This is a genomic window from Pantoea sp. XAF26B01_ASV70 (genome assembly GCF_054512635.1).
The window spans coordinates 4,065,560-4,147,381 of record NZ_CM137251.1 but is presented as its reverse complement, the minus strand read 5'-3'; the positions used below and the strand labels follow the sequence as shown (position 1 = coordinate 4,147,381).

At 56.6% G+C, this 81,822-nt stretch carries 62 protein-coding genes, 1 tRNA gene and 1 other RNA gene (1 of these 64 running past the window's edge); 43 read left to right on the top strand and 21 right to left on the bottom strand.

The features are described from left to right. The first annotated feature begins 597 nt into the window (after nucleotides 1-597). The 6 genes from rpmH to ACX8ZY_RS19455 all read left to right on the top strand — a co-directional run bounded on the left by rpmH (nucleotide 598) and on the right by ACX8ZY_RS19455 (nucleotide 5,294). Nucleotides 598-738 carry a 50S ribosomal protein L34 gene (gene rpmH, locus ACX8ZY_RS19480; protein ID WP_003849659.1) on the top strand — a complete coding sequence of 47 codons (141 nt, stop codon included), beginning with the start codon at nucleotides 598-600 and terminating at the stop codon, nucleotides 736-738. Nucleotides 739-752: 14 nt separating this feature from the next. Continuing rightward, nucleotides 753-1,112 carry a ribonuclease P protein component gene (gene rnpA, locus ACX8ZY_RS19475; RefSeq protein WP_008926396.1) on the top strand — a complete coding sequence of 120 codons (360 nt, stop codon included), beginning with the start codon at nucleotides 753-755 and terminating at the stop codon, nucleotides 1,110-1,112. After that, nucleotides 1,076-1,333 carry a membrane protein insertion efficiency factor YidD gene (gene yidD / locus ACX8ZY_RS19470; protein WP_008926397.1) on the top strand — a complete coding sequence of 86 codons (258 nt, stop codon included), beginning with the start codon at nucleotides 1,076-1,078 and terminating at the stop codon, nucleotides 1,331-1,333. Before rnpA ends, yidD begins: the two co-directional genes overlap by 37 nt. A 2-nt stretch (nucleotides 1,334-1,335) precedes the next feature. Further along, nucleotides 1,336-2,982: a membrane protein insertase YidC gene (gene yidC / locus ACX8ZY_RS19465; protein ID WP_010258933.1), complete on the top strand. Its 1,647-nt coding sequence runs from the start codon at nucleotides 1,336-1,338 to the stop codon at nucleotides 2,980-2,982. 92 nt (nucleotides 2,983-3,074) lie between these two features. Next, nucleotides 3,075-4,439, top strand: coding sequence for a tRNA uridine-5-carboxymethylaminomethyl(34) synthesis GTPase MnmE (mnmE, locus tag ACX8ZY_RS19460; protein WP_010258935.1), 1,365 nt, complete (start codon nucleotides 3,075-3,077; stop codon nucleotides 4,437-4,439). 264 nt (nucleotides 4,440-4,703) lie between these two features. Next, a complete protein-coding gene (locus ACX8ZY_RS19455; protein WP_010258936.1) occupies nucleotides 4,704-5,294 on the top strand; it encodes a malonic semialdehyde reductase in 591 nt (196 codons plus the stop codon). Between the two features lie 71 nt (nucleotides 5,295-5,365). Here the strand turns inward: ACX8ZY_RS19455 and ACX8ZY_RS19450 are convergent, their stop codons facing one another. Further along, nucleotides 5,366-5,833 carry a helix-turn-helix domain-containing protein gene (locus ACX8ZY_RS19450; RefSeq protein ID WP_192033993.1) on the bottom strand — a complete coding sequence of 156 codons (468 nt, stop codon included), beginning with the start codon at nucleotides 5,831-5,833 and terminating at the stop codon, nucleotides 5,366-5,368. A 312-nt stretch (nucleotides 5,834-6,145) separates the two neighbouring features. Between ACX8ZY_RS19450 and ACX8ZY_RS19445 the strand changes: the two genes are divergently transcribed. Next, nucleotides 6,146-6,895, top strand: coding sequence for a 4'-phosphopantetheinyl transferase family protein (locus ACX8ZY_RS19445; protein WP_010671616.1), 750 nt, complete (start codon nucleotides 6,146-6,148; stop codon nucleotides 6,893-6,895). Nucleotides 6,896-6,931: 36 nt separating this feature from the next. Here the strand turns inward: ACX8ZY_RS19445 and ACX8ZY_RS19440 are convergent, their stop codons facing one another. After that, nucleotides 6,932-8,245 carry an NCS2 family permease gene (locus ACX8ZY_RS19440; RefSeq protein ID WP_010258938.1) on the bottom strand — a complete coding sequence of 438 codons (1,314 nt, stop codon included), beginning with the start codon at nucleotides 8,243-8,245 and terminating at the stop codon, nucleotides 6,932-6,934. A 152-nt stretch (nucleotides 8,246-8,397) separates the two neighbouring features. Here ACX8ZY_RS19440 and yieH point away from each other — a divergent pair, with 152 nt between their 5' ends. Beyond that, the gene (gene yieH / locus ACX8ZY_RS19435) at nucleotides 8,398-9,057 is read left to right on the top strand and encodes a 6-phosphogluconate phosphatase (RefSeq protein WP_083070441.1); all 660 of its coding nucleotides are present in this window, start codon (nucleotides 8,398-8,400) and stop codon (nucleotides 9,055-9,057) included. An 11-nt stretch (nucleotides 9,058-9,068) separates the two neighbouring features. Then, on the top strand, nucleotides 9,069-10,001 hold the full coding sequence (locus tag ACX8ZY_RS19430) for a GlxA family transcriptional regulator (protein WP_158149697.1): 933 nt from the start codon (nucleotides 9,069-9,071) through the stop codon (nucleotides 9,999-10,001). Here ACX8ZY_RS19430 and ACX8ZY_RS19425 read toward each other — a convergent pair. Next, nucleotides 9,986-10,981, bottom strand: coding sequence for an acyltransferase (locus ACX8ZY_RS19425; protein WP_064690440.1), 996 nt, complete (start codon nucleotides 10,979-10,981; stop codon nucleotides 9,986-9,988). The genes ACX8ZY_RS19430 and ACX8ZY_RS19425 overlap by 16 nt on opposite strands. A gap of 221 nt (nucleotides 10,982-11,202) precedes the next feature. Between ACX8ZY_RS19425 and glyQ the strand changes: the two genes are divergently transcribed. From glyQ to ACX8ZY_RS19400, 5 genes are all read left to right on the top strand, one after another. After that, entirely contained in the window at nucleotides 11,203-12,114 is a 912-nt protein-coding gene (gene glyQ, locus ACX8ZY_RS19420; protein ID WP_010258942.1) for a glycine--tRNA ligase subunit alpha, read from the top strand. A gap of 9 nt (nucleotides 12,115-12,123) precedes the next feature. After that, nucleotides 12,124-14,193, top strand: a complete 2,070-nt coding sequence (gene glyS, locus ACX8ZY_RS19415; protein WP_158132128.1) for a glycine--tRNA ligase subunit beta — start codon at nucleotides 12,124-12,126, stop codon at nucleotides 14,191-14,193. Nucleotides 14,194-14,568: 375 nt separating this feature from the next. Continuing rightward, nucleotides 14,569-16,299, top strand: a complete 1,731-nt coding sequence (locus ACX8ZY_RS19410) for a ShlB/FhaC/HecB family hemolysin secretion/activation protein (RefSeq protein WP_421665160.1) — start codon at nucleotides 14,569-14,571, stop codon at nucleotides 16,297-16,299. A gap of 58 nt (nucleotides 16,300-16,357) precedes the next feature. Further along, nucleotides 16,358-26,773 (top strand): hemagglutinin repeat-containing protein, encoded by a 10,416-nt coding sequence (locus tag ACX8ZY_RS19405; protein ID WP_158149694.1) that lies wholly within the window; start codon nucleotides 16,358-16,360, stop codon nucleotides 26,771-26,773. After that, on the top strand, nucleotides 26,773-26,997 hold the full coding sequence (locus tag ACX8ZY_RS19400) for a hypothetical protein (RefSeq protein ID WP_133248907.1): 225 nt from the start codon (nucleotides 26,773-26,775) through the stop codon (nucleotides 26,995-26,997). Before ACX8ZY_RS19405 ends, ACX8ZY_RS19400 begins: the two co-directional genes overlap by 1 nt. 135 nt (nucleotides 26,998-27,132) lie before the next feature. On the opposite strand, the gene ACX8ZY_RS19395 is transcribed toward ACX8ZY_RS19400, so the two are convergent. Together ACX8ZY_RS19395 and ACX8ZY_RS19390 are read right to left on the bottom strand one after the other, a co-directional pair. Further along, a complete protein-coding gene (locus ACX8ZY_RS19395; protein WP_158132122.1) occupies nucleotides 27,133-27,321 on the bottom strand; it encodes a hypothetical protein in 189 nt (62 codons plus the stop codon). Next, the gene (locus ACX8ZY_RS19390; protein WP_158132120.1) at nucleotides 27,318-27,542 is read right to left on the bottom strand and encodes a SymE family type I addiction module toxin; all 225 of its coding nucleotides are present in this window, start codon (nucleotides 27,540-27,542) and stop codon (nucleotides 27,318-27,320) included. The genes ACX8ZY_RS19395 and ACX8ZY_RS19390 overlap by 4 nt, the downstream gene beginning before the upstream one ends. 624 nt (nucleotides 27,543-28,166) lie before the next feature. Between ACX8ZY_RS19390 and ACX8ZY_RS19385 the strand changes: the two genes are divergently transcribed. From ACX8ZY_RS19385 to ACX8ZY_RS19375, 3 genes are all read left to right on the top strand, one after another. Further along, entirely contained in the window at nucleotides 28,167-29,429 is a 1,263-nt protein-coding gene (locus ACX8ZY_RS19385; RefSeq protein ID WP_158132118.1) for a glycosyltransferase family 9 protein, read from the top strand. A 592-nt stretch (nucleotides 29,430-30,021) separates the two neighbouring features. Further along, nucleotides 30,022-30,300, top strand: coding sequence for a type II toxin-antitoxin system ParD family antitoxin (locus tag ACX8ZY_RS19380; protein ID WP_033773230.1), 279 nt, complete (start codon nucleotides 30,022-30,024; stop codon nucleotides 30,298-30,300). Further along, entirely contained in the window at nucleotides 30,300-30,614 is a 315-nt protein-coding gene (locus tag ACX8ZY_RS19375; protein WP_033773231.1) for a type II toxin-antitoxin system RelE/ParE family toxin, read from the top strand. Before ACX8ZY_RS19380 ends, ACX8ZY_RS19375 begins: the two co-directional genes overlap by 1 nt. A gap of 102 nt (nucleotides 30,615-30,716) precedes the next feature. On the opposite strand, the gene ACX8ZY_RS19370 is transcribed toward ACX8ZY_RS19375, so the two are convergent. Genes ACX8ZY_RS19370 through fdnG form a run of 5 tightly spaced genes read right to left on the bottom strand, consistent with a single transcriptional unit; the run spans nucleotide 30,717 to nucleotide 36,876 of the window. Further along, nucleotides 30,717-31,328 carry a glutathione S-transferase gene (locus tag ACX8ZY_RS19370; protein ID WP_010257484.1) on the bottom strand — a complete coding sequence of 204 codons (612 nt, stop codon included), beginning with the start codon at nucleotides 31,326-31,328 and terminating at the stop codon, nucleotides 30,717-30,719. 21 nt (nucleotides 31,329-31,349) lie between these two features. After that, a complete protein-coding gene (gene fdhE, locus ACX8ZY_RS19365) occupies nucleotides 31,350-32,273 on the bottom strand; it encodes a formate dehydrogenase accessory protein FdhE (protein WP_010257482.1) in 924 nt (307 codons plus the stop codon). Next, complete coding sequence (gene fdoI, locus ACX8ZY_RS19360; protein WP_010257478.1) at nucleotides 32,273-32,914, bottom strand: formate dehydrogenase cytochrome b556 subunit; 642 nt, start codon at nucleotides 32,912-32,914, stop codon at nucleotides 32,273-32,275. The genes fdhE and fdoI overlap by 1 nt, the downstream gene beginning before the upstream one ends. Continuing rightward, nucleotides 32,914-33,813: a formate dehydrogenase subunit beta gene (gene fdxH, locus ACX8ZY_RS19355; protein ID WP_010257476.1), complete on the bottom strand. Its 900-nt coding sequence runs from the start codon at nucleotides 33,811-33,813 to the stop codon at nucleotides 32,914-32,916. Before fdxH ends, fdoI begins: the two co-directional genes overlap by 1 nt. A 12-nt stretch (nucleotides 33,814-33,825) precedes the next feature. Continuing rightward, on the bottom strand, nucleotides 33,826-36,876 hold the full coding sequence (gene fdnG / locus ACX8ZY_RS19350) for a formate dehydrogenase-N subunit alpha (RefSeq protein WP_421665158.1): 3,051 nt from the start codon (nucleotides 36,874-36,876) through the stop codon (nucleotides 33,826-33,828). Between the two features lie 404 nt (nucleotides 36,877-37,280). On the opposite strand from fdnG, the gene fdhD reads away from it, so the two are divergent. Further along, nucleotides 37,281-38,105 carry a formate dehydrogenase accessory sulfurtransferase FdhD gene (gene fdhD, locus ACX8ZY_RS19345; protein ID WP_182687583.1) on the top strand — a complete coding sequence of 275 codons (825 nt, stop codon included), beginning with the start codon at nucleotides 37,281-37,283 and terminating at the stop codon, nucleotides 38,103-38,105. Here fdhD and ACX8ZY_RS19340 read toward each other — a convergent pair. After that, complete coding sequence (locus tag ACX8ZY_RS19340) at nucleotides 38,102-38,878, bottom strand: DeoR/GlpR family DNA-binding transcription regulator (protein WP_137229742.1); 777 nt, start codon at nucleotides 38,876-38,878, stop codon at nucleotides 38,102-38,104. The genes fdhD and ACX8ZY_RS19340 overlap by 4 nt on opposite strands. Nucleotides 38,879-39,085: 207 nt before the next feature. Between ACX8ZY_RS19340 and ACX8ZY_RS19335 the strand changes: the two genes are divergently transcribed. From ACX8ZY_RS19335 to ACX8ZY_RS19325, 3 genes are all read left to right on the top strand, one after another. Next, nucleotides 39,086-40,426: an aspartate aminotransferase family protein gene (locus ACX8ZY_RS19335; protein WP_061901889.1), complete on the top strand. Its 1,341-nt coding sequence runs from the start codon at nucleotides 39,086-39,088 to the stop codon at nucleotides 40,424-40,426. Between the two features lie 282 nt (nucleotides 40,427-40,708). Next, complete coding sequence (sodA, locus tag ACX8ZY_RS19330; protein ID WP_008926407.1) at nucleotides 40,709-41,326, top strand: superoxide dismutase [Mn]; 618 nt, start codon at nucleotides 40,709-40,711, stop codon at nucleotides 41,324-41,326. Between the two features lie 212 nt (nucleotides 41,327-41,538). Then, entirely contained in the window at nucleotides 41,539-42,507 is a 969-nt protein-coding gene (locus ACX8ZY_RS19325; RefSeq protein WP_033780832.1) for a VirK/YbjX family protein, read from the top strand. Between the two features lie 8 nt (nucleotides 42,508-42,515). Here ACX8ZY_RS19325 and ACX8ZY_RS19320 read toward each other — a convergent pair whose 3' ends face one another. From ACX8ZY_RS19320 to ACX8ZY_RS19295, 6 genes are all read right to left on the bottom strand, one after another. Beyond that, nucleotides 42,516-42,878: a YibL family ribosome-associated protein gene (locus ACX8ZY_RS19320; RefSeq protein ID WP_003848030.1), complete on the bottom strand. Its 363-nt coding sequence runs from the start codon at nucleotides 42,876-42,878 to the stop codon at nucleotides 42,516-42,518. A gap of 103 nt (nucleotides 42,879-42,981) precedes the next feature. Further along, complete coding sequence (gene mtlR / locus ACX8ZY_RS19315) at nucleotides 42,982-43,527, bottom strand: mannitol operon repressor MtlR (RefSeq protein ID WP_171820345.1); 546 nt, start codon at nucleotides 43,525-43,527, stop codon at nucleotides 42,982-42,984. A 64-nt stretch (nucleotides 43,528-43,591) separates the two neighbouring features. After that, complete coding sequence (mtlD, locus tag ACX8ZY_RS19310) at nucleotides 43,592-44,740, bottom strand: mannitol-1-phosphate 5-dehydrogenase (RefSeq protein WP_010257450.1); 1,149 nt, start codon at nucleotides 44,738-44,740, stop codon at nucleotides 43,592-43,594. 96 nt (nucleotides 44,741-44,836) lie between these two features. Further along, the gene (locus ACX8ZY_RS19305; protein ID WP_010257448.1) at nucleotides 44,837-46,771 is read right to left on the bottom strand and encodes a PTS mannitol transporter subunit IICBA; all 1,935 of its coding nucleotides are present in this window, start codon (nucleotides 46,769-46,771) and stop codon (nucleotides 44,837-44,839) included. 432 nt (nucleotides 46,772-47,203) lie between these two features. Further along, nucleotides 47,204-47,920 (bottom strand): DUF3053 domain-containing protein, encoded by a 717-nt coding sequence (locus ACX8ZY_RS19300; RefSeq protein WP_010671639.1) that lies wholly within the window; start codon nucleotides 47,918-47,920, stop codon nucleotides 47,204-47,206. 237 nt (nucleotides 47,921-48,157) lie between these two features. Further along, nucleotides 48,158-49,756: a gamma-glutamyltransferase family protein gene (locus ACX8ZY_RS19295; protein ID WP_223564571.1), complete on the bottom strand. Its 1,599-nt coding sequence runs from the start codon at nucleotides 49,754-49,756 to the stop codon at nucleotides 48,158-48,160. Nucleotides 49,757-50,490: 734 nt separating this feature from the next. On the opposite strand from ACX8ZY_RS19295, the gene ACX8ZY_RS19290 reads away from it, so the two are divergent. After that, complete coding sequence (locus tag ACX8ZY_RS19290; RefSeq protein ID WP_010257438.1) at nucleotides 50,491-50,787, top strand: HTH-type transcriptional regulator; 297 nt, start codon at nucleotides 50,491-50,493, stop codon at nucleotides 50,785-50,787. 41 nt (nucleotides 50,788-50,828) lie between these two features. Here ACX8ZY_RS19290 and ACX8ZY_RS19285 read toward each other — a convergent pair whose 3' ends face one another. After that, nucleotides 50,829-51,422 carry an HD domain-containing protein gene (locus tag ACX8ZY_RS19285; protein ID WP_010257434.1) on the bottom strand — a complete coding sequence of 198 codons (594 nt, stop codon included), beginning with the start codon at nucleotides 51,420-51,422 and terminating at the stop codon, nucleotides 50,829-50,831. Nucleotides 51,423-51,484: 62 nt separating this feature from the next. Between ACX8ZY_RS19285 and ACX8ZY_RS19280 the strand changes: the two genes are divergently transcribed. The 17 genes from ACX8ZY_RS19280 (at nucleotide 51,485) to ACX8ZY_RS19200 (ending at nucleotide 73,929) form a co-directional block, all read left to right on the top strand. Next, nucleotides 51,485-51,949: a MarR family winged helix-turn-helix transcriptional regulator gene (locus ACX8ZY_RS19280; protein ID WP_010671641.1), complete on the top strand. Its 465-nt coding sequence runs from the start codon at nucleotides 51,485-51,487 to the stop codon at nucleotides 51,947-51,949. 95 nt (nucleotides 51,950-52,044) lie between these two features. Beyond that, on the top strand, nucleotides 52,045-52,473 hold the full coding sequence (locus tag ACX8ZY_RS19275) for an organic hydroperoxide resistance protein (RefSeq protein WP_010257431.1): 429 nt from the start codon (nucleotides 52,045-52,047) through the stop codon (nucleotides 52,471-52,473). 322 nt (nucleotides 52,474-52,795) lie between these two features. Then, nucleotides 52,796-54,487: a kdo(2)-lipid A phosphoethanolamine 7''-transferase gene (gene eptB / locus ACX8ZY_RS19270; protein ID WP_052270946.1), complete on the top strand. Its 1,692-nt coding sequence runs from the start codon at nucleotides 52,796-52,798 to the stop codon at nucleotides 54,485-54,487. Nucleotides 54,488-54,612: 125 nt separating this feature from the next. After that, a tRNA-Pro gene (locus ACX8ZY_RS19265) sits at nucleotides 54,613-54,689 on the top strand. A 33-nt stretch (nucleotides 54,690-54,722) separates the two neighbouring features. Next, nucleotides 54,723-54,852, top strand: a non-coding RNA gene (locus tag ACX8ZY_RS19260) — RtT sRNA. Nucleotides 54,853-55,899: 1,047 nt separating this feature from the next. After that, on the top strand, nucleotides 55,900-57,510 hold the full coding sequence (dppA, locus tag ACX8ZY_RS19255) for a dipeptide ABC transporter periplasmic-binding protein DppA (protein WP_421665157.1): 1,611 nt from the start codon (nucleotides 55,900-55,902) through the stop codon (nucleotides 57,508-57,510). Nucleotides 57,511-57,681: 171 nt separating this feature from the next. After that, nucleotides 57,682-58,701: a dipeptide ABC transporter permease DppB gene (gene dppB / locus ACX8ZY_RS19250; RefSeq protein ID WP_010257427.1), complete on the top strand. Its 1,020-nt coding sequence runs from the start codon at nucleotides 57,682-57,684 to the stop codon at nucleotides 58,699-58,701. Between the two features lie 9 nt (nucleotides 58,702-58,710). Then, nucleotides 58,711-59,613: a dipeptide ABC transporter permease DppC gene (gene dppC / locus ACX8ZY_RS19245; RefSeq protein WP_010671643.1), complete on the top strand. Its 903-nt coding sequence runs from the start codon at nucleotides 58,711-58,713 to the stop codon at nucleotides 59,611-59,613. Nucleotides 59,614-59,625: 12 nt separating this feature from the next. Then, on the top strand, nucleotides 59,626-60,612 hold the full coding sequence (gene dppD / locus ACX8ZY_RS19240) for a dipeptide ABC transporter ATP-binding protein (RefSeq protein WP_010257423.1): 987 nt from the start codon (nucleotides 59,626-59,628) through the stop codon (nucleotides 60,610-60,612). Further along, on the top strand, nucleotides 60,602-61,624 hold the full coding sequence (gene dppF / locus ACX8ZY_RS19235; RefSeq protein ID WP_158149689.1) for a dipeptide ABC transporter ATP-binding subunit DppF: 1,023 nt from the start codon (nucleotides 60,602-60,604) through the stop codon (nucleotides 61,622-61,624). Before dppD ends, dppF begins: the two co-directional genes overlap by 11 nt. A gap of 519 nt (nucleotides 61,625-62,143) precedes the next feature. Beyond that, entirely contained in the window at nucleotides 62,144-62,740 is a 597-nt protein-coding gene (bcsO, locus tag ACX8ZY_RS19230; protein ID WP_425021216.1) for a cellulose biosynthesis protein BcsO, read from the top strand. Next, nucleotides 62,731-63,534 carry a cellulose biosynthesis protein BcsQ gene (bcsQ, locus tag ACX8ZY_RS19225; protein WP_022624838.1) on the top strand — a complete coding sequence of 268 codons (804 nt, stop codon included), beginning with the start codon at nucleotides 62,731-62,733 and terminating at the stop codon, nucleotides 63,532-63,534. The genes bcsO and bcsQ (ACX8ZY_RS19225) overlap by 10 nt, the downstream gene beginning before the upstream one ends. 49 nt (nucleotides 63,535-63,583) lie before the next feature. Next, nucleotides 63,584-65,695 carry a UDP-forming cellulose synthase catalytic subunit gene (gene bcsA, locus ACX8ZY_RS19220; protein ID WP_010671648.1) on the top strand — a complete coding sequence of 704 codons (2,112 nt, stop codon included), beginning with the start codon at nucleotides 63,584-63,586 and terminating at the stop codon, nucleotides 65,693-65,695. Further along, complete coding sequence (gene bcsB / locus ACX8ZY_RS19215; RefSeq protein ID WP_158149687.1) at nucleotides 65,692-68,643, top strand: cellulose biosynthesis cyclic di-GMP-binding regulatory protein BcsB; 2,952 nt, start codon at nucleotides 65,692-65,694, stop codon at nucleotides 68,641-68,643. The genes bcsA (ACX8ZY_RS19220) and bcsB (ACX8ZY_RS19215) overlap by 4 nt, the downstream gene beginning before the upstream one ends. 11 nt (nucleotides 68,644-68,654) lie before the next feature. Next, nucleotides 68,655-72,470, top strand: a complete 3,816-nt coding sequence (locus ACX8ZY_RS19210) for a cellulose biosynthesis protein BcsC (protein WP_320504224.1) — start codon at nucleotides 68,655-68,657, stop codon at nucleotides 72,468-72,470. Next, nucleotides 72,470-72,913 carry a cellulose biosynthesis protein BcsD gene (bcsD, locus tag ACX8ZY_RS19205; RefSeq protein WP_010671651.1) on the top strand — a complete coding sequence of 148 codons (444 nt, stop codon included), beginning with the start codon at nucleotides 72,470-72,472 and terminating at the stop codon, nucleotides 72,911-72,913. The genes ACX8ZY_RS19210 and bcsD overlap by 1 nt, the downstream gene beginning before the upstream one ends. Before the next feature lie 8 nt (nucleotides 72,914-72,921). Continuing rightward, entirely contained in the window at nucleotides 72,922-73,929 is a 1,008-nt protein-coding gene (locus ACX8ZY_RS19200; protein ID WP_031590334.1) for a glycosyl hydrolase family 8, read from the top strand. Nucleotides 73,930-74,057: 128 nt separating this feature from the next. Here ACX8ZY_RS19200 and bcsG read toward each other — a convergent pair whose 3' ends face one another. The 3 genes from bcsG to bcsE are packed head-to-tail and all read right to left on the bottom strand — an operon-like array spanning nucleotide 74,058 to nucleotide 77,442. Next, nucleotides 74,058-75,719, bottom strand: coding sequence for a cellulose biosynthesis protein BcsG (bcsG, locus tag ACX8ZY_RS19195; RefSeq protein WP_320504223.1), 1,662 nt, complete (start codon nucleotides 75,717-75,719; stop codon nucleotides 74,058-74,060). Further along, a complete protein-coding gene (gene bcsF, locus ACX8ZY_RS19190) occupies nucleotides 75,719-75,907 on the bottom strand; it encodes a cellulose biosynthesis protein BcsF (RefSeq protein ID WP_010257418.1) in 189 nt (62 codons plus the stop codon). The genes bcsG and bcsF overlap by 1 nt, the downstream gene beginning before the upstream one ends. Next, nucleotides 75,907-77,442: a cellulose biosynthesis protein BcsE gene (gene bcsE / locus ACX8ZY_RS19185; RefSeq protein ID WP_320504222.1), complete on the bottom strand. Its 1,536-nt coding sequence runs from the start codon at nucleotides 77,440-77,442 to the stop codon at nucleotides 75,907-75,909. Before bcsE ends, bcsF begins: the two co-directional genes overlap by 1 nt. Before the next feature lie 200 nt (nucleotides 77,443-77,642). Between bcsE and bcsR the strand changes: the two genes are divergently transcribed. The 4 genes in view from bcsR to bcsB (ACX8ZY_RS19165) are tightly spaced (at most 4 nt apart) and all read left to right on the top strand, a layout consistent with a single transcriptional unit that may run on beyond the window. After that, entirely contained in the window at nucleotides 77,643-77,840 is a 198-nt protein-coding gene (gene bcsR, locus ACX8ZY_RS19180) for a cellulose biosynthesis protein BcsR (RefSeq protein ID WP_010257416.1), read from the top strand. Next, complete coding sequence (gene bcsQ / locus ACX8ZY_RS19175) at nucleotides 77,840-78,571, top strand: cellulose biosynthesis protein BcsQ (protein ID WP_010257415.1); 732 nt, start codon at nucleotides 77,840-77,842, stop codon at nucleotides 78,569-78,571. The genes bcsR and bcsQ (ACX8ZY_RS19175) overlap by 1 nt, the downstream gene beginning before the upstream one ends. Continuing rightward, nucleotides 78,568-81,171, top strand: a complete 2,604-nt coding sequence (gene bcsA / locus ACX8ZY_RS19170) for a UDP-forming cellulose synthase catalytic subunit (RefSeq protein WP_320504221.1) — start codon at nucleotides 78,568-78,570, stop codon at nucleotides 81,169-81,171. Before bcsQ (ACX8ZY_RS19175) ends, bcsA (ACX8ZY_RS19170) begins: the two co-directional genes overlap by 4 nt. Nucleotides 81,172-81,175: 4 nt before the next feature. Beyond that, nucleotides 81,176-81,822: the start of a cellulose biosynthesis cyclic di-GMP-binding regulatory protein BcsB gene (bcsB, locus tag ACX8ZY_RS19165; RefSeq protein ID WP_250497563.1), read on the top strand. 1,642 nt of this gene lie beyond the right edge of the window; 647 of the gene's 2,289 nt are visible here — the first part of the coding sequence; it begins with the start codon at nucleotides 81,176-81,178; its stop codon lies beyond the right edge, outside the window.

Sequence of the window (81,822 nt, the reverse complement as noted above, 5' to 3'; positions counted from 1 at the left end):
GGCGGACTCCACTCGTACAAATTCGAAAAGAATAGTAGGCGTTACTCTAAGAAACGTTCATTTTTGACACAGACGCTAAGAAAGCGCCTGCGACCGCTATCAGCGGTTTTCCGTCCTGCAATCACCGGAGGATCGTCAGCGGAAGGGCGGATCATAGCGCAAAGCGAGGCAGAGATCTTCCCTTTCTACACAGTTTTGATCCTTTTTATCCACAGGCCAGAGGCGCGCAAAGAAGTTTACGCCAGTTGCGGGAAAAACCAGCAGGGATCTGGCGCAATCCATTAAAATTTCGGGCGACATCTCATTTTATCCCCAGGATCCGGCAAGCCGATCGCAATAAGATCCCGTGCGATCCTTGCGCTTTAGTGCGGAGCCCGTATAATTCTCCACCCGACATTGAGCCATCAGGCGCAAAGTCGGGACTCTGCGGGCTGTATGCGGGTTTTCAGGCACTATGACACGCGAAGTAAATTGACTCGGGACTGTACAATTATTACAATCCCGCCTCTTTATTAAAGACACATTGAGGCGTAGGTCGATTTTCTGGCCCGAAACGCGTCACCCAGTGAAAATTTTCAAGTTTAGGTAGAAACCGCCATGAAACGCACTTTTCAACCGTCCGTACTGAAGCGCAACCGTTCACACGGTTTCCGTGCTCGTATGGCAACAAAAAATGGTCGTCAGGTTCTGGCACGTCGTCGTGCTAAAGGCCGTTCTCGTCTGACCGTTTCTAAGTAATAAAGCAAGCCCTGATGGGTAAGCTCGCATTTCCCAGGGAGTTACGTTTGTTAACTCCCACTCATTTCACTTTCGTCTTCCAGCAGCCACAACGGGCTGGCACGCCGCAAATTACTATTCTCGGCCGCCTTAACGCGCTGGGGCATCCCCGCATCGGTCTCACCGTCGCTAAAAAACATGTGAAACGCGCTCATGAACGCAACCGGATCAAGCGATTGACCCGCGAAAGCTTTCGTCTGCGTCAACATGAACTGCCGTCGATGGACTTCGTGGTGGTCGCGAAGAAGGGGGTTGCCGATCTGGATAACCGTATGCTGGCGGAAGCGTTGGAGAAATTATGGCGTCGTCACTGTCGCCTGGCGCGCGGCTCCTGATCGTCCTGATACGCGTCTATCAACGCGGCATCAGTCCATTACTGGGACCACACTGTCGGTTTCACCCGACCTGCTCTCATTACGGAATTGAGGCATTACGCAGGTTCGGCCTGATAAAAGGCAGTTGGTTGACATTAAAACGCGTATTAAAATGCCACCCCTTGAACCCGGGTGGTGACGATCCTGTGCCGCCAAAAACCTTTGATACCAGAGAACATTAACGATGGATTCGCAACGCAATCTCTTTCTCATCGCTTTTCTGTTCGTGACCTTTATGATCTGGCAAGCCTGGCAGACGGACCACGCTCCGCAGCCACAGCAGACGCAGACCACACAAGGCACAAACAGCGTAGCGGGTGATACCGCCAGTCAGGGTGTACCGGCCAGCGGTCAGGGCCAGACGATCACCGTTAAGACTGATGTCCTGTCATTGAATATCAACACCCGAGGCGGTGATGTTGAACAAGCACAGCTGCTGACTTTCCCGGACAAACTGGGTTCTAACCAGCCGTTCCAGCTGCTTGAAACAACGCCAGCGTTCCTTTATCAGGCACAGAGTGGTTTGACCGGTCGTAATGGCCCGGATAACCCGAACAACGGCGCGCGTCCGCTGTTCAACGCTGCGCAGGATCACTTCGAGATGGCTGATGGCCAGTCCGAACTGCGTGTGCCGATGACCTACACCGCTGAAAATGGCGTGGTTTACACCAAAACCTTCATCTTCAAGCGTGGCGAATATGCCGTTAATGTCGATTATCATGTCAACAACACCACCCAGCAGCCGCTGGAAGTGTCGCTGTTTGGCCAGCTGAAGCAGACCATCGATCTGCCTAAGCATCGTGATACCGGCAGCAACAACTTTGCTCTGCACACCTTCCGTGGCGCGGCCTACTCCACCAGCGAGTCGAAATATGAGAAGTATAAATTCGACACCATCGCGGATAACGAGAACCTGAACGCCACCACCAGCAATGGCTGGGTTGCGATGCTGCAGCAGTACTTTGCAACAGCCTGGGTTCCGCGTACTGAAGGCACCAACACCCTTTACACCAGCAACCTGGGTAATGGCGTGGCGGCGATTGGCTATAAATCTGCACCGGTCACCATTGCCGCGGGCGCACAGCAGAATCTGGGTGCAACGCTGTGGGTCGGCCCGGAAATTCAGGACAAGATGGCAGCGATTGCGCCGCACCTTGATCTGACCGTGGATTACGGCTGGTTGTGGTTTATCTCTCAGCCGCTGTTCAAACTGCTGAAATTTATCCACAGCTTCATCGGTAACTGGGGCTTCTCCATTATCGTGATCACCTTCATCGTGCGCGGCATCATGTACCCGCTGACCAAAGCGCAGTACACCTCGATGGCGAAGATGCGCATGCTGCAGCCGAAAATTCAGGCGATGCGTGAGCGTCTGGGTGATGACAAGCAGAAGCAGAGCCAGGAAATGATGGCGCTGTATAAAGCAGAGAAAGTGAATCCGCTGGGTGGCTGTCTGCCGCTGGTGATTCAGATGCCAATCTTCCTGGCGCTCTACTACATGCTGTCAGGCTCGGTTGAACTGCGTCATGCGCCATTTATTCTGTGGATCCATGACCTGTCAGCGCAGGACCCGTACTACATCCTGCCGATTCTGATGGGCATCACCATGTTCTTCATTCAGAAGATGTCACCGACCACCGTGACCGATCCGATGCAGCAGAAGATCATGACGTACATGCCGGTGATTTTCACCGTGTTCTTCCTGTGGTTCCCGTCAGGTCTGGTGCTGTACTACATCGTCAGCAACCTGGTCACCATTCTCCAGCAGCAGCTGATTTATCGCGGCCTGGAAAAACGTGGTCTGCATAGCCGCGACAAGAAGAAAGCGTAAGCGATCCAGAGCGGGAGCAATCCCGCCCTAAAATAGTCTATTCTCAGGCGGTCAAAGCGACCGCCTGTGTTTTTTGTAGCGAGAGAAAATTTATGAGCCACAGCGATACCATTGTTGCCCAGGCGACGCCGCCCGGACGCGGCGGCGTAGGCATTCTGCGCGTCTCTGGCGCCCAAGCGGCAGAGGTCGCCCGCCAGCTGCTGGGCAAACTGCCTAAGCCGCGTTACGCCGATTATCTGCCGTTCACCGATAGCGATGGCCGCGTGCTGGATCAGGGCATTGCGCTGTGGTTTCCTGGTCCTAACTCCTTTACCGGTGAAGATGTGCTGGAGCTGCAGGGCCACGGCGGCCCGGTGATCCTGGACCTGCTGCTGAAGCGCATCGTGGCGCTGCCTGGCGTGCGTATCGCTCAGCCGGGTGAGTTTTCAGAGCGTGCGTTTCTGAATGACAAGCTCGATCTGGCGCAGGCCGAAGCGATTGCTGACCTGATTGATGCCAGCTCTGAGCAGGCGGCGCGTTCGGCCGTGAACTCCCTGCAGGGCGTCTTCTCCACCCGTATCAATCATCTTGTGGAAGCACTCACTCACCTGCGGATCTATGTCGAAGCCGCTATCGACTTCCCGGATGAGGAGATCGATTTCCTCTCTGACGGCAGAATCGAAGCGCAGCTGAATACGGTGATCGGCGACCTGGATGCCGTCCGTGCCGAAGCACGTCAGGGCAGCCTGCTGCGTGAAGGGATGAAAGTGGTGATTGCGGGCCGGCCTAATGCGGGCAAATCGAGCCTGCTGAATGCGCTGGCGGGCCGTGACGCCGCCATCGTCACGGATATCGCAGGCACCACCCGTGACGTACTGCGTGAGCATATTCATATTGATGGCATGCCGCTGCATATCATCGACACCGCCGGTCTGCGTGAAGCCAGCGACGAAGTGGAGCGCATCGGGATTGAGCGCGCCTGGCAGGAGATCGAACAGGCTGACCGCGTGCTGTTTATGGTGGACGGCACGACGACCGATGCCACCGAAGCGGCGGCGATCTGGCCCGATTTCGTCTCTCGTCTGCCGCCCGAACTGCCGATTACCGTGGTCCGCAACAAGGCGGATGTCACCGGGGAGTCTCTCGGTCTGACAGAAGTAAATGGTCACTCACTGATTCGCCTGTCGGCACGCACCAGCGCGGGCGTGGACGAGCTGCGCGATCACCTGAAGCAGAGCATGGGCTTCGCCGGCAATATGGAAGGTGGCTTCCTGGCGCGTCGCCGTCATCTGCAGGCGCTGGAGCTGGCGGCAACGCACTTACAGCAGGGTAAAGCGCAGCTGCTCGGTGCCTGGGCCGGTGAGTTACTGGCGGAAGAGTTGCGTCTTGCCCAGCAGGCGTTAAGCGAGATCACCGGCGAGTTCACTTCTGACGATTTGTTGGGTCGCATCTTCTCCAGCTTCTGTATCGGTAAATAACCTTGCTGGCCTGATAGCGTCTTGCTGTCAGGCCAGATTTCCTGCCACGCTGCTCCCTGTTATTCCCGCCTCTGCGTTGATTCTTGCTGATATGTTATTTTGCGGCGGCACGGCATTGCCGTATAACGGTTGAAGCGCCGATCTGACGTGCGGCGACGGATTGCGGTGAGTGATCCCCGCAATCCGTCGCCGCGCCGGACCGGACGCAAACCCACTACGTGAACACCGTTGGGCGAACTTTTTCGCCTGAAACAGGAGAGTTGCATGAGTACACCGCTCGACACTGCCGCACTGGACACGCTGTTTAATGACGCCCGCACCCACAGTTACTGGCAGGCTAAGCCCGTTGATAACGCCCTGCTGGAGCAGCTCTATGCTTTAACGGCACTGGGCCCGACCTCGGCGAACTGCTCGCCTGCGCGATTTGTTTTCGTGACCTCGGCGGAAGGCAAAGAGAAGCTGAAACCGGCACTCTCTTCCGGCAATCTGGAAAAAACCATGAGCGCGCCGGTCACGGTGATTGTGGCCTGGGACCGCGAGTTCTATGAGCAGCTGCCCGCCCTGTTCCCCCATGCTGATGCGCGCAGCTGGTTTACCGGCAGCCCGGAAGCGGCAAAAGAGACCGCTTTCCGTAACAGCAGCCTGCAGGCGGGCTACCTGATTCTGGCGGCGCGTTCGCTGGGTCTGGATGCCGGTCCGATGTCCGGGTTTGATCCGGCCAAAGTCAATGACGCCTTTTTCCCCGACGGTCAGTATCAGGTTAACCTGCTGATTAACCTCGGCTATGGTGACGCGTCAAAACTGCATCCGCGCCTGCCGCGACTGAGCTTTGAGCAGGCGAGCCGTTTCGCCTGATGCTGCCCGCGTCGCGATTCGAATCGCGACGCGGATGACCTTATAAACAGCGTGTCACCCCCCCGAACCGTTCAGCGGTGCAGCATTTTTTGCAGGCGCTTTTGCTGCCAGCGCTGCGTCAGGCCATGAAAAACAAAGGTCCTCAATGCCCGGACAAACAGCACCGCTCCCCAGATCGCTGCGACCCAGAGCGACCAGTGATCATCCGGTGCCGTCACATGATTAAGCACAAACAGCAGTCCGCAAACCACTACTGCGGTAATCAGTGAACGGTAAAAGCGCGCCTCACCGAGGAGCCTGCTGCGCGCATCAACAATCCGCTGATCCAGCGCCTGATCCTCTCCGTTCTGTGGACCGGTCAGATCAGCAACGTTCACTTCAAAGACGGCAGCCAGCGCACTCAGTGTTTCCAGCCCCGGTCGCTCGCCATTTTCAATCCGCTGCACGGTGCGGGTGCTCAGTCCCGCCATTTCTGCCAGTTGTTCCTGTGACCACGCACGGGCCAGTCGATGTTCTTTGAATCTGTTGATACTGCTCATTCGCATTCTCCGTAGTAACAGACAGGAAGGAAAAGTGTGCGGCGAAACGTCCGGCAGTAACACGATCCTGACCCGACAGCAGCCTGACATCCGCATGACAACGCTGTCACAGCAACTCCGGCTGCCAGCAGGATGGCTAATCAGGCACGCACATCAAACCCGGTTCTGCTGAGGGTGTCCCCTGATGAAACACCATTCGCCTGCTCATCCAATTCCGAATTTACCCCAATCTGTGCGTTGTCAGGTGCATTAAGGTAAGAAAATTCCTACAATGCTTCTGATGATTATCTGACCATTTTCACGGAGCGACAGATGGCTGGTCATTTTGTACGCTGGACGGGCGATCCCGGCTTCCCGGCTAATGATTTATGCATTCCCCAGGCTATCACCGACACGGCACAGCAGTTTGCTGACAAACGCCGTGGGCGATTTCTTGCCGCCCGTACCCTGCTGGCACAACTGATGCTACGGGTTTATGGCATTGGTGAGCTGCCGCGCCTGCTTATCCAGAGCAACGGACGCCCCGTTTTTGCTGACAGCGATCTGCCCGATTTCAGCATCGCCTATGCGGGCAATACGGTGGGTGTGCTGCTGGCCGAAGAGGGCGGACGTGCCGGTCTGGATATGGAGATTGTGCATGCCAGAAGCCGTCAGACTCAGGAGCAGCTGATTCAGGGATTAACCTCGGGCGAGATCGCCTGGATCAATGCCCAGCAGGATGCCATGGAGGCGGTGACGCAGATCTGGACATTACGCCAGAGCATTCTCAAGCTGACGGGAGAGGGCGATCGGGGACTGGATTCGCTGCGCCTTTTGCCCGGTGCGGGTCGGCTGCGATCTTCACTCTATCCCGATATTCAGGTGGTGTGTGATGCGGAGCCTATGCTGGTCTGGTCGTGTGCGCTGTCGTCTGCGACTCAGCGTCTGCATCTGTGGGAGATGGATAACGCCTTTCAGTGGCACGCATTACGCGAAATAGAGATGGGTAAGCCCAACATCGGGCCTCATGCTCTGCGGCTGACCAGCCTGCCCAGCGAGCGCAGCCTGCATCCTGAAATGTAAAAAGCCGCAACCCGGCGGTTGCGGCCCTGAATGCGCTTAGTGCGCGTCTACAAAGACAATCTTCAGCACAAACAGCAGAGCAACAATCACTACGCAGGGGCTGATTTCACGCCAGCGGCCAGTACCCAGCTTCATGACGCAGTAAGCGATGAATCCCAGCGCAATGCCTTCGGTGATGGAAAAGCTGAAGGGCATCATGGCGGCGGTCACAAACGCCGGAACGGCTTCGGTCAGATCATCCCAGCGTACGCGCGACAGGCTGGCGGTCATTAACACCCCAACGTAAATCAGCGCGCCCGCAGCGGCGTAGGATGGCACCATCGCGGCCAGCGGTGACAGGAAGGTCACCAGCAGGAACAGCAGGCCGGTGACCACGGCCATCAGGCCGGTACGGCCACCAATCGCCACGCCCGAGGTGCTTTCGATATAGGCGGTCACGGATGAGGTGCCTGCCAGCGCGCCACTCACTGAACTGATGCTGTCGACATACAGCGCCTGCTGCATGCGCGGGAAAGTGCCGGTTTCATCGGTCAGTCCCGCTTTGTCGGTGACGCCGATCAGCGTGCCGGAGGAGTCGAACAGATTGACCAGCATAAAGGAGAAGATCACGCCCGCCATGCCGATGTTGAAGGCGCCTTTGATATCCACCTGGCCGACCACAGAAGTAATGGAAGGCGGCGCAGAGAACAGGCCGACAAACTTCACGTCACCCAGCATCCAGCCGATAGCGGTAGTAACCACCATCGAGATCAGCACTGCCGCGTGGATATTGCGTGATGCCAGAATAGCGATGATAAAGAAGCCCAGCGCGCCCAGCAGTACGCTGTGCGAGGTCAGGTTCCCCACGGCCACCAGGGTATCGGGATTCGGCACGATAATACCGGCATTCTTCAGCCCCATCATGGCGATAAACAGGCCGATACCGGCGGTAATGCCGACGCGCAGGCTCAGCGGGATATTGGCAATCATCCAGTAGCGAACCCGCAGTAGCGTCAGGATCAGCAGGCCGACCGCACCCCAGAAGATCGCGCCCATACCCACCTGCCACGAATAGCCCATCGCGCCAACCACCACAAAGGCGAAAAAGGCGTTCAGCCCCATTGCGGGCGCCAGCGCCACCGGCAGATTGGCAAACAGTCCCATCAGAATGCTGCCAAAGGCGGCAATCAGACAGGTGGTCACAAACACCGCCTGGGTATCCATGCCGGCGACGCCGAGGATCTGCGGATTGACGAAGACGATGTAGACCATCGTCAGAAAGGTGGTGATACCCGCGATCACTTCGGTGCGCACCGTGGTGCCATGTTCCTGCAGCCTGAAGATGCGCTGCAAAACGCCTTGCTTGCTCATGCCATCCATCCAGAAGAAAAAATCATCGGCGCGTATCCTGGCGATTTTACCGGGGCAATACAATGATTTTTCGCAACCGATTGCCAGTCTCGCAATCTGCGCTGAGTGCGGTAGAGTGTGGAGCACACCCCTGAATCGAAGGATAGAGTCTGATGTCAGTAGAATGCGTCTTTTTTGATTGCGATGGCACGCTGGTGGACAGTGAGTTGCTCTGTACCCAGGCCTACGTCAATACCTTTGCCCGTTACGGCCTGGAACTGTCGCTGCAGCAGATGTTTGAGAAGTATAAGGGCGTCAAACTCTACGACATTATTCGTGACGTCGGCGACGCGCATCAGGTGACGCTACCGATGGAAGAGGTGGAGACCGCCTATCGCGCAGAGGTCGCGCGGCTGTTTGATCAGCAACTGCAGCCTATCCCGGGCGCGAAAGCGCTGGTTGAGCAGATAAAGGTGCCGATGTGCGTGGTTTCAAACGGGACGGTAAAAAAGATGCAGCACTCGCTGGGCTTAACCGGCATGCTGCCGCTGTTTGCGGAGCACCTCTACAGCGGCTATGACATTCTGCACTGGAAGCCCGATCCGGAACTGATGTACCACGCGGCGGAACAGATGCAGGTGCCGATTGAGCGCTGCATTCTGGTGGATGACTCCGAAGCGGGCGCCCGCGCCGGTATCGCCGCCGGCATTCCGGTCTATTACTACTGCGCCGACCCGCACAACCCTGAACTGGATCACCCCCTGGTGACGCGCTTCGATGATATGACGCAACTGCCTGCGCTGTGGCGCGCCCGTGGCTGGGATCTGGTGTAGCGCGGGTTAGCATGACACACACCGTCTGGTTTTTAACCCTGCCCGGCGTGATGGCGCTGGATCTCACCGGCCCGGCCGAGACGCTGAAGCTGGCGGGCGAACACTTTACGCTGCGCTACATCGGCCCGCAGCCGGAGGTGGTCTGCTCCACCGGCATGACCATTGGCGGTATCGAACCGTTACCTGAACAGTTGCCCGCCGGGAGTCTGCTGGTGGTGCCTGGCGTCTATGATTCGCAGGTCGGTTACGCCACGCCGCAGGCCGGAGAGGCTCGCGACTGGCTGATGCGCCAGCACGCCGCGCTGCGCGCGCAGACCTTTATGCTGGTCTGCGTCTGCTCGGGAGCGCTGCTGGCGGCGCAGGCAGGCATGCTGGATGACGTGCTCTGCACCACCCATCATGATGTGATTGCCCGCCTGAAAGCCGCGGCCCCGCGCGCACGGGTGCAGGAGAACCGGGTATTTGTCGGGCATGAGAATATCTGGACCAGTGCAGGCATCACGGCGGGAATCGATCTGGCGCTGCATCTGATTAATCAGCTCTGTGATACGCAAACCGCGCTGGCGGTAGCGCGGGAGATGGTAGTCTGGTTCCGCCGTGCCGGTGACGATCCGCAACTTTCGCCGTGGCTGCGTTACCGCAACCACATGCATCCGGCCATTCATCGGGCGCAGGATCTGATGATTGCCCATCCTGAGCACGGCTGGACCCTGACCGAGCTGGCTGGACGCACGCATGTCAGCAGCCGCCATCTGGCGCGGCTGTTTCGCCAGCATCTGGGGATTAGCGTGCGTGAATACCATGAGCAGCTGCGGGTTGGCGTGGCACGCCAGCGTCAGCAGCAGGGTGAATCTGCCGAAAAAGCGGCGCTGGCGGCGGGGTTTTCATCGGCGCGTCAGCTACGGCGCGCCCGCCAGCGTGAAGCCGATCAGCTGACAAAGTGACGGGTATCGACGCGTTTCAGCGCCATCCCCAGCAACAGGCTGCCGCCCAGTGTCAGCCCGAACACCCAGGGCAGGTCGAGCCACGGACGCGACATATCATCGTAATGATGCGTTCGCAGGTAGTGAATGAACAGCGCATGAAAGCCGTAGATCGGCAGTGAATAGCGCGCAATCACCGTTAAACCGGGCAGCGTGCGCTGGTTCAGGCTGTTTTTAAACACGATGAGCAGGCTGATCGCGGCGATAAATACCAGCGGTCCGCAGTAGAGATACCAGGTGTCATTAAACGCCCCGTTGACGATCAGCGCCTGTTTCGTCCCCAATGTAATGCCAATCACACAGGTGATAAACAGCCCGGCAGCCAGCGGCGTCAGGCCGCGCCGGGTCGTCTCCATCGTGCCGATAGCCCGTCCCAGCAGCGCATAGAGCAGGTAGTAGATACTGTCACCGCTGACATAGAGATTAACCGGCAGAAAGTGAAACGGCCCCAGCGACTGGCTGACCGTATTGGGATTGGCGAGCACCGCCAGCACCAGCACCAGCAGCGCCACGTAGCGCGCCTGCACGGTTTTTACCTGGATCAGGGGCGACAGCAGATAGATGCCGATCAGCGCAAAGAAGAACCACAGGTGATAAAACACCGGCTTCTGCAGCATCTTCAGGATTGATCGCCCTTCGCTGATGGGGGTCAGCCAGGTGATATAGGCCAGCGATACCGCGCTGTAGAACAACAGACAGAGCACCAGCCGGAGCATATGGCGCGGCTGGGCGCTGCGTTCGCCGAAAAACAGATAGCCGGAGATCATAAAGAACAGCGGAACACAGACGCGTGATGCTGAGTTCAGCAGATTAGCCGCATCCCAGGTGATGCCAGTCACCGCCATCGGCCCGGTGATATACCAGGTGGTGGTATGAATCACGATCACCATCAGACAGGCAACCGCGCGTAAATTATCGATCCAGTAAATCTTCTGCGGCATGGCATCCTCTTGCGCATCGCGTCCGTGCGCAAAAGGGTAGCCAAATGCGACCAGAGCAACAACTGCTGCCAGCAGGATTCGGAGCCATCTGTATGCCAGCGCCCTGAATCACCGCGAAAACGCGCCGGTAGCGCCTGGGATTTACGGCTGCACATCGCGCGGTCAAAGGGTATACTGTCGGCCTCTTTTTTTAATCTAACCGAAGCGCGTGCACACTCAACATGCAAAAGTTTGATACCAAAACCTTTCAGGGGCTGATCCTGACCTTGCAGGATTACTGGGCGCGTCAGGGCTGCACCATTGTCCAACCGCTGGACATGGAAGTGGGCGCTGGCACTTCACACCCGATGACCTGCCTGCGCGCACTCGGCCCGGAGCCGATCGCCGCCGCTTACGTGCAGCCATCACGCCGTCCTACCGATGGCCGCTACGGTGAAAACCCGAACCGCCTGCAACACTACTACCAGTTCCAGGTGATCATCAAACCCTCACCGGACAACATTCAGGAGCTCTATCTTGGCTCGCTGAAAGAGCTGGGTATGGACCCGACGGTGCATGACATTCGCTTCGTGGAAGATAACTGGGAAAACCCGACTCTGGGTGCCTGGGGACTCGGCTGGGAAGTGTGGCTCAACGGCATGGAAGTGACGCAGTTCACCTACTTCCAGCAGGTTGGCGGCATGGAGTGTAAGCCGGTGACCGGCGAGATCACCTACGGTCTGGAGCGTCTGGCGATGTACATCCAGGGCGTCGACAGCGTTTACGATCTGGTGTGGAGCGACGGTCCGCTGGGCAAAACCACCTACGGCGACGTGTTCCATCAGAACGAAGTGGAGCAATCCACCTATAACTTCGAATACGCCGACGTTGATTTCCTCTTTACCTGCTTCGAGCAGTATGAGAAAGAGGCGCAGCATCTGCTGGCGCTGGAAAAACCGCTGCCACTGCCCGCCTACGAACGCATTCTTAAAGCGGCACACAGCTTCAACCTGCTGGATGCCCGCAAAGCGATCTCGGTAACAGAGCGTCAGCGCTATATTCTGCGCATTCGTACCCTGACCAAAGCCGTGGCTGAAGCTTACTACGCCTCTCGCGAGGCAATGGGCTTCCCGATGTGCAATAACAAAAAGTAAGAGGCAGCCATGACTGAACAAACCTTCCTGGTGGAGATCGGCACCGAAGAGCTGCCACCAAAAGCCCTGCGCAGCCTGGCAGAAGCCTTTGCCGCGCAGGTCACTGCTGAACTGGATGCCGCTAACCTGAGCCACGGCGAGGTCAGCTGGTTTGCTGCGCCGCGTCGTCTGGCGCTGAAAGTCGCAAACCTGAGCGCCTCACAACCCGATCGGGAAGTAGAGAAGCGTGGACCGGCGATCTCTGCTGCGTTTGACGCTGACGGCAACGCGACCAAAGCCGCTGAAGGCTGGGCGCGTGGCAACGGCATTACCGTCGATCAGGCTGAACGTCTCGCCACCGATAAAGGCGAATGGCTGGTTTATCGCGCTCAGGTCAAAGGCGAAGCGGCCCAGGCGCTGCTGCCCGCAATGATCGCTACCGCGCTCAGCAAGCTGCCGGTGCCAAAACTGATGCGCTGGGGCAACAGCGATGTGCAGTTCGTTCGTCCGGTTCACACCGTGACGATGCTGCTGGGCGATGAGCTGATCCCAGGCACTATTCTGGGCATTAAGTCAGATCGGGTTATTCGTGGTCACCGCTTTATGGGTGAAAGCGAAATCACGCTCGACAACGCCGATCAGTACCCTGATGTGCTGGAAAAACGCGGCCAGGTCATTGCCGACTATCAGGTCCGCAAAGCGATGATTAAAGCCGATGCTGAAGCAGCAGCACGCCGTTTAGGCGGCAACGCTGATATCAGCGACAGCCTGCTGGAAGAGGTGACATCGCTGGTGGAGTGGCCGGTGGTCCTGACCGCGACCTTTGAAGAGAAATTCCTCAAGGTGCCTGCGGAAGCGCTGGTCTACACCATGAAAGGCGATCAGAAGTATTTCCCGGTGTATGACAATGACGGCAACCTGATGCCGAACTTCATTTTCGTCACCAACATCGAATCCAGCGATCCGCGCCAGATTATCTCCGGCAACGAGAAGGTGGTACGTCCACGCCTGGCCGATGCAGAGTTCTTCTTTAATACCGACCGCAAAAAGCGTCTGGAAGATCACCTGCCGCGTCTGGAGACGGTGCTGTTCCAGAAAGAGCTGGGCTCGCTGCGCGATAAAACCGATCGCATTCAGGCCCTGGCGGGCTGGATTGCCGGTGAAATTGGCGCAGATGTGAATCACGCCACCCGCGCGGGCCTGCTGTCGAAGTGTGATCTGATGACCAACATGGTCTTCGAGTTCACCGACACCCAGGGCGTGATGGGCATGCACTACGCGCGTCACGACGGCGAAGCCGAAGATGTGGCGGTGGCGCTGAATGAGCAGTATCAGCCGCGCTTTGCCGGTGACGATCTGCCGTCCAGCCCTGTCGCCTGTGCACTGGCGATTGCCGATAAAATGGATACGCTGGCCGGTATTTTCGGCATTGGTCAGCATCCAAAAGGCGACAAAGACCCATTCGCACTGCGTCGTGCGGCGCTGGGCGTGCTGCGTATCATCGTTGAGAAGAACCTGCCGCTCGACCTGCAGACTCTGACCGAAGAAGCGGTGCGCCTGTATGGCAGCAAGCTGAGCAACGCCCGCGTGGTGGATGATGTGATCGACTTTATGCTGGGTCGCTTCCGCGCCTGGTATCAGGAAGAGGGTCACAGCATCGACACGCTGCAGGCGGTTCTGGCGCGTCGTCCGACCCGTCCGGCTGACTTTGATGCACGCATGAAAGCGGTGTCGCACTTCCGTACGCTGGAAGCAGCCGCAGCACTGGCGGCGGCGAACAAGCGCGTCTCTAACATTCTGGCAAAATCGACTGAAACGCTGAATGAGAGCGTGCAGGCGTCGCTGCTGAAAGAGAACGAAGAGATCCAGCTGGCGACCTTTGTCACTGCGCTGAGCAGCAAGCTGCAGCCTTACTTCGCTGAAGGTCGTTATCAGGATGCGCTGGTCGAACTGGCACAGCTGCGTACTGCGGTAGACAACTTCTTCGATAAAGTGATGGTTAACGCCGACGATCAGGCGGTGCGGGTTAATCGCCTGACGCTGCTGTCAAAACTGCGTGAGCTGTTCCTGCAGGTCGCGGATATCTCACTGCTACAGTAATGCTATTTGTTGTGCGGAAAAGGGACGAGCAATCGTCCCTTTTTTTATGGGATTTTTTGGCCTGATGTTTTCAACTCATACCTGAGTGTGACCGCTATAGCGGCCATTTTTTAGGGTGCAAATGAATACGCTAAAGTGCTCAAACTGCCATTGCCGGTCATCAGGAATCGGCTGTTGTGATGCGCCACTTGATAAATATTGAATATATATCAAATGGTTAATTTCTGATTTTTTCCTGGAATACCCTAAGATTTTTTCAAAATCCGGAGGTTAAGAAACCGCCCGAAAAATAGCCAGCCCTCTTGTTTTTCCCCTTTCCTGATGGATAATTCGCCAGAATTTACACCCGGTTACATTTAGTGAAATGGAATTTTCATGAAAAGGATTTGTTTATCGCTCTGGCATCCGCGAGTGCGTCTGCTCACCATGGTGGCAGGCGCGCTGCTCTGCTCTGCTTTCCCGGTGATGGCAGCTCCGCCAGCCGATAACCTCCGTGAAGAAGGCCAGGCGATTGATGCCCGCGAGCAACTGCGTCAGCAGACGCGCGAGCGCGTGCTGCAACAGCAGAATGCGCCGCAGGCGAATGAACATCTTCCCCGTCCTGATAGTCGTCTGCCCGGTTATCCTGCCGGTGAGCAACCCTGCTTTACCATCAATCAGATCGCCCTGACTGGCGACGAAGCCAGCCGTTTTCAGTGGGCGCTCGACGCCGCCGCGGACGCCACCGGCCGCTGCCTGGGCGGACAGGGCATCGTGCTGGTCATTAACAAAGTGCAGAATGCAATTCTCGCCAAAGGCTATGTCACCACCCGCGTCATGGCACAGGAGCAGGATCTGACCAAAGGCGTGTTAACGCTGACGTTACAGACGGGCCGTATCAGCAGGATCCGTTTTGATGAACCGGTTTCCTGGCGTGGACGGCTGTGGAATGCGATTCCGGCGTCATCGAGCGAGATATTAAATCTGCGGGATATTGAGCAGGGGCTGGAAAACTTCAAGCGGGTGCCCAGCGCCAGTGCCGACATTAAAATCGTGCCGGGCGAGCAGGAAGCCACCAGCGATCTGCAGGTCAACTGGCGCGAAGGCAGACCGGTGCGGCTCAGTCTGGGACTGGATGACAGCGGCTCCAGAAGTACCGGGCGCTATCTCGGTTCCGCCACCCTCGCAGTGGATGCGCCCTTTGCGCAGAACGATCTGTTTTACGCCAATATTGGCAAAAATCTGTTTGAGCATGGGCCGTTCGGTAACCGCTCGCACACCCTCAATTACTTTTTCCCGATAGGCTACTGGGCCGTTTCCGCCAACTACAACGACTACACCTATCACCAGAACATCCCCAATGCCAATGAGGTGCTGCGCTACAGCGGCAAGAGCGATAATTTCCAGCTCACGGTCTCCCGTTTGCTCTACCGCGATCAGTCGAATAAAACCACGCTTAATCTGCGTGGCTACCGCAAACACTCCACCAACGCCGTCAACGATATCGACATTGAGCAGCAAAAGCGGCGCACCGCGGGCTGGGAACTGGGCCTGAATCAGCATAGTTATCTGGGCAGCAGCACGCTGGACGCCAGTATCGCCTGGCGGCGCGGTACTGGTGCGTTTAATGCGCTTCCTGCACCAGAAGAGTCGCGTCATCAGGGCAGCGCGCGTACCGGCATATTGCTGGGCGACCTCGGCATCAACCATCCTTTCGCTGTGGGCGAGCAGCCCTGGCGGGTCTACAGCAGTGTGCGGGGCCAATGGAGTCCGAATGCCCTGACGCCACAGGAGCGCATGGCGATTGCCGGCCGTTATACGGTACGCGGCTTCGACGGTGAACAGATGTTGTCGGGGGAAAAAGGACTGCTGTGGCGCAACGAAATTGGCTGGAATCTTTTCTCGCGCGGACATGAGCTCTATCTGGCTGCCGATTATGGCCGGGTAAGCGGACCTGCGACTCGCGACCTGGTCGGACATCAACTGGCAGGCAGTGCAATAGGCGTACGCGGCGCGCTCTGGGGGCGCTTCAGCTACGACCTGTTTGCGGGCATTCCGCTCTATAAACCCGCGGGATTTCATACATCAGGCGCGACGGCGGGTTTCAGCATTAACCTGGAAATCTGACCACCAAAGCGGGCGATCCCGCTATCTGAACTGAGTGACTTTCACATGGATGTGACCCATGAATAAACATTGCTATCGCATTATCTTCAGCCGCACCCATGGGGAACTCCGGGTGGTGTCAGAACTTGCCCGCAGTTGCAGCACGGAGCCCGGTCAGAGCCGTGGCAACGGCACGCCGCGTCTCTGGGTCACTTTACGCCGCGCGGCGTGGCTGCTGGGAATGGCCCTGTTTGCCGGGCCTGCAATGGCGAACGGCATTGTGGCGGATAGCAATGCTACGCCAGGACAGCGGCCGGACGTCATCGCCACCCAGAATGGGCTTCCGCAGGTTAATATCACCGCCCCCAATCAGGCGGGTATCTCGCATAACCAGTATCAGCAATTCGATGTCGCGCAGAACGGCGCCATCCTGAATAACTCCGCAGTGATGACCTCAACACAACTGGCCGGAATGATTCAGGGCAACCCGAATCTCAACCCAGACACCCCAGCGGCGCGGGTGATCATCAACGAAGTAAACAGCAATAATCCCAGCCAGCTGCGCGGTTATATGGAAGTGGCGGGCGGACGGGCGCAGGTGATCGTTGCCAACCCGGCCGGGATTGTCTGTAACGGATGCGGCACCATCAACGCCGGACGGATGACGCTGACCACCGGCAAACCACAGCTCAACGCTGACGGCAGTCTGGCGGGTTATCAGGTCGAACGCGGCGTGGTGCGCATTGAAGGCGGCGGACTCAACGGCGATCCCCGTCATGATACTGAGTATGTTGACATACTGGCCCGCGCGGTGGAGAACAATGCGGGCGTCTGGGCCAAAAAAGAGCTGGCGGTGGTGGCCGGTCGCAATCGCGTAAGCGCAGACGCACAGACGGTCACACCGCTGGCTGATGACGGCAGCGCCAGACCTGAACTGGCGATCGACATGGGGCAGATGGGCGGCATGTACAGCGGCCAGATCCGCATGATAGGCACTGAAGCGGGCGTCGGCGTGCGAAATCAGAACGCTCAGGTGCAGGCGGGCAAAACGCTGGTGGTGAGCAGCGAAGGTAAGCTTGTCTGGCAGTCGGCGGCGCAGGATGGCGTGACGCAGGCCGGAGGCGACATCAGTCTTGCGGCCAGAGAGGATATCGATTATCAGGGCAAGCTCCACAGTGGCGGTCAGCTGACGGTCCGGAGCCGCGAAGGCGGAATCACTCAGTCCGGCACCCTGGCGGCGGCAGGTGATGTGCGGCTGACGGCGGCCCGCAGCATCCAGAGCAGCGGACACCTGCTGGCAGGCAGCGATGCCAGCAGCCAGGTTGTGCAGGAAGCTAATCTGCAACTGGAGAGCCAGGATACCATTCGGGCCAGCGGCAGCCTGCTGAGCAAAAAAGAGGTCAGCGCGCGCGGACGCCGGGTCGATCTCAGTGGCGCTCAGGTCACCGCCAGCCGCGCAATGCTGACGGCTCAGGAGGGTGGTGTTGCCGTGCGGCAGGCGGTGATCAACGGTGATGAGCTGGTGATTAATACGGCAGGTGACATCGAGGCGCAGCAGGCGCAGATTAGCGCCGGGCGCTGGCAGATTGATGGACGCAGCCTGTTCAGCCAGCAGGCCGGATGGTCGCAGACCGGAAGTGGCGAAAGCCGCTTCACGTTGAGTGGTGGGCTGGATAACAGCGACGGAGCGATTGAGAGCCGGCAACTCAGCTTCCGGGCCGCCTCGCTCAATAACCAGCGTGGACGCATGGTCGCACTCGACAACGCCGCCCAAAAATGGCGGATTGACGGTCTGCTCGACAATACCGCGGGTGAGCTGGGTAACAACGGCGATCTGACGCTTGAGACAGGCAGCCTGACTAACCAGGGTGGCACCGTCAAAACCCAGGCATTGCTGGCTATCAATGCCCGCACGGCTGTAAACAACAGTCAGGGTAAGCTGCTGGCCGGTGATGCGCTGACGCTCAGCGCGGGCGGTGATCTCGATAATCACGCTGGCACCCTGAACGGCGGTCAGCTGTCGCTGACCGCGCAGCATCTGAATAATGTGCAGGGCGAGATCGTCAGCCAGCGCGATCTCGATCTGACGACACTACAGGGCCTGGATAACAGCGATGGCTGGATCGAAGCGGGTCATCATCTCTCACTCAACAGCGGCGGACTCTGGCAGAACCGCGACGGAACGGCACAGGGCGGTGAGCGAGTCACGGCGACGACAGATCAGCTCAATAACGTCAGCGGCCGGCTGCAGTCTGGCGGTGATCTGGACCTGACCAGCCGTGGCGATATCCTCAACCAGAGCGGCAAACTCACGGCGAAAAATGCCCTCGCGGTCCATGGCACCGCAGCGACGCTATTTGATAACGATGGCGGATCGCTGCAAAGCGGCGGCGATCTGCTGCTGCAGGGCGGCGCACTGAACAATCGCCAGTCAGGGCAGATTCTCAGCCAGCAGGCACTGACGCTGAATCTGGCGGGCGACTGGGACAATCAGGGTGGCACCCTGACCGGTAATGGCCGCACGCAGGCCAGCGCCGCAACTCTGTTGAATGCTCAGGGCGCGATCAATGCGCTGGATACGCTGGATATGCAGGTTGCTGGTCGTCTGGATAACAGCAATGGCCGCATCTTCAGCCGGTTAAGCCAGACGCTTCAGGCGCAGGAGATGGGCAATGCGCAGGGCTGGATGGGCAGCCAGGGAAGCTGGACTGCCACGACTGCCGGTTTCGATAACACGGCGGGCAGCGTACAAAGTCAGCAGCAGGCTGAACTCTCGGCGAACTGGCTTAGTAACGCCAGCGGCGTGTTGCAATCGGCTGCTGGCATGGCGTTACGCATTGCGCGGGATATCAACAACCTGGCCGGTAAAGTCTCTGCTCAGCAGCAGCTTACCGTTCAGGGTCAGACCGAAGGCAGCCGCACCGGTAACATTAACAATGCGGATGGCCAGTGGCTGGCTGGTGAGGGGCTGACTATTACCGCTGCGCGACTCGATAACACCCAGGGCGGTCTGCTCTACAGTCAGCGGCAGTTGAAGCTGAATCTGGCCGGGGATGTGCATAACCAGGCCGGTAAGATCCAGAGCGGCGAAGCGTTCCAGCTGGATGCGCAGACGCTGAACAACACAGGCGGCAATATCGACAGCCAGCAACAGCTGACACTTCAGCTGTCAGGGCAGTTTGATAACAAGGGCGGCGCGGTACGCAGTAATGGCGGGCAGCAGATCAATGCCGCAGCGATCAACAACCGTCAGGGCGTGTTCAGCAGCCGTGAAGCGATTAATCTGACCACCGGGCAGCTGGAGAATGCCAGCGGCACACTGATTAGCCAGGGCGTGGGAAGTTATCACGTCGGCACGCTCAACAACCAGCAGGGCAAAGTCCACAGCGGCGCGGCGCTGACCCTTGAAGCCGCACAACTGAACAATCAGGGCGGCCAGCTTGTCGCCACCCAGGATCTAGTGCTGAACGCCACGGCGATCGATAACAGTACCCAGGGTGTGATCAGCAGTCAGGCGGGGCTCTCACTGCAGGCCGATCGCCTTATCAACCGCGACGGCGGTCTGTTACTCGGCACCACCTACAGCGACATTACTGCACGTGATATCGATAACAGCGCCGGACGGCTGCAGAGCGCCGGAACGCTCATGCTGCGCGGTGTTGCACAGCTGGACAACCGGCAGGGAAGGGTGCTGGCGAATGGCGATCTCATTCTCAACGGTGATCTCTCACCGACTGATTCACCGCTGGTGCTGCTCAATCAGAGCGGACGGCTGGAGAGTGCTGGCGCATTAAACATCCATGCACACTCTTTCGATAATCAGGGCGGCACGCTGCTGGGCCTGCAAGCTCTGACGCTGACCGCGCAACAGGACTACACCCGCCAGGCGAGCGAAACCATCAGCAGTAACGGCACGGTGACTGTCTCTCTGAGCGGGGCGTTTACTAACCTGGTGGACTGGCTGCTGCCGGGTAATCTGGTGCTGAATGCGGCAGGCATAACCAACCCGGCGATGCTGGTGGGCAAAACAGTTCAGCTCACGACCGGTGCGCTGCTGAACAGCGGGCATCTTGAAGCCGACGACCTGACGCTGAGTGTCGACTCGCTGGATAACCGTGCCGCGTTGATGGGTGATGAAGTCACCGTGCGTGGTCGGGTAATCGACAACCATGGACAGCCTGCGGTTATCGCGGCAACTCAAAACCTGACCCTGCAGGCCCGCGAGCGGCTGAGCAACACAGATGGCGCGCTGCTCTATAGCGGCAATCGCCTGTCATTGCATAGCGATGACCTGATCGAGAACCGGGCGAGCTTTGTTGAAGCGGATGGTGATATGACGCTGGAGGCGCGGCGGCTCGACAACTTGCGCGAAGGGCTGGTGATAGAGCGTGAGGCTGAGACCAGCGACTACAAGTGGCATCGTTATAACTACTACTGGCGATCTTATGGCTCAGCAGTGAGCACCGATCTCAGCACCATGGCGTCAACGACCCAGCAACTGACTTTCCAGGATGAGTCAGCGGCGCAGAGCAATCCTTACGGCACCCTGCTGGCAATTGACGCTGCGGGCAAACGCGCCCAGGTTCGTGTCATGAACAATCAGGGCGTATTGACCGATCTTTGGGTTAACTATCTGGCGCTGAACCCCAGCGCCGATGGCACGTATGCCATGACGTTCTATGAAACCCGCGGATTCCGGCAAAATAACGTACCGACTCCCTATCAAAATACGGTGTGGCGTGAACATGATCGTGGACGTCTGGAGCAATGGGATCCCGAAAAACATATCGACATCGACAATGCGCCGTTCGTTACTGATTACAACAATTTCCGTGAACGAACTGCAGCTGGCACCATAACGCGTGATCGGCTGGTCAGCGAAGGCATGGGTGCCCGTATTCTGGCGGACGGCAACATGATCCTACGCATCACCGGAGCGTTACTCAACGATGCCAGCGTGATCACGGCTAACGGCAATCTGACACTGGATGGCGGTGGCAGCATTGATAACCGGGGTTACTCGGTCAATGAGCGACGCCAGGAAGTGATTGTCGATCATATGGATAAAGATACCCACCACTGGTATCCAACCTTCAATTCCGATGAGACCACCGCCCTGGCAACCGTTGACGGCATCATTACCGGCAACGGCAACGTCAGCATTAACGGGACCAGCATCAGCAATACCACCGTTAATCAGGCGCAGATAAGCCAGCTTGAAGCGGCGCTGCAGGCAGTGGACGCTGAGCGCGCTGAGTATGAACGTAACCCACTGGCATTTGCCGTGGACGGGGTCGCCCGCCATGACGGCGACACAGAACTTACGACGGGTAATAACACAACGGGTCGCCCACTGTTACCGGCTGAACTGGCCCTGACGGCGCTACAACAGCTGGAGAAAGTCGCCACAACCATCCCCAATAATGGTCTGTTCAGCCAGCATACCGCGGCGGGCAGCCCGTATCTGATCGTGACTGACGAGCGTTTTACCAGCAAGAGCAAATTTATCAGCAGCGACTATCTGCTTGAACGGGTGGGTTACGACCCGTCACAGGTGCATAAACGCCTGGGCGACGGTTTTTATGAGCAGCGTCTGGTTCGCGAGCAGGTCCTGAAACTGACCGGCAGGCCTTCCGTTAACGGCTGGGATGCGATGGCGCAGTATCAGGAGCTAATGAACAACGGCTCTAAAGTGGCGCAGGATTTCCATCTGGTGCCGGGCGTGGCGTTGACGCCGCAGCAGATTGCGGCGCTGCAACAGGATATCGTCTGGCTGGTCAGCGAAACGGTTGATACGGCAGACGGCCCTCAGACGGTGTGGGTGCCGAAAGTTTATCTGGCACAGACCACGCTGCGCCTGACTGGCGCGGGCGCGGTGATTGGCGGCGGTAATCTGCAGCTCTCGGCAGACAGCGTGACTAATGCCGGTAACCTCTTTGCGGACCAGGCGCTCTCCATCGACAGCGGGCAGTTTCAGCACCTGGGTGGCGATATCAAGGCGGGCAGCATTGATGTGAAGGCGGAGACGCTGACGATCAGCACCGATCTGCAGAATGCCCTGCGTCAGGCGACGATGAGTGCTGAGGATATCAGCCTCAGCGGCACCGATATCCGGCTGCAGGGCGCGAAACTCAATGCCACCAATAACCTCAGTCTGAGCGCGCACAACAACCTTGAGATCGGTGCCGCGAAAAGCAGTCACAGCGGCAGCCTGAACGTGATCTCCGGGGCGATGGGTAACCGCACCAGCAGCGGCATAGAAGAAGCGGGCAGGCGCATGGCGCAGGTCAGCGGCGAGTGGCAGCAGGCGCAGGGCAGCGAGCTTAACGCCGGTGGCAATCTTCTGCTCTCGGCCGGGCGTGACCTGACGCTGACCGGTAGCCAGGCCAGCGCCTCCGGCTCTGCCCGGGTTCAGGCTGGCGGCGACATTCACATCGGCGCTGAAACCACCACCAATGCCACCCATCTTGAGGCTGGCAGCCGGACTTCATCGGTCAGCAACAGCCGCACGGAAGATCGCCTGGTGCTCAGCACCCTGAGCGGTGACCAGGGCGTGACGCTGGTGGCGGGTAATAACCTGCTGGCCGAAGGCGCGCAGGTTGATAGTACCGAGGGCCGCATTGGCATCAGCGCGCAGAACGTTACCATCAAGGACGCGCATACCCGCACGCAGGACCTGGACAGCGAGAACAGGCGGCTGGGTAATACCCGCAGTCATCGTGACGAGGAGACGATTCGTGAGGGCAGCATGGGAAGCACCTTCGGCGGAGAGCAGGGCGTAATGGTCATCGGGCGTGAGGGTGACGTGACGGTCACCGGCAGCACGCTGCACAGCGGACAGGGTGCTGTTGCGCTGCAGGCGAAAAAGGATGTCATCCTCAGCCACACGACAGACAGCGAGCACCGCGTCTCAGAAGAAAAAAGTCGCGGCCGGAAAACCAAAGGTGAACGCTCAGAGGAAATGCTGAGTGAGAACGTGGTGGGGAGCACACTCAGTGGACGTGATGGCGTCACGGTGGTAGCGCAGGACGGCAGCATCACCGCCACGGCCAGCACTCTGCACAGTGAGCTGGGGGCCGTTGCACTGCAGGCGAAACAGGATGTGACCCTCAATACCGCCACCGAACGGGCGTTGGACTTTAGTGAAGAACGTTCTGAGAGAAAAGGCTTCCTGAAAAAGAGCAGCAGCCACACTATTACGCAGGACGGCAGCACGCGCGAGAACGGCAGCCTGCTGAGCGGCGAAAGTGTCACGGTCATTGCCGGGCGCGACCTGACGGTGACCGGCTCGGCGGTGGCCGCAGACCAGGACGTCAGTCTGCGGGCCGGACGCGACGTGGAGATCGGCGCGGCAACCGAGACCGGCAGCCACTACCAGCTGAAAGAAAAGAAAAAGAGCGGGCTGCTGGGCAGCGGTGGCATCGGTTTCACCATCGGCAAGCAGTCCACGCGGCACGAAATTGATGAAAAAGGCACCACCCAGAGCCAGAGCGTCAGCACCATCGGCAGCAGCCAGGGCAGCGTGGACATCACGGCGGGCAACCGGCTGCACGTCGGCGGCGCAGACCTGGTGGCGGGTAAAGACATGAACCTGACGGGCGACAGCGTAACTATCGACCCGGGCTTTGATTCACGCAGCCGTAAGGAAACCTTCGAGCAGAAACAGAGCGGTCTGAGCATCGCCCTGTCAGGCACGGCAGGCAGCGCGCTCAACACGGCGGTCAGCAGCGCGCAGCAGGCCAGGAAGTCGGGCGACGGGCGGGTCAGCGCGCTGCAGAACACCCAGGCGGCGCTGAACGGGGTGCAGGCGGCGCAGGCGGTTCAGATGGACGGGCTGAACACTGCCGCCGCGGACGCGCACAATACAGCCGGCGACCTGAAGCCCGGGCAGGACGGCTATCAGGCGGGATCGACCAACACCATCGGCGTCAGCGCCTCGTACGGCAGCCAGTCGTCGAAAAGCGAAGCGCGTACTGAAAGCAGTCAGTCGCAGGGCAGCACGCTGACGGCGGGCCGGAATCTGACCGTCACGGCAACCGGCAAAAACGGTACGGCGCAGAGCGGCGACATCAGCATCACCGGCAGCCAGCTGAAGGCGGGCGGCGACCTGAGCCTGGATGCGTCGCGGGACATTCTGCTGCAGTCGGCGCAGAACACGCAGAGCACCGACAGTAAGAACAGCAGCAAGGGCGGCAGCGCCGGGGTCGGTATCGGCGTCGGGTCAGGCGGCTACGGCATCAGCGTGTCGGCGAGCGTCAACGCGGCGAAGGGCAGCGAAAAAGGCAACGGGCTGACGCACAGCGAGACCACGCTGGACGCGGGCAACCGGCTCAGCCTGACCAGCGGGCGCGACATCACGCTCACGGGCGCGCAGGCAAACGGTGAGAGCGTGAAGGTGGACGCGGGCCGCAACCTGACGCTGACCTCAGAGCAGGACAGCGACCGCTACGACAGCAAGCAGCAGAGCGCCAGCGCGGGCGGCAGCTTTACCTTCGGCTCAATGACCGGGTCGGCGAACGTGAACGTGAGCCGGGATAAGATGCACAGCAACTGGCAGAGCGTGGCGGAGCAGACCGGGATTTTTGCGGGCAAGGGCGGCTTTGACGTCACGGTAGGTGAGCACACGCAGCTGAACGGGGCGGTCATCAGCTCGACGGCCTCCGCCGATAAGAACCGGCTCGACACCGGCACGCTGGGCTTCGGCGATATAGAGAACCATGCGGAATATGAGGTGGAGCATCAGAGTGCGGGCCTGAGCACGGGCGGCGGCATCGGCGGTCAGTTCGCCGGGAACATGGCGAACGGCATGCTGGCGGGGCTGAACGACAGCGGCAGCGCGGACTCCACCACGAAGGCGGCGGTGAGTGAGGGCACCATCGTTATCCGCGATAAGGAACAGCAGACGCAGGACGTGGCGGACCTCAGCCGCGACGTGGCGAACGCGAATCCGGGGCTGGACGTCATCTTTGACAAGGAGAAGGAGCAGAACCGGCTGAAGGCGGCGCAGCTGATAGGTGAAATCGGCAGCCAGGCGGGAGATATCGCGCGGACGCAGGGTCAGATAGCGGGCATGAAGGCGCAGCAGGACCCGGCGGCGCTTCAGGCGGCGAGGGAGCAGCTGGCGGCAAGCGGTAAGCCTTATACGGAAGCCGATATATCGCAGCGGGCGTATGACAACGCGATGAAGCCGTTCGGCACGGGTTCGTCGCTGCAGCAGGGCATCAGCGCGGTGACGGCGGCGGTGCAGGGCCTGTCGGGCGGGAACGTGGCGCAGGCGGTGAGCGGCGCGTCGGCACCGTACCTGGCGGAAAAGATACATGAACTGACCACGGACGCGAACGGTAAGGTAAATGTCCAGGCGAACCTGATGGCGCACGCGGTGCTGGGTGCGGTAACCTCGTATGCGTCGGGCAATGCGGCGCTGGCGGGTGCCTCGGGCGCGGTGATGGGCGAGTACATCGCGCAGCAGATGTATCCGGGGGTTAAACGTGAAGACCTGTCTGAGGAGCAGCGGCAGACGATAAGTGCGCTGGGGACGCTGGCGGCGGGTCTGGCGGGCGGCGTGGTTGGTGACAGCGCGGCGGATGCGGTGGCGGGGGCTCAGGCGGGTAAAAATGCGGTTGAGAATAATCATTTGCACACCGCAGAAGCCAGGGCGCTTGATAAAGAACTCTCGGACTGTAAAGCGTCGGGCGGTGACTGTCAGGCCGTAATTAACAAATATATTGATATCAGCAATAAAAACAGTAAAGAACTGGCGGAAGCCTGCACCGGAGGAGGTGTTGCCTGTGTAAGCTGGGAAGAACTGGTTCAGGCGGAAACTAACATTGCTCTGGATGCTGATAAACATCAGGTAAGGCTGGGTGATAAACTGAAAGATCCGGATGCAGCTGCGATAGTTAAATATCTTAACGGGTCTGATCTTAAATTCCTTAAGGATAATATCACGAAAAGTGATCGGTTTATGGATGTGGTAATGAACCCAACTTCCTGGCCGGTAGTGATAATGGGTGGGAAAGCAATTATGACTAATGCCATGAATAATACCAAAGAGCAGCTTATTGCGGTGGGTGTCGGTGCTGGATTGGGTGCAGGTATACAGTATGGAACGACAGGCGAAGTGAAATTATCAGATGTGATCGGGTCCGGGGTGATCGGCGCCATTACGGCAGGTAAAGGTTACAATCCGACAGTGACATGGAATGCGACAGGCGGTTATTACCAGGCTGAAATCAGCGGTGATGATCCGTTTATGGCTGCGCTGTTGAGTAAAGCAGGTGCTTCAACTGGTTATGCTATGGGTAATATTCTAAAAGTACCATTTGATAAAAAACTTAATCCTGTATCAAAACAGTATGAATGGGTGCCAACGGGCGTCTGGACGATAACCAAATCAGTGCCACAAAATCCATTACCATCAATAATCGGTAATGTTGGGGATACTGCTCTATCCGGAATGGTTCAAGATAAACTGAAAGATAGTGGAGGTAAGTAATGAAAAATAGCACAGGTTCATTACTTAATATTTTATATTTATGCTTTTCAATGAGTGTGATTATTTTTATTTTAACAATGTTTGGTCGTTTACTGGGAGCATGGTTGGCTTGGGATATGGACAATAAATTTCCATTTTCAGTGGTTGATTTATTTATTTGCCTCAAATTAACCTGGATGGGCCTTCCGGCAGGTTTTGTTTTTTGGTATTTTTATTATCGGTAACTTTTTGTTAATCCCAGCCAGGCAGCTGGGATTTTAATTTTATCAGTCAGTTACACTTCAGTCGCAAGCCGGATGATCTACTGTCACCGGCCCGGTGATCACTTCGATCTTCTATTTGGTCATAAATCCCCCCGCTTACCGCATATGCAATCGCATCACACCGGGCTCAGCGGTAATCTTCAGCTGTCTCGATTCAGTGATACCGAAGCCGGTCAGCCAGCCGCCGCCGATAATCAGCTTGTCACCGGTAAATCCGAGCGCGTCAAGCTGAGTGCCCGCGATGTTCAGCTCCGGGACTGGCCCTTGCATAAGGGTGATATTCATAAATCATCCTTCCTGACGGTCGCGATGCGGATAATCAGCTGGCCCTGTTCGGCGATGATGCTGACGGGCTGGCCTTTAATAAATCCCCACTGTTCCAGCCATCGTCCTTTGATGGTCAGTTGGGGTAATGGATTCGGTCTGCCACCGTTGGGGCGGTAACCAACGATGCTTTTCCGTGCTTGGGGTACAGCGGGTTCTGACGTAGAATCTGTTCCAGCCATAATTAACTCCTGCTCAGTTAGTTGTGGTCAGCGGCTGTTGCGGGTTGGCGCTCGCTTCAGCCGCGCTAAAAAATCTCTCGTTACGTTCTTCCTTTCCTATTTTCTCCTGTTCAAATATACACCGTCTGCTGTGTAAACTCGCTGAAAGCTAAGTAATAAACTGCGAGTCGTCTTTGAAAAATGGATTGTTTTTTCGGTCTGTCACCATTACCCCTGAAAGCGTTTACCCTGGCGCTATGTCCGTAATAAGTCTTCGGGAAGTAATGTTAAAAATAGCTGATTCTATTCAATGATTACCTTTGAGTGGGTTATTTATCAGAGCTTACCATTAGTGAAATTTCAGTGAGTAACTTATATTTAGCAACCTGAGTTGTCATATCACGGCGCATGATGCAGTAAGGTTAATGGGAACGATAATGGCTGGGTGTTTTTAGCAAAAATCCAATCAGTAATGTTAATTGAATGATGATCCTGCAGAACGATTAAATATTATTGTATAGCGTAAGCGTTTCAGGATGTTGTAGAATCACATGATTATTAAAAGGTTAATATAAATAAAAGACGATTGATTTAAGTGATTTTTGTATCAAATAAAAGATCTTATCAGGAAGCAGGAAGGGTGAAATGAATAAGGATGTGAGGATCACCGTATCAAAGGGACCATTCAAAAAAATACGCGAATGGAATCGAAGAAAAAACTACTATCTTAAAGAGGTGAAACTCGAGGCAAGAATCTCTATTGCAAAGCTTCTGTGGGATAAACGGAAAAAAGTCTCCTTTGAACCTGACTCCGTGAAAACTGTACTGCTTGTTCGCAATGAAGGAAAAGTGGGTGATATCATCGTTTCGATGCCACTCATCAGGTCACTTCATCAGGCTGGCTATGCAGTAGATTTGCTGGTAACTGAAGCCTGTTACGACATAATAAAATACAGCCCTTTTATCAGGCATATTTATAAGGCAGGAAATTGCAGTTATAACCATTACCTGAAGTCTTTTTATCATACCGTTTCACAAGCAACGATGAAAATGCTAAATAGAAATAAGTATGATCTGATTATCGATCCTTGCTTATCCGAAACGCCGGTGCATCGAATGAAGTTATTTCGGGATATCAATGCCAGATTCGTTATTGGCCTAAATAAGCAATCTGACATCAGCCATTACACAGTTTCGGTTCCCTATAAAAATGAAAAGCAGCATGTTACAGAGTTACTTTCTTTGATAAGTAAAAGCATTGGCGTTAAAGCGACAGGCAATTTCACTTACAGTCTTCATTTTCCTGATGTTGTGCTTGATGAGGTGAGGCACTTTCTTAGTCCCTGGAAAAGTAAGAAAAAAATTGTTATTAATGCTTTTGCTGGCACGCTGGAAAGGAACTTCTCACAACAGCAATTGCTGGAAATTATTAATATGATTAATAATAACAGCAGAGAGGTGAAAATCATCACCCTGGATCATCGTAATGAAATAGCGGTGCCGCTTCCTGGAAATGTTGTGAAAAATCCCTTTTATACTTTGCATCATGTGATGGCATTAATTAAAGAATCAGATATGGTGATAACGCCAGATACATCAATTGTACATATCTCTGCTGCGTGGAAAAAACCTCTTATCGCCGTTTACAAAAATGCGCCTAATAATAATATGTGGGCGCCAGGCTATGAAAACGCAAGCCACATCATTGTTCATGATGATAAAACATCCGATGCTCAGAATATCCCTGAGCGTATTTTTAAAGAGATAATCCGAAGGAATTTATTGGGCAAGCGTGAGATGAAATTTCAGGAATCCGTATCGGTGATCGAGTTGAAAGAACCTGTTCGTACGCACGGTTATCATGCTCCCGACTGCTGTATCGCCTCCTCTGATCAGCTCTGCTGCTGACCAGCAGATAAAGCGTCCTGCCGTGCCAGACACCATTGTCCTTCTTAAGTGGGCTGGCTTAGAAAGCTCTCACGCCGCAGCGGCACCCTATCCTGCAGAGCAGATACATACGCTGACTATCACGAAAGGGACTGACAGAAAAGATGTGGTGAAATACTGAAGCAAACCTGATTGTGCATGCGGTGGTGGGTATGCTCGTAGGTAAAAATTTGCCTGAAAACAATAACCTTTAATCCCAAAAAGCCAGGTAATAAACTGAGAGGCGCCTCTGAAAAACCCATTGTTTTTCCCGCAGGTTTTGTGTGGTTTTCTATTCCTGAATCCCTCTTCAGCTCCTTTAAACAGCCAGCTATTCAATCTTTAAGTCCAGGTTATGCACATTATAATCTGTATGGTTTTTACACTGTCCGATAATGACAGTGCCTGAACCGCTGATAAGATGTGCTATCGCGCTGTTGAAAACCGGATACCCTCGACGACATCTGTAAGTCCCCAATTCTCAGGAGAGAGCGACATAACAGAGTGTGAAACTGACAGCTGCCAGAAAGGTGAGTATGATTAAATCCTATCAGGCAGAAGAAAGAGGTTACCCATGAGAACAACACAGCAGATGAGTATCACGCTGCCCAATGAAATGGCAGCACAGGTTAAGGCACGTGTTGCCAGCGGCGAATATGCATCGGAAAGCGAAGTGATCCGTGAAGGATTGCGTGCGCTGATGGCACGGGATCATGCCGTGGAACAATGGCTGCATGAAAAGGTAGTGCCCGCCTGGGAAGCACTTCAAAGTGGCGAAACACAAAGCCTGAGCGCTAACGACCTCAGGAACAGACTGAAAGCGGAACACAGGAAGGCGACCGGGGAGGAGTAATGGTTTACAGGGTGGTGTTCGCACCAGAGGCGCAGGAACAACTGGCAGAACTTTACCGTTATATCGCGCAAGCAGCGACACCCTATACCGCTTTAAACTTTACGGAAAACGTCATCGATTATTGTGAGTCTCTTGCACAGTTCCCACATAGAGGGAACTGTCGTGATGATCTTCTGCCAGGACTGAGAATCACCAATTACCGCAGACGGACAATAATTGCTTTCATGCTGTCTGAGAAAACAGTGAGTGTTTTAGGCATATGGCATGGCGGGCAGGATTATGAAAATGACCTGTCTGGAGACGAAATTGACTGAGTTGTCAGACCAGCAGGCCGATTATATTTTTCCTGTGCAGCGTAACAAAATGTCGCTTCCATGCCTGCCCGGGGCGCTTTGATAGTTATTTCGCCTGACCCATCACGCCGCAGGCGGCGTCGTCCGCGCAAAGCTCTCGCGCTGAAACAGCGTTTCCGCCAGCTTCACCAGCGCCGGTCGTTCAACACACCAGTTCGGCACTACGCGGCGGAAATTGAGGTAGCCGATCATGCAACCGGTGGCGATATCCGCCAGATTGAGCTGGCCGTTGTTAAGCCATTTCCCCTCTGCCGCCTTCGCTTCCAGCATGTCGAGGCTGCGCTGAATCTTTTCACGATTGCGCAGCAGCACCTCTTCCGACTGCAAATCCCCCGGACGCATCTGCTCGCGCACGATCACCAGCGCGGCATCGCTGACGCCATCCGCCAGCTTCTCCAGCTGACGGATGTTAAGCGATTCAAGCGGATCGGCAGGCAGCAGAGCAGGCTCCACGCCACGCAGTTCCAGAAACTCCGCAATGATGCTGGAATCGAACCAGATTTGCTTATCGTCAGCGACCAGCGCCGGAACTTTGCCCAGCGGATTGTAGTGCGGCACGTGGCTGTCATCGCTGTAAGGCGATGCGTTAACGAATTCAAAAGTAATGCCTTTTTCCAGCATGATAATCGAAATCTTACGCACAAACGGGCTGGTATAGCTGCCAATCAGTTTCATCGGGTTCTCCAGAGTCAGTGACTATTCGCCAGGAAACATAAAGGGATTGAGACTGCTGCGTGCGAAGCCTTCCTGCTCCATTCTGGCATCCAGTATCAGCGATGCCAGGTCATCTGCCACCGGTTCAATGGCCGGATCTTTCTCCTGATAGAGCATCTTCAGGTAAGTGCCGCAGTCGCCACAGCTCTCTGCTTTCACCGCCGCCCGTTCGCTGTCGATCGACCAGTAGTGCAGATCACGGGACTGTTCGCACTGGGTACATTTGCTGCGCACCACATGCCATTCACTTTCGCACAGATTACAGTGCAGATAGCGCGCGCCTTCATGACTGCCCATATGCACCACGCTGGCGACCGGCATACTGGCGCAGACCGGACAAAACTGACGCTGATCGCCCATCTCAGCGCGTGCTTTGCCTGGGATCAGGGCCGCCATCTGCGCCCAGTAGAGCGAAAGCGCCGCCCAGATAAAGGGTGCTTTGTCGCTGCTGACCAGCGCATACTCGCCGGTAAACAGCGCGCTGGCCAGCGTCTCCAGCTCGGTGGCGGACGCCTTCTCCAGATTCTCCAGCACCGCCAGTGCCTGACCGCTCATCTCTGGCTTCAGCTCGGCAATCAGTGAATGCAGCAGTCGCTGCCAGTGGGGATCGCGCGGCAGGGTATGAATATTCAGCGGCGGCTTGCCCTCGCTGGCGCTCTGCGTCAGGCGGGCATGCAGGTCGATGTGCAGCGGATGGTCATACAGCACAATCTCCTGCGCTTCAGCGATCACCGCCGCAAAGCGCAGGTAGTCGCCGAGTGGGTTTTTCGCCGCCAGGTCACGCAGTCGCGCAGCACGACGGCTGTATAAATTTTTCAGCCGTGGAAAAAGTAACGGCGGAATCATCTCCGCCGTTGTCTTTTCGCCTTTCTCCAGCTGATCTTGCGGGATTATGCGAATACTCATCAGGGGCGTTTTTCCTGTTTTATTGGCGGATTACGCTGCTCGCGATACCAGCGAGGATGGTGCTGCCTGGCCCATTCGGCGCTGACCCAGCCTTCCACCATCGCGGTCAGTGTGCCTTTGACCCACAACGCAGCATAAATGTGCACCATAATGACGATGATCAGCGCCACCGCTGACACCGAATGCACCACCAACGCCAGACGAATCAGCGGAATGGCGAAGGCATCGGCAAAGTAAGGTCGCCAGATCACGATGCCACTGGCAAGCAGCAACACTAAGCTGATAATAGCAGCCCAGAACACACACTTCTGACCAAAGTTATATTTACCGGTATCACCCACCTCTTCATTCAGCGCAATCCGGTGAATGTTTCTGGCCCAGTAAAGGTCATCGCGATTAATCAGGTTGTGTTTCCAGTAACGCAAAAACATCAGCATAAAAGCAACGAACATCACCACACCGACAAAAGGATGCAGAATACGCGCCAGCTGTGGTGTGCCAAATATCTGCATCAGCCAGTTAAACGACGGAAAGAAAAACCCTAATCCGCTTAAGGCGGCCATGACAAAGCAAATCGCGACAATCCAGTGATTGATGCGTTCGGGTGCGCGGTAACGCACCAGATGATCGGGCTTTTTCATTATTTGCGCTCCTCAGGGTGATCGTCGTTGTCGTCGTGCTCTTCAGTGACGCGATTCGGGCCAACGCCAACATAGTGAAAAATAGAGGCGGCGAACGTAGCGGCAAAACCCACCGCCGCCAGCGGTTTCCAGATCCCCTTCCAGAAGGTCACCGTCGGGCTGATGCCCGGGTTAGCAGGCAGCCCGTGGTAGAGCTGAGGCTTATCGGCATGATGCAGCACATACATCACGTGGGTGCCGCCCACGCCTTCCGGGTTGTAGAGGCCAGCCTGCGCAAACCCGCGCGACTTCAGCTCCGCCACGCGTTCCTCCGCCAGCGTCAGCATGTCGCTTTTGCTGCCGAAATGAATGGCGCCGGTCGGACAGGTCTTCACACAGGCAGGCTCCTGGCCGACGCTGACGCGATCCACGCACAGGGTGCATTTGTAGGCGCGGTTATCCTCTTTGTTGAGCCGCGGCACGTTGAACGGGCAACCCGCAATGCAGTAGCCGCAGCCAATACACTGCTCAGACTGGAAATCGACGATGCCGTTGGCGTACTGAATAATGGCACCTGCCGACGGACAGGCTTTCAGGCAGCCGGGATCGGCGCAGTGCATGCAGCCATCTTTGCGAATCAGCCAGGCCAGCTTGCCGTTCTCTTCAACTTCCGAGAAGCGCATCACCGTCCAGGATTTGGCGGTCAAATCGGTAGGGTTGTCATAGACCCCGATGTTATGACCGACTTCATCGCGGATGTCGTTCCATTCGGAGCAGGCGACCTGACAGCCTTTGCAGCCAATACAGGTGGTGACGTCAATGAGCTTCGCGACTTCACGCTGGTGATCGCGCGCCTGTGGCGGTGGGGTGAAGCCGTTGGTCGCTGAGCGACGGATAATATCTTGTGATTGATAAGCCATTGTCATCTACCGTTACGCTTTTTCCACTTTTACTAAAAATCCCTTGTATTCCGGGGTCTGCGAGTTGGCATCGCCAACCGACGGCGTCAGCGTATTGGCGAGGAAGCCTTTGCGCGTGGTGCCTTCAAAGCCCCAGTGACAGGGAATACCCACGGTATCAACCGGCTTGCCGTCAATCATCAGACGCTGCAGACGACGTGTTACCACCGCTTTGGCTTTGATATAGCCACGGCGCGACGAGACTTTGACGCTGTCTCCGGCCTTGATGCCTTTCTCCTCTGCCAGTTCGGTGCCGATTTCAACAAACTGCTCCGGCTGCGCAATCGCGTTCAGCAGGGCATGTTTGGTCCAGTGCCGGAACAGTTCGGTGATGGAATAGGTGGTGGCGACGCAGGGATAGTCAGTGGCCTCGCCCAGTTGCGCGGCGTCGCTGCTGAACAGTCGAACGACCGGACTATGACGCTGCTGCGGATTCATAGGATTGTTGGCGAGCGGGCTTTCCATCGGTTCGTAATGTTCCGGGAAGGGGCCGTCGGCCATCTTATCGAGCGCAAACAGGTGGCCAAGACCATCGGGCTGCATGATAAACGGACCGGCCTGCTGCTGCGGCGACAGCGTTACCGGATAATCCGGCACGTCAATGCCGTGCCAGCGAGTGCCATCCCACTCAATCAGGCGGCGATTCGGATCCCAGGCTTTACCCTGCGCATCCGCGGAGGCGCGGTTGTAGAGAATGCGGCGGTTAGCCGGCCACGCCCAGGCCCAGCCGGAGACCGCGCCCAGCCCCGATGGGTCGGCGTTGTCGCGTCGTGCCATCTGGTTGCCTTCCGGCGTCCAGCTGCCGCTGTAGATCCAGCAGGCGCTGGCGGTGGTGCCGTCGTTACGCAGCTCTGAGAAGCCGTTGAGCTGCTGGCCTTTTTTCAGCAAAAGCTTGCCGCTGGCGTCGTAAATGTCGGCCAGCGCCTGACCGTTGTTCTCCTGCGCCACCTCTTCCGGCTCAGGATTAGACGGATCGCGGTAGTCCCAGCGCATTGCCATCAGCGGTTCAGGGTTTGCTCCGCCTTCCAGGCGATAGAGCGCGCGCAGACGCATGAACAGATTGCCGAGGATTTTACCGTCGTGCAGCGCTTCAGCGGGCGGCTCCGCAGCCGCCCAGTGCCACTGCAGCCAGCGTGACGAGTTGGCCACCGATCCCGACTCTTCAGCGAAGCAGGAAGAGGGCAGACGGAACACTTCGGTCTGGATTTTCGAGGGATCGACATCGTTGAACTCGTCGTGATGCTGCCAGAAGCTGGCGGTTTCGGTGCGAAGCGGATCGATCACCACCATATATTTGAGGCGGGACAGTGCCCGGACCGCTTTATTTTTGTCCGGGAAGGCGGCCAGCAGGTTGAAGCCCTGAATCAGGCAACCATTGAGCGCGCCCTGTTCCATCATCTCCGCCTGCGCCATGCAGTCGTAGCTCTTATCCCACTTCGGCAGCCAGTCGTAGCCCCACTGGTTTTCCGCTGTGGCCTTATCGCCGTAGAAACTCTTCATCAGGCTGACGAAAAATTTGTCGGTGTTCTGCCAGTAGTTGACCTGATCCGGCAGTGTCGCAACCGGCGTGGCCTGCTGCAGGTAGGTTGCCAGCGTGGTCATCTTTTCGGAAGGCAGTGGCAGATAGCCCGGCAGACTCTGCGCCAGCAGGCCGAGATCGGTATAACCCTGCACGTTGGAGTGGCCGCGCAGCGCGTTAATACCGCCGCCTGGCATCCCGATATTACCCAGCAGCAGCTGAATCATCGCCGCCGTGCGGATAATCTGCGAACCGTTGGTGTGGTGAGTCCAGCCCAGCGCATAGAGAATAGTCGCGGTGCGATTCGGCACACAGGTGGAGGCCAGCTGCCTGCACACCGCAATAAAGGATTCCTGCGAGGTCCCGCACAGGCGCGTCACCATTTCCGGGGTGTAACGGCTGGCATGGGTTTTCAGCAGATTCAGCACGCAGCGTGGGTGAGTGAAGCTCTCATCGCGTTTCGCATGGCCGTTTTCATCCAGCTCATAGTGCCAGCTCTGACGATCGTACTGACGGGTTTCAGCATTGTAACCGCTGAACAACCCGTCGCTGAAGCTGAAGCCTTCGCTGACAATCAGTGCGGCATTGGTGAAGGCGCGAACATACTCCTGCTGAATCTGATTGTGTTGCAGCAGATAGTTGATCACCCCCATCAGGAAAACCACATCGCTGCCGGCACGCAGTGGCGCGTAGAGATCGGCGACCGCCGCAGAGCGGTTAAAGCGTGGATCGACCACGATGACCTGCGCATTGTTATGAGTTTTGGCTTCAATCACCCATTTAAAGCCAACCGGATGCGCCTCGGCGGGGTTGCCGCCCATGATCATCACCACATTGGCGTTTTTGATGTCGTTCCAGTTATTGGTCATTGCACCACGACCAAAGCTGGGGGCCAGCGCGGCCACGGTCGGGCCGTGACACAGGCGCGCCTGATTTTCCAGCGCCAGAATACCCAGCGAGCGGGCAAATTTCTGATCGAGCAGGCCGGTTTCATTACTGGCGGCGGAAGAGCAGAGCATGGCGGTAGTCGGCCAGCGGTTTACCGTGACGCCAGCGGCGTTGGTGGCCTGGAAATTGGCATCGCGATCCTGCTTCATCAGGCGGGCTATGCGGTCAAATGCCTCATCCCAGCTGATGCGCTGCCATTTATCCGAGCCTGGCGCGCGGTATTCCGGGTATTTCAGGCGCTGTTCACTGTGAATAAAGTCGAGCACGCCCGCGCCTTTGGGGCAGAGCGATCCACGACTGACCGGATGGTCAGGATCGCCTTCAATATGGTAAATCGAGGCGCGGGCATTTTTAGCGCCATCACCCAGGCTGTAAATCAGCATGCCGCAGCCGACTGAGCAGTAGGTGCAGTTATTACGCGTCTCTCTGGCGCGAATGAGTTTGAACTCTCTGACGCTGGCTAAGGCTGTGGTGGGGGCAAAACCGAGTAACGCCGCGCTGGTGCCCGCCAACCCGCCAGCACAGATTTTGAAAAAACTCCGTCTGTTAATTTGCATTTTATCGTTCTTCTTTATTGGCTCCATTGCGAAGCCTTGCAAAATAGCAGCCCTATCTGCCTGTAAGTTGACCAGGGTCAACAGGTTAGTCATTAGTAATTCTTTTTCTAAATTTTGTTAAAAATCCTCGGCAACCAATCCCCGGCGCAAGCAGATTTCCCGTAGCGGCAGATAATTACTGTTGTTTTATGCTTACCGATGTTAAAGCCTGAAAGATACCCATTCTCATTCTGCCCGCCAGCAGGCGTGGCTGCGCCTTTCCCGATGAGAAAACCGCATGAATTGCCCCGCTGTTTATTTGCGCCGCACCGGGCCAGAAGGCAAAATTAGTCTGCGTCTGATCACCGCTGTGCAGCCGTACTGACTGTCGCATTTCATTATTTATTAACAACAGGTCGTACTTTTTGAAAGCTATCCAGCCTGACTCAGGCGAAGATTTAACAATTCAGGCCGGCGTCAGCAGAACGCAGGTATGGCAGCGTGCCGATTTGACCGCAGCAGAGTCTGACTGGCTGGCGGACGAGGTGCCGGTGGCGCTGGTTTACAACGGCATCTCTCACGTGGTGATGATGACCACGCCCAAAGATCTGGAGGCGTTTGCGCTGGGTTTTTCGCTGTCAGAGGGCATTATCGACGCGCCAGGCGACATTTTCGGCATGGACATCGTGCCGGGCTGTCACGGCATTGAGGTTCAGATTGAGCTTTCCAGCCGCCGTTTTATGGCGCTGAAAGAGCAGCGTCGTGCGCTGGCAGGCCGTACCGGCTGCGGCGTGTGTGGCGTTGAACAGCTGGACCAGATTGGCAAGCCGCTCTCTCCGCTGCCGTTTACCCAGACCTTTGCGCTGGATCAGCTGGATCGGGCGCTGGGCCAGCTGAAAGCGTATCAGCCGGTCGGACAGAGAACCGGCTGCACCCACGCCGCCGCGTGGATCCAGCCCGATGGTCAGCTGGCCGGTGGCTGTGAAGATGTGGGTCGCCATGTGGCACTGGATAAGCTGCTGGGATATCGCAGCCAGGCTGAGTGGGGGCCAGGCGCGGTGCTGGTCTCCAGCCGTGCCAGCTATGAGATGGTGCAGAAGTCTGCCATGTGCGGGGTTGAGATCCTGTTCGCAGTCTCGGCAGCAACCCGCCTGGCGGTTGAGGTGGCTGAGCGCTGCAATCTGACGCTGGTCGGATTCAGTAAACCTGGACGCGCTACGGTTTACAGCCATCCTCAGCGACTGCGTTAAACTACCATCACCTCTGGCAACGTCTGCTGCAACGCCTCAAGGGCGGCACTGTTGTCGCCGCCACTATCCGTAATCAGCAGGTTGATCGCCGGTGACGGCGCGTAAACCGTGCGGCTGACTACCCCCAGTTTGGTGTGATCGGCCAGCAGATAGCAGGAAGTGGATTGCTGCACCATCGCCCTGGCGATGGCCGCTTCGTGCGGATGAAAACTGCTGGCACCGCAACCCGCCTCAATGCCGACCGGTGACAGCAGCGCCACATCGGCGCGATAGCGGATAATCTCACCTACAGTGATTTCGCCACGCGTCTGTTGCGCACCCGCCGACATCATCCCGCCCAGCAAAATGATCTGATTATTCAGCGGCTGATCTTCTTCTCCGGCGCTCAGCGCCAGCGCGGCCTGCAGGCTGTTGGTCACAATCGTCAGGCCGGAAAGGGCGTGCAACTCCTCTGCCAGCAGCGTGGTGGTGCTGCCCGCATCCAGGAACAGCGTCTGTCCGGGCTGCAGCAACTGCGCAGCGGCGCGGGCGATGGCGCGCTTCTCCCGGGTCTGGGTACTGCGGCGTTCCGTCAGCGGCGGTTCAGCCCGCGTTTCAATCGCCACCAGCCCGCCGTGAACGCGGCGTGCCAGACCCAGCGCTTCCAGCTCAATGATATCGCGGCGCGCGGTTTCGCGTGAGACCCCCAGCTCCCTGATAATGCGCTCGGTACTCACCTGGTTAAGCCGGGTCAGTAAGGCACGGATGCGATGAAGGCGCGTTTCCTGCAGCATAGAGGTTTCCTTTTAAAGCGCGAAGATCACGGATGATACGCCAGTGAAGCGAAAGATTCCGTCTGAATCAGGGAGCAAGCTTAGCGTGGCGATCTGCCTGCGTCATGTGTATTTTATTGCATTTGTGTATTTTGTTGCATTTTAGATTCAGGCAGGCATGATAAAGGCGTCAGCTCTTCCTCCTTCATCCTTGTAACGGGAGTCATTATGGCCACGCGTTCCACTATTATGGATACCAACAGTTTCCGCGCCGAACATGCCGATGCGCTCGACAGCGAGACGCGCAAACTCACCGATAAACGCAGCAAAGTGCTTGGCGAATCTTATCGCCTGTTCTATCGCAAACCGGTGCATCTGGTGCGGGGTGAAGGGCAATATCTGTGGGATGCGGCGGGCGATAAATATCTCGACGTCTACAACAATGTGGCGAGCATCGGGCACTGTCATCCGGCCGTGACTGAGGCGGTGACGCAGCAGATGAAAATGCTGAATACCCACACCCGTTACCTGCATGAAAATATTCTGGACTACAGCGAAGCGCTGCTGGCGACCACGCCCCCGGCGATCGATCGCGCGATGTATATGTGCACCGGATCGGAAGCTAACGACCTGGCGATTCGCGTGGCGCGCGCCTTTAGCGGCGGCAGCGGAATTATTGTCAGTAAAGAGGCCTATCACGGCACCAGTGAGCTGACATCCGGCGCTTCTCCGGCGCTGGGCAGTGGACAGCCGCTGGCGCCCACCACGCGGCTGGTGATGCCACCGGATGCGTATCGTGTGGACGCGCCTGACCTGGGCGACTGGTTCGCTGACCAGATTCAGCAGCAGATTGATGATATGGCGGCGCACGGCATTAAATTTGCCGGATTCCTGGCGGACTCAATCTTCTCCTCGGACGGCGTGTTGCCCGATCCGCGCGGCTTCCTGAAAAAAGCGGTCGAGGTGGTGCATGCCAACGGCGGCATCTTTATTGCCGATGAAGTGCAGCCTGGTTTTGGCCGTACCGGCGACGCGTTCTGGGGCTTTGGCCGCCACGATGTGGTGCCTGACATCATTACCACCGGCAAGCCAATGGGCAACGGCATTCCGGTTTCCGGCCTGCTGGCAAAAAGTGAAGTGCTGGCCGCCTTCAGCGACTCAATTCCCTACTTCAATACCTTTGGTGGTAACCCGGTCGCGATGGCGGCGGCGCAGGCGGTACTGAAAGTGATCACCGAAGAGGGGTTACAGGAACACAGCCGCGTGGTCGGCGCGAAGCTGCTGGCGGAGCTGCGAACCCTGATGGGTCGCTATGAGTGCGTGGGGGATGTGCGCGGTGCCGGACTGTTTATCGGTTTTGAGCTGGTCACCGATCGTCACAGCAAAACGCCGGACAAAACGCTGGCGCTGGATTTAATCGAGAAGCTGCGTGAACATCGCGTGCTGACCTCGGTCGCCGGCCCGTATGGGAATGTGCTGAAACTGCGTCCGCCACTGGCGTTCCAGGAAGGGGATATCGACTGGCTGGTCGGCGCGCTCGACAGCGGGCTGCGCGAACTGGGCAGGTAACGCGCAGGGCAGGGCAGATGCGGCGTTCGGGCGGGATGAGTGCCTGCTGGTGGTGCTGGCAGAGTGCTTCGCTCTCCCTGTCTGATAAAGCTGAAAAGGCGGAGTCAGCAGCAGCATGCTGTAAAAACAACGGGTTGCTTTTGCCAGATTTCTCAAATCCTTATGGTTAATAGGGCATTGATTACCCTTTTACGCTACATGAATTTAACTATAATGATTCGACTGCTTACGCGGCACGTCCCGAATTCGTCGTGCTGCTCAAACTAAATGGAGAGGAAGAACATGAGTTATTCACTGCCATCCCTGCCTTACGCATACGACGCACTGGAACCGCATTTCGACAAGCAGACGATGGAAATCCATCACACCAAACATCACCAGACCTACGTGAACAACGCTAACGCGGCGCTGGAAGGCACTGAATTTGCCAATCTGCCGGTAGAAGAGCTGATCACCAAACTGGATCAGCTGCCAGCAGACAAAAAAGGCCCACTGCGTAATAACGCAGGCGGCCACGCTAACCACAGCCTGTTCTGGAAAGGCCTGAAAACCGGCACCACGCTGCAGGGCGACCTGAAAGCGGCTATCGAGAAAGATTTCGGTAGCGTGGAAAAATTCCAGGAAGAGTTCGAGAAAGCGGCGGCGACCCGTTTCGGCTCAGGCTGGGCGTGGCTGGTTAAAAAAGGCGACAAACTGGCTGTGGTGTCTACCGCAAACCAGGACAACCCGCTGATGGGTGAAGCGGTTGCTGGCGTTTCTGGCTTCCCAATCATCGGTCTGGACGTGTGGGAACACGCCTACTACCTGAAGTATCAGAACAAACGTCCTGACTACATCAAAGCATTCTGGAACGTGGTCAACTGGGACGAAGCAGCAGCCCGCTTCGCAGCTGCCCAGTAAGTTAACCCAGTGTTAACGTGATAACGATAAACCGGTGGAATTTATTTCGCCGGTTTTTTTATCTTTAAATTCTGTCGTCCCAGATTAAACCAAAAATAAACGGATCTCGCTTTTTTAACCGCCGCCCTTTTAACCTTCTGCCACATTAACACGCCGTTGATACTCGTTGTCTTATGCTCAGTGACATTCCTGCTCACTGTGTGTCGATGACTATGTCAATTATAACTACTCATGAAACTACGACCGATTCTTCTGCATCGCTTTTTTTTCAGTTAATTAGCGGAAAATACGTTCCGAATAAACTCTGGATAAGTAAACGTTTCCGGCTGAAATTTGTGTTAAGAACCTTAATATCACCGCTGACTACGCTGCGTTATCTGGATGAGCTGTCGCATTTACCGCAACTCCCTCTGTTGATGAGTACTCAGGGATTGCTGCCAGCCAAGCTGCACCGGCCCTATCTGCGCTCAGGGTTGAGCATTGCTGCGCGCGCGCAGGCGATACTTGATCATTACAGTCTGATGAATAATCTGGAAAACCCTGCGCTGCGTCAGCTGCTGCAAAGCGCCACGGATAATCCGCTGGCTACGCTGACCGGTAAAAATGGCGAATCCTTTTTACTTTCCTGCAGTTCCGGTTATTTCGATCGGGAAGGGGAAGTGACGCTGGTATTACGCTATAACGACGAAATTATTGCTTCACTTTCATTTTCAATTCTCAATGAAAATAACCAGCGCACATTATTAATTGGCGGATTACAGGGTCCGCGAAAACATATCAATAATGAGGTGATCCGCGAGGCGACCAAAGCGGCGCAGGGTCTCTTTCCGAAACGCCTGTTAATGGAATCGGTATTTATTGTGGCGAAGCAGTGCGGCGTGGAGAATATTCTGGCGGTAGGCGATGAGACTCATGTCTTCCGCAGCCTGCGCTATCGCCACAGCAAAGGGGATAAGTTCTTTGCCAGCTACAGTGAATTCTGGCTGTCGCTGAGTGGCGAGGCGCGCAGGGATGGGATGTTTATCCTGCCGCTGAGTCTGCCGCGCAAAACGCTGGAGGAGATTGCCAGTAAGAAGCGGGCTGAATATCGTCGCCGCTATGAACTGCTGGATGCGCTGGCGGAGCAGGTCTATGCCGCCGCCGGCGAACGCAAAGCCGATGTCGATCAGGCTGCTGCCTGATCGACCCGTCAGAATGCGGTTTTGGCGAAGCCGGTCATTGCTGTCAGCCCCATCTCACGTCCCAGCGCGGTCATTGGATGCACCACGACCAGGCCGCGCACGCTTTTCTTCAGCGCGCCCAGATTTGCCTGCTCTTTCTTGGTAATTTCGCGGCTGAAGCCCATTTTTTGCAGCTTCTGCGCCTCGGCACTGAGTTTTTCTACCCGCTGACCGCGCAGACGCTCAATCTCAATGACCAGCGCTTCTTTCTCTTTCAGCAACGCGCCCAGTTTCTCGACATCACCCGATTCCAGTAACTGCGGCTCTTTGCGGTTCAATGCGTCCAGCTTATCGCTGAGAAGTTTGATTTCGTTCTTTTCTTGCTCTTTCATGACAACAACTCGTTGAGGAAAACAGGCCAAGGATACACCAAATCTGGCGCATATTCCCGCTCAGGTTAAGACGAAAAAGGCGCCGTGATGGCGCCTGACAGGATTAGCTGCCGGACTTTTTAAACGCCTGCTTCATACTGATGCGGGCGATCAGCTCGGTTAGCGACAGGACCATGGTGGATCGCACCATCTGCAGATAGCGCTGCTGCTGCATGCTGCGCAGCTCTGCATCTTCGGTGTGAAACACCGGCGCGGGCGGCCAGGCGGTGACGCAGTGCAGTTCACCAAACGGGCCAAGGATCTCATCGTCGGTAAAACGATAATCACCGCTGTCGTGATTCAGCTCTTCGCGCAGCGCCAGCAGCAGTTCACCATCTTCATATTCGTGCCGGCTGATAACGCCAAGACCGTAAATCAGCTTCAGACGAACCGAGAGTTCGCCCAAAGGACCATCGCCCAGCAGCAGCGGTTCTACGGCATATTTCACCGCGTAGTCATCTTTACGGAAGACCTGCAGCACCAGCAGATTGACGGCTTCAGCCAATAGCTCAACGGCGGCGATCAGAAAGCTTCTCACCGAACGACCGGCGTTCAGGCGCTCAAGCACCCGGTTTTCAAAAGCCTGCTTCTCTTCCATTATTGCCTGCATGGGTTCAATACCGCCGTTGGGCGCAGGCGAACTGCGCCCGGCTTGCGTCACTAACACGCGCGCATTATGCCATAGCGTGCCAGGCGCTCACCACCGAAGCCACCACTTCGCTGTCAGCATCCAGACCTGAAACCTCAGCCAGCGTCGCCTGTGGGCCTTTTTCTGCCAGCAGCGTGGCCAGCTCCTGCGCCTGTGGGTCCTGGTCGCTGCGATAGTGCATCGCGGCGGCAATGCCCTGCACCAGGCTGGCGTGCGGTAAACCATACTCCAGCGTGCCCAGCGTCGGCTTGATCAGGCGATCGCCCGCGCTGAGTTTACGCAGCGGCTGACGACCCACACGCTCAACATCATCTTTCAGATAAGGGTTCTCAAAACGGCCAAGAATTTTCTGGATGTAGGCCGCATGTTTATCCGCCTCAAAACCGTAGCGCTTAATCAGCACCGCGCCGCTCTCTTCCATCGCCCCTTTCACCACGGCCCGGATTTTTTCATCGAGGATGGCGTCACGAATGGTCTGGTGACCGGCCAGCTGGCCAAGATAGGCGGTAATCGCGTGACCGGTGTTCAGGGTAAAGAGTTTACGCTCAACAAATGCCATCAGGTTATCGGTCAGTTCCATACCCGGAATCGCAGGCAGGTCGCCTTTAAACTGAGTTTTATCGACGATCCATTCGCTGAAGGTTTCAACGGTCACTTCCAGCGGATCGGTGCTGCCCGCTTCAGACGGTGGCACGATGCGATCGACAGCAGAATCCACAAAGCCGACATGCTGCTCCAGCCAGGCGTGATACTGCTCCGGCAGCGCCTTCAGCACATGCTGTTTCAGCTGGCTGGTGCCGCGCACCATATTCTCACAGGCGATAATATTTAGCGGGCGGGTATTGCCGTTGTCGCTGCGTTTTGCCAGCCCTTTAGCCACACTGCCGGCAATACGCTCCAGAATCTGCGGGCCCACGGCGGTGGTAACGAGATCGACTTCAGAAACCAGGGTGATGATCTCATCGCTGGTGCTGTTTACCGCGCTGACGCCTTTAACGGTTTCTGTTTTGGCCTGCTCGCCAACCACATGAACGGGATACTCATGACGCGCGTTCAGTGCATCCAGCACCGTCTGATTCACATCAGCAAAAACCAGTTCGATACCTGCATCAGCCAGTAACTTGCCGATAAAGCCGCGACCAATGTTTCCTGCTCCGAAATGTAACGCTTTCATAATTTTTGACCCATATCAAATGACGATGGGGCGGGCAAACCCGCCCCAGGAAATCGGGACGGGCATGACCGCCCCAGGGAAAATAATTGCTATAAATTACGCGATTGCAGGCTTACCTGACAGCAGATCCAGCACTTCCTGCACGCTGGTGGTGTTCGCCAGCTTCTCAATCACGCTGTCATCATCCAGCGCATTGGTCAGGCTGGTGATCACCTGGATGTGCTCGTTGTTACGGGCAGCAATACCAATCACCAGGCGCGCCACATCGTCCGGCTCTTCACCGAACAGGACGCCTGCCGGATACTGACAGAACACCACGCCGGTTTTCAGCACGCGATCTTTCGCTTCGACCGTACCGTGCGGCACGGCAATCGACTCACCGAGATAGGTCGGCGTCAGTTTTTCACGCGCCAGCATCGCCTCAACGTATTCAGGCTCAACGTAACCGCCTTTCACCAGCTGTTCACCCGCAAAGCGAATCGCCTGCTCTTTGTTACTGGCGGTCAGGCCGAGGAAGACGTTATCCGCACCCAGTTTAAACAGGTGTGCGTTGCCTTCATCGTAGCTGTCAGAGAGCGCGGTATTCACCGTTTGACGATGCACGTCGCTACGGTTAGCCGCCACCAGACGCTCGGTCAGGGTGCTGTAGAGCGCGCTGTCGAGGAAGTTGTTCAGCGAGATATGCTGCGCATGCGGAGCCTGGCGGATGGCGCGCTCAGTCAGGTCACGGTGGGTAATCACCAGATCGACATCACCCGGCAGGGCGTTGATCGCGGTATTGGTCACCGACACATTGCTCAGCCCGGCGTCCTGCACTTTCTTACGCAGTACGCCTGCACCCATCGCGCTGGAACCCATACCGGCATCACAGGCGACGATGATTTTACGCACGTGATGCAGTTCAACGCTCATGGCATCGCTGGCGACTGGGGCACCCGCGCCGCTCTGGCCTTTAGACTGCGCTTTCATCTCATGCATGCGCTGGGTCGCGGCTTCGATATCGTCATCTTCTTTGACTTTGCTGGTTTTCAGCAGGATAGCGGACACCACGAAGGAGACGGCGAAGGCGGCAGCGATAGCAGCGATGTTCGCGAAGTAGGCACCTTTTGGCGTCATTGCCAGCACCGCCAGGATTGAACCCGGTGAGGCAGGAGAGACCAGGCCACCGTTCAGCACCGTCAGCGTGAAGACGCCGGTCATACCGCCAAGGATAACCGCCAGCAGCAGGCGAGGAGCCATCAGCACATACGGGAAGTAGATCTCATGAATGCCGCCAAGGAAGTGGATGATTGCCGCACCGCCCGCAGACTGTTTAGCACTGCCACGACCAAAGAACATATAGGCCATCAGCACGCCCATACCCGGACCCGGGTTGGCTTCGATCAGGAAGAAAATGGATTTGCCGGCTTCACTAGCCTGCTGGATACCGAGCGGCGAGAAGATACCGTGGTTAATGGCGTTGTTCAGGAACAGAATTTTCGCGGGTTCGACGAAGATCGAGGTCAGTGGCAGCAGGTTGTTCTGCACCATCAGATTCACGCCCGCGGCGAGAATGTGTGACAGACCTTCTACCAGCGGACCGATCGCCAGGAACGCCAGCAGTGCCAGTATCATCCCGATAATACCGGCCGAGAAGTTGTTGACCAGCATCTCGAAGCCGCTTTTGATTTTGCCGTCAATCGCCCGGTCAAACGACTTGATTGCCCAACCGCCCAGCGGACCGGCAATCATCGCACCGAGGAACATCGGCATATCCGCACCGACAATCACACCCATGGTGGTAATGGCACCGACCACGCCGCCGCGATCGCCGCCCACCAGACGCCCACCGGTGAAACCGATCAGCAGTGGCAGCAGGTAGGTGATCATCGGGCCAACCAGTTTGGCCAGCGTTTCGTTAGGGATCCAGCCAGTTGGAATAAACAGTGCGGTGATGATACCCCAGGCGATAAACGCCCCGATGTTTGGCATCACCATATTACTCAGAAAGCGACCAAAGCTTTGTACTTTGACCTTCACTGATGAGGACATAAACCCACCCCTTATTGAGACGCGCTGCAATAGGAGAGCGCGCTTGTTTTTGTTTAGCCACCCCGACCCAAAGCCGGTGGTATTACTGTATGCACGCGGACTCTATCACGCGAATTTGACGCTGCGTAGCGTGCGGGGTAAGTGTGATCTACATCACTGATTAAGGGTGGGGGCAGGGGTGATTAGTGTGATTTTGATCACACTTTAAGGCGTAGCTCAGGTTCAGTTGGCTGATTTTTAGACGGGGTGGCCGGTTATCTGTGAGGTGAATCACACTTGTTTGACGTTGATTTGTTATATATCTGTGACTTAGATCACAAACTATTTTTGCTCGAAAATGCGCCAGATCACACTTCATTCAGCGGGTGATTGGGTGGGAGGAGAAAAGAGAGTGGGACGGGCAGACGATTAGCGCCTGCCCGTAAAGCGGGTTTACTGCAGACCACCCTGGACGGCAGCCTGTGCCTGAGGAAGCGCCTGCGAATTGGCGGATAAAGTGCTCATCAGCGCGTTATATTGCGAAGCCTGATCCTGAGTCGGGAACTGTACGCCGCCATCATTGAAGCTGACACGGGTTCCCTGCGTTTGCAGGAAATCGCCGGTCTGCACTGCACCCTGACTCAGCGCCTGGAGTTTTGGCAGCAGAGGAATCAGCTGATTGGCAGGCACCGTCACTACTTTGTTATAGGCGGTGTCGTAGACTTTTTTCAGGTCATCCGGCTGCTTCAGGGTCGCCTTGCTGCTGTCCGCCTGCATTTTGGCGCTTTCAATCTGCTGGGTGACGATCACCAGTGCGCTGGTCGCCTGACGCAGGGAATCACGACGGCTGAGATAATCCTGCGGAACGCGAATAGCAGAAAGCTCATCCACCACCGGACGCATACCCTGTTCAACCGCTTTGTTCGCCTGCTGCGAGAAGCCATACATAATGGCGTAATCGCTGGCGAAGTTGCCAAAGCTCTGCTTCTGGTTTTCGCTGAGGCTGGGCAGATGCTCGCCGCTGCGCATCACAGTGTTCTGGAGAAAATCGATAAATGCTTTGCGCTGCTCGCCTTCTTTATCACCGCATGCGGTGAGTTGCAGCACGATCAGCGCGCCAGCGAGCATAATGCCGCCACGTGCCATAAGGCGTGTAAGTCCTGAAGCCATAGGGTCAACTCCTGTCGGTGATACTGTCAGATGTCCAGGTAGGAATGGCCTAAAGAATAGAACAAACCCGAGCCACGGCACAACGTGAAACCACCTGTGAAACAGATGCTTTCTGAAACGGCGGTTACAGAATGGGACCGCCTGCGCCTCAGGGCGTGCTGCGTTCCCTGCCATTGCAGGCTTCAGCGCGCAGAGATGAAGGAGGGGCTGAGCAGTCTGACGCTCACTGTCGCGACCTTAAAACACCACCGCCTGACCATCTTTGCGACTCTCACTGGCCGCAATGTAGAAGCCCTGCGGATCGCGCACTATCGCCTGCGCGCCACCAAAATTGTAATTACTCAGGGGATCTTCCAGTACCACGTTGTGGCCCATACGGCGCAGTGTGCTCAGGGTATTGCGATCAAGTGTGGATTCAAACACCACCTCGCGTCCCTGCACCACGCGCCAGCGCGGCGCATCAATCGCGGCCTGCGGATTCTGCTGGTGCAGCATAATGCGCAGCGCCAGCTGGAGGTGTCCCTGCGCCTGCATCGGGCCGCCCATCACGCCAAATGCCATCAGCGGCTGGCCCTGCTGATCCCGCGCAAAGGCCGGAATGATGGTATGAAACGGCCGCTTACCGCCCGCCACGACGTTGGGATGGTCTGGATCGAGTGAAAAGCCCGCGCCCCGGTTCTGCAGGCTGATGCCGGTATCGGGTACCACCACGCCGGAGCCAAATCCCATGTAGTTAGACTGAATGAATGAGACCATCATGCCGCTGGCATCACCGGCGGCGACATACACTGTGCCGCTCTGCTGCGGTGATCCAAAGCGGAAATCTCCCGCCTTGTCAGGATCAATTAACGCTGCCCGCTGGCGAATATAGTCGTTGCTGAGCAGGTGTTCCGCCGGAAATTCGAGGTGATCTTCATCGGTGACATAACGGTCCAGATCTACCAGCGCCAGTTTCATCGCCTCGATGGAGAGATGCAGCCACTGCGGCGAATCCGGTGCATAGTGGTTGATTTCCCACTCTTCCAGAATGCCAAGTGCAATTAAGGTCGCAATGCCCTGACCATTCGGCGGCAGCTCCTGCACCGATCCTCCGGCAAACGGACGCGACAGCAGAGTAACCCAGTCGGCACGATGGTTTTTCAAATCCTCCAGCGTCAGGGCTGCGCCATGCTCACGGGCGAAGGCTGTCATCTTTTGCGCCAGTGCGCCGCGGTAAAAGCTTTCGCCCTGAGTCTCAGCGATTTCCTGCAAGGTGCGGGCCTGAGCCGGATTGCGGAACAGCTCGCCAGCACGCGGCGGACGACCCTGCGGCGCAAAGCAGTCGCTAAAGCCAGGTTGATCCCGCAGCTTGTCATAGCCGCGCTGCCACAGCTGACCAATCAGCGGTGAAACCGGAAAACCATGGCGCGCATAGTCAATTGCCGGTTGTGCCAGGGTGGTCAGCGGTAAGGTGCCAAAGCGCTGTGCCAGTGTGACCCATGCCGAGACGGCCCCTGGCACAGTGACGGATTCCCAGCCGGTTTCAGGCATCGCACTAAAATCGGCAAAGCGTTCGGGATGCCACGCGGCTGGCGATCGGCCTGAGGCGTTTAACCCATGCAGCTCGCTGCCATCCCAGACAATGGCAAACGCATCGCTACCGATGCCGTTTCCGGTTGGCTCCAGCACGGTTAAGGCGATGGCGGTGGCGATAGCCGCATCCACGGCGTTTCCACCCTGTTGCAGCATCCGTAAACCCGCCTGCGCCGCCAGCGGTTGAGAGGTTGCGACGGCATTACGACCCATCATCGGTACACGATGAGAAGGGTATCCGACGTTAAAATCTGTTTCTCGCATCGCTTTTCCTTACAGAGGTCAGGTATGGGTTTTGCCCGTCGTCAGTGCGTTATCACGGGGCTGCACTTTTACCGCGCATCAGGTCGATAGTTGCCGGGTAACTGCACCGGCATGAGGCGCCAGCCGTTTCGTTAAGACGACTGTTGATTAATCTGGCGACAGATCGCCGTTAAGAATAAAAGATTTACCCGCTCTGCACTGTGAGCCGCCGCGCGCCAGGCCTCAGGTCCCAACCAGGACTATTCTTAATTTAATAAGATCAGTGAATATATGTGTTCAGGAAGTAAACCATTGGCGTATATTTTGCACTCACTACCTGAAGAGGTGTATTGCCTCACAGAAATGAGAATATGCCAGCAAAAAGCTTGATGGCATCCACATAAATAGCAAACACCATTTGATTTTTCTGCCCACACCGAAGGCACAAAACTCAACTGCCTCAGCGGGTTAGAGGCGCTGGAACTTTTCCGGCAAACCATAGTTAAAAAAATAATTATAAATTGCGCGGCAAATAGTCAGGTCTCTATCCATACTTAGTCTCCCGGCATTTGTTGCATTGACCTGACATCTTTAAAGCAGTGCACCGCAGGCTGTGTCCCGTAATGGTTTCTCTCATAACAAAAATAAACCCTTGCGGGATCCAGCCTGAAACAGGCCCGGTTTCAGAGTCCTGACTTCAGGCTCGTACCTCTCTACTTTCACGTGCTTCATAGCGAGTTTTTAAGGAGTTCTCTATGGAATTAAAAGACCCGATGTTTGAATTGCTCAGCAGCCTTGAGCAGATTGTTTTGACACGTGATGATCGCGCCGCCGAGTTACTTATTCAGCGTCAGCAACCCGCCCAGCCAGAGCCGCAGCGTCTGCGTGAAATGACCGGCATGCAGGTTGATGAGTTTGCAAAAGTAATGGGCGTGAGCGTTTCTTCCGTGAAAAGCTGGGAAGCCCGGCGTACCCGTCCTTCCGCGACGGCGCAGAAATTGATGAAGTTATTACATGCCAATCCCTATCTGGGACGGCAGTTGCTTGAATAAACTGATATCACGAAAAGAACCCGCCGCTGGCGGGTTTTTTATTAGCGTAATTCGCTGTATTTAGCCGCCTGTCTGGCAAACCAGCTCTCCGGCACGCTATAGGGCGGCTCCCGCAACTGTGCGAGTCCGCTTTCAATAATCATTGAAGCCTGCTGCCATAACTGCGCATCTCCCTGCTTCAGCAACTCAATCTGTATCTGCTTTTCAACCAGGTAGACCCGCGCAAAGTCGGGATCAAAACGCACAATCGCGCGGGTGTTATCGATGATGTCAGCCAGTTTGATGGTTTGTGCCTCAGGACTGGCGCTGGCTGTATGGCGGAAGTGCGCCAGTTTACGGGCCGTCCGATTTTTTGCCCCAGCGGGTGCACTGTTGGTCAGCATCTCTACCAGGCTTGCCACGCGCGTACCAAAGTGCGTTTCGATATCACTCTGTGTGGTTGCGGTATCTTCTACGGTATCGTGCAGCCAGGCTGCCGCTAACAACGCGTCGTCATGGCTGACGCTGCGCACCAGTTCCACCACCGCTGCCGGATGAACAATATAAGGCTCATCGGTATATTTGCGGCGCTGACCGGCACTGGCATGTGCCTCGGTGGCGAAGCGACGCGCCTGTTCTTCCAGTGAATCCTGCATGCCTTTCCCCCTGACAAAAAGTTTGCTTGCAATTATCTAGCGCGCTATCTATATTATTAACCATGAACTGTGATCAAGATGACAAAAAAGTGAAAACGATGCCACTGTTGGTCGATCAGCACCTCTGCTTTGCGCTTTATTCTGCCAACCTGGCGATGAATAAAGTCTATCGTCAGTTGCTGAGCCAGCTCGACATCACCTATCCTCAATATCTGGTCATGCTGGTGTTGTGGCAGAAAGATGATGTCACGGTGTCAGAGATTGGCGAGCAGCTTTTTTTAGACTCGGCAACATTAACGCCACTTCTGAAGCGACTGGAAAGTGCAGGCCTGATTAACCGGCAGCGAACCCGTCAGGATGAACGCCAGGTTGCGGTGACGCTGACCGAAGCCGGGCAGGCGTTACGGGCCAGGGCTGAAGCCATTCCTGAAGCGGTTAAGTGTGCCACAGCCTGTGATGATGACGCTTTGCTGGCGCTGAAATTACAGCTGGATGGGTTGCGAGATAACCTGAATAAGTCACGATAAATATTGCTGACGGGTGCGCGGCACCCGTTAAACCTCACCGCCTGATTACGGCTGTATAAGTAGTGGGCGATTAAATAGCGTAACGGAGAAATGTCATGTCTTTAGAACAAGTGGTTTACCGCGCCAAAGCCAAAGCAACCGGTGGTCGTGATGGTCGTGCAACCTCTTCTGACGGTGTACTGGACGTGAAACTGGGCGTGCCAAAAGAGATGGGCGGTGCAGGCGGCGAAGTGACTAACCCGGAGCAGCTGTTTGCTGCGGGCTATTCTGCCTGCTTCCTGGGCGCGATGAAGTTTGTGGCGGGCCGTGACAAGATCACCATGCCAAAAGACGCCTGGATCGAAGGTGAAGTGGGTATCGGCCCTATCCCTGATGGTTTTGGTATTGAAGCGACCCTGAACATTCATCTGCCAGAGATGGATGAAGCAGAAGCGCAGAAGCTGGTTGATGCGGCACACATCGTTTGTCCTTACTCAAACGCCACCCGCAACAACATCGATGTCACGCTGAACATTATTCGCTAAGCGTGCTGCGGGCCTGAAACTATCAGGCCCGCACTTTTTTTCCTCTGTCATTTTCACTCTCCTGCTGCTGTCTGCAACAGCCCACCCGGCCGTTCCTGTTCGATGTGTACAAAAAAATGTGCTAATCAGGTCGACAACGATTATTTTCTGGTCTATCAAACGCGACCATGTTTTACTGAGCCACCTCGCGTTATAGCCTGTAAATCCGTTCAGAATTTTCCTTCATCTTGTCCGGTCCGCTTATTCAGCGAACTCTGCCGCGTTTCGGCAGTCACATAAAAGATTTGGTCAAGCGCTTCACACCGGAGAAACACCTTTTTTCATGAATTACATTAAAACCCTGACTCAGCAGAAGTTATCGCTCTTGCTGGCGCTCTATCTCGGTATCTTATTGAATTTGCCGATTTTCTATCGTCGTTTTGACGGTTTTCTCAGGCACTCTACGGTTACGAACTGGCTGACTGCCGTCACCGAGGTAGTGGCCATTGTGGTGCTGACTTTCTTCCTGATGCGTCTGCTGTCGCTGGGAGGAAAGTGGTTTTATCGCGTGCTGGCCACGCTGATTGTTCTGATTTCGGTTGCCGCCGCCTATTACATGGCGTTTTTTAACGTGGTGATTGGCTACGGCATTGTGGCTTCGGTGATGACGACTGACACCGATCTCTCCAGAGAGGTGATTGGTTACCATTTCATCCTGTGGATGGTGCTGGTCAGTGCGCTGCCACTGCTGATGATCTGGCGCAATAAGCTGAGCATGACGCTGAATGAACAGCTGCGTACGCCGGGACAGCGCCTGAAACCCACCCTGATCATGCTGCTCTGCGTGGCACTGGTCTGGCTGCCGATTCGTTTTTTCGACAAGCTGCAGAAGCATAACGAAGAGATCACTAACATCGATCTGCCGAGTTACGGCGGTGTGGTGGCGCACTCTTATCTTCCTTCGAACTGGCTGGCGGCTGTGGGCCTGTTTGCCTGGACCCGCGTGGATGAGTCGCTGAACAGTCAGGAACTGCTGGATCCGGCGAAGAAGTTTACCTACGTCGCGCCTGCCGGGCTTGATGATACCTATGTGGTGTTTGTGATTGGCGAAACCACGCGCTGGGATCACATGGGGATGCTGGGCTATGAGCGTGACACTACGCCGAAGCTGTCGAAAGAGAAGAACCTGGTGGCATTCCGGGGCGAGTCCTGTGATACCGCGACCAAGCTGTCACTGCGCTGCATGTTCGTGCGCGAAGGCGGCACTATGGATAATCCGGGCCGCACGCTGAAAGAGCAGAATGTGTTTGCGGTGATGAAAGAGCTGGGCTTCACCTCTGAGCTGTTTGCGATGCAGAGCGAAGTCTGGTTCTACGACAACATCAATGCCAACAATTTTGCCTTCCGTGAGCAGATCGGTTCAGAGAAGCGTAATCAGGGCAAAGCGGTGGATGACATGCTGCTGGTGCCGGAGATGAAAGCGTCATTGGATCGTTTCCCGAAAGGTAAGCATCTGATTGTGTTGCACACCAAAGGTTCGCACTACCTCTATTCACAGCGTTATCCGCGCAGCTTCGCGAAATATCAGCCGGAGTGTATGGGCGTGGATGAGACCTGCAGCAAAGCGCAGTTGATTAACGCTTATGACAACTCGGTGCTGTATGTCGATAGCATGCTGGATAGCGTGCTGGATCAGCTGCGTGATAAGAAGGCTATCGTCTTCTATGCCGCCGACCATGGTGAGTCGATTAGCGAGAATATGCATCTGCACGGCACGCCGCGTGAGATGGCTCCGCCTGAGCAGTTCCGTGTGCCGATGATGGTCTGGGCGTCAGATAAGTATCTGGAAGACAGTCAGAACCGCAGCAACTTTGAGCGTCTGCAGGCGCAGCAGCGCGTGGGCCGGACCCATCGCCACGTTGAGTTGTTCGATACCATCCTGGGCTGTCTGGGTTACACCTCGCCAGATGGCGGCATTAACCCGGCCAACAACTGGTGTCAGGCACCGGGTAATGGTCAGGCTAAACCGCTGTAATAGTGGTCGAAAAGGGTAAAGCAGGCGGCTGATTCCCGGTAACCGCGTGCTTTCCAGGCGATTGGCGGCAAAAGCATAAAAAGCGGTTGACGCTGATCGGGGGTAGCAGTAACATGCGCCCCCATCGGCGAGTAGCGCAGCTTGGTAGCGCAACTGGTTTGGGACCAGTGGGTCGGAGGTTCGAATCCTCTCTCGCCGACCATATTTAAGAAACCTGTCTGAAAAGACAGGTTTTTTTTCGTCTGAAGAAAAGAGGATGAGAACCTCCGAAGGAGGTTTGAGCCGAGCGTAGCGAGACAACGTTGCTTCAGCAACGGCCCGAAGGGCGCTGCTCGCAGAGCAGAGTCATCCTCTCTCGCCGACCATATTTAAGAAACCTGTCTGAAAAGACAGGTTTTTTTTCGTCTGAAGAAAAGTGGATGAAAGGTACGGATTTACCGTTGAGCGGGCTTCAGGGAGCATACGTCTGGCAGACGCATCAGGTACTTACAGAAGCATCTCAGACAACTGACAGATCCTAACCCGAGTGACGCTGACAGCAATGAACAATCTCAAGGCGAAGGGAACAGGGGCAGAGGAGGAAAGCGTCCCACGCCATGGACGGCGTGGGCCGAGCGTCCAGGGATGGTTTAAGCGCCTTTCCGATCTGACCGTGTTCCCGAAGCAGTCTCGATCTGACCGCTAAGCATTCACATTCTTACCACTGAGCGTCCAGGGATGGTTTAAGCGTCTTTCCGATCTGACCGTGTTCCCAAAGCAATCTCGATCTTAACGCCACTCCCGCTTGCCATCTTCGCTATCTTCCAGAAAGTTCCAGTAAACCCCATCCACCGCGCATTCTGTTTACCAGCCGTTGTTATCATCACTTACCCGCTGGCAGGCCTTGCCATATAAGAGATGCGATCATAATTCGCGACACATTCTTCTTATGACCGAAAGCGGCAACATGCTGATTTCTTATGCTTCTTTACCAGCATATTCCGCTGGATGAACGTCATAACGCACGGTGAATCGTTCAGTTATTCAACATTTGCCGGTAAAAGTTTTAAGTTTTTTAGCGGTGAGAATCACTAGCGATAGAACAGCCATCCAGCACAATGCACGGAAATCAGACCAGCAGCGCTGTGCATTGTATGGCTTTTAGGCCGAAAGGGTTTTTATTACCGTTGCATGCTATCCCTCACACTCTGTGTAAATAAGTAACCGTTGTATTGACGTTCTTTGCAACTGTTGACAAATTGATGCGTCAATAAACGCACAGTTACGGAATTTTCTGAATGCACCATCTGCATAAGAAAAAACAAAAAAAACGTAGCGTGCTTTAACCACCTGTTCGGTGGTACGCCTGAACCGCATAAAAAAATCAGAGGTCGGGCAATACACACAACATCACATCACAATGGAGCAAAAGCATGATCAACTCCCTGGCTAAATCCGGGATGCTGAAGGTCGGTCTGAGCCTGATTGCTATGACTGTCGCCGCCGGTGTTCAGGCAAAAACCCTGGTCTACTGTTCTGAAGGTTCTCCGGAAGGCTTTAACCCGCAGTTGTTCACCTCGGGCACCACCTACGATGCCAGCTCACGTCAGATCTACAACCGACTGGTTGAGTTCACTATCGGCACCACCGAACTGCACGCTGCGCTGGCAGAGAAGTGGGATGTCAGTGAAGACGGTAAAACTTATACCTTCCACCTGCGCAAAGGCGTGAAGTGGCAGACCACCAAAGATTTCAAACCGACGCGCGACTTCAATGCGGATGATGTGGTGTTCACCTTTGAGCGCCAGCTGGATAAAAACAACGCCTATCACGGCGTCTCCGGCGGCAGCTACGAATATTTCGAAGGCATGGACATGCCGAAGCTGATCAGCAAAATTGAAAAAGTGGACGAGAACACCGTGCGCTTTGTGCTGACGCGTCCTGAATCGCCGTTCCTTGCTGACCTTGGCATGGACTTCGCCTCGATTCTGTCGAAAGAGTACGCTGACAACATGCTGAAAGCGGGCACCCCGCAAAACGTCGACCTGAATCCGGTCGGTACCGGTCCGTTCCAGCTGCTGCAGTACCAGAAAGATTCGCGCATCCTTTACAAAGCTAACCCGAATTACTGGGGCACCAAGCCGAAAATCGATCGCTTAGTCTTCTCTATTACCCCGGATGCTTCAGTGCGTTACGCCAAGCTGCAGAAGGGCGAATGTCAGGTCATGCCCTATCCAAACCCGGCTGACATCGCGCGTATGAAGCAGGACAAAAACATCAACCTGTATGAGCAGGCTGGCCTGAACGTCGGCTATCTGTCGTACAACGTTGAGAAAAAACCGCTGGATAACCTGAAAGTGCGTCAGGCACTGACCATGGCGGTCAACAAAAAGGCGATTATCGAAGCCGTTTATCAGGGTGCAGGTCAGCCTGCTAAAAACCTGATCCCACCAACGATGTGGGGCTATAACGACGACGTAAAAGACTACGCCTACGATCCTGAGAAAGCCAAAGCGTTGCTGAAAGAAGCGGGCATGGCAGACGGCTTCTCAATCGACCTGTGGGCAATGCCGGTTCAGCGTCCGTACAACCCGAATGCACGCCGCATGGCTGAGATGATCCAGAGCGACTGGGCGAAGATTGGCGTCAAAGCCAAAATCGTCACCTACGAGTGGGGCGAGTATCTGAAGCGCGCCAAAGCGGGCGAGCACCAGACCGTCATGATGGGCTGGACCGGCGACAATGGGGATCCGGATAACTTCCTGGCCACCCTGTTCAGCTGTTCAGCGGCAAAAGATGGCTCTAACTACTCGCGCTGGTGTGATAAATCCTTTGAGGATCAGATTCAGCCAGCTCGCGCCACCGCCGATCAGGCGAAGCGCATCGAGTACTACAAGCAGGCACAGGTTGTGATGCATGACCAGGCACCGGCGCTGATGATCGCGCACTCAACGGTATACGAACCGGTCAGCAAGAAAGTCTCCGGGTACAAAGTCGATCCGCTGGGCGGACACTACTTTGCTCAGGTAGACATTAAAGAATAATTGTCGCCTTTTCCGGGGCGGCTGCGCGTCGCCCCGGCTTTATCTCCCTGTTTTACTGGAAACGGTAGAGGCGCAGCCTGTCTGCGTCGCGGTCGGGCCTACCCGATCGTCAGATGTAAGCAATAACTACCCTCGCGGCGACGGTCGCGCGGACAAGAGAGAACCCGGATTATGCTGCAGTTCATACTCCGACGTCTGGGCCTTGTCATCCCAACGTTTATCGGTATTACATTACTCACCTTCGCATTTGTTCACATGATCCCCGGCGATCCGGTACTGATCATGGCGGGCGAACGCGGTATTTCTCCTGAACGCCATGCACAGTTAATGGCGCTGTTAGGTCTGGATCAGCCTCTGTGGAAACAGTACCTGAACTACATTAACGGCGTATTACATGGTGACCTGGGCATTTCACTTAAGAGCCGCATCCCGGTCTGGGATGAGTTTGTTCCGCGCTTCAAAGCGACGCTGGAACTCGGCATCTGCGCCATGATATTTGCCGTGGCCATTGGTATCCCGGTTGGGGTCATGGCTGCCGTGAAGCGGGGGTCGATTTTCGATCACACCGCCGTGGGAATCTCACTGACCGGCTACTCCATGCCGATCTTCTGGTGGGGCATCATGCTGATCATGCTGGTCTCGGTACAGCTCAACCTGACACCGGTTTCCGGGCGGGTCGGCGACACCGTCTTCCTGGATGACACCATGCCGCTGACCGGCTTTATGCTGATCGATACCTTCTTCTGGGGTGAGCCGGGCGACTTCCACGATGCGGTGATGCACATGATTCTGCCTGCCATCGTGCTCGGCACCATTCCGCTGGCGGTGATTGTGCGAATGACGCGATCGGCGATGCTCGAAGTGCTGGGTGAAGATTACATCCGTACTGCGCGTGCCAAAGGCCTGACGCGGATGCGCGTGATCGTAGTGCATGCGCTGCGAAACGCCATGCTGCCGGTGGTTACGGTGATCGGCCTGCAGGTCGGCACCTTGCTGGCCGGGGCGATTCTGACCGAAACCATCTTCTCGTGGCCGGGCCTGGGTCGCTGGCTGATTGAAGCGTTGCAGCGCCGTGACTATCCGGTGGTGCAGGGCGGGGTGCTGCTGACAGCAGTACTGATTATTGTGGTCAACCTGCTGGTTGATCTGCTGTATGGCGTGGTTAACCCGCGCATACGTCATAAGAAATAAGGGGGCATCATGTCTGTTGTTGATCCCGGCAGCGTTACCGTTGCACCCAAGCCGATGACCCCGTTTCAGGAATTCTGGCACTACTTTAAACGTAACAAGGGCGCCGTTGTGGGCCTGGTCTACATCATCATTGTGTTGCTGTGCGCCATTTTTGCCGATGTGCTGGCCCCGCATGCCCCTGCTGAGCAGTTCCGCGATGCGCTGCTGCATCCGCCGGTCTGGCAGGAAGGCGGCAGCTGGAGCTACATTCTGGGCACCGACGATGTAGGCCGCGATGTGCTGTCGCGTCTGATGTATGGTGCGCGCCTGTCGCTGCTGGTTGGCTGTCTGGTGGTGGTGCTGTCACTGATTTTCGGCGTGATATTTGGCCTGCTGGCCGGTTATCTCGGCGGTGTGGTCGATGCCATCATCATGCGTGTCGTCGATATCATGCTGGCGCTGCCCAGCCTGCTGCTGGCGCTGGTGCTGGTCGCCATCTTTGGCCCTTCGATCGTTAACGCCTCTATCGCGCTGACCTTTGTGGCGCTGCCGCACTATATCCGTCTGACCCGCGCGGCGGTGCTGGTGGAAGTGAACCGCGACTATGTGACCGCCTCCGGCGTGGCCGGCGCCGGTATGCTGCGCCAGATGTTTGTGAATATTCTGCCTAACTGCCTTGCACCATTGATCGTGCAGGCTTCATTAGGTTTCTCCAACGCCATTCTCGATATGGCGGCGCTGGGCTTTCTCGGTATGGGTGCGCAACCGCCAACGCCGGAGTGGGGCACGATGCTCTCCGACGTCCTGCAGTATGCGCAAAGTGCCTGGTGGGTAGTGACCTTCCCTGGATTGGTCATTCTGCTTACCGTGCTGGCATTTAACCTGATGGGCGATGGTTTGCGTGATGCACTCGACCCGAAACTCAAGCAGTAAAGAGGCACCGAGATGGCGTTATTAAATGTAGACAAACTATCGGTGCATTTCGGCGACGATAAAGCACCGTTCCGCGCGGTTGACCGCATCAGTTATCAGGTTGAGCAGGGCCAGGTCGTGGGTATCGTGGGCGAGTCCGGCTCTGGTAAATCGGTGAGTTCCCTGGCGATCATGGGGCTGATCGATTTCCCCGGCAAGGTGATGGCTGAGAAGCTGGAGTTCAACCAGCGCGACCTGCAGAACATCTCCGAACGTGAGCGCCGCCAGCTGGTGGGCGCCGAAGTGGCGATGATTTTTCAGGACCCGATGACCAGCCTGAATCCCTGCTACACCGTAGGTTTCCAGATCATGGAAGCGATCAAGGTGCATCAGGGCGGCAATAAACGCACCCGGCGTCAGCGGGCGATCGACCTGCTGAATCAGGTTGGTATTCCCGATCCCGCGTCACGGCTCGATGTCTATCCGCACCAGCTGTCGGGCGGCATGAGCCAGCGTGTGATGATTGCCATGGCGATCGCCTGTCGGCCTAAGCTGTTAATCGCCGATGAGCCGACCACGGCGCTCGACGTGACCATTCAGGCGCAGATCATCGAACTGCTGCTGGAGTTGCAGCGGCAGGAGAACATGGCGCTGATCCTGATTACTCACGATCTGGCGTTAGTGGCAGAAGCGGCGCACCACATTATCGTGATGTATGCCGGTCAGGTGGTGGAAAGCGGTAAAGCGACCGATATCTTTAAGGCGCCGCGCCATCCTTATACGCAGGCGCTGCTGCGTGCGCTGCCGGAGTTCGCGGCCGATAAAGCACGCCTGGCCTCGCTGCCTGGCGTGGTACCGGGCAAGTATGACCGCCCGATTGGCTGTCTGCTTAATCCACGCTGTCCCTATGCGACTGACCTTTGTCGTCAGGAAGAACCTGAACTGCGCACCATTCCAGGACGCCAGTCCAAGTGTCACTATCCGCTGGACGATGCCGGGAGACCAACTTATGAGTCATGAAACCACTAAAGATCAGTTCCTGCTGCAGGCGATTGATCTGAAGAAGCACTACCCGGTGAAGAAGGGGCTGTTTGGTCAGGAACGTCTGGTCAAAGCGCTGGATGGCGTCTCTTTTAATCTGGAACGCGGTAAAACACTGGCGGTGGTAGGCGAGTCAGGCTGTGGGAAATCCACGCTGGGCCGCCTGCTGACGATGATTGAAACCCCGACCGAAGGGCAGCTTTACTGGCACGGTCAGGATCTGCTGAAACATGATCCCCAGGCGCAGAAGCTGCGTCGCCAGAAAATCCAGATCGTGTTCCAGAACCCGTACGGCTCACTCAATCCGCGCAAAAAAGTAAGCCAGATTCTGGAAGAGCCGCTGGTGATTAATACCCAGCTGACCCGCGCGGAACGCCGCGAGAAGACGCTGGAGATGATGGCAAAAGTCGGCCTGAAAACCGAGCACTACGACCGCTACCCGCACATGTTCTCAGGCGGGCAGCGTCAGCGTATCGCCATCGCACGTGGGCTGATGCTCGATCCGGACGTCCTGATTGCCGATGAGCCGGTTTCGGCGCTCGACGTGTCGGTGCGTGCCCAGGTGCTTAACCTGATGATGGATCTGCAGCAGGATATGGGGCTTTCTTATGTCTTTATCTCGCACGATTTGTCGGTGGTGGAACACATTGCCGATGAGGTGATGGTGATGTATCTCGGCCGGTGCGTTGAGAAGGGCAGCAAAGAGGCAATTTTTGCCAACCCGCGCCATCCTTATACTCAGGCTTTGCTGTCAGCGACGCCGCGGCTTAATCCAGACGACCGTCGTGAGCGCATTAAGCTGACCGGCGAGCTGCCGAGCCCGCTCAATCCACCGCCGGGCTGCGCCTTTAATGCGCGCTGCCACCGACGTTTTGGCACCTGCGTGCAGTTGCAGCCGAAGCTGAAAAACTATGGCGGACAGGAGATTGCCTGCTTCGCGGTTGATCAGGATGAAAATCAGCCAGTGGGTGCGGCAGAGAAAGTCAGTTGAGCAATCACCTGGCCCCCAGCCAAAGGCTCCTTTCTGGAGCCTTTTTTTATCTCAACTCAGCTGCAAGCCGCACTGCTCGCAGGTCAGCGAGCACTTCCTGGTTATCCCTCCTCTTTTTCCGTTATCAGTTTTAACCTGTTTTTATTCTGGCGATATTTGCAGTGAAAAAAGATAAATAGCCTCAATCACTTATGGCAGAAATGCGATTTTTTTGCGCCTGCGGCAGCCTGAACGCTCTTTGAAACGCTGTTTACAGGAGTCAGCCTGGCAGTGCCAGAGGTTGTAAGAGGGGTATTTTCTGAAAAATTATTAAAAGAGGGCTAATGAATTTAACTTAAGTATTACTTATTAATTATCAGCGGTAATGACTCGGCAGAGGCTTTCTTCCGCCACTATTGAATCTTTATGATTAAACAATTTGATTGAAATTGCTTTTTTTGTAATCAGGTTTTTCTGACTGATATTAAAGGGATGTGTTATATTCCAGGAAAATTCCCACCTTGTTGCAGGCCATGGCCAATGAAGAATAATTACGATGATTTGCAGCGTTTTAAAGAGAAAACGCAAACGCTCGACATCGACTTTAAAGATATGTCTGGCCAGACGCAGGAAGCGGCGGAACACAGTAAATGGGCATTGATTCGCCAGCTGGCGAAAGAAGAACATCAGACACCGTTTGGCGGCGGCGAGCGTATTGACCTGCCGCAACCTCAGCCGCTGCGTGGTGATGAGTTTACGGCTCCACCGCCTGGGGCTCCGGCACGACATGCCGCACTCACTGCGCAACCGGCAATGGCAGCCCGCACCTCGATTCTCGATAGCCTGTCAGGCAGTAACCTGCCAGCAACCAGCACGACTGAACGCGGTCCTTCATCACTCTTTCCGCCACCGCCACCGCCACCACTGCAAAAAGCGGCCGTGGCTGAGCCTGCGACCCCGCTGCGTGCTGAGCCGGTCCGGCCTGCCACCGTGGCGGAGCTTCAGCCCGTCGTCGCACCCACCGCCACCCATTCTGAGCCAGGACGATTTGGTGCGCTGTTCCGCTCGCGCGAGATTAATCTGCCGAAAGAAACCTTACTCAAACCGTTACTGGAGAAGATTGCGCTATGCCATTAGTTTGTGTGTGCTCGCCGAAGGGGGGCGTGGGGAAAACCACGCTGGCGGCGAATCTGGCCTGGAGTCTGGCGCGTTCCGGTAGCAAAGTTCTGGCGATTGATTTTGATGTGCAGAATGCACTGCGTCTTCACTTTGGCGTGCCGCTTCATGATGGCCGCGGATTTGTGGCGCGCTCAGAAGAGCAGGCGGACTGGAGCCAGTCGATTCTTACCACTGGCGGCAATATCTTTGTGCTGCCCTATGGCGACGTCACGGAGCCGCAGCGCGAACGGTTCGAAGAGAACCTGATGAAAGATCCCCACTTTATTAAGCGCGGTCTGGATACGGTGCTCAATTATCCCGGTCTGGTGATCGTGGCTGATTTCCCGCCAGGCCCAGGCCCCGCCCTTAAAGCAATGACGACGCTGGCCGATATGCATTTAGTGGTGATGTTAGCCGATACCGCATCAGTATCGTTATTACCGCAGATTGAAGAGAACCGGATGATCGGTAAGCCTCTCAATAATAAGCAGGGTCACTATTTTATCCTTAACCAGTGTGACAACCGCCGGAATATCAATCGCGATGTCACCGCGTTTATGCAGCAGCGCCTGGGCGATAATTTACTGGGCGTGGTTCACCGTGATGAAAGTGTGGGTGAAGCCAATGCTTCGCAGCAGTCTGTTTACGATTTCAGTCCCGCCTCCGCAGCGGCATTTGATATTGAACTGATCGCGAAAAGGGTCAGCAGCATTCTGAATATCACCGTGGGTAATGGCGAAGTTCAGGCTCCCATCCGCACAAACCACTTTTAGTCGGCTTCCGCCAGGCGACTGACTTACACAGCTCTTCTCAGGGTGAATCATGAGTAAAATCGGGTTTTACCTGCTGCTGCTGGTGCTTGCACCCGTTGCGGCGGTGATCATCATTACGCCAATGGACAGCCAGAAACAGTATATTTTTGGTCTGATCAGCATCGGCATGATGTTTTTATTGGGTTTCAGCAAGAGCCGCAAAATAACGGTGGTGATGGTGGTTCTCTCTGCGCTGATGTCAAGCCGCTATATCTGGTGGCGGACCACCGAGACGCTGCACTTTAATTCCGAAGTTGAAGCTATCTTAGGCATTGGCTTATATCTGGCGGAGCTGTACGTCTGGCTGATCTTAATTCTTGGCTTCCTGCAAACCACCTGGCCATTAAAACGCACCATCGAACCCTTACCGGACGACACCAGCCTGTGGCCGACGGTCGATATTTATGTGCCTTCCTACAATGAAAGTCTTGATGTGGTGCGCGACACCGTACTCGCGGCGCAGTGTATCGACTACCCGCGTGACAAAATCAGGGTCTATCTGCTGGATGATGGCAAGCGCAGCGAGTTTGCCCGCTTTGCGGCGGATGTCGGCGTGGGTTATATCACCCGTGACGACAATAAACATGCCAAAGCCGGGAACCTCAACCATGCGATGAAAATCACCAAAGGTGAGCTGATTTGCATCTTCGACTGCGACCACGTGGCGACGCGCACCTTCCTGCAGGCGACGGTCGGACCGTTCCTGAAAGATCCGAAGCTGGCGCTGCTACAGACGCCGCACTACTTCTATTCTCCCGATCCCTTTGAGCGTAACCTGCGCGCCGCACGCAGCATTCCAAACGAAGGCTCGCTGTTTTATGGCCCGGTGCAGCAGGGTAATGATAACTGGAATGCCACTTTCTTCTGTGGCTCCTGTGCGGTGATCCGTCGTTCAGCGCTGGAAGAGATTGGCGGTTTTGCCGTTGAAACCGTGACCGAAGATGCACACACCGCCCTGAAAATGCAGCGACTGGGCTGGGGCTCAGCCTTTTTGTCGATCCCGCTGGCTGCCGGTCTGGCAACAGAACGTCTGGGCCTGCATATCATTCAGCGTACCCGTTGGGCGCGTGGCATGACACAGATTTTCCGCGTCGATAACCCGCTGTTTGGCCGTGGCCTGAAGTGGCAGCAGCGTCTTTGCTATCTCAACGCCATGCTGCATTTCCAGTTTGGCCTGCCACGCGTTGCCTTCCTGACCGCACCGCTGGCTTACCTGCTGTTTAACCTGAATATTATTCACTCATCGGCCTCGCTGATCTTTGCCTATGTGCTGCCCCATCTGGTGATGTCGCTCTACGTTAACTCACGAATGAATGGCCGTTTCCGTTACACCTTCTGGGGTGAAATTTATGAGACGGTGATGTGCTTCCATCTGGTGATCCCGACCATTCTGACCCTGTTGTCGCCAAAACATGGCAAGTTTAACGTGACCGATAAAGGCGGCGTGCTGGATCAGGGCTTCTTCGATTTCCACATCGTGCGTCCGCATGTGATTGTGGCGCTGCTGCTGGGCATTGGCATTGTAGCCGGCGTGGTGCGCGCCGTGATGCATGACTATTTTGGCGTCGATCCTTACGTTATCGCGCTCAACGTCGGCTGGGCGATCTTCAGCCTGATCATTCTGATGGCGGCAATTGCCGTGGCGCGCGAAACCAAGCAGGTGCGTAAAACCATCCGTGTTGAAGTGCAAATCCCGGCGATTATTCATTACGCCAGCGGCATTTCATCGCGCACCCAGACCAGCAACCTTTCGATGGGCGGCGCGCAGCTTGATGCACCCGATGGACGTCATGAAACTGATGAGATTGAAGAGATTGATCTGCTGCTGAAATCCGGCGCGATCACTATCCCGGTCAGTCAGATTTCCGGCGATGATGAGAGCATCCGTCTGCGCTTTGAGGCGATGCCGCTGGCGCGTCGTCGCGAACTGGTCCGTGTGGTGCTGGCTCGTGCTGATGCCTGGATTCAGCCGGAGTATAAGCAGGACAACCCGCTGATTTCGCTGGGCACTATTATCCGTACCGTCTTTGAGCTGTTCTGGCTGACCTGGAAAGGCCGCCACGATAAACGTAAAAATGTCGACCCGGTTGCCGCGGCGGCGAAAGAGGATGGGGCGGCATGAAGATCCTGACGCAAACTTTGCTGGTCAGTTCACTGACCGCAGCGTTATGGCTGACGCCCGCTGGCGCGGAAACGCCGGTTACTGCTGATAACAGCAGTGCTGCGCCGGTAAACAGTTCAGCCCCGACGCCGCCTGATGCTGCTTCCACCACGCAGCCTGCCAGTGCGCCGGTAAACAGTCCGGCTCCGACGCCGCCTGATGCTGCTTCCAGCACGCAGCCTGCCGATGCCACCGTCATTGCACCCGCGACAAATCAGGCTCCGGCCAGCGATGCGGCATCTGTGGTGCCCATGAATAATGGTTCCACCCAGACGGCAGGTTCAGACCAGGTAGCGGTCCCGGTCAGCGGTGGAGAGTCTGCAATGCCGTCAGTGTCACCAGCGGCAAATGCGCCATCTGCGACACCGTCCGCAGAATCTGCACCGGCATCGGCGCCACAGAGTGCATCACCCAATGCCATGGCACCCCCGGTGAACGCCTCTTACGCCCCAGGTAGCGAGGCGACATCACAAACTCAGCCATCTTCAGTGACCGGTGACGCGACCTCAACGCCTCAGACCGCGTCATCGACCGGTGAGGCGGCGGCTTCTGCCCAGACCACCGCGCCGATGGCCGCCACCGGCGCGGTGACCCAGGACAGCAGCGCGCTGTCAGCAGTACCCCTGCCGCAGGGCCTGAGCAGTGCCGATCCCGCGCTGGAAGCGGCCGCCAGTGCGCTGCCCTACGCGCCAGGTCAGGTAGCTGCACCGGTTGCAGAAGCGCAGCCGCCGATCGCGGCTGCCATCAATCAGCCAATCAGTAGTGTTATTTCAGTGGCCCAGATGGGCCAGTCGCGCGGCATCACGCTGACCGGCGGCCAGCTTCAGTCGGGCATCACCTTTACCCTGCCCGGCGATGAAGTCATCACCAATGCGCGACTTAATCTGACGCTGCGCGTCTCAGCTGCGCTGGCGGCACGCAATACGTCGCTGCAACTGATGCTGAATGGTCAGCCGCTCGGCACGCTGCCGCTGGGTGCGACGGACAGCGATGTCAGCGACTATGAGCTGGATATTCCGGCGGCGATGGTGGTGTCGGCGAACAATCTGAGTTTTAAAATCAATGATGCGGACAAGTTGCTGTGTGAAAGAGAGAGCGCACAGCAGTATCAGGTCACCATTCTGCCGAACACATCGCTGCACCTTGAGGGTCAGAAGCTCAATATCGGCACCAGCCTGCGTAATTTCCCGCGCCCCTTCCTGGATCCTCAGCGGATGACGGCGTCCACCGTGACGGTGGGCTTTGCCAGTCATGTTTCAGCCGATGCTGTCAGCGCGGCGGCACTGGTGACATCCTGGCTCGGCATTCAGAGTGATTATCGCGGCATCCGTTTCCCGGTGGTGCGCGGCGAACTGCCGGAACACAACGGCATCCTGTTTGGTCATCCTGGTGACCGGATCGGCACCCTGACTTTCCCGGCCAGTAACGGTCCGATGTTGCAGGTGGTGGATAATCCCAATAATCCGGTTTACAAATTGCTGCTGGTCAGTGGCAACAATGAGGAGCAGTTGCGTCAGGCGGCGAACCGTCTGACGACGCAGCCACTGACGACGGATGAGAGTCATCTGCAGGTCCCCGCACAGACTATTGCAAACCGCAAACCTTACGATGCCCCGCGCTGGATTAACACTGACCGTCCGGTACGACTGAGCGAACTGCTGCGTAAAGATCAGAGTCTGACCAGTAGCGGCATCTGGCATGATGCGCTGCGTGTTAACTTCCGCGCCGCGCCTGATTTGTTCCTGTGGGATGGCGACACAGTGCCGGTCAATCTGCACTATCGCTTCCCGTCCGAAAGCTGGATCGATGAGGATAATTCCTTCCTTAACGTCATGCTTAACGGCACTTTTCTGCGCAATCTGACGGTGAACAAAGTCGGCCTGCTGGAGAACGCCTGGCACCGTCTGGGCGGTGATGCGCGTCAGGAGCAGTATCAGCTTAATCTCGAACCCTACCTGATCTATGGCGATAACCAGCTGGCGCTCTACTTCAATATCAAACCGCGGGCTGATGCGCCCTGCGGTGTGTTACTGAACAACAACATCAAGAGCCGGATTGAAGAGGATTCATGGATCGATCTGAGCCATACCCGTCACTTCAGCATGCTGCCGAACCTCTCTTACTTTGTGGGTGCCTCTTTCCCGTTCTCACGTCTGGCCGATTTCAGCCAGACCACGCTGCTGCTGCCGGAAACGCCCAGCGATGCTGAACTGTCAACGCTGCTGGATCTGGCGGCGCGGGCTGGTAAAGCCACCGGTCTGGCGCTGACACAGAATCAGGTACTGTTTGGCCTGCCGACTGGCGGAACCCATCTGGCGCGCATACAGCAGAGCGATCTGCTGGCGGTGAGCACCACCGGCAACAGCGCCTTTAATCAGGCGATGCTGGCGGCTTCCCCTTATGACGCCACCAGCAGCACTTTTGGGGTGAAAGAGCCTGACACGCTGGAAAAATTACGCGGCTGGCTGACCGGTGACTGGAGCCGTCAGCAGCTGGATGCCGATCGTTACTTCTCCTCCAACGAAGCGTGGCGAGGCTTCCTCAGCTACCGATCGCCATGGAACCGCGATCGGCTGGTGGTGATGACGGTGGCAACCAGCGACGATCAGCTGTTGCGACTGCATAACGATTTGAGTTCAGCGCAGATTAACGCCGGCATTCGTGGCGATACCGCGATTATTACCGATGAAAACGGCATTCGCAGTTTCCGCGTCGGCGCGCAGTTTCCCAGCGGTGAGTTGCCCTGGTACATGATGGTGGTGTGGTATGCCAACCAGCACTCGGTGCTGCTGGCGGTGGCGGCGATGCTGCTCTCCGCGCTGGTGGGCAGTGCGGCCTGGGTGATGCTGAAGCGTCACGCCTGGCGACGTCTGAACCCAAAGCAGGACCGTGATTCCGGCAGGAAGTAAGGATAATAATAATGAAAAAAAATCTGTTAAGTGCCGGTATCCGTAAGGCGTTGCTGCTGGGCAGTGCGCTGGCCCTGTCACAGCCGCTGCTGGCGGCGGAAAGCGCCAATCCGGCGTTGCAGGCGCTGTTCGATCAGGCCTCTTACTGGCATCAGAAAGCGCATGACGACCTGGCGACAGCCTCACTGCAAAAGGTGCTGATGGTTGAACCCAACAACACTCAGGCGCTCTACCTGCTGGCGCTCTATTCACAGCAGGGTGGCGACACTGCGGCGGCGGCGCAGTATCGCGCCCGTCTGAGTCAGGTCTCCCCCAACGATCCGCATCTTGGCGAGCTGGATAACGCGCGCCAGATGCAGACCATTCCGCAGGCGCAGCTTGCGCTGGCGCGTCAGCAGGCGCGCAGCGGCAATATTCCGGCGGCGTTACAGACCTGGCGCAACACCTTCAGCGGCAATGCGCCACCACCCAGCGTCGCGGCAGAATATTATCTCACTATGGCGGGCGACCGTACGCTGCTGCCGCAGGCGGTTGAGGCACTGCGCCAGTTTGCGGCTCAGCATCCGCAGGACACCGGCGCGCGGCTGGCGCTGGGTAAAGCGCTGACCTATCAGGAAACAACCCGTCGCGAAGGCATTGAGGTGCTGAGTTCGCTGGCGAGCGGTAATCAGGATGCCGACCGCTCACTGCGTCAGGCGCTGCTGTGGCTCGGTCCGCAGCCGTCAGATGCGGCGCTCTATCAGACCTGGCAGCAGCGTCATCCGCAGGACTCCGCCGTCATCGACTACTACCGTAAAAACGTCGGCGGCGCAGAAAAAGGGGCCGGATTCAGCGCGCTGAACAGCGGTGACGTCGGCGGTGCGCAGTCCAGCTTTGAAAAAGTACTGGGTGCGAATCCGCAGGATGCCGATGCGTTAGCGGGCATGGGCTATGTGGCCCAGCGAGCCGGACGTTATCAGGAAGCGGCGGATTATCTGCAGCGGTCTGCTCAGCTCGGCGGCGATCAGGGTTCATCGCGTCAGCAGCAGGCTGACGATGCGCGTTTTTATGCACAGCTGGCCAGCGCCCAGCAGGCACTGAAAAGCGGAGACACGGCGCAGGCGCTGACATTAAGCGAACCGCTGGTGCAGGCTGACGGCGAAAAAGGGCTGGCCGCCAGACTGTTCCGCGCCGACGTGCTGCGCCGCACCAATCAGCCACAGCAGGCGGAGCAACTCTATCGCACTATTCTGCAAAGCGATGCGGATAACCGCAGCGCCAAAGAGGGACTGTTCTACGTTCTGCGTCAGCAGAATCGGGGCACCGAAGCTAACACGCTGCTGGGTGCATTGCCGGACAGCGTTCGCCAGAGCGTCACGCCACGGGCCAATGAAGCCGATGCGCTGCGTCAGCAGGCGAAGCGTCAACTGGCGGCTGGTAACAATGCCGCTGCCATCGCGACGCTGCAGCAGGGTATTCAGCGCTATCCCACGGATGGCTGGCTGCGGCTTGATTTAGCCCGGCTTTATCGTCAGCAGGGCGACACGCTGCTGGCGGCTAACGTGATGCAGCCGGTGATGCGCAACGGGGCCAGCACCAGCGAACTGTATGCCGGTGCGCTTAACGCCAGCGAAAGCGGCGGCTGGCAGCAGGCCAGCACGTTGCTGTCGCGCATTCCCGCTAACGCGAAGACGGCGGCGATGCGTGAACTGGCGCAGCGGGTTAATTTCAATCTGCAGATGAGCACGGCCGACCAGTATCTGGCGCAGGGCGCGACGGCTGCCGCCGCCAATACCCTGAAGGCGCTCACGGTTAATCCACCTACCAACCCGGTTGATGCCGGAAACCTGGCGCAGAAGCTGGCGCAGGCGGGCGATCTCACCAGCGCCGTTTCGGTGGTGCGGACTAACCTGCAGCGTGGCGTGCAGGGCAATGCGGGCGATTATGCCGCGCAGATGACGGTACTGAATCAGGCGGGCCTCGGCAGTGAGGCGCAGCGCTTCCTCAGCAATCCGGAACTGCAGGCGCGCAGTACGCCAACGCAACTGGCCGGTATTCGCAATGGCTATCTGATTAACGAAGTGGATCGTCTGCGGCAGCAGCGTCAGTACGCGGTGGCGTATGACAAGCTGATTGGTGCACTGCAGCAGGATCCGCAGAACCGCGATCTGATGTTCGCGATGGCCCGTCTCTACCAGGACGGCAAGATGAACCGGGATGCGGGCGTGGTCTATGACTACCTGATGACCCAGGATACGCCGACGCAGGATGCGCGCGTCGGGGCCATCAACGTCGCGCTGGCGCAGAACAATGTGCAGCGCGCTAATGAGCTGAGTCGCGGCCTTAACAGTACGACTCAGACACCGGATCGTCTGCTGCTGCTGGCGCGGGTCGCGGAAGCCAATGGCGAGCATTCTCAGGCGATGGCTTATCTGCGTTCAGCGCGCGGTCAGCTGATTGGCCTGCAGGGCGCGCAGCCTGGCAGCGTGCCGACCGTGGGCGGACTGGCGCTGGCGGATAATCCGTTTATCAACCGTGATACTTCGCCGGTGGGACGTTCACCATCCAGCTACGGCACCGTGCTGCCGTGGCAGGCGGCACCGGCGGGCGTTGCCGCTGGCGTGACAACGCAGGGCGAACCGGCCGCGGGCAGCGAAACCGTTGCTCAACAGTCACAGATTCTGCACGACGTCGACACCATGATGGATTCGCTGCAGGAAAAAACCGGCAGCTGGAGTCAGGGCATGGTGCAGGTGCGCGGGCGTGATGGCGAGTCGGGCCTGAGCAAGCTGACGGAAGCTAAAGCGCCGCTGACCTTCTCTACCGTGCCGTTTGAAACGGCGCGCCTCGACTTTACCGCCACGCCGGTCTCACTTACGGCGGGCAGTGGCGCAGCCGATGCCTGGCGCCGTTTCGGCACCAATGCGCTGAGTCAGGGCAGGGTGGTGGCTGCAGGCGGTGCAACGGTGAATGACCTGCCGAACGCCACCACCGATTCGCAAACCGCTTCAGGCGTGGAGCTGAATCTGGCGCTGAAGGGCGACAGCTATAAAGTGGATATCGGCAGTACGCCGCTGGGCCAGGATCTCAGTACTCTGGTCGGGGGCGTACAGTGGTCACCGAAACTCACCGACTTCCTGACGCTGATCCTGACCGGTGAGCGCCGCGCGATTACCGACAGCCTGCTCTCTTACGTCGGCGCAGAAGATAAAGCCAGCGGCAAACGCTGGGGACGCGTCACCAAAAACGGCGCTAACGCACTGTTAAGCTACGACAATGGCGATGCGGGCTTCTACGCCGGCGCGGGCGCTTACAGCTATCTCGGCGAGAATGTCGCCAGCAACAACAACCTGCAGGCAACTGCCGGTGCCTACGTTCGTCCGTTTCACACTGACGATCGCGAGCTGAAAGTGGGCATGAGCCTGTCGTGGATGGACTTCTCGAAAAACCTCAGCTACTTCAGCTACGGTCAGGGCGGCTACTTCAGCCCGCAGAACTACGCGTCGGTCTCGTTCCCGATAGAGTTCTCACGCAAGTTTGACGATCTGAAAGTGAATATTGGCGGTGCAGCCGGTTATCAGACCTACAGTCAGGATAAGAGCGCGTACTTCCCGGCGGATGCCAGCCTGCAGTCAGAGCTGGAATCCCTTGCCGCCAGCGGCAGCGTGAAAGACGCTTACTACTCCGGCGGCAGTAAAAACGGCATCGGCTACAACCTGCACGCCGGGGCGGACTACAAACTCAATAAAGATGTGACGATTGGCGGCCAGCTGGGTTATGACACCTTTGGTGACTACAACGAAAGCAGCGCGCAGCTCTATGTCCGTTACCTGTTCGGAGAGAAGTAATGAGTGAGCATTCGGGGGTATCGCATCCGTATCAGCCAGGCTGGTTTGACCTGGTCAGCGTGCTGATTGACGGGATGATCGCCAACGCCGGTCAGCAGGAGGCGGAAGCCTTTCTCTATAAGATGGGGGAATCGCTGGCGAACCGCTATCCTTTGCCAGAGTCGCGTACCGTGCAGGATCTGGAGCGCGAGTGCAATCTGCAACTGGCGCGGTTTAACTGGGGCTTTGTGCAGCTTCAGCCGGAAGAGAAGGCGCTGCTGATTGCGTATCACGCCTTACCGGCAGGCGACAACATCCACTCTCCGGCTGACTGGCAGGCGGCGTTTGGTGCGGTGATGGCCGGACTTTTTTCGGGCTGGTTGCAGGGCCAGGGCGGCAGCAGCATTGTGCCGGTTACGCTTGAACTCAACGATGGCAGCACGCTGCACTATCGATATCAATAGGATCGGAAATGAAACGTAATCCACTCTGGCGGGTCTGGCTCTGCTCTGTTTTACTGCTGGCCTGCAGCGCGCAGGCGAGTGCCAGCGGCTGGGAGACTTTTAAAAGTCGCTTTGTGACCTCAGAAGGGCGGATCACTGACACCGCCAATAACAACGTCAGTCATACCGAAGGCCAGGGTTATGGCATGTTGCTGGCGGTGGCCAACGACGATCGCGCCACCTTTGATCGGTTGTGGCAGTGGACGCGCAGCCAGCTGCGTAATCCGCAGACCGAGCTTTTTTACTGGCGCTACGTGCCGGGCAGTGACAACCCGGTCGCCGACAAGAATAACGCCGCGGATGGCGATGTGTTGCTGGCCTGGGCGCTACAGCGTGCTGCACAGAAATGGCAGGTGGAGAGCTACCAGCAGGAATCTGACCGTATTCAGCGCGCCATTATCAGGCTGGATGTCACGAGCTTTGGCGGCCACACCGTGATGCTGCCGGGTGCGCAGGGCTTTAACAAAGTCAGTTATGTGGTGCTCAATCCCTCTTACTTCCTGTTTCAGGCATGGCGCGAGTTTGGTGAACACAGCCATCTTCAGGTCTGGGATAAGCTGATTAACGATGGCTTTGATCTGCTGGGTAAGCTGAGCTTTGGCAAAACCGGGCTGCCAATGGACTGGGTCGCACTGAATGCCGACGGTTCGGTTGCCCCGGCCGTCGGCTACTCGAACCGCTTCAGTTACGATGCGATTCGCGTGCCGCTGAACATCTGGTGGTATGACCCGCACAGTCTGGCACTGGTGCCGTTTCAGCGCGTCTGGCAGGGTTACAGCCGCATGCTGACACCCGCCTGGTTCGACGTGCTGGCGAATGCCCCAGCACCTTACCATCTTGAGGGCGGGCTGCTGGCGGTACGTGACCTGACGCTGAATGAAACCGGCTATCTGAGCGATAAGCTGGCTGCGGATCAGAACTACTTTTCTGCCAGTCTGCAGTTGCTGACCTGGCAGGCGTTTCAGGAGAAGCGCTGATAACTGGCAGAATGGCGGCACTGGCCGCTATTCTGCCATCGACAGCCACGCGCTCAACAGGGAGCAGGCGCCGCGCCTGACCCGCCTTTAACTGCCGGGTCACGGCTCTGCAACCCGGCGGTTACGCGTTACTGCGGATAGGCGACCCAGTCGCCGCCGTTCAGCCTGATCCAGGGTTTGCCCTGATACATTATCACCACTGCACCGTCATTTTCCGACACCACCGGCGTCTGTGGCAGCTTGTCAGTCAGCACCGACATATTCACATTCGGGGCATTAAATACCTGCCCATCTACGACGCGCGACACAATCTCTGACAAGGCCAGCAGGCTGGTCGGCGCATCAATGTTCAATGGCTGAGCCTGATGCGGCGCCTTCATTCCGACGAACTTAATGCCCACCGGTACGTGAGTAATATCCGGGCTGGGAATATCGCGCAGGCCGGACATCTGCATTTTGTCTCCCTGCAGCGCGGCACCGTGCTCGGGCACTACCAGTACCATGACGCGGCGGCCCGACTTCTCCAGCTGCGTCATAAAGGCATCAAGCTGATCGAATAGTAGTTGCGCGCGCGGTTTCCACGGTGCCGTTTTGGTGCTGCCGAGTTCACGGGTGCCGTCGTGCAGCGGGATCAGATTGTAGAAGGTGGCGCTGCGTGCATCGCTGCTTTTGCTGCGGTCGTCCAGCCAGCGCTGCATCAGTTGCGCATCGTTGAATACCGGCGAGCCGTCGAATGATGTCAGTTCTGGTGCGATACCCGCCTGTGACATCAGCGGTGCCTGAATATCGCCGCCCTCGCGCACCTCCTTCAGGTAGTTACCGAATACCCCAGTGTGATCCATCATCAACTGCTCTTTAAAGCCCAGCTTCGCCAGATTGTCGAACAGATAGCAACGCGGATCGGCAGGTTTATAGAGATCGCTATGCGAGGTCTGGCCACAACTGGCACGCAGCAGTCGGATACCCGCCGGTCCGCTGTAGCTGGTTGCGGCGTTGTAATTGCTCAGCATGATGTCGAAATGCTGCCACAGCGGATGGTTACGCAGCTGAGAAGCATCCATATCAGACCAGGCGAGCGAACAGATATTGATCACCAGGATGTCGAAAGGCTGCGAATCGGCAGGCAGATTGTCGGGAAAATGCGTCACGCGCTGGCGTTCACTTTCATGAAAGCGGTTCAGCCAGGCGGTGAGATTCGCGCTGGTCGGCGGCGCAGACTGCTCCAGTCCATCCGGCGTGGCGGCTGGCTGGCCGCCGCTGGGTGTCTGATTCAATACGACCTGTGGCGTAGCCGTCCGGGTCGGCAGCAGCGACATCGCCGGGCCAGCAATCGTCAGCACGTTAAGCCAGATCAGCATCAGGGAAACCAGCACCGTGATGCGAACCCATTGTGAAACAAACAGATAGAGAACCAGCAGCACAAAGGCGGCTCCCACCATTTGCCAGTTAATAAAGCGATCGGCCAGGTCGAGCAGATAGGCCGCAGAGAAGCCCGCCAGCTGATCGCCCTGGCTGAGTATGCTGCTGAGTCCTGGCAGCCAGGTGTCGTGCCAGAACAGCGCGATGCCAACCGGAATCGAGATCAACTGGCGGATGCGATGCAGGCGCGCCGAGGGTAACGGAAAAAGCAGCCAGGCGAGAAACACCAGATTGCTCAGGGCGTGAAAATTGAGATAGCCATACCACAGCATGCCGAACTTCAGTAAAAAGTAGAAATTCCAGCCGCCCAGTCCGCGCCAGGAGGACCAGAAGCGGGAAGAGGAGGCCGCCGCGGGTTGATCAGTATTCATTAATTTTTTCTATCCGTTTCAGAGGATTGACGCTGCCAGTGACCTTCCGATTTAAGCGCGCGCGCTGGCAACAGACGATTCATGATGCCGTTCCAGCGACGGGGTAGCCATTTTTGATATAATGGCTTTAAAAACAGCAGGATAACCAGAATAAGTAGCGCAATTTGTACCCAGTCCATCAGATTCATCAGGCTTTGTTCTCCGGCAGTAAAGTGATGGGCTGCGGTGCAGCGCGTTCATGTGTTTCAGGCCGGCTCTCAACGGCGGCGCGGGCCGTCTCTGATACCGGAGCCAGATCCTGAATTGCCATCGGCGTCAGTTTCTTAATATTGCTGACTTCTGCGAGGATCTGATTATCCTCAAACCAGACCATCCGGTTAGCAAACAGCTCGTCGTGAGGCAGAGAAAAGATATATTTCAATGCCTTATCAAGGTCGTTATAGCGGCAGGAAGAGAGGAAAAGGATGACACGATCTTCCAGTACCGTGACCAGGTCGCCAAAGCGGCGCGGTTTACAGAGCGTCAGGATTTGCTGAGGCTTAAGCTGTGGCACAGGCCGCAACGCGACCAGCAGGCCCTTATCATTTTCCGGCAGCAGGGTATTGCTGATCAACTGGCCGACTGACTGACAGAAGGCATCGAGACGCAGGTAGCCTTTCTCATGCAGAGGCTGCAACGAAGCGGTTAACGCCTCAAGACTGGCGGGAACGCGACGGTTAAACACCTGTCCCTGAAGGCCCTCCAGCGTGGTCAGAAAGCGCGACATTGTGGCGTTGGTCGGGACGATGGCGTTTACACCGCAGGCCAGCAGCAGACGTTCGTCGCTATAACGCAGGCTGGCACCCATCTCGCGCACCACAATTTTCAATCCGTTGCCGCGTGTACGACGCAGGCTGTGCACCATCTTCGCCAGTTCGTTGATATATTCGCTGCGGGTCAGGCTGAAAATCACCGTTGCGGCATTGGCCTGCTGCGCCCGCAACCAGACCTGCTCATTATCCTCGAACAGTTGCCACTGGCGTGAAAGCGGCGGCGCGCCCTCGAGCACGATGTTGTCCGCAAGATAATGCTGCTCATCGTTGAGGCTCAGTGGTTCCTGCTTTTCATTTAAGGTAAAAAATCGCTCATTTTCACAGCCCAGACGTATTGCCCGATCGGCAAGCAGGCGTTCCGCGGCATACCACCAGTTAATTCGATACTGCCAGCTATCCTGCTGAAAGCTCAAATGCGCAACGCCATCCAGCTGACGAAAATAACGCTGAAGATGATTACTCAGATTTATTATTGTGGTGCCGGAGGTCACGATTAAAAGGGTGAGCTTTCTTTTATGCAGCGTCTGACGCATGCCCTTTATCCAGCGGGATAATTCTGCTTCATCAAGCTTATCCCATTGCGCTGCGTTGCTATTAAATATCACTAACCCATTTTTACTGCCGAGCGTGCGCAGAAAATCACTTTCCAGCTGCAACAAACTGCCTTTGCTTTTGGAAAGAGAAAACAGCGGAATACGATCGGGTCCGCCAGGTGGGTCGGGCGTCAGCAAATCACGCGGCGGCTGGTCAGCGCTGATCAGCGTTACGGCCTGCTGATGTGAAATTACCTGTCGAATAAAAGTGCGGGCGTCATCCTGCCGCGCACAGGTCACCCAATAACAGCCGGGCGTTTGCAATGCCGTTAATTCAGGCTGAACATGCAACAGCCCCAGCGAAAAAGAATTTTTCATATTGAATTCGTTATTTTTCCAGTCCAGGCTAGCTTATTATAGACAGGCCGGGATGTAACCTGAGAAATTTAAACATTGCTAATCACAGGCCGGCTCACATTGTTCTGCAATTGCCGCGTTTCTGGAAATATTTTTCAACTTTCCTTTACGCGCAGTCGGTCATCCTGAGTGTGACGTTGTTTTATTTTTGGCGAACAGTAATGAAAAACCACAATCTCTATAACCCTGTTGCCGCTGATGGCGATCGTCAGGATGATATTAGCGCGTTGCGCGATGCGTTTTCTTTGCACTCTTTCCGCTATGTCGACATTGCGCGTGAAGAGCGCCTGAAAGCGATCGTGTCGCGCTGGCCGCTATTAGCGGAAACCCTTGCCAGCCAGTCTGAGACCGATCGCTGATGCCACAGATCGCGCTTCAGGGCGTACGGGGCGGCGTCGGCACGACTTCTCTTTGTGCCGGATTAGGCTGGGCGCTGGCGGCACTCGGCGAACGAGTATTGTTGATCGATGGCTCCCCGGTCAGCCAGCTCGGCGTGCATTTTAATCTGCCCGCTCAGCAGGATAATGGCTGGATGAAAGCACTGTGTGAGGGCGGTGACTGGCAGCACAGCGGGCTTCGCTATCCCGATGGTCCTGATTTGCTGCCTCACGGGGTGCTGTCCCATCAGCATGCTTTGACTATTGCCAGACAGAATGAGGCGATCGCCGCGCCGCTGCTCCAGGCATTACCGGACCTGCGGGCGCGCTATCAGTGGATTATTTTCGATCTGCCTGCCGATACCCTGCCCTGGCATGAAACGCTCTATCCGACGCTGGACAGCCTGTTGTGCGTCACTCAGCCAGACGCGAATTGCCATTTACGGCTTAGCCAGCGCCAGTTTCCGGCGCGCACCCGGTTTATTATCAATCAGTTTAATGCCAACAGTCGTCTGCAGCAGGATCTGCATCAGCTCTGGATGGCCTCGCTGAATCCGCTGATACCGCTGCTGATCCACCGGGATGAGGCGCTGGCAGAAGCGCTGATGATGAAGCAGCCGGTCGGTGAATACCGGCCACATGCGTTGGTCAGTGAAGAGATCATCACGCTGGCAAGCTGGCTGCTGCTCAATCTGAATGGAGTGAGCTCTTGAATCCGTTGTGCTGGCTGTTAACAGCGCCCGCCTGGCAATCGCTGCACAGGGGCTATACCACCGCGCGAGGCAATGGCGCGTCCCGCTTCGCCAGTGCGCTCCATCTGTTCTGGTCGGTGCTGGGCCTGATGCTGCTTCGCTTCGAAACACCAGGCTGGCAGCGGATTATTCAGCAGCGCCGCCGGCTCTATCCGCACATTTCGCCGGAGCGGCCGCGACCGCTGGATATCCTGCGTTATCTGATCCAGACGCTGTGGCTTTTGGTGATCCTGCCGCAGAGCGATCGCGCTCGTGGCGGTTTCCGTGGCCTCGGTGCGCTGTCTGGCTGGCGCCACCATGGCTACCGCTGGCTGGACAAGGCCGTTGCCCACTCACAGACCCAGGGAATCGATGTGCGCATCGAACAGTGGCTGAAGCGGCTGTCGCCGCTGGTGCGACGCAGCCTCTTCGCCGTCACCGCCCTGTTTGCGACGTTGCTGGCGCTGCTCTGTATCAGCCAGCCCTTTGGTCTGATGACGCAGTTTATCTTTGTGGTACTGCTCTGGAGTCTGGCGATGCTGGTACGACGCGTCCCGGGGCGTTTCCCGACCATGATGCTGATTGTGCTGTCGCTGACCGTATCGTGCCGCTACCTCTGGTGGCGCTATACCTCGACGCTGAACTGGGACGATCCGCTGAGTCTGGTGTTTGGTCTGCTGCTTATTGCGGCAGAGACCTACGCCTGGGTGGTGCTGGTGCTGGGCTATTTTCAGACGCTCTGGCCGCTTAACCGTCAGCCGGTGTCGATGCCTGTCGATCGGGATCAGTGGCCAGGCATCGATCTGCTGGTGCCAACCTACAACGAACCGCTCAGCGTGGTCAGACCCACCATCTACGCTGCCATGGGCATCGACTGGCCGAAAGACCGCCTGAATATCTATCTGCTCGATGACGGTGACCGGCCGGAATTCCGCGACTTTGCCGCCAGCGTGGGTATCAACTATGTCGTCCGTCCCACCCATGAGCACGCCAAGGCCGGCAATATCAATCACGCGCTGAAAAAGTACTGCCGCAGCGAATTTGTGGTGATTTTCGACTGTGACCATGTGCCGACGCGCGCCTTTTTGCAGATGACCATGGGCTGGTTTATTAAAGATCCCCGGCTGGCGATGATGCAGACGCCGCATCACTTCTTCTCGCCTGATCCGTTTGAGCGCAATCTCGGGCGGTTTCGTCGTACGCCCAATGAGGGTTCGCTCTTTTATGGGCTGGTGCAGGACGGTAATGATACCTGGGATGCCACCTTTTTCTGCGGCTCCTGCGCCGTGCTGCGCCGCAGCGCGCTGGATGAAATTGGCGGTATTGCGGTGGAAACCGTTACCGAAGATGCCCATACCTCGCTGCGGCTGCACCGGCGCGGCTACACCTCGGCCTACATCCGCATTCCTCAGGCGGCCGGACTGGCGACCGAAAGTCTGTCAGCGCATATCGGACAGCGCATCCGCTGGGCACGCGGTATGGTGCAGATCTTCCGCCTTGATAACCCGCTGTTTGGTAAGGGGCTGAAGTGGGTACAGCGGCTCTGTTATGCCAACGCCATGCTGCACTTTCTCTCTGGCATTCCGCGGCTGGTCTTCCTGCTGGCGCCGCTGGCGTTTCTGCTCTGTCATGCCTACATCATCTACGCACCTGCGCTGGCGATCGCCATTTATGTTTTGCCCCATATGCTGCATACCAGCCTCACCAACTCGCGTATTCAGGGACGCTGGCGACACTCTTTCTGGAGCGAGGTCTACGAGACGGTGCTGGCCTGGTATATCGCCCGGCCTACCACCGTGGCGCTGTTCAATCCTCATAAAGGGAAGTTTAACGTCACCGCAAAAGGCGGGCTGGTGGAGGAGGAGCATCTGGACTGGGTGATAACCAAGCCCTATATGCTGCTGGTGCTGCTCAACCTCGCAGGGGTTTTGATGGCGTTCTGGCGCATGCAGCACGGTCCGGCCAATGAGGTACTGACGGTATGGGTGAGCCTGATTTGGGTGCTCTACAACATGATTATTCTTGGCGGTGCGGTAGCGGTTTCGGTTGAAGCACGGCAGATCCGTGAGGCGCACCGGGTGGAGATCGCCATGCCGGCCGCCATTGCACGCGAAGATGGTCATATGCTGCCCTGTACGCTGCGTGACTACTCTGACGGCGGCGTCGGGCTGGAGATGCGCGAGCCGGATGCGCTGCGGGAGAATGAAAAAGTGTGGCTGCTGCTGCGTCGTGGACAGCAGGAGTTCAGCTTCCCGTGCCAGGTGCAGCGTGTCTTTGGCCACCGGGCTGGCGTGCGTCTCCATCAGTTGACCACTCAGCAGCATATTGAATTTATCCAGTGTACCTTCGCCCGCGCCGATACCTGGGCGCTGTGGCAGGACGGTTTTCCGGAAGATAAACCGGTCCAGAGCCTCGCCGATATCATGATCCTCGGTTTCAAAGGTTACCTGCGCCTGGCGGAATATGGCCCGCCGCAGTTACGTCGGCTGTTTAACCTGCTTACCGTTGGGGTGAGCTGGCTGGCTTCGCTGTTGCCGCAAGGCATCGGACGTGTGCCAGCTTCAAAAAACGCATTGAGTTGATGATATGACGATACCGAGAGTAAACAGGTGGTTTGCCGCTCTGCTGCTGGGCAGTGCAACGTTAAGCTGTGCCGCCGCGCAGGAGGACGCGCCCGCAAACATCAATGGTGTAACGCCTGTGCAATCTTTACCGCAGGATAACGGCGCACCGCTGCGGAACAGCCAACTGAGCTTTGCCCAGCTGGCACCGCCGCCTGGCAGCATGACGCTGCGTGGCACCCGCACTACCGGACAGATTGAGTTCGGTGTGCGCAGCGATGAGGTGGTGACGCGCGCGTTGCTGAACCTCAGCTTTCGGCCTTCGCCCGCACTGCTGCCAACGCTGTCGCAGCTGAAGATTTATCTCAATGATGAGCTGGTCGGTCTGATCACTCTGACGCCGGAACAGCTGGGCAAAGAGATCCAGACGCAGCTGTCGATCGATCCGCGCTACATTGCCGACTTTAACCGCGTGCGTTTCGAGCTGGTGGGCCACTACGCCAACGTCTGTGAAAATCCTGCCAATAGCGCAATCTGGCTGGATATCGGCAAACAGAGCGGCATCGATCTGACGCTGCAAAAACTGCCGCTGAAAAATGACCTCTCCCACTTCCCGGAACCCTTTTTTGATTCGCGGGATACGCGACCGCTGACCCTGCCGATGGTGTTCAG

Coding starts and splice junctions, on each gene's coding strand:
- ACX8ZY_RS19425 (WP_064690440.1), bottom strand. CDS start 10,981: ATGCCGCAGAAGATTTACTGGATCGATAATTTACGCGCGGTTGCCTGT.
- yidC (WP_010258933.1), top strand. CDS start 1,336: ATGGATTCGCAACGCAATCTCTTTCTCATCGCTTTTCTGTTCGTGACC.
- ACX8ZY_RS19320 (WP_003848030.1), bottom strand. CDS start 42,878: ATGAAAGAGCAAGAAAAGAACGAAATCAAACTTCTCAGCGATAAGCTG.
- ACX8ZY_RS19455 (WP_010258936.1), top strand. CDS start 4,704: ATGAGTACACCGCTCGACACTGCCGCACTGGACACGCTGTTTAATGAC.
- ACX8ZY_RS19290 (WP_010257438.1), top strand. CDS start 50,491: ATGGAATTAAAAGACCCGATGTTTGAATTGCTCAGCAGCCTTGAGCAG.
- bcsG (WP_320504223.1), bottom strand. CDS start 75,719: ATGAATACTGATCAACCCGCGGCGGCCTCCTCTTCCCGCTTCTGGTCC.
- ACX8ZY_RS19430 (WP_158149697.1), top strand. CDS start 9,069: ATGACACACACCGTCTGGTTTTTAACCCTGCCCGGCGTGATGGCGCTG.
- rnpA (WP_008926396.1), top strand. CDS start 753: ATGGGTAAGCTCGCATTTCCCAGGGAGTTACGTTTGTTAACTCCCACT.
- mtlD (WP_010257450.1), bottom strand. CDS start 44,740: ATGAAAGCGTTACATTTCGGAGCAGGAAACATTGGTCGCGGCTTTATC.
- bcsD (WP_010671651.1), top strand. CDS start 72,470: ATGAGTGAGCATTCGGGGGTATCGCATCCGTATCAGCCAGGCTGGTTT.
- mnmE (WP_010258935.1), top strand. CDS start 3,075: ATGAGCCACAGCGATACCATTGTTGCCCAGGCGACGCCGCCCGGACGC.
- bcsR (WP_010257416.1), top strand. CDS start 77,643: ATGAAAAACCACAATCTCTATAACCCTGTTGCCGCTGATGGCGATCGT.
- glyS (WP_158132128.1), top strand. CDS start 12,124: ATGACTGAACAAACCTTCCTGGTGGAGATCGGCACCGAAGAGCTGCCA.
- dppB (WP_010257427.1), top strand. CDS start 57,682: ATGCTGCAGTTCATACTCCGACGTCTGGGCCTTGTCATCCCAACGTTT.
- dppF (WP_158149689.1), top strand. CDS start 60,602: ATGAGTCATGAAACCACTAAAGATCAGTTCCTGCTGCAGGCGATTGAT.
- bcsQ (WP_010257415.1), top strand. CDS start 77,840: ATGCCACAGATCGCGCTTCAGGGCGTACGGGGCGGCGTCGGCACGACT.
- fdhE (WP_010257482.1), bottom strand. CDS start 32,273: ATGAGTATTCGCATAATCCCGCAAGATCAGCTGGAGAAAGGCGAAAAG.
- ACX8ZY_RS19385 (WP_158132118.1), top strand. CDS start 28,167: ATGAATAAGGATGTGAGGATCACCGTATCAAAGGGACCATTCAAAAAA.
- mtlR (WP_171820345.1), bottom strand. CDS start 43,527: ATGCAGGCAATAATGGAAGAGAAGCAGGCTTTTGAAAACCGGGTGCTT.
- ACX8ZY_RS19445 (WP_010671616.1), top strand. CDS start 6,146: ATGGCTGGTCATTTTGTACGCTGGACGGGCGATCCCGGCTTCCCGGCT.
- glyQ (WP_010258942.1), top strand. CDS start 11,203: ATGCAAAAGTTTGATACCAAAACCTTTCAGGGGCTGATCCTGACCTTG.
- ACX8ZY_RS19395 (WP_158132122.1), bottom strand. CDS start 27,321: ATGAATATCACCCTTATGCAAGGGCCAGTCCCGGAGCTGAACATCGCG.
- bcsO (WP_425021216.1), top strand. CDS start 62,144: ATGAAGAATAATTACGATGATTTGCAGCGTTTTAAAGAGAAAACGCAA.
- ACX8ZY_RS19325 (WP_033780832.1), top strand. CDS start 41,539: ATGTCAATTATAACTACTCATGAAACTACGACCGATTCTTCTGCATCG.
- bcsA (WP_010671648.1), top strand. CDS start 63,584: ATGAGTAAAATCGGGTTTTACCTGCTGCTGCTGGTGCTTGCACCCGTT.
- ACX8ZY_RS19335 (WP_061901889.1), top strand. CDS start 39,086: ATGGCCACGCGTTCCACTATTATGGATACCAACAGTTTCCGCGCCGAA.
- ACX8ZY_RS19390 (WP_158132120.1), bottom strand. CDS start 27,542: ATGGCTGGAACAGATTCTACGTCAGAACCCGCTGTACCCCAAGCACGG.
- ACX8ZY_RS19375 (WP_033773231.1), top strand. CDS start 30,300: ATGGTTTACAGGGTGGTGTTCGCACCAGAGGCGCAGGAACAACTGGCA.
- yieH (WP_083070441.1), top strand. CDS start 8,398: ATGTCAGTAGAATGCGTCTTTTTTGATTGCGATGGCACGCTGGTGGAC.
- ACX8ZY_RS19440 (WP_010258938.1), bottom strand. CDS start 8,245: ATGAGCAAGCAAGGCGTTTTGCAGCGCATCTTCAGGCTGCAGGAACAT.
- bcsB (WP_158149687.1), top strand. CDS start 65,692: ATGAAGATCCTGACGCAAACTTTGCTGGTCAGTTCACTGACCGCAGCG.
- ACX8ZY_RS19280 (WP_010671641.1), top strand. CDS start 51,485: ATGAACTGTGATCAAGATGACAAAAAAGTGAAAACGATGCCACTGTTG.
- bcsF (WP_010257418.1), bottom strand. CDS start 75,907: ATGAATCTGATGGACTGGGTACAAATTGCGCTACTTATTCTGGTTATC.
- ACX8ZY_RS19300 (WP_010671639.1), bottom strand. CDS start 47,920: ATGGCTTCAGGACTTACACGCCTTATGGCACGTGGCGGCATTATGCTC.
- ACX8ZY_RS19380 (WP_033773230.1), top strand. CDS start 30,022: ATGAGAACAACACAGCAGATGAGTATCACGCTGCCCAATGAAATGGCA.
- eptB (WP_052270946.1), top strand. CDS start 52,796: ATGAATTACATTAAAACCCTGACTCAGCAGAAGTTATCGCTCTTGCTG.
- dppC (WP_010671643.1), top strand. CDS start 58,711: ATGTCTGTTGTTGATCCCGGCAGCGTTACCGTTGCACCCAAGCCGATG.
- yidD (WP_008926397.1), top strand. CDS start 1,076: ATGGCGTCGTCACTGTCGCCTGGCGCGCGGCTCCTGATCGTCCTGATA.
- ACX8ZY_RS19200 (WP_031590334.1), top strand. CDS start 72,922: ATGAAACGTAATCCACTCTGGCGGGTCTGGCTCTGCTCTGTTTTACTG.
- dppA (WP_421665157.1), top strand. CDS start 55,900: ATGATCAACTCCCTGGCTAAATCCGGGATGCTGAAGGTCGGTCTGAGC.
- ACX8ZY_RS19285 (WP_010257434.1), bottom strand. CDS start 51,422: ATGCAGGATTCACTGGAAGAACAGGCGCGTCGCTTCGCCACCGAGGCA.
- ACX8ZY_RS19410 (WP_421665160.1), top strand. CDS start 14,569: ATGAAAAGGATTTGTTTATCGCTCTGGCATCCGCGAGTGCGTCTGCTC.
- fdxH (WP_010257476.1), bottom strand. CDS start 33,813: ATGGCTTATCAATCACAAGATATTATCCGTCGCTCAGCGACCAACGGC.
- ACX8ZY_RS19295 (WP_223564571.1), bottom strand. CDS start 49,756: ATGCGAGAAACAGATTTTAACGTCGGATACCCTTCTCATCGTGTACCG.
- ACX8ZY_RS19340 (WP_137229742.1), bottom strand. CDS start 38,878: ATGCTGCAGGAAACGCGCCTTCATCGCATCCGTGCCTTACTGACCCGG.
- bcsQ (WP_022624838.1), top strand. CDS start 62,731: ATGCCATTAGTTTGTGTGTGCTCGCCGAAGGGGGGCGTGGGGAAAACC.
- dppD (WP_010257423.1), top strand. CDS start 59,626: ATGGCGTTATTAAATGTAGACAAACTATCGGTGCATTTCGGCGACGAT.
- rpmH (WP_003849659.1), top strand. CDS start 598: ATGAAACGCACTTTTCAACCGTCCGTACTGAAGCGCAACCGTTCACAC.
- fdnG (WP_421665158.1), bottom strand. CDS start 36,876: ATGCAAATTAACAGACGGAGTTTTTTCAAAATCTGTGCTGGCGGGTTG.
- ACX8ZY_RS19370 (WP_010257484.1), bottom strand. CDS start 31,328: ATGAAACTGATTGGCAGCTATACCAGCCCGTTTGTGCGTAAGATTTCG.
- sodA (WP_008926407.1), top strand. CDS start 40,709: ATGAGTTATTCACTGCCATCCCTGCCTTACGCATACGACGCACTGGAA.
- ACX8ZY_RS19400 (WP_133248907.1), top strand. CDS start 26,773: ATGAAAAATAGCACAGGTTCATTACTTAATATTTTATATTTATGCTTT.
- ACX8ZY_RS19305 (WP_010257448.1), bottom strand. CDS start 46,771: ATGTCCTCATCAGTGAAGGTCAAAGTACAAAGCTTTGGTCGCTTTCTG.
- ACX8ZY_RS19275 (WP_010257431.1), top strand. CDS start 52,045: ATGTCTTTAGAACAAGTGGTTTACCGCGCCAAAGCCAAAGCAACCGGT.
- fdoI (WP_010257478.1), bottom strand. CDS start 32,914: ATGAAAAAGCCCGATCATCTGGTGCGTTACCGCGCACCCGAACGCATC.
- ACX8ZY_RS19210 (WP_320504224.1), top strand. CDS start 68,655: ATGAAAAAAAATCTGTTAAGTGCCGGTATCCGTAAGGCGTTGCTGCTG.
- ACX8ZY_RS19405 (WP_158149694.1), top strand. CDS start 16,358: ATGAATAAACATTGCTATCGCATTATCTTCAGCCGCACCCATGGGGAA.
- ACX8ZY_RS19450 (WP_192033993.1), bottom strand. CDS start 5,833: ATGAGCAGTATCAACAGATTCAAAGAACATCGACTGGCCCGTGCGTGG.
- bcsE (WP_320504222.1), bottom strand. CDS start 77,442: ATGAAAAATTCTTTTTCGCTGGGGCTGTTGCATGTTCAGCCTGAATTA.